We start from the raw sequence: 110,259 nt of genomic DNA, 5'->3' as shown, positions 1-110,259 counted from the left end.
GCGTGCTCGGCGGGCTGGAGATCGTGCGCAGCGTGAACGACCTCGGCATCAAGACAAAGCACCCCATCGTCGTCACAAACTGGACCAATGAGGAAGGCACGCGCTTCGCCCCCGCCATGCTCGCCTCCGGCGTCTTCGCCGGCGTCATCGACCGCGACTGGGCCTATGACCGCCAAGACAAGGAGGGCAAGCGCTTCGGCGACGAACTGGAGCGTATCGGCTGGAAGGGCGAGGAGCCGGTGGGCGGCCGCAAGATGAAGGCCTTCTTCGAACTGCACATCGAGCAGGGGCCGATCCTCGAGGCGGAAGGGGTCGACATCGGCGTCGTCACCCACGGCCAGGGCCTGCGCTGGATCGAGTGCACGGTGACCGGCAAGGGCAGCCACACCGGCTCGACCCCAATGCCCATGCGCAAGAATGCCGGCCGGGGCCTGGCGCAGATCACCGAGCTGGTGCACGAGATCGCCATGAAGCACCAGCCCAACGCCGTCGGCGCCATCGGCCAGATCGACGTCTACCCCAACTCGCGCAACATCATCCCGGAAAAGGTGGTCTTCACCATCGATTTCCGCAGCCACCTGCTCGACACGCTGGAGGCCATGGTGGCCGAGTTGCAAGAGAAGGCGCCCGGCATCTGCGAGGCCCTCGGCTGCAGCTTCGAAAGCACGATTTCCGGCCAGTTCGACCCGCCGGCCTTCGACGAGACCTGCGTGAAGGCGATCCGCGACGCCGCCGAGCGGCTCGGCTACTCCCACCGCAACATCGTCTCCGGCGCCGGCCACGATGCCTGCTGGATCAACCGCGTGGCCCAGACGGCCATGGTCATGTGCCCCTGCGTGGACGGGCTGTCGCACAACGAGGCGGAGGAGATTTCCAAGGAATGGGCGCAGGCGGGCGCGGATGTGCTGTTTCATGCGGTGGTGGAGACGGCGGAGATTGTTGAATGAGGGTGTGGTTGCAACGACTGCCCACCCTTCACCCCTCACCACAAGGGGAAGAGGGATCGTCGTCGCTGCCGCCTTTGATCTCAGGCGTCTCAGAGTTGGCGCGAAAGGCGCAACGCCAAGCCTCCTTCCCCCTTGTAGGGAGGGATTGAGGGTGGGGGTAGCCGGCGCCATCCGAGAAAAATTAGCTGCGGACAAACAATAAGGGGAACCCGAATGTCCAAAGTCATCAAGAACGGCACCATCGTCACCGCCGACCGCACGTGGAAGGCGGACGTCCTGATCAAGCACGACAAGATCGTCGGCATCGGCCCCGACCTCCACGCCGATCACGAGATCGACGCCACCGGCTGCTATGTCATGCCGGGCGGCATCGACCCGCACACGCATCTGGAGATGCCCTTCATGGGCACCTACTCCTCGGACGATTTCGAGAGTGGCACGCGCGCTGCCGTCTCCGGCGGCACGACCATGGTGGTGGATTTCTGCCTCCCCTCGCCCGGCCAGTCGCTGCTGGAGGCGATCCAGATGTGGGACAACAAGTCCACCAAGGCAACGTGCGACTATTCCTTCCACATGGCGATCACCTGGTGGAGCGAACAGGTCTTCAACGAGATGGCCGAGGTGGTCGACCGCGGCATCACCTCCTTCAAGCACTTCATGGCCTATAAGGGCGCGCTGATGGTGGACGACGACGAGATGTATGCGTCCTTCCAGCGCTGCGCCGAGCTTGGCGCCCTTCCCCTCGTCCATGCCGAGAATGGCGACGTGGTGGCAGGGCTCCAGGCCAAGCTGATGGCCGAGGGCAACGACGGCCCAGAGGCGCACGCCTATTCGCGCCCGCCGGAGGTGGAGGGCGAGGCCACCAACCGCGCCATCATGATCGCCGATATGGCCGGCAGCCCGCTCTATGTGGTGCACACCTCCTGCGAGCAGGCGCATGAAGCCATCCGCCGCGCCCGCCAGAAGGGCATGCGCGTCTATGGCGAGCCGCTGATCCAGCATCTGGTGCTGGACGAGAGCGAATATTCGAACCCCGACTGGGACCACGCCGCCCGCCGCGTCATGTCGCCCCCCTTCCGCAACAAGCTGCACCAGGATTCGCTCTGGGCCGGCCTTCAGGCGGGTTCGCTCCAGGTGGTGGCCACCGACCACTGCGCCTTCACCACCGAGCAGAAGCGCTTCGGCGTAGGCGACTTCACCAAGATCCCCAACGGCACGGGCGGCCTTGAGGACCGCATGCCGGTTCTGTGGACCTATGGCGTCAACACCGGCCGGCTGACCATGAACGAGTTCGTCGCCGTCACCTCGACCAACAGCGCCAAGATCCTCAACATGTACCCGAAGAAGGGTGCCATCGTCGAAGGGGCTGACGCCGATATCGTGGTGTGGGATCCGAATGCGGAAAAGACCATCTCCGCGCAGAACCAACAGTCGGCGATCGACTACAACGTCTTCGAGGGCCTGCATGTCAAGGGCCTGCCGAGGACGGTGCTGTCGCGCGGCGAGATCGTCGTCGAGGACGGGGTGGTCAAACCGAAGCCCGGCCATGGCGAGTTCGTGGCACGCGAGGCGAATGCTCCCGTCCACCGGGCGCTGTCCAAGTGGAAAGAGGTGACTGCACCGCGCAAGGTCGAGCGGGCCGGCATCCCGGCGAGCGGGGTATGATGAGCGCAAACGCGTTCCCCTCCCCCTTGAGGGGAGGGGTTAGGGGTGGGGGTACAGCCGCGATGCCATCCGTTGTTGGAAAAAACGCCATTGGGCGAGCGCGCCGGCACCGCCGAAATATGACGGAAGGAGAGAAACGTCTTTGGCACGAACTGAAAGAATTCAGGAAACTCTATGGCGCCCATGTCAGGCGCCAAGTTCCGATCGGACCATACGTGGCCGACTTTGCCATTCATTCCGCAAAGCTCGTGATTGAAGTAGACGGTCAGTTTCATGTCGAGCCAGAAAGGATGGCATCGGACGCGATCAGAGATCGATGGCTGCATCGAGCGGGCTATAGGGTTTTGCGCTTCCGAACGGGAGAGTTGGATGAAACTTTGGACGGCTGCATTGAGGAGATACTTCGGGAGTTGGGGGTGATGCGTTGAACGTCGTGGCCACTACCCCCACCCCTAACCCCTCCCCTCAAGGGGGAGGGGAATCTATCGCGGCCCCTTCCGTAGTCGAGGCGCGGGGCCTGAGCCTCACCTTCGACACCGCCGACGGCCCGGTCCAGGCGCTCAGCAATGTCGATCTTTCGGTCGGCCGAGGTGAGTTCGTCTCCTTCATCGGCCCGTCGGGCTGCGGCAAGACCACGTTCCTGCGCGTCATCGCCGACCTGGAGCAGCCGACGGCGGGCGACATCCGTGTCAACGGGCTTACGCCGGAGGCCGCCCGCCGGGCCCGCGCCTATGGCTACGTCTTCCAGGCCGCCGGCCTCTTCCCCTGGCGCACGATCGAAAAGAACGTCGCCCTGCCGCTGGAGATCATGGGCTATTCCAGCCGGGAGAGGCAGGAGCGCGTGGCGCGCACGCTCGACCTCGTCAACCTTACCGGTTTCGAGCGCAAGTTCCCCTGGCAGCTTTCCGGCGGCATGCAGCAGCGCGCCTCGATCGCCCGCGCGCTCGCCTTCGACGCCGATCTGCTTTTGATGGATGAACCGTTCGGCGCCCTGGACGAGATCGTGCGCGACCACCTGAACGAGCAGTTGCTGGAGCTATGGGCGCGCACCAACAAGACCATCTGCTTCGTCACGCACTCCATTCCGGAAGCCGTCTATCTGTCGACGCGCATTGTGGTGATGTCGCCGCGCCCGGGACGCGTGACGGACGTGATCGAATCGACGCTGCCGAAGGAGCGGCCGCTGGATATCCGCGAGACGCCGGAGTTCCTGGCGATCGCGCATCGTGTGCGCGAGGGCTTGAGGGCGGGGCATGGCGATGAGTGATTTGCTGCAGAACACCCACGTTGGCGCGAAGGGGCACCGGCTTCGGAGGCCAACCCCATGACCGCCTCCGCCGCCTCCACCCCCACGGAAAGCCCCGCCACCCTCCGCCGCCTCACCGACGGCAAGGCGCTGCCCATCGCCATCGTCGTCGCCGCCATCGTCCTCATCTGGTACGGCTTCACGGTCTATCTCAACGCCCCCTGGCAGATCGGCCTCTATCAGCGCGCCGGCACCGAATGGACCGCCGCCGACCTCGTGCGCGACACCATGGCCCAGGAGCGCCCCGTGCTGCCGGCACCGCATCAGGTGGTGGCCGAGATGTGGAAGACCACCGTCGAGACCCGCCCCACCTCCAACCGCAGCCTTTTGAACCACGCCTGGATCACCCTTTCCTCGACGCTCCTCGGCTTCGCCATCGGCACCACGCTGGGCGTTATTCTCGCCGTCGGCATCGTCCACAACCGGGCGATGGACAAGTCGGTCATGCCGTGGGTGATCGCCAGCCAGACGATCCCCATCCTGGCGATAGCGCCGATGATCATCGTCGTCCTCAATGCCATCGGCCTCTCGGGCCTTCTGCCCAAGGCGCTGATCTCCACCTATCTCTCCTTCTTCCCGGTGGTCGTCGGCATGGTGAAAGGCTTCCGCAGTCCCGAAGCGATCCAGTTCGACCTGATGCGCACCTATAATGCCAACCGCACGCAGACCTTCTTCAGGCTGCGCTGGCCGTCCGCCCTGCCCTTCCTCTTCACGTCCATGAAGGTGGCCGTCGCCATCAGCCTCGTCGGCGCCATCGTCGGCGAATTGCCGACGGGCGCGGTGGCCGGCCTGGGCGCCCGGCTGCTGGCCGGCTCCTATTACGGCCAGACGATCCAGATCTGGTCCGCCCTCTTCATGGCAGCGGCCCTTGCGGCAGTGCTCGTCGCCCTCGTCGGCCTTGCCCAGCGCCTCGTCATGGCGCGCATGGGGGCGCGGCCATGAGCGCGGCGGTGGCCGGCGCTCTCATCTTCTGGGCGGGCGCCTGGGCGCTCAACGAGTGGCTGGTGCGGCTGAACCCGCGCACCGCGCTTGCCCGCCGCGCCCTCTCCCTCCTCGTCCCGGCCATATTCGGCATCACGCTGCTGGTCGTCTGGGAAGGCCTCGTGCGCGGCCTCAACGTACCGACGGTACTCCTTCCCCCGCCCTCCATGATCTGGGGCCGCATCGTCGGCTCCGTCCCCACGCTGTGGGCCGATTTCCGCCAGACCTTCCTGAAGGCGGTGCTCATCGGCTATGCGCTGGGCTGCGGCACGGGCTTCCTCGCCGCGATCGCCATCGACCGCTCGCCCTTCCTGAAGCGCGGGCTCCTGCCGCTCGGCAATTTCGTCTCCGCGCTCCCCATCATCGGCATCGCCCCGATCATGGTCATGTGGTTCGGCTTCGATTGGCCATCGAAGGCCGCCGTCGTCGTCGTCATGACCTTCTTCCCCATGCTGGTGAACACTGTCGCCGGCCTTTCGGCCTCCTCGGCCATCGACCGCGATCTGATGCGCACCTATGCGGCCTCCTACTGGCAGACGCTCTTCAAGCTGCGCCTGCCGGCGGCCGCACCTTTCATCTTCAATGCCTTGAAGATCAACTCCACCCTGGCGCTGATCGGCGCCATCGTGGCAGAGTTCTTCGGCACGCCCATCGTCGGCATGGGCTTCAGGATATCCACAGAAGTGGGACGCATGAACATCGACATGGTATGGGCGGAGATCGCCGTCGCCGCCCTGGCGGGTTCGCTCTTCTATGGCCTCGTTGCCCAGATCGAGCGGACCGTCACGTTCTGGCATCCGTCCATCCGCGGTGGATAGAGCAATTCCAGGAAAGGTGGAAACCGGTTTCCGCCCGGAATTGCGTAGAACAGGGCAGCCAACCGGCCGTGGGGAGCACGGCCCAACCACAGAGGGAAGCGAAATGAAAAGACTGATGACAACCATGCTCGCCGGCGCCATGTCGCTCACTGCCTATTCCGCCCTTGCGGCGGACGACGTCACGCTACAGCTCAAATGGGTGACCCAGGCGCAGTTCGCCGGCTACTACGTGGCGCTCGACCAGGGCTTCTATGAAGAGGAAGATCTGAACGTCACGATCAAGCCCGGCGGGCCCGACATCGCCCCGCCGCAGGTGCTGGCCGGCGGCGGCGCCGACGTCATCGTCGAGTGGATGCCGGCGGCCCTTGCCGCGCGCGAGCGCGGCGTGCCACTGGTCAACATCGCCCAGCCCTTCAAATCCTCGGGCATGATGCTCACCTGCCTCAAGGAGAGCGGCATCGAGACGCCGGAGGACTTCCGCGGCCGCACGCTGGGCGTCTGGTTCTTCGGCAACGAGTACCCCTTCCTGTCGTGGATGAGCCACCTCGGCATCCCCACCGAGGGTGGCGAGGACGGTGTCGAGGTCTTGAAGCAGGGCTTCAACGTCGACCCGCTCCTCCAGAAGCAGGCCGACTGCATCTCCACCATGACCTACAACGAGTACTGGCAGGTGATCGACGCCGGCATCGCCGAAGACGACCTCATCACCTTCAAATACGAGGACCAGGGCGTGGCCACCCTCGAGGACGGCCTCTACGTGCTCGAAGAGAGCCTCGATGATCCCGCGTTTGTCGACAAGATGGTCCGCTTCGTGCGCGCCTCCATGAAGGGCTGGAAATGGGCCGAGGAGAACCCGGACGAGGCCGCCATGATCGTCCTCGACAACGACGCCACCGGCGCCCAGACCGAGGAGCACCAGAAGCGCATGATGGGCGAGATCGCCAAGCTGACGGCCGGCTCCGACGGCACGCTGGACGAGGAGGACTACCAGCGCACGGTGGAATCGCTCCTGTCCGGCGGCTCCGACCCGGTCATCACGGAGGAGCCGGAAGGCGCCTACACGCACGATATCATCGAGAAGGCGCTATAGCTCACACACCAGTGGCCTTCTGAAGGGGCGGGCAACCGCCCCTTTTTGCTGCCGGCTGAGTTAAAACCGCAGCAATGCAACTTTCCCCGGCCTCAAGCGTTAACGCCTACCGCCAATCCGGTCCGAGGAGGGGGTCAAAGACAATGGATGCTGCGCAATTCAAGCTGCCGGTTCGGCTCGAGCTGCGGCGAGGCGAGCCGGTGTCCGAAATCTACAGCGCCGAGCACGCGCTCGATTTTCTGATGGCGTGGCCCGTGCAGAAGGGACCTGTTTTCGAGCGCGCCATCGCGGCATGCCTTGCCGCAAGCGCCGATCCCGAATCGGTGGAAGAGGCGCATAGAACTTTCTCGAGCTTCGCCAGGGCCTCGGGCATCCTCGCGAGGGACGTGCCGCTCGATAGCCTCTATGAGGGAGAGCGGCTGAAGAACGAGATTTATGGCGGGGGGTAAGAGCTGTAGACATTCAAGCTGGAGTCCCCCCCCTCACGCGCTGAATGTTGACAGACCTTAACCCATGAATCTCACCCCACCAGCTTCCCCCGCTCCGCCTCCCGGAACGCCCCCGGCGTCATGCCCGTCCGGCGCTTGAAGAAGCGGTTGAAGTAGGCGGGGTCCTGGAAGCCAAGCGAGTAGGCGATAGCCTGCACTGGTGTCGGCGTGAAAACGAGGTCGCGGCGGGCGGCGCGCAGGAGGTGGCGGGTGGCGAGTTCCTGCACGCTGGCCCCGGTCTCGCGTCGCGCGAGGCGGTTGAGGTGACCGGCGGACAGGCCGAGTTTCCGGGCGTAGAAGCCGACCGGCCGGTGTTCGCGGCAATGCGCGGCGACGAGCGCCTCCAGCGCGCTCGTCCGCTGCCGGTCGCGTTCGCGCGAGGCCGGGATATCGCCCCGATGGTCCGTCTTCGCCCCCGTGCGCGCGAGTCTCAGCATGGCCTCCGTCACCATGGCGTCGAGAATAATCTCGCCGCCTGGCCGCGCCGCGTGCAGTTCCTCGTGGATGCCCGATGCGAGCGCCGCAAGCCGGGCGCTGTCCGTCTCGTCCGGCTCCAGCGCGGTTACCCGTGTCGCTGCCAGGTAGGCGGCAATCGACGGGTCGGACGCACCGAGCGAGGACAGCCGGTCGGCCAGCACCGTGATCACCAGCCCGTCGGCATCGTGCGAGTATCGGAAACCGTGCACCGAACCCGGCGCGATGTAGATGGCGCAAGGCGCTTTGAACGCCAGCACGCGCCCAACGGGACCCAGAAGCTCGCCCTCCCCCTCCTTGACCACGAAAAGCTGGAACAGCGCCTCGTGGCGATGCAGCGATATCTCCCAATCGTGCAGCCGGCTGCGCTCGGGGAGCGTCTCGCTATGCAGCCAGAAATCCTCCGACTCCCCTGTTTTCGCACGATAAAGCCAATAGTTTGGAACGCTTCTACTGTGCATCTCGCCTCCCTGACATGTTCTGAAAATGCAATCGTGCGCGGCAAATGTCCATTGCCCACCCACCGTCTGTGCGCCAATTTGGTGTGGTCATCGGGAGGATCGACAGCTTCATGCGCACAAAGGTCGCCATCATCGGCTCAGGCCCCGCCGGGCTTCTGCTCGGCCAGCTCCTGACCAACACCGGCGTCGACAATGTCATCCTCGAGCGCGCCACGCAGGAGCATGTGCTCTCGCGCATCCGCGCCGGTGTGCTGGAGGAAGGCACGACCATGATGCTGCAGGAGGCGGGTGCGGGCAAACGCATGCGCGCCGAGGGCCTGCCCCATGATGGCTTCGACCTCGCCTTCGACGGGCGCCGCCACCGTGTCGACCTCTTCGGCCTGACGGGCGGCAAGCGCGTCATGGTCTACGGCCAAACGGAAGTCACGCACGACCTGATGGACAAGCGGGCGGCGACCGGCGGCCTTTCCGTCTATGAGGCGGCCGACGTCCTCCCGCAGGACTTCGACACCGACCGGCCTTACGTCACCTACAAGAAGGACGGCAAGACGCACCGCATCGACTGCGACTTCATCGCCGGCTGCGACGGCTATCACGGCATCGCGCGCAAATCGGTGCCGGAAGCGGCAATCGAGACCTTCGAGCGCACCTTTCCCTTCGGCTGGCTCGGCATCGTCGCCGACGTGCCGCCGGTAAGCGCCGAGCTGATCTACGCCAATCATCCGCGCGGCTTCGCCCTGTGCTCCATGCGCTCCCATACCCGCAGCCGCTACTATGTGCAGGTGCCGGTGAACGAGAAGGTGGACGACTGGCCAGACGAGCGCTTCTGGGACGAGATCCGCCGACGCCTGCCCGAGAAGACGGCTGAAGCTATGACCACCGGCCCCTCGATCGAAAAATCCGTCGCCCCCATTCGCTCCTTCGTCGCCGAGCCCCTGCGCTTCGGCCGCCTGTTTCTGGCTGGCGATGCCGGCCACATCGTGCCGCCAACCGGCGCCAAAGGCTTGAATCTGGCTGCGAGCGACGTGCGCTATCTCTTTGATGCGCTTAACGAATATTATGCCGAGAAATCGAGCGCCGGCCTCGACGCCTATTCCGAAAAAGCGCTCGCCCGCGTCTGGAAGGCGGAGCGCTTCTCCTGGTGGATGACGAACACCATGCACCGCTTCCCCGATCAGGGCCCCTTCGGCCAGAAGATCCAGCACGCCGAGCTCGACTATCTCTTCCAATCGCGCGCCGCCTTGACCATGCTGGCGGAGAACTATGTCGGCCTGCCGTATTGAAGAGGCCCCGGAGGAACGAATGAGCGGGAAGTCCAAGCGCTACGAGGAAGGCATGGCGACACGCCGCGCCGTTTTGGGCGATGATTGGGTCGACCGCGCGGAGGCCGGCAAGACGGCGTTCGACGCGCCCTTCCAGGAGCTCATCACCGAGGCCGCCTGGGGCCACGTCTGGTCGCGCCCGGACTGGACGAAGCGCGAGCGCTCCATGGTGACGATCGCGCTGCTCGCCGCCCTCGGCCATCACGAAGAGCTCGCCATGCACGTGCGCGCCACCGGCAAGACCGGCACCACCGCGGACGACCTGCGCGAAGCCATGCTGCACGTGGCGATCTACGCCGGTGTGCCCGCGGCCAACCACGCCATCAAGATCATCAAACAGACACTTTCCGAGATGGAAGGCGGAGGAGAAAAATGAGGAACGCAAGGCCCGAGACGGGCGGCTTTTTCCAGCGCCAGCGAAACTGGCACCCGCCGGCTTTCGCGCCGGGCTACAAGAGCACAGTGGTGCGCTCGCCGCAGCGCGCGCCCGTCTCCTTCGGCAATACGCTGTCGGAGATCACCGGCCCGGTCTTCGGCCGCGCCATGCTGGGCGAGCTCGACAACGACCTGACGCTCAACTACGCCAAGCCCGGCCAGAGCGCCATCGGCCCGCGCATCGTCGTCTACGGCCAGGTGCTCGACGAGCGTGCCCGCCCGGTGCCCAACGTGCTGGTCGAGTTCTGGCAGGCCAATGCCGGCGGCCGCTACCGCCATAAGAAGGACGGCTATCTCGCCCCTCTCGACCCCAATTTCGGCGGCTGCGGGCGCACGATCACCGACGAGGACGGCAATTACTCCTTCCTCACCATCCAGCCCGGCGCCTATCCCTGGCCGAACGGCATCAACGACTGGCGCCCCGCGCACATCCACTTCGCGATCTTCGGCCATGGCTTCGTGCAGCGGCTGATCACGCAGATGTATTTCGAGGGCGACCCGATGATCTGGCAGTGCCCGATTGTCCGCACGATCCCCGACAAGCGCGCCATCGAGACGCTCATCGCCGTGCTCGACATGGAGGCGACGGTGCCCATGGACGCGCGCGCCTACAAGTTCGACATTGTCCTGCGCGGGCGCCGCTCGACCATGTTCGAGAACAAGCTGGAGGGCAATTGATCATGGCCCAGTCGCTGACAAGACTGAAGGAAACCCCCTCCCAGACGGCAGGGCCATACGTCCATATCGGGCTCACGCCGAACATCTGCGAGATTTCCGGCGTCTATCCGGAAGACCTCGGCACCCGCATGGTCGACGACAAGACCAAGGGCGAGCGCATCACGGTGAAGATGCGCGTCTTCGACGGCACCGGCTCCGTCATCAAGGATGCGCTGATCGAGATCTGGCAGGCCGATGCCGACGGGCTCTACAACTCGCCCTCGGAGCCGCGCGGGAAAGCCGACCCCAACTTCACCGGCTGGGGGCGGCAGGCTTCCGATAGCGAGACCGGCGTCTTCACCTTCGAGACCATCAAGCCCGGCCGCGTCCCCTTCCCCGACGGCCGCCCGCAGGCGCCCCACATCTCGCTCTGGATCGTCGCCCGCGGCATCAATCTGGGCCTGCAGACGCGCATGTATTTCGGCGACGAGGAGAAGGCGAACGCGGAAGACCCGGTTTTGACGCGGCTTGAGCACCAGAGCCGTGTCCCCACGCTGGTTGCCCCACGGGACGGCGACACCTACACTTTCGACATCCACCTTCAGGGCGAGAAGGAGACGGTGTTTTTCGATGTGTGAGGGCCGTAGAGGCCCCCTCTCTTGCAAATTCTTGGGCTTAGCCGAAGGCTAAGTGTTAGAAGTCGCAAGAGAGGGGGCAGAGGGCGCGACAGGGTAGGGCAAACGCAATGACCATCTCAGCCTTCGACCACCCCATCCTCGCAGGCCTTCTGGGCGACGAGGAGCTGGCGCAGCTCTTCTCGGCCAGGGCCGAGATCGAGGCGATGCTGCGCTTCGAGGCCGCCCTTGCCGAGGCGGAGGCCCAGGAAGGCGTCATCCCGGACGGGGCCGCACGCGCCATCGCGGAGGCCCTTGCCGGCTTCGGCCCGGATATTTCCGCGCTCAAGGCCGGCGTGGCGAGCGACGGCGTGGTGGTGCCGGCCCTCATCGCCCAGTTGCGCGAGCGGCTTCAGCCGGAATACGCCCCTCACCTCCACTTCGGCGCCACCAGCCAGGATGCGATCGACACCGGCCTTGCGCTTCGGCTCTCCGAGGCCATGGGCCTGCTGGCAGCGCGTCTCGACCGTCTGGTTGAAGCGCTCGACGCGCTGGAGAAGCGCGACGGCGCTGCGCCCGTCATGGCGCACACGCGTATGCAGGCAGCCATTCCCGTCCTCGCCGCGCGAAAAATCCGCGCCTGGCGCGAGCCTTTGATGCGCCACCGCGCCCGCCTGGATAGCGTCACCAAATCCGCTGCCATCCTCACCTTCGGCGGCGCGGCCGGCACGCTCGACAAGCTCGGCGACAAGGGCCCGCCCGTCGCCGCGCGGCTGGCCAAGGCGCTCGGCCTCAATCTCGTCGCCCGTGCCCGGCATTCGGAGCGCGACGGCATCGCCGACCTCGCCTCATTCCTGTCGCTCACCACCGGAAGCCTCGGCAAGATGGGGCAGGACGTGGCGCTGATGGCGCAAAGCGAGATGGGCGAGGTGAAGCTCGCCGAGGCCGGCGGCTCGTCCGCCATGCCGCACAAGCAGAACCCGGTGAAGGCCGAGGCCCTCGTCACCCTCGCCCGCTTCAACGCCACGCTTCTGCCCGGCATGCACCATGCGCTGGTACACGAGAACGAACGTTCGGGCGCCGCCTGGACACTGGAATGGATGCTCCTGCCGCAGATGGTGGTGGCGACCGGAGCCGCGCTTAAGCTCGCGGTGGGGCTTGCGGACGGCCTTTCCTTCGCCGCCCACAAATCATAGACTGCCTCCGCTTTATTCCGCAGCGACCCGGCTTTCCCTCACCGGATGAATGGCTTGGAAAGGCACGCAGAGCCGGTTCCACACATTGATTGTCCCGATCGCGACGGAAAGCTTCACCAACTCGTCCTCATTGAAGTGCTTTCGCACCTCGTCATAGTCGTCGTCCTCCACGGCAGCGGTTTCCGAAAGCCTCGTCAGCTTTTCCGTCCAGGCGAAGGCTGCGCGCTCGCGTTCGGAAAAGAGCGGCGACTCCCGCCATGCCGAGACGAGAAGCACGCGCTGCTCGCTGTCGCCGTCTTCTCGTGCCTCTCGGCTGTGCATGTCGACACAGAACGAGCAGCCGTTGATCTGCGAGGCGCGCAGCTTGATGAGGTGCAGCAGGCTCTTTTCGAGGCCGGACTCCTCTACCTCCTGATTCAGTGCCCGCACGGCCTTGATGATCTCCGGCGAGGCTTGATAGAAATTGAGACGCGGTTGCATGCTCTTCTCCTTTCTACTTTGGCGCTTTGGGGAAACTCCTGCCCTGCGGCCGCTGATGGCGGCCCACGAAGGCGCAGTTGAAGGCGACGGCGCGGGGATCGGCCTCGGCCTGATAGCCGGCGACGATCTCGGAAAGCTTCGTCTCCGCAAGCACGGCACGCCAGGCCTTTTCCGCCCTGAGCATGGCAACCTTGATGCCGCAGGGCTTCACATAGGCTGTCGGCTCCAGCGCGCCCGGCCCGCGCTGCCTGATCTCCGCGCAGCGGAAGGCTGGTTCCGCCCCCTCCACCGCCAGAACGATATCGAGCAGGCTGATGCGCTCCGGCGCCCGTGCCAGCCGGTAGCCGCCATTGGGCCCGGGGAGGGATTCGAATATCTTCGCCCCCGACAGCGCCTGCAGATGCTTCAGGAGATAGCTCGGGGAGAGCCCGTGCAACTCGGCCAGCGCGCTTGCCGGCAGCGCGCGCCCGTCCTCCAGCCTAGCCAGGACGGCGGCGCAATGGATGGCGGCTTCAACCCCTTCGCTCAGCTTCATCTTCATCTCCAATCATGGATAAGAAATATCATGGATATTATTTATCCGCAATAAGAGGCTGAATGTCCATGCGAGGTGTGTTCTGCTATTCGAGCTTTTTAAGGAGCGAAGCCAACGTTTCGGCCTCGGCTGTGTTCAACCGCTCGCCGACCACCACCTGAATAGCTTGGGCGTAGACCTCCCACATCTCCCGCCTCAGCCTGCGGCCCTCGGCGCTGATCTTGAGCTTGAGGCCGCGCTTGTCCTCCGGGCAGGCACCGCGCTCGACGAGCCCCGCCGCCACCAGCCGGTCGGCCAGCCGCGAGAGATTGTACTGCTCGAACAAAAGCGCCTTCTCCAGTTCGAAAGGGCGCAGGCCGCACTCTCCGGCTTTCTCCAGTTCCCACAGCGCGTCGTACCAGGAAAGCGGCGGCAGCTCCGCCGCCTTCAGCCGCGCCTCGATCCCCGCCATGGTAAGCCGCCCCGCCCGCGCCAGCGCGATCCATGCAGCGACGGTGGTTTCATCGGGTTTTGCGGTCATTGTTCACCAACAGTTTATTTCATGCAATTGCATCGAGATTGACATTCGTCGTCTTATCGCCAATATAGATGCAATTGCATCAACTTTCCACTCCGACCCATATCCAAGGAGCATTCAATGCCACAAAACCCCACCCTCGTCTCCTTCGACCTGTGCCCCTATGTGCAGCGCGCGGCGATCGTGCTCAAGGAAAAGAGCGTCCCCTTCGAGCGCATCGACATCGATCTCGAGAACAAGCCCGACTGGTTCCTGAAAATCTCCCCACGCGGCAAGGTGCCGGTTCTGAAGGTGGGTGAGGAGGTGCTGTTCGAGAGCGCGGCCATCGTCGAGTACCTGGACGAGACGTATGCCCCGCGGCTCCACCCGGAAGACGCCATCGCCCGTGCCCGCCACCGCGCCTGGATGGAGTTCGGCTCCGCCGCCCTCTCCGACATCTGGACCATCGAGACGACGGGCGATCGGGCGGCTTTCGACGCAGCCGTTGCGGCGCTGAAGGAGAAGTTCTCGCGCATCGAGGCCGAACTCGGCGACGGTCCGTATTTTGCAGGCGAGGCCTTCACCGTCGTCGACGCCGTCTTCGCCCCCGCCTTCCGCTATTTCGATGTCATCGACACGATCGCCGATCTCGGTGTCTTCGACGGCCTGCCCAAGGTGCAGGCGTGGCGCAAGACGCTGGCCGCGCGTCCCTCCGTGCGCGAGGTCGTGGCGCCCGACTACGCCGGCCGCCTGCGCCGTTTTCTCGACAAGAAGGGCGGCGTGCTCCTGCGGCTGGATAGGGCGGCGGCCTGACCGGTCGGTCCTCCCTCCCCCTTGAGGGGAGGGTGCCTTCCCGGACAAAGTCCGGGAAGGTGGGTGGGGTAGGCCGCGACGCGCGCCGGCCTATTTTCTTATTGCACTATTGGCGTAGAGCACGGCCGCGCTGACCCCACCCGTCCATCCGCCTCGCGGCGGTTGTCCACCCTCCCCTCAAGGGGGAGGGAAAGGCGTCCTACTCCGCCGCCGCCTTCATCGGGTTGTTCGGGTGTGTGGTCCAGTTGGCGTACTCGGCCTCCACCACCTTGCCCGTGCGCCGGTCCATCTCTCCCGCTGCAAGCGGCACCATGTCGATGCAGCCCTCCACCGGGCACACGTTGACGCACAGATTGCAGCCCACGCACTCTTCCTCGATCACCTCGAAGCGCCGCGCGCCGTCCACCATCGCCGTGATCGCCTGATGCGAGGTGTCCTCGCAGGCGATGTGGCAGCGCCCGCATTTAATGCACAGGTCCTGGTCGATCTTCGCCTTGGTCACGTAGTTGAGGTTGAGGTACTGCCAGTCCGTCACGTTCGGCACCGCCCGGCCGATCACGTCGTCGAGCGAGGCGTGCCCCTTGGCGTCCATCCAGTTGTTCAACCCCTCGATCATCTCCCGGACGATTTTGAAGCCGTAGGTCATGGCGGCCGTGCACACCTGCACGTTGCCCGCGCCCAACGCCAGGAACTCCGCCGCGTCGCGCCACGTCGTCACGCCGCCGATGCCGGAGATCGGCAAGCCCCGCGTCTCAGCGTCGCGGGCGATCTCGGCCACCATGTTGAGCGCGATCGGCTTGACCGCCGGCCCGCAATAGCCGCCGTGCGAGCCCTTGCCGTCGATGGTCGGCTCCGGGGCGAAATTGTCGAGATCGACCGCCGTGATGGAATTGATCGTGTTGATGAGCGACACCGCGTCCGTGCCGCCTGCGTGGGCCGCACGCGCGGGCTTGCGCACGTCGGTGATGTTCGGCGTCAGCTTGGTGATGACGGGCATGCGCGTATATTGCTTGCACCAGCGCACCACCATCTCGACATATTCGGGCACTTGCCCTACGGCCGAACCCATGCCGCGCTCGCTCATGCCGTGCGGGCAGCCGAAATTGAGCTCGATGCCGTCGGCTTCCGTCTCTTCCACCAGCGGCAGGATGGTCTTCCACGCCTCCTCCTCGCACGGCACCATGAGCGAGACGACCAGCGCCCGGTCCGGCCAGTTCTTCTTCACCTGCTTGATCTCCCTGAGGTTGAGGTAAAGATCGCGGTCGGTGATCAGTTCGATGTTGTTGAGGCCGAGCAGCCGGCGGTCGGCGCCCCAGATGGCGCCGTAGCGCGGGCCGTTGACGTTGACGACCGGCGGCCCCTCCTCGCCCAGCGTCTTCCACACCACGCCGCCCCAGCCCTCCCTGAAGGCGCGTTCGACATTGTAGGCCTTGTCGGTGGGCGGCGCGGAGGCCAGCCAGAACGGGTTCGGCGATTTGATGCCGACGAAATTCGAGCGGATGTCAGCCATGGGTGTGCTCCTCAGCCCATCAATGCGCGATGAATGCTCTCGGCCGCGTCGCGCCCCTGCGCCACCGCCGAGACGGTGAGATCGTCGCCGCCGGCGATGCAGTCGCCGCCCGCCCACACCTTGGGCATGGATGTGCGGCCCTCTTCATCGACCTTGATGCGCCCCGCTTCGAGCGCAATCGCCTCGCCGCTGCCGTTCAGAACGGATGGCTCGAAGGTCTGGCCGATGGCCTTGAAGACCTGATCGGCTTTCAAGGTCAGCGTCTCGCCCGTGCCGGTGAGCCGCCCGTCGGAAAGCTGCGTGTATTCCAGTTCGATCGCCGCCACCTTGCCGCCCTCGGCGATCACCCGCTTCGGCTGCAGCCAGTGGCGGATGGTAACGCCCTTGGAGGCCGCCAGATCCTGCTCCCACTCGGAGGCGTTCATGTGCTCGCGCCCACGGCGATAGCAGATCGTCACCTCCTCCGCGCCCAAGAGCCGCGCCTGCACGGCCGCGTCGATGGCCGTCATGCCGCCGCCGATGACAACGACGCGCCGGCCGATTGGCAGTTGCGCCATATCCCGAGCCTGTCGAAGATTGGCGATGTAGTCGACGGCGTTCTCCACGCCCTCGGCCTCCTCCCCCTCGGCCCGGAGCGCGTTGACGCCGCCAAGCCCCATGGCGAGGAAGACAGCATCGAACGCCTCGGCAAGGCCGGAAAGCGAAAGGTCGCGCCCGAGCGTCTTGCCATGTTCGATGGCGATGCCGCCGATGGCCGTCACATAATCGACCTCGGCTTGCGCGAAATTCTCCGGCGTCTTGTAGGCGGCGATCCCGTATTCGTTGAGCCCACCGGATTTCGGCCGTGCCTCGTAGACCGTCACATCGTGCCCGTGCATGGCGAGCCTGTGCGCTGAGGCAAGCCCCGCCGGCCCCGCGCCGACCACCGCCACTTTCTTGCCGGTGGGTGCCGCCCGTCCATAAAACTGCTTCCCCTCGCCCATCGCCGCGTCGGTGGCATAGCGCTGCAACCGGCCGATCTGCACCGGCTTGCCCTCCGCCGCCTCGCGCACGCAGGCTTCCTCGCACAGGGTCTCCGTCGGGCACACGCGTGCGCACATGCCGCCGAGGATGTTCTGGTCGAAGATGGTCTTGGCCGAGCCGAGCGGGTTGCCCGTGGCGATCTGGCGGATGAACAGCGGGATGTCGATGGACGTCGGGCAGGCGTGCATGCAGGGCGCATCGTAGCAGAAATAGCACCGGTCCGCCTCCACCCGCGCCTCGTGCTCATCGAGCGGCGGATGGAGATCCGCGAAGTTCTGCACGTAGTCACCCGGTGAAAGGCGGCCCGGGACGATGCCGTCCTCGTATTGGCGTTGAACCATGCCATTCCCCTTTTTAATTAGGGCCCCTTTTTGTTCTTGGGGAAAACTAACGCAGTTTCGTTTTTTTATCAATCGGTCAAATTTCTTCCAAGCAGCCGATTTTGCATCAAAAAATTGACTAATATTATCATGTTTTCCCGCCTCGTTCGGGCGATTGCCTGTCTGGTTGTCCCTCCTCGATCGTCCTATGATGGCGCTGTTCATCCCATACGGTCTTCACGCGGCTATGCCGCCGCGACAGAGGAGAAAGACGATGCCGACCTCTCCCAAATCCTTCTTCTGGTATGAGCTGATGACCTCCGATATGAAGGCGGCCGAAGCCTTCTACACGGCCGTCGTGGGCTGGCGCGCCGAACCGTGGACCGAGCCCGGCACGCCGCCCTACACCGTCATGAATGCAGGGGACCGCGGCGTAGCCGGGATCATGGACCTGCCGGAGGAATATCGCCAGTCAGGCGGCCAGCCGGCGTGGCTTGGCTACATCCATGCCGACAATGCGGATGTGGCAACGGAAGGCGTGAAGAAGGCCGGCGGCACGGTCCACCGCCCGCCGATGGACATTCCCGGCGTCGGCCGCTTCTCCGTCGTCGCCGATCCCCAGGGCGTGACCTTCATGCTGCTTAAGCCCGACGGACCGGACCAGCCGCCCGTACCGGCCGAAACGCCCGGCCACATCGGCTGGCACGAGCTCTACACGACAGATTGGCAAAAGGCCTTCGACTTCTATTCCGGCCAGTTCGGCTGGACCAAGGGAGAGGCGATGGATATGGGGGAGATGGGGGTCTACCAGCTATTCGCCGCCGGTGGCGAGCCGGTCGGCGGCATGATGAACAAGCCCGAGCAGATCCCCGTCCCCTTCTGGCAGTTCTATTTCAACGTCCCCGCCATCGACGAGGCGGCCGAGCGCGTGAAGGCGAATGGCGGCCAGCTTCTGATGGGGCCTATGGAGGTGCCTGGCGGAGGCTGGATCGTGCAATGCCTCGACCCGCAGGGCGCAGCCTTCGCCTTGTCCGCGCCGAAGCGGTGAGGATGCAGCACCCCTATCTCTCCTCTTTGCATGGGGTGAGATAGGGGCGCCGAGCCCTCGCTACTTCTTCCTCGCCAGCGCCTTCGCCTGCTTCACCCAGTCCTCGCGCTCGATGCGGCCCTTGAACTTCAGGTACTCGTCCAGCCACTCTCGCTCGGCCTTCTTCCAGGCGGCGATCTGCGCATAGGTGTAGATGCCGAGGCCGTTGAGCATCGCCTCAAGCTTCGGCCCGACGCCGGAGATCAGCTTCAGATCGTCCGGCGTGCGCGGCTTGCGCATCTTTGGCGGGCGGTTCTTGTCGGCGCCCGTCGTGCCCGGCTTCACACGTGCCGAGGCCGCCTGCCGCCCGCCACCAACTTCCGTCTGCACCTTCTTGGGCGCGGAGAAGCCGGGAACCGCGGAGGCCGTTTCGGCCTTCGCCTTGCGGCTGGTCCCGCCCTTGGCGCGAGCAGATCGCGCACCGGCCCTGGCCTTCGCCGGCGCGACGGGCTTCGCCGCCCCTTCCCCGCGCTTCTCGTCGAAGCTGATGACCGGCTCCATCGTCTTCAGCGCCTCCTCGTCCAACCAGCACAGGCTGCGGTGGCCCTCGCCGAGGTCTGCGAAGGGCGGCAGCTCGCGCTCGCACAGATTGTCCGGCACCAGGCGCTTGTAGCGGCAGCGGGTCTGGAAGGGGCAGCCGGGCGGCGGGTCCATGGCCGACGGGATGTCGCCCTCGAGCACGATATGCTTCTTGCGCACCGAGGTGTCGGCGATGGGGATCGCCGATAAGAGCGCCTCCGTATAGGGGTGGTAGGGCGGCGCGAAAATCTGGTCCGTCGTCCCCTGCTCGACGATATGGCCGAGATACATCACCACCACACGGTCGGCCAGATAGCGCACCACCGAGAGATCGTGGCTGATGAACAGCATCGTCGTCTTGTTCTTGCGCTGGATGTCCATCAAAAGCTCGGTCACCGCCGCCTGCACCGAAACATCGAGCGCGGAGACCGGCTCGTCGGCCACCACCACCCTGGCATTGCCGGCAAAGGCGCGCGCCACGCCGATGCGCTGCTTCTGCCCGCCCGAAAGCTGGCGCGGCATGCGCGAAGCGAAGGCACGCGGCAGCTTGACGAGGTCGAGCAGCTCCAGCATGCGGTTCTTGCGGTCCGCGACCGTCTTTCCCACCTTGAACTTTTCGAGCGTGCGCATGATCTGCGCGCCCACCGAGTGGCTAGGGTTAAGCGTATCGAACGGGTTCTGGAACACCATCTGGATGCCGGCCACGGTGTCCGTGTCGCGCTCCTCCACCGGCGTTCCCTGGATTTCCGTGTTGCCCAGCGTGACGGTCCCCTCCGTCGCCGTCTCGAGGCCGAGCAGAACCTTGGCGAGCGTCGACTTCCCGCAACCGGATTCGCCGACGATCGCCACCGTCTCCGATTCGCGCGCCTCGAAGCTGACCGCCTCGTTGGCCTTGACGGTGCGCGTCTCCGCCCCACCGAAGATGGCGTTGGCGGCGACGTGATAGTGCTTCTTAAGGTCGTCGATCTTCAGCATCGGCGCGCCCGGCTTCACCGGCTCGCGCGCCGTTTTCGCCCCTTCCGGCAGCTTCGCCCAATCGATCTCCTCGAACCGCACGCAGCGCGAGTGATGGCTCCTGTGCTCCTTCACGGCGATCATGGGAATTTCCGCCGCATCGCACACGCCTTCCACGAAATGCTGGCAGCGCGGGCCGAAATTGCAGCCCCTCGGCCGCTCATGCGGCAGCGGTAATTGGCCGGGAATGGCGATCAGCGGCCGCGCGTTCTTGTCCGCGCCGGGCAAGGGAATGGATCGGAACAGCCCCTGCGTATAAGGATGGCGCATGCGGTCGAACACATCCTTGACCCGGCCCGTCTCCACCGCCTCGCCCGAATACATCACTGTGATGCGGTCGCAGGTCTCCAGGATCAGCCCGAGATTATGCGACACGAAAATCATCGACGTGCCGAATTCCTTGCCCAGCCCCTTCACCAGTTCGACAATGCCCGCCTCCACCGTCACGTCGAGCGCGGTGGTGGGCTCGTCGAGCAGAAGCAGCGAGGGTTTCGACAGAAGCGCCATGGCGATGACGATGCGCTGCTGCTGGCCGCCGGAAAGCTGGTGCGGGTAGGCGCGCATGATGCGCTCGGGGTCGGGCAGGCGCACCGCGCGCACCATCTCCAGCGCCCGGTTCCATGCCTCCTCCTTCGACACCTTCTCGTGGATCAGCGGCACCTCCATGAGCTGCCGGCCGATCTTCATGGCCGGGTTCAGGCTCGCCATCGGCTCCTGGTAGATCATGGCGATCTCGTTGCCGCGGATATGGCGCAGTTCCTCCTCGCTCATCTGCGCCATGTCGCGGCCCTTGAACTTGATGCGGCCGCCGACAATTTTGCCGACATTGGAAAGATCGCGCATGATGCCGAGCGCCACGGTGGACTTGCCGCAGCCCGATTCCCCGACGATCCCCATCGCCTCCCCCGGCATCACCTCGCAGGAGAAGTCCATCACCGCGGGAATCTCGCCGGCGCGGGTGAAGAAGGAGATGGAGAGGTTCTCGATCTCCAGGATCGGCTGGGCCGCCTTTTGAGGACGATCGATACTGACGGCTTCGTTCATGGCTGGCTCCCGCGCTGATCGAGGCGGCGCTTGCTTGTTTCAGGCACCACCGCCGTCATCCCGGAAAGCCGAAGGCTTGTCCGGGACCCATTCCGGAACGTGGATGTGTCACGGAATGGATCCCGGACAGCCTCCGCTATCGCTCCGGCTTCCGGGATGACGCGGTGGTGGTGTCGCATCATCGTCGTCACCTTCAATCCTTCAACGACTGCTCGCGCAGCGCATCCGCAAGCAGGTTCAAGCCCAGCACAAACGACATCAGCGCAAAGACGGGCGGCAGGGCGGGGTGGATATAGGCGCGCAACAGCCGGCTCGATTCCTTGATGCCTGTTCCCCAGTCCGGGCTTTCCGGGGCCAGCCCGAGGCCGAAATAGCCGAGCGTTCCCAGAAGGATGGTTGTGTAGCCGATCCTCAGGCACGCATCGACGATGAGCGGCCCGCGCGCGTTCGGCAGCACCTCCCACAGCATGATGTACCAGGGGTTCTCGCCGCGCGTCTGGGCGGCGGCCACGTAGTCGCGCGTCTTGATGTCCATGGTCAGCCCCCGCACGATGCGGAAGACGCCTGGCGAAGAGGCGAAGACCACGGCCACGAAGATGTTCAGTTCGTTTGGCCGGATCGAGATGATGCCGAGCGGATCCTTGTTGAAGACGAGCCCGATATAGACCCAGCCGCCGATGAGCGCCGTGATCGCAAGCTGCGCGGCGAGCAATCCCGGCCGGCTCTTGAACCGCGTATAGAACAGCGTCCCGAAGAAGATGACGGGAAAGATGAAGAAGATGCCCGCGAGCCATTGCGGGATGGCGGTCTCGCGGATGCCCGGCGTGACCAGCAGGTAGAAGAGCAGGATCACCGGGAATGCCAGCACCAGATTGGCGAGGAAAGACAGAAAATTGTCGATCCGCCCGCCGTAATAGCCGGCTGGCAGGCCCAGCGTCGTGCCCACCATCAGCGCGAACATCGTCGCCGCCGGCGCGATGACGAGCACGATCTGGCTGCCGAAGACCATGCGGCTGAACACGTCGCGGGCCAGCCTGTCGCCACCGAAAAGGAACGGCAGGCCGCTACCGGGGTCGACGGTGCCGGGCACCGCGTTCTTCAGGATCGCCACCTGCTGCAACGGGTCGAATGGGGCGATCACGTCGGCGAAGATCGCCGTGAACAGCCAGAACAGGCAGATCATCAGCCCGGCGATCCCCACGCCGGTGTCAAAAAGGTGCCCGTAGAGGCCGAGCATTTTCTTGTAGCGCAGGCTGAGTGCCAGGATGATGCCAAGCGCCAGCCACACCGGCCAGAAGCGCGCGATCACGCCGATGACGATGCCGAAGATGCCGACGGTTTCGAATTCCATCCGTCGTCCCTCCTACTGCACGCGAATGCGCGGGTTGAGCAGCGCGTAGCCGATGTCGGAAATGAGCTGCGTCGAAAGCACCACGAGCACGGACACCAGCGAGCAGGCGAGCAACAGGTCGATGTCGTTGTTGGCCGCCGCCTCCACCAGCGTGAAGCCGAAGCCCTGGTAGCGGAACATCACCTCGACGATGACGACGCCCGTCAAGAGCCACGGAAACTGCAGCATGATGACGGTGAACGGGGCGATCAGCGCGTTGCGCAGCGCATGCTTCACCACCACCGCGCTGAAGCCCAGCCCCTTGAGCCGGGCCGTGCGGATATATTGCTGCGTCATCACCTCGACCATCGAGGCCCGCGTCATGCGGGCGATGTAGCCGATGCCGTAGATGGCCATGGTCATCACCGGCAGGGTGAAATTGTAGAAGGTCACGCCCTGGTTGGTGGCCGAGGCGGCGGAGCCGTTGAGCCAGCCGAGCCACGAGGCGAAGACGACGGTGAAGATGACGCCGGAGATGTATTCCGGCGTCGCCGTGGTGGTGATCGAGGCGATCGAGAGACTTCGGTCCGTGCGGCTGCCCTCGCGCATGCCGGCAAGCACCCCGATCAGGAGCGACACCGGCACCATCACCGCCATCACCCAGAACATCAGTATGCCCGTCGCCCCGAGCGCCGGGACGAGCCTCTGCGCCACCGGCACCTTGAACTTGGTCGAGCAGCCGAAATCGCCCTGCAGGACGCCGGAGAAACGCGCCTCCGCCGGCTCCCGGCAATAGGCGAAGCGGGGGCTCGCCACCCCCGTCTGCGGGTCGATGTTGGGCTGTTTCGGCATCACGCCGAGCCATTGGCCGTAGCGCACGAAGAAGTTCTGCCGGTAGCCGTTCCGCTGCAGCCAGCTTTCAAGGTCTTCCGCCGAGGAGCGCATGTCGAGCTGGCTGATGGCCAGCTTCTTCAGGTTAGGCTCCAGGTTGATCAGGAAGAACACCACCAGCGAGAGGCACAGCATCGTCAGCGCCATGACACCGAGGCGGCGAAGGATGAAGCTCAGCACTGTTTCCCCTCCCCCCGTTCGGGGGTTGTTGTCTTATTCTTGCGTCTTGCAAGAGGGGCCGTCGCCGGCCCCTCTTGGCTGTCGCAACAGGCCTCAGGCCTCGTCGAGCCACACTTCATGCAGCTCGATCTCGAAGGTCTGGTGCATGCCGTGGTTCTTCACCGCCTCGACGGAGTGGTTGTAGAGCTTGCGCCAGTAGGGCTGGATGATGATGCCCGCATCCTGGATGTGCTGCTCGATATCCTTCATCACCGTGCGGCGCTCGTCCGGGTCCGGCATGGTCAGCGCCTTGTCGATCATGGCGTCCAGCTCTTTGTTGGAATAGGCCGACTCGTTCCACGCCTCGCCCGTCCGGTAGGCAAGCGCCACCACCTGGATGCCCAGCGGACGCATGTTCCAGTTGGTCATGGACCAGGGATATTTCGTCCAGTCGTTCCAGAAGGTGGAGCCCGGCAGCACCTCGCGCTTGACCTTGAAGCCGGCCTCGCGGATCTGCGCGGCGATGGCATCGCCCGTGTTCTTGTGCCAGTCCTCGTCGACCGTGATGAGCACGTGCTCGTAGTCCATCTGGCCGGCCTCTTCCATCAGCGCCTTGGCCTGCTCGATATCGCGCGCAAACGGCGCAAGCTCGGCATATTCGGGATGGATCGGGCAGACATGGTGGTTTTCCGCCGGCTCCCCGGCATTGCCGTAGCCGAGCGCCAGCACCGTGGCCGGGTCGACGGCAAGCTGCAGCGCCTTGCGCACCTTCTGGTCTTCATAAGGCGCGTTGTCGACGTTGGTGCGGGCGACGATGGTCGCCGCCGTCACCACTTCCGACTTCACCAGGCCAAGGCCGTCGAGGATATCGACAAAGTCGGCGCTGGTCTCGTAGTTGGTGTGCACCTCGCCCGCCTCGAAGGCCGAGACCATGGCGGAGGGATCGGTGCCGTAGTCGATGAACTCGATGCCGTCGAGATGGGCCTCGCCGCCCCACCACTGACCGTTCTCGCGCCGCTTCAGCACCACCCGGTTGCCGACCTCATAGGAAACCAGTTCGAACGGACCGGTGCCGATCGGGTTCGCCGTGAAGTCGCGGCCGGTCTCATCGAAGCTCGGATGCACGATCAGGGCCGGGTAATCGACGAAACCGGAGATGATGGAGATATCCGGCTCCGGCAGCACGAGCCTCACCGTGTGGTCGTCCACCTTCTCGATGGCGCCTTCGCGCGCCTTCTTGGTCTCCGGATCGATGAGCGAGGACATGCGCGCGGCCATCGAATTGCCCTCGACGCCCTGGTCGCACCAGCGGGTGATGTTGTAGATCACATCGTCGGCGCTGAAGGAGTCGCCGTTGTTCCAGGTCGCTCCCTGGCGCACATTGAGGATGTATTCCGTCGCATCCTCGTTGACTTCCCAACTTTCAAGCAGCCGGCCCTCGAAGGTAAAGTCGCGCGTGTATTTGACCAGCGGCTCCAGCGTCTGCCGCATGGCGTTGGCGATCTCCGACCAGTCGGCCGTCATCGGATCCTTGTTTTCCTTGATCCACATGGCGACCCTTAGGGTACCGCCCTTCTTGGGTTCCTGCGCCAGCGCGGGCTTAGGCAGCGTCAGCCCCGCCATCGCGTAGGCGCCCGCAGTCGTGGCGCCGAAGGTGCTCGCCAGCGCGAGAAACTCGCGCCGGTCCATACCGCCCGCCCTCGCTTTCTCCGCCAGCGCCGCGATCCGATCAGGGACACGACCGCCATTGCTCTTGAAGAATCTCATCGACGCACTCCCATTTGTTCGTTTGCGTGTTTTTCCCAATCGCCCAGCCTGACCAGGCGCTAGCATTCCGCATCCGCACCGGCTTGTCAAAAGAACTTGCTGCGAAAAAGTCCCCCACAAATGCTCCCATAGTGTGCGTCCTGCGCACGCTCCAGAATGCCGAAAATGCGACATAAATGGCGCAAAAACGACAGCGTGCCGCCGATTTTGCGGCGCGGACGCGCCCATTCCCGCCCAGCCGGAAAATCGCCGCTCCCCACACGCCTCCGGGCGCCTTGCTGGCTGATTGACGGCATCTGGGGCGGTTGATAATCCTGCCCTCGTGCCAGAGGTGCCTGGGCGGCCCGCCGCCGGGGTTAAAAGGGAATACGGAAAGGCCATTCCGCCCCAACCGTAGCTGCTCCCGCAACTGTGAGCGCCGAGGCTTCCACATATGCCACTGGGCCCGAATCGGCCTGGGAAGGCGGGAAAGCCGGAGAAGCGCGAGCCAGGAAACCTGCCTCGGGTCGTCACCGTCCGGATGCGGGCAGCTTCCGGGGCTGTGGTTTTCGCAGTGGTGGCGGACGACGTGTCATCGCTGGCGGAGACCGCGGCCAAGAGCCTCCGTTCCCTCCAGCATCATCGGGATATCGCGGAGGGGCATCATGACCGCATCACCAGGCAAAACCAGCCTTCTCATAACCGTATCAGCCGTCTCGCTGGCGCTCGCCGCCAGCCTGCCGGCCACCGCCCAGGACCTCGAACTGGGCGAGATCGTCATCACGCCGAACCGGACGCCAACAGAACTGTCGACAACCGGCTCGTCGGTCACCCTGATCGGCCGCGAAGAGATCGAGGAGCAGGCACAGCCCTTGGTCACCGACTACCTCAACCAGGTGCCGGGCGTGGCCATCACCTCCCCCGGCGGCCCCGGCACGGAAACGAGCCTTGCCATTCGCGGCGCCCCCCGCCGCTACGTCAAGACGCTCTATAACGGCATCGACATCTCCGACCCCACCAACACCCAGGTGCAGACCTCCTACCAGTACCTCCTGTCCGGCGGCATCGACACCATCGAGGTTTTGAAGGGCTCGCAGAGCACACTCTACGGCTCAGACGCGATCGCCGGCGTCATCAGCCTGTCGACCCTGGGCGACATCGACCCCGGCGTGACCCACCTCCTCGCCGGCGAAGGCGGCTCCCGCGGCACCGCCCGCGCCTCCTACGGCCTGCGCGCGGCGGACGGCGGCTCGCGCCTTTCCTTCAACGCGACGGGCCTTCGCACCGACGGGATTTCGGCGGCGGACGCAGGCACAGAGCGCGACGGCTATGAGAATGTCACGCTGGACATTGTGGGCGAGCACGAATTCTCGGACGTCTTCTCGGTATTCGGATCTGCGCTATTTATCGACGCGGAAGCGGAATTCGATGATGAATTCCCTGCCCGCGACAACCCGACGGCTACCAATCTAAGCAAGCAACTCGCCGGTCGCGCCGGCTTCAATCTCAACTTATTGGAAGGGCGCTTCCGCAACACCTTCTCCGTCCAAGCCTTCGATCTGGAGCGCACCATTGAGGGCACCGGCTTCGATGGCACTTATGATGGCCGCCGCCACAAATTCGATTATCAGGGCGCCTTCGATGTTAACCGTTGGCTGACCCTTCAAGGCGGCGCCGATTACGAAAAGCAGAGCGCTACTTTCCCTGGCATTACTTCAGAGGCGGATTTTCATACGACCGGCCTTTGGACGGAGGCCATTGCCACACCAGTCGAGGACCTTACATTAACCGCCGGTATCCGCCATGAACAGCATTCCGAGTTCGGCGGCCACACGACCTGGCGCGCAACCGGCTCTTACCTCTTCGCCGAGACTGGTACGCGCCTGCACGGCTCCGTCGGCACCGGCTTCCGCGCACCGAGCCTGAATGAGCTTTTCGGCCCCTTCGGGTCCAATCCGGACCTCCAGCCCGAGACCAGCGTCGGCTTTGACGTCGGCGTAGAGCAACGTTTCCTCGGCGGTGATCTCGTTGCCGACGTGACCTATTTCGATCTCAAGATCGATGATCTCATCGGCTTCGTCTGCCCGGATCCGGCTATCGATCCCCGTTGTGAGAGCGGCGCCTACGGGCAAATCCCAGGCACCTCCAAGTCGCGCGGCCTCGAGGCTTCCCTCACCCACCGCGTCAACAGCCAGCTCACCCTCGGCGGCTCCTACACCTACACCCACGCCGAGGACCAGAACGGCAACCGCCTCGCGCGCATCCCGCGCCACGCCGTCGGCCTCGCCGCCGCCTACAAGCCGGCCGAGAAATGGACCATCTCCACCGCCGGCAAGATCGCCCTCGACACGGTGGACACGGGCGATTTCGCGCTCGACGACTATTTCCTCCTCAACGCCAAGATCGCCTATAAACCCACTGAAGACACGGAGCTTTACCTGCGCGCCGAGAACGTCCTCAACCAAGACTACCAAACCGCCCGCGGCTTCGGCACGCCGGGCCTCTCCGTCTTCGCCGGCTTCAAGGCAAGGTTCGGGCCATGAGCGAAAGGGGTACCCCCCTCAAGACAGCGCAATCGCTTGACAGGGCGCCGTCCTGTCAGGCGATTACCCCACCCCCAAAGCGGGGAAGATGGCCGGCAGGCCGGAAGGGTGTATTCCACGGCAGAAAGCGAGCCTCCCTCTTATTCAGCCTCCTCCTCGCCGGCGCTGCCCTCGCCCTCCCCGCCCACGCCGAGCCCCCCGCCCGCGTCATGTCGCTCAACGTGTGCACGGACCAGCTCGCCATGGCGCTCGCCGCTCCCGGCCAGCTCGTTTCCGTCTCCTTCCTGGCGCGCGATCCGGACCTTTCGCCGCTCCACCGCGAGGCCGAGCGCTACCCCGTCAACCGCGGCATGGCGGAGGATGTGTTCCTGGCGCGGCCCGACCTCGTCCTCACCGGCACCTACACGCTCCACAACACCACGCAGCTCCTGAAGCGGCTCGGCTTCCGCGTCGAGGAGTTCAGCTTCGTGCAGACCCTCGACACCATCCCCCGCGACATCCGCCGCATGGGCGCGCTGCTCGGCCGCGAAGGGGAGGCCGAGGCCATGGCTGCCGATTTCGAGGCCGGGCTCGCCGAAGTCGAGGCCGATAGTTGCGAACCGCGCCCGACGGCGCTCGCCTACGAGCAGAACGGCGTGGCGCTGGGCAAGGGCACGCTCGCCGATACGGTGCTCACCGCCGCCGGGTTCCGCAATCTGGCCACTGAAGAGGGCGTAGAGGGCATGGCCCCCTTCCCGCTCGAGCTGGTGGTGGAGAAGAAGCCCGATATCGTCATCGTGCCCGGCGGCGACGGCGACGCCCCGTCCCTCGGCGCCTTCGTGCCGCGCCATCCGGCGCTTCGTGCGCTGCCGGCCACCCGCATCGGCGCTTTCGTGCCGCGCGGCAGCTGGTCCTGCGGCGGGCCGGCGGTGCTGGAGGCGGTAAAGGCGCTCCACGCGCTACGCCGGGAGATCGCGCCCTGCAGGAAAGCGCCATGAAGCCCCTCGCCCTCAACCTTGCGCTCGCCCTCCTGGCGCTCGCCCTTTTCCTCGCCTCGCTCGCCGTCGGGCCGGCCGAGCTCGGCCTTTCCGAGAGCGTGCGCGGGCTCTTCGCCGGCGGTGGCGAGGCCGCAAGCATCATCATGCGCGAAATCCGCCTGCCGCGCGCGCTTTTGGGCCTCGGCATCGGCTTCACGCTCGGCATGGCCGGCGCCGTCTTGCAGGGCTTCCTGCGCAACCCGCTGGCCGAACCCGGCATCATCGGCGTCTCGGCCATGGCCGCCTTCGGCGCCGTCGCCGTCTTCTATTCCGGCCTTGCCGGCGCCGCCCTCTACGCGCTTCCGGCCGGCGCCCTTGCCGGCGCACTCGCCGCCGTCCTCATCTTGATGGCGCTCGCCGCCCGCAACGGCTCCACCCTCACCCTCATCCTTGCCGGCGTCGCGCTTTCGAGCCTTGCCGGCGCCCTCACCGCCCTGGTGCTCAACCTCTCGCCCAACCCCTTCGCCAGCTACGAGATCATCTTCTGGCTGCTCGGCTCACTCAAGGACAGGTCGATCGAGCACGTCTGGCTGGCCCTGCCGCTGATGGCGGCGGGCTGGCTCCTGATCGCGCTATCGGCCCGCGCCATCGACGCCCTGTCGCTCGGCGAGGAGGCGGCCGCCAGCCTAGGCATCCACCTGGCGCGCACGCGCTTCCTCATCGTCGCCGGCGTCGCTCTCGGCGTCGGGGCAGCGACGGCGGTCGCCGGCACCATCGGCTTCGTCGGCCTCGTCGTGCCGCATCTCGTCCGCCCGCTGACCACCCGCATGCCGAGCCGGCTGCTGCTGCCGGCGGGGCTCGGCGGCGCGGCCCTGCTGCTTGCGGCGGATGTCGCCGTGCGCCTCGTCCTGCCGGCGGGCGAGCTCAACGTCGGGGTGCTCACCGCGCTCATCGGCGCCCCCTTCTTCCTGTGGCTGGTGGTGCGCGCACGCCGGGAGGTGTTCTGATGCGGCTTGCGATAGAAAACCTCGACGTTTCGCTCTCCGGCCGCCCCGTCCTGCACGGCGTCGGGCTTACGCTCGAACCGGGCGAGGTTGTCGGCCTCCTCGGTCCCAACGGCGCCGGCAAGTCCACCCTCATGCGGGCGCTCGCCGGGCAGATCGCCGCCTCCGGTACCATGCGCCTTGGCAAAGACGACCTTGCCGCCCTCCCGCCCACCGTCCGCGCCCGGCTCCTCGCCTACCTGCCGCAGTCCCGCATCATCGGCTGGCGCCTCACGGTCGGCGATCTGGTCGGCCTCGGCCGCTTGCCGTGGCGCGGCTTCGGCGCGCGGCTGAGGCCGCACGACACCGAGATCGTCTCCCGCGCGCTGGAATTGATGGACGTCGCCCACCTCGCCCACCGCCCGGCAACGGAGCTTTCCGGCGGTGAGCAGGCGCGGGTGCTCGCCGCCCGCGCCGTCGCCCAGGATACGCCGGTCCTCATCGCCGACGAGCCCGCCTCCGGCCTCGACCCCGCGCACCAGATCACCATGATGCGCGCGCTTGCCCGCCTTGCCGGCGAGGACCGCGCCATCCTCGTCTCCCTGCACGACCTCACCCTCGCCGCCCGCTGGTGCGACCGCGTGGTGATGCTGAAGGACGGCCGCCTCGCCGCCGAAGGCCCGCCCGAGGCCGTCATGACCGCCGGGAACCTCGCCTCGATCTATGGCGTCGCCGCCCATATCACGCGCGACGAGGGCGGCCTCATCCTGGCCCCCACCGGGCTGACGGAGGGAGGCGCTCCATGATCGCCTTGCCCGACACCGCGCACACGCGCGAGATCACCGAGGCCGAGCCGGTGGGAGCCCCCCTGCCCGCCGCACTGCGGACGGACGCCGCGCCTTCTCCGCCCGTCGAGCCCCACGCATCGCCGGCGCCGGACACCGCCCCCGCTCTCCGCGCCGCCGCGCCGCCGCTCTATCTTTCGGCCAAGAGGGCCCGCGCGCTTTCCCTCGGCCTTGTCGTGGCGCTCGGGCTATCGGCGGCCGTGCACGCCGCCGTGCTCGCCTATCTCGGCGAGCGCGTCGCCCGCGAGGGCGTCGAGGCGGCCGACGACGCCATCAGCGTCGAGATCATCCTGGAAGCACCTCCCGCGCCGCCGGCCAGGCCGGTGGAAGGCGAGGTGGCGGAAACCCCGCGTCCGGAGATGGCCGCCGCTGCCGAACCTCCCGCCGAGGAGACAGCCCCGACAACAACCGAAACCGCTTCAACCGCCGACGGCGAACCGCGGCAGGCGGCGGAAGAGACCCGCCCCACCGAGACGCCCGAGAGACAAGCCGAGGCTTCGAAGGCAACTCCACCCGAACCGACCGAAACCGCGCCGGAGGCGACAAGCACCCTCGCCCTGCCGCGCGAAGATATCCCCGTCCCCACGCCTAGGCCCGAGCCGCGGGTGAAGGCGGAAGCACGGACCAAGCCCGCGCCGGAAAAACCGCCCCGCAGCCGGGCCATGCCCCCGGCAAAACCCGTCGCGAAAAAGGCACCCGCCCAGGCGCCCGCCGTCAGCGCCGGCCGCACGGGCGGCGCGACGGCCGGCGAGAAGGCCGCTTACGCGCGCCGGCTCCTGAATCATGTCGAGCGCCACAAGCGCTATCCCTCTAAGGCCGCCCGCCAGGGCGCGGCGGGAGCCGCCACCCTGTCGATCACCATAGACCGGCAGGGCCGGCTGGCGGGTGCGCGGCTCGCGCGCGGCTCCGGCCACGCGATCCTCGATGAGGAGGCGCTCGCGGTCGCCCGTAGAGCCGCCCCCTATCCACGCCCGCCCGAGGGCATCGGCGGCAGCACCATCAGCTTCTCCGTCACGCTGCGTTTCAAGCGGTAGCGCCTTCCGCCGCGAAAACCCGCGCCCCTTGACCGGAGAAGCCGGCGCCCACACCTTCAGTGCATCGATCGGGAGAAATGCTGTGGCCAGGAACCGGACTCGCATGCACGGCAATACCGCGAGCCCGGCGGCCGCGGGGCGGCGAACGCATCTCGTTTTCTGCGCTGCGAGCCTGGCGCTTCTGGCCGCCGCTACCCTCGAGCCCACCTCCCCGTCCCACGCTCAACAGCCCACCGTCGAGCTCTGCCCGCCCGCCACAGTCGGCGTCTATCCCAATTGCCGCCCGGTCGTCCGCTCGCGCTGCCCGCCCGGCACCTTCGGCGTCTTCCCGAGCTGCCGGCCCACCGTGCGCGGCGCCTGTCCGCCAGGCAACGTCGGCATCCAGCCCACCTGCCGCCCGGTGCGCAACGCACCCACGCAAATGACGCCGCCACGGGTGCAGCGACCGCCAGCGGGGATCGACCCGAAGATACCGCTGCCGTAGGGAGCTGCCGGATTCCCAACAAAACAAGCCCGGCCGGCGGAGGGAAAGCCGGCCGGGCTCCTTCCCGCGCGTCCCGACTATTCGGGAACGGGGCAGGGAACGCCGCTACTGGCGCGCCACCGGGGTCACCAGCGGCGTAATGCGGCGGATGGCGACGCGGCGGTTCAGCCGTTCAGGCTCCTGCGTCTCCACCTTCAGATACTGCTCGCCATAGCCCTGTGTGACGAGGTTTTCCGGCGGCACGTCGAAGACATTCGTCAGCGCCACGGCGACGGCCTCCGCGCGGCGGTCCGAAAGCGCCAGATTGGCCGTTTCCGAGCCGACAGCATCCGTATGGCCCTCGATCAGGAAGGTCTCCGCCGGATTCTCCTCCAGCATCCTGAGCATCGCCTCGGCCACCGCCTCGAGGTCGGCGATCTCGCTCTCCTCGATACGCGCCGAGCCAAACTCGAACTCGATGGTGTCGAGGTCGATCCGCCGCACCGTGTCGCGCACGCGGGCCGAATATTTCACCTCCTCGAGCGAATAGAGGCGGCGCACCGGCTCCACCGGCGGCTGCTGCAAGAAGGTGTAGTAGCGGTCCGGATCCTCGACCTCGTCGGCCTCAAGGACGTACTCGCTCACGGGGATGGTGAGCTGCAAGGGCGGCAGGCCGTACGATGGATCCTCGAAGACGAGCACCTCGTCGTAGCGCTCTTCCGGCACGTAGACGAGCACGTACTCGCTCCCGTCCGGCAGCACCCGCACGCGGCGGATCACGTCGCCATAGCGGTTGCGCACGGTGATGACGCGCGTGCCGTCGGGCCGCTCGATCACCTCGCGTACACGCTCGCCGCCCAGCTCCTCGTAGAAGACCTGGTCGTCCTGGCGCGCGAGACGGTCGTAGTCCGGGCTTTGCACGTAGATGTTGTTGTTGATCTCAACGATGGTGCGGTTGTCGTTGTATTCCTCGACCACCCGCACCTCCTCGCGCGGCTGATAGAGCTCGGCACGCCGTACACGAATGTCGTCGGGCGTCTCGCCAAGCTCGATCGGCTGCCCTTCCTCTTCGACGAGCGCGCGGATTTCCTCCTGCACCTGCTGCGGGTCGACAAGGTCCTCCTGCGCCTGTTCGTCGCTTTCAGGCACCGGCGCCTCTTCCGCCTGCTGCTCGACCGGCTCCTCGGCGGGCTCCTCGGCCTGTTCGGCAGGCTCCTCTGCCGGTTCGGCAGGCTCCTCGGCCTCGGCAGGCTGCTCCTCGCCTTCATCGACCGCCTCCGCGGCACCCTCCTTCTGGCTATCGAGCACCGGGGCGGCATCCTCCGGCAACGCCTCTTCCTCACCGGCCTCCCCTTCCTCGTCGGCAGGGGCCTCTTCCGGCTCCGCCGGTGCGGCCTCCTCCTCCGGAGCTTCCTCGGCAGGTGCTTCCTCAGCCTCTTCGGCAGGCGCTTCCTCGGCGGGCGCTTCCTCGGCAGGCATCTCTTCCAGCGGAACCTCTTCGTCTATGACGACACACCCGCCGCCTTCGGTCATTTCGGCGTTAGGCGGGCATTCCCCAGCCTCGGGCGCCTCCTCGGCCGGCGCTTCTTCCATGGCGGGCGCCTCATCTTCGGGCGCGGTCTCCGCCGGCGCTTCCTCGGTGGGTGCTTCCTCGACAGGTGCTTCCTCGGTGGGCACCTCCTCTACTGGCGCTTCTTCGGCAGGCGCCTCCTCGGTGGTCGGCTCTTCTTCCACGGGTTCTTCGGCAGCAGGCTCTTCCGCGGTGGGCGCCTCCTCGGCCGGCGCCTCCGTCTCCGGCTCCACGGGCACCTCCTCAACCGGTGCCTCCTCGGTGGGGACCTCCTCGACAGGCGCTTCCTCGACAGGCGCCTCCTCTACCGGAGCTTCCTCAACAGGCGCCTCCTCGACAGGAGCTTCCTCAGCGGGAACCTCCTCGACAGGCGCTTCCTCAACAGGCGCTTCTTCGGCAGGCACCTCCTCGACAGGCGCCTCCTCCGTCGGAACCTCCTCGACCGGCGCTTCCTCTTCCACAGCCGCGCATCCGCCGCCTGACGCCGGCGCGGTGCCCGGCGGGCATTCACCTGCGGCGGGCGGCGCCTCGCCTGCCTCAGGCTCCACCGGAACCTCTTCCGACTGCGCCAGCACCGGCGGCGCTTCACCGCCATTTGCCGGCATCGGACCGCCGTACGCCTGAGCGCCGAACGGCGCGACCATCATGAGGTAGAGCGCCGAACCGGCGAGGAACTGATTTGTCATTTTCATCTGCAGTGTCTCCTGAAGAGGAGCATCCCTTCGGCGCATGTAATCGGCGAACCTACCCTTTGGTTCCCTCGCCCGCAGACTGCGCTGCCCCTTCCCGCCCCGAAAGAACGGAAAATCCCGCGAATCTCTTCATTTAGGGTAGGCGTTTCCTTCTCTTGCTTGACCTCTTCGCCGCCACGCGCCACATCGTCGCCATGGACCCCTTCTGGAAAACCAAGCCTCTCGAGGCCATGAGCCCGGCCGAGTGGGAATCCCTGTGCGACGGCTGCGGCAAGTGCTGCCTGGCCAAGCTCGAGGACGAGGACACCGGCGACATCCACTGGACCAGCGTCGCCTGCCGCCTGTTCGACGCCGGGGCCTGCCGCTGCAGCGACTATGCCGGGCGGCTGAAGCGCGTGCGCGACTGCGTGCGCCTGACGCCCGAGAATGTGCGCACGCTCACCTGGCTTCCCGCCACCTGCGCCTATCGCCTGGTGGCCGAGGGGAAGGATCTCGCCTGGTGGCACCCCCTCGTCTCCGGCAATCCCGAAACCGTGCACGAGGCCGGCATCTCCGTGCGCGGCCGCGTCAAGGCCCTTGAAGACGAGCTCGACGCGCCGGAGGACTATTTTCCCTATGTTCTGGAGGAAGAGCCATGAGCGAGACCGACACGCGGGCGCTGATCGAGCGCTATCTTGCCGCCTTCAACGCCGGCGACCATGAGGCCATGCTCGCCTGCCTTTCCGAGGATGTCGTCCACGACACCCGCGAAGGCAAGCGCGAGATCGGCAAGGAAAAGGTCCGCTGGTCGCTGGCCGAAAGGGCCCGCCACTTCCGCGAGGAGCTTTCAGACATCATCGTCATGACCGCCCCCGCCGGCATACGCGCGGCGGCCGAATTCACCGTCCGCGGCACCTATCTCGCCACCGCCGAAGGACTGCCGGAGGCGCGCGACCAGAACTACCGCCTGCAGGCCGGCATCTTCTTCGAAGTCGACGACGATCTCGTCACACGCCTCACCGACTGCTTCAACCACGCGGCCCTGAAGGCGCAGCTCGAAAAAGGCTGAGGCCCGCCTGAACGCATCATGCCCGCCTGAACGCATCATGAACGGCAGGTTCGCGCCCGGTTCAGGCGCCTTCTGGCATCGTTGCCCCATTCGCCTCGGCGGATAGGCAACGAAACCAGGAGGAAACCCATGTTTCGCAAGATCAGGATTGCCGCCCTTTCGGCCCTTCTGGGTCTCGGCACGCTGGCCGCGATACCGGCGACCGCCCACGCCGACGGCTTTTATTTCAGCTTCGGCCAGAAAAGCCCGCGCCTTAGCAATCACCGCGGCCATGGCCGCTACTACCGGCACCACCGCCCACGGCCGGTCTTCACCTGCACGCCGCGCAGCGCCGTCCGGAAGGCCTACCGCATGGGCCTCAGCCACGTCCGCGTGGCCGAGGTCAGCCGACGCGCCATCCGCGTCTCCGGCCACCGCTACCATCGCCGCGCCAGCATCCTCTTCGCCCGCGCGCCCCACTGCCCCGTCATCCGCGCGCTGTAACTCGGGCAGGATTGAAACGAAAGACGCCGCCGGATCGCTCCGGCGGCGTCTTTCATTGCCCGGGTTCAGGGGCCGGTCACTCCTGCTCCAGCGCGAAGGTGACGTTCACCTGCACCTTGTAGCTGTTCTCGCCCGCCTCGATCGGCACGGACGATTGGGCCGCCGCCTCCATACGCATCGCCCTGGGCATGGGCATGGGTGGGCGCGCGCCCGCCTGCTCGGAGATCTCCAGAAGGTCGCCCAGGGAAACGCCCGCCGCCTCCGCCAGCGTGCGCGCCTTCGAGAACGCGTCTTCGACGGCCTGCGTGCGCGCCTCCTTCAGCGCCTCCGCCGGGTCGTCGTTGGTGAAGGCGATGTCGCCGCCCTGGTTGACGCCGAGCGAGACGGAGCGGTCGAGCACCTCTCCCACCTTCTCCATGTCGCGCACGCGCACGGTCAGCGTGTTCGTCACCTGATAGCCGGTGATCCGCGGCTTCTCCTCGCCGTTATCATCGTTCGGATAGACATATTGCGGGCTGATCGCCAGTCCGCTGGTCTTGAGGTCGCGCGCCTCCACGCCCTCTTCCTTCAGCGCCGCGATGACGGCGGCCATGGCCGCGTTGTTCTCGTCCATCGCCGCGCGCGCCGTATCCCCCTCGCGCAAGACGGCGAACGTGATAACCGCCATGTCCGGGCTGACGGTCGCCTCGCCCTCGCCGGTCACCATGATCTTCGGCCCGGCATCTGCCTCCTGGGCGCCCGCCGGCACCACAGCCAGAACGGACGCGGCGAACGCCAGCGGAATGAAGCAACGGGTCATCGGCAATCTCCTTCGGATTTTGAAGCCTGAGTCTTGAAGCCGGCATTGGATAAGCATCGATTATGGATCGATTGCGGCGCCCCTGTCTTGTGCGCAGCCGCGAAAGCCATTAATTCAGCCGCACCGGGCCTGTAGCTCAATTGGTTAGAGCCGGCGGCTCATAACCGCTTGGTTGGGGGTTCGAGTCCCTCCGGGCCCACCAGAATGCTTTAATTTCAAAGGCTTATCATGCATGCTGCCAAGCGGATTTGGCAGCGCCTTGGCAACGCGATCCAGCAAAGAAAAAGGGCGGATTGCGCCGCCCCGATTCTCATTTGGCTACGATCCGCAATGGCGGCGGGTCCTGTTCAGGGGCGGATTGCCGCACTCTCGCGGCCACCGGAACCATCAATCCCATCTCAGAGTTTACAAGAATGCAAAGTGCATGATGCCGGCTGAGGAAGGCCGGGAGAAGTGATCTGACCGAAAGGAGAAGACCGATGAAACTCAAGAGTCTTCACACCGCGGCCGTCACCGGCTTTGCAGCAATCGCGTTGACGGCGGCAAGTTCGTTGGCCATGCCCACTACGGCACAGGCCATAGATCCGGTCACCGGTGCAGCTATCGGCGGCGCTGCTGCAGGGCTGATCCTTGGCGGTGCCGCATCCCATCACCACGATCGGACAACGGTATATTCGGCACCGCCCGCCTACGCCGCCCCGGTGGTCGTGGAGCGTCAATGCTACTATGCCACCCAGAGGATCTATGATCCTTATGAGGGTGACTATGACTATCAGAGGGTGAGGGTTTGCTGACCCGCCGAAGTGACCATGTCCAGCGCGTCGGCCGCGACAGGGCCGGCGCGCCCCGCCTCAATGGGCCTCTCCCGCCAGATCGTCGATGATGGGGCAGTCCGGGCGGTCGTTTCCGTGGCAGTTGGCAATGAGGTGCGACAGGACCGCGCGCAGGCTCTGGAGCTGGGCGATCTTGGTATCGATCTCGTCGAGCTTGTTGCTGGCAATCGCCTTCACATCCGCGCTGTCGCGATTCTTGTCCGCATAAAGCGAGAGGAGCTGCCGGCACTCCTCGACCGTGAAACCGAGGCTGCGGGCCCGCTGAAGGAACTTCAGCCTATGCACGTCGTCGCTCGTGTAGTCGCGGTAGCCGTTCATGGCCCTGGACGCCCGCAACAGACCGATATCCTCGTAATAGCGGATGGTCTTTGCGGGGAGGCCCGAGTGTTCCGCCGCTGCTCCGATGTTCATGAACTGGTCCCCACGGTCTTGCTTCGCATCCTGGCGAATAAAGGTTCCAGAAACTGGAAGTTCAAGCCCTAGTGGTGCGATCCTGACAGATGGTACCCATCTGTCAGGACAAATCGCCCCACCGGATCAATAGCTTGTGGGCTGACTTTTCCAAACAGATGGGCACCCATCTGTTTGGGTCAGACCACTAGAGCAGGGCGGATGGCCCTATTCTCCGATCATCCGCACCTCGGTGTCCGTCTCTTCCAGCACCTCGTCCGGCACGAAGAAGTCGCCGGCGAGCGGGCCGGTGACGCCGGGGGCGTATTTCGCGAAATCCGTCACCCCCTCCTCGCGCAGCACCAGTTCGTCGATGAAGAAGTTGCCCGTGCAGGCGCGCGCCGGCCGGCTCAATATGGCATGCGCGGCATCGGCGACGATCTCCGGCGTGCGGCACACCTTGGCCATGGCTTCGCCGCCCAGCACATTGCGCACCGCCGCCGTGTCGATCGCCGTCAGCGGCCACAGCGCGTTGACGGCGATGCCCTCGGCGGCGAACTCGGCACTCATGCCCAGCGTGCACATGGACATGCCGAACTTGGCCATCGAATAGGCGACGTGGTTCCTGAACCATTTCGCCTTCATGTCGAGCGGCGGCGCCAGGTTGAGGATGTGCGGGTTCTCGGCTTGTCTGAGGTGCGGAATGCAGGTCTTGGAGACGAGGAACGTGCCGCGCGCGTTCACCTGGTGCATCAGGTCGTAGCGCTTCATCTCGGTTTGAAGCGTGCCGGTGAGCTGGATGGCGCTGGCGTTGTTGATGCAGATGTCGATGCCGCCGAAGGCCTCCACCGTCGCCGCCACCGCCTCCTCCACCTGCTCTTCCGAGCGGATGTCGCACAGGATCGGCAGCGCCTTGCCGCCCGCCGCCTCGATCTCGCCAGCGGCCGTATGGATCGTCCCCGGCAGCTTGGGATGCGGCTCCGCGGTCTTGGCGGCGATGGCGACGTTCGCCCCGTCGCGCGCGGCCCTAAGCGCGATCGCCAGCCCGATCCCCCGGCTGCCGCCGGAAATGAAAAGCGTCTTACCCGCAAGCGACATGTCCGTTCCTCCCTTGACCGACACCCTGCGTATCACCTGGCGCGTCATCACCCCTGCGCATCGTCCCCCACCCCTGCGGCGTCATCCCGGAAGTCGGAGCGAAGCAGAGACTGTCCGGGACCCATCCGGAACGGCCCGTGCCAAGCAAAAACATCACGGAATGGGTCCCGAACAAGCCTTCGGCTTTCCGGGATAACACGCGCGGGGATGACGGCCCGCGTCAAGGCAAACCTTAGCCTACCTTTTACGTGAACGTCAACTTCCCGCGCTCGCCAGCTCCGCGATCCCGCCATGGGCGGCCGACCACACCAGCGGCTCGTTCAGAAAGCGCTCCGCCTCGTCGAGCGCGTCGGCGCCGAAGCGGTTCTGCCTGCGGCAGGCATCGAGCACGTCCCACCATGTCGTCAGATAGTGGAGCCGCATGCCCGCCGCCTTCAGGCGGTCCGGCGTGTCGGGAAAGATGCCATAGTAGAACACGGCGAACGTGTCCGTCACCTCGGCTCCGGCGTTGCGGATCACCTCGGCGAACTTGATCTTGCTGCCGCCATCGGTCGTCAGGTCCTCGACCAGGAGCACCCGCGCCCCTTCCGCAAGATTGCCCTCGATCTGCGCATTACGGCCGAACCCCTTCGGCTTCTTGCGCACGTAGAGCATCGGCAGCCCCAGCCGGTCGGCAAGCCAGGCGGCGAAGGGAATGCCCGCCGTCTCGCCGCCGGCCACCGCGTCGAACTGCTCGAACCCCGCCCCGCGCAGGACGACGGAAGCGCCGAAATCGGTCACGGCCGAGCGGATGCGCGGGTAGGAGATGAGCTTGCGGCAGTCGATATAAACAGGACTGGCGATGCCGGAGGTGAAGGTGAAGGGCTTGTCGGCGCGGATATGGACGGCCTCGATCTCCAGAAGCATGTCGGCGACCGCCTCGGCGATCAGCGCCTTGTCGGGAAAGGTGTTGGTGAACATGGGCAGGCTCCCGCTGTGATGCTCTCTCGCTAGCAGGACGGCGCCGGTCTAGGAAGCGTCGTCCTCGACTTTCCAGTGGATGGGAAACATCGGGTCGAAGACCGTGATCGTCTCAGCCCCCGCCGTCACCTTGCGCACAAACTCCTGCGGCTCCGCGCAGCGCGTGAGCCTGATACGCCCCTCGTTCGGCGGCAGGCGGTAAAACGCCGGCCCGTTCAGCGAGGCAAACGCCTCCAGCCGCTCCAGCGCGCCTTCCTCCTCGAACACCTGCGCCAGGCAAGCCATCGTGTTGGGCGCGTTGAAGACGCCGGCGCAGCCGCAGGCGCTCTCCTTCAAGGGGTCCACATGCGGCGCCGAATCCGTGCCCAGGAAGAACCGCCCTTCCCCCGATGTCGCCGCTTCGCGCAGCGCCAGCCGGTGCGTTTCGCGCTTGGCCACCGGCAGGCAGTAGTAATGCGGACGGATGCCGCCGGCCAGGATCGCATTGCGGTTGATGATGAGGTGATGCGTGGTGATGGTGGCGCCGATGTTGTCGTCCTGCGCCCGCACGAACGCCACGCCATCCTTCGTCGTCACATGCTCCATGACGATCCGAAGCTCCGGCAGCCGCCGGCGCAACGGCACGAGCACCCGTTCGATGAACACCGCCTCGCGGTCAAAGATGTCGACCGCCGGATCCGTCACCTCGCCGTGCACGCAAAGCGGCATGCCGATCGCCGCCATCCTTTCGAGCACCGGAATGACCGCCTCGATGTTGCGCACCCCACTCTCGGAATTCGTCGTCGCGCCGGCCGGATAAAGCTTCACCGCCGCCACCAGCCTGTCGCGGAAACCCGATTCGACATCAGCGGCTTGCGTCGCTTCGGTAAGGTAAAGCGTCATCAGCGGCGTGAAGCGGCTCCCTTCCGGCAGTGCCGCCAGGATACGCTCCCGATACGCCGCCGCCTCAAGGCTCGTCACCACCGGCGGCACCAGGTTCGGCATGACGATGGCCCGCGCGAAATGCGCCGCCGTATGGGGTGCCACGGCCTCAAGCACCGCCCCGTCACGCAGGTGAAGGTGCCAGTCGTCGGGCTGTCTTATGGTGAGCGTTTTCATGTCGGCGCCGACTAGATACCCGGATTCCGCCCCCACGCAAGGGGAAACAGCCCTCGTCCCGTCCCACAAAAATCCTCGACCGCCACTGTCGGATTGAGGCATGCTCCAACGTCTTCCAACTGAACGAGGTGACCCGAATGCTCTACGCCATCCTGTGCTACCACGACGAAGACATCGTCAGCTCCTGGTCCAAGGCCGAGGACGAGGCCGTTTTGGCCAAGCGCGAGCGCGTGCAGCAGGAGTTTGTCGCCAACGGCAAGATGGGCCCGGCGATCCGCCTCATGCCCACCTCCGCCGCCACCACCCTGCGCGTGTCGGGGGGCGAGCAGCTCGTCCTCGACGGTCCCTTCGCCGAGACCAAGGAACAGCTCCTCGGCTTCTACATCGTCGATTGCGACAGCCTCGACGAGGTGGTCGAGTTCGGCAAGCGCCTGAAGGAGGGCGAGGCTTGCACCTTCGAAATCCGCCCGTTGAGCATCTTCAAAGAGGGCGTGCTGCCTGAAAAGGTGAAAGTGGCATCATGAACGACCTTGCCTGGATCGAGACCGCACTGACAGGAGCCCGCCCGCAGGCCATGGGCGCGCTTCTGCGCTATTTCCGCGATCTCGACCGGGCGGAAGAGGCGTTTCAGGAGGCGTGCCTGCGCGCCGTGAAGACCTGGCCGATCAAGGGGCCGCCGCGCGACCCCGCCGCCTGGCTCATCTTCGTCGGCCGCAACGCCGCGCTCGATGCGGTGCGCCGCGACAGCCGCAACACGGAACTGCCCGAGGACGCGGCCATCTCCGACCTCGACGATGCAGAGGCAGACATGGCCGAGCGTCTCGATGACGCGCATTACCGGGACGACATCCTGCGCCTCATGTTCATCTGCTGCCATCCGGACCTGCCGGCCACCCAGCAGATCGCGCTGGCCCTGCGCATCGTCTGCGGCCTCACCGTGCCGGAGATCGCCAGCGCCTTCCTCGTCAATGAAAAGGCGATGGAGCAGCGCATCACCCGCGCCAAGCGCCGCGTCACCGGCGCCGACGTGCCCTTCGCCGCCCCCGATGCGGTCGAGCGCTCCGAGCGGCTCGCCGCCGTCGCCGCCATGATCTACCTGATCTTCAACGAGGGCTATTCGGCGAGCGGCGGCGAGACGCATGTGCGCGAGCAGCTGTGCGAGGAGGCGATCCGCCTTGCCCGTCTGCTCCTGCGCCTCTTCCCAGCCGAGCCCGAGATCATGGGCCTCCTCGCCCTCATGGTCCTCCAGCACGCCCGCACCCCCGCCCGCCTCGACGCCGAGGGCGACATCGTGCTCCTGGAGGACCAGGACCGCTCATTGTGGAACCGCGAGAAGATCGCCGAGGGCCTGGCTCTGGTCGACAAGGCCATGCGCCACCGCAAGCCCGGCCCCTATCAGCTCCAGGCGGCCATTGCCGCCCTCCACGCCCGCGCGGCAAAGCCCGAGGACACGGACTGGCAGGAGATCAACCTCCTCTACCAGATGCTGGAGCGCTACCAGCCCTCGCCCATCGTCCGCCTCAACCGCGCCGTCGCCGTCTTCAAGGCGCAAGGCCCCGAGGCGGCACTCCTCCTGATCGAGCCGCTCGCCGACCGCCTGTCGGGCTACTTCTATTTCCACGGCGTGCGCGGCGCCCTCCTGATGGAGCTCGGCCGCAAAGCCGAGGCCCACACCGCCTTCGACAAGGCCATCGCGCTTGCCCGCACCCCCGCCGAAGCCGCCCACATCCGCCAGCACATCGACCGGCTCCTGGCCGACGGCAAGAAGCGCGCCGCGAGCTAACCCTATCGCATATGGATGGACTTTGTTCGGCTTCGCCGGGGCCCCCACCCCTAACCCCTCCCCACAAGGGGGAGGGGGGCTTCCCTCCCCCCTTGAGGGGAGGGATTGAGGGTGGGGGGTCCCGGCGAAGCCGAACTAAAGATCACATGCGATTGCCCTCCCCTCGAGGAGAGGAAGAAAAAATGTCGGCCCCACCACCCCTCGCGCGTCCTGCGTCCGCGCAACCTCAGCAAAGGGAGAGAACCATGCGCTATGTCTGCCTTGTCCACGGCAACGAATCTGACCTGTTGGCCCTGCCGGAAGAGGACGGCCGCAAGCTCACCCGCGAATCCCTCGATTACGACCGCGTTCTCGATGAAGCCGGCCACCTCCTCCTCGCCCACGCCCTGGAATCGCCCGCCCGCGCCACCTGTCTGCGCACGAAGGGCGGCAAGATCGTCGCCACCGACGGCCCCTACTCCGAAACCAAGGAACAGTTGCTGGGCTTCCTCCTGATCGAGGCGAAGGACCGCGAGGAAGCCCTTGCACTTGCCTCAAAGGTGCCCATGCTGCGGCACGGGCCCATCGAGGTGCGCGCCGTGCACTGGCTGGAGGGAGAGTAGCGCCGAGGAGACCGGCATCTCCATATGGCCAACCCACTCAAAATTCTCCCCTCCTAACGCTGCAAAAATGTCGGCCCGGCCCCCTGCCGATCGTCCTGCGGTCGTGGGGTACCGACGGAGAAGGAGAGGACCATGCGGTACGCATTGCTGGTCTATGGCGAGGAGGCGGCCCTGAAAGCCCTGCCGGAAGAGGAACTGCGCCGGCTCGAGCGCGAAGCGGTCGCCAACGACAAGGTGCTGCAGGAGGGCGGACACCTCATCGTCGGCCATGCCCTGGAATGGCCATCCGACGCGACGTCGCTGCGCACGCGCGGCGGCAAGCTTGTTGCCACCGACGGCCCCTTCGCCGAGACCAAGGAGCAGTTGCTGGGTTTCCTGCTGGTCGAAGCGAGAGACCGCGACGAAGCCCTCGCGCTGGCCGCGAAGTTGCCCATGCTAAAGAACCACACGATCGAAGTCCGCGCCGTGGGAAAGTGCGCGGCCGAACGGTCCTGAACGCCCCACGCCGCCCTCGCGAAAAAATGTCGGAAGGCGGCTTCCGCCTTCGTCCTATGGGAGATTGCCCCCGCAATTGCTGAGGCGGTCGCTGAAAGAGAGGAGAAGGACAATGCAACATCAAGTCGTTTCCCGCGAAGAATGGCTCGCCGCCCGCAAGGCGCTTCTGAAAAGGGAGAAGCAGGCCTCGCGCCTGCGCGATGAGATCAACGAGGCGCGCCAGGCGCTGCCCTGGGTGAAGATCGAAAAGGACTACGTCTTCGACACGCCTCACGGCCGCAAGAGCCTTGCCGACCTCTTCGACGGCCGCAGCCAGCTCATCGTCCAGCACTTCATGTTCCCGCCAAGCTGGGAGGCCGGCTGTCCCGGCTGCTCCTTCGAGGCCGACCATGTCGACGGCGCCCGCCAGCACTTCCTGCACAAGGACGTCACCTACGTCGCCATCTCGCGCGCGCCCGTCGAAAAGATCGAAGCCTACCGCAAGCGCATGGGCTGGTCCTTCCCCTGGGTCTCCTCCGGCGGCAGCGACTTCAACTACGATTTCCACGTCTCCTTCCACAAGGAGGACCTGGAAAAGGGCACCGCCACCTATAATTTCGCACCCCTCAAGGAGGATCCCGGTGTCGAGGATCTCCCCGGCATTAGCGTCTTCTACAAGGACGTCGACGGCACGGTCTACCACACCTACTCGACCTTCGCCCGCGGCGGCGAGGAGGTGCTTGGCGCGCTGATGTATCTCGACATGACCCCCATCGGCCGCAACGAGAAGACCCCGCTCGACTGGATCCACCGTCACGACGAGTATCCGGCGAAGCAGCGCAAGGCCTCCTGACACAAAGCTGGCAGGAGCCCTGTGCGATAAGGCGAGGAACAGATTGCCGGGCCACGCCCGGCCCATTGGCAGACCTGCCTGCGAGTGCCTCCCGAGCCCCGCCTGCGGCCGCACCGTTCTCCCCCGTCTTTTGGTGCGGCCGCTTTTTTCCCGGGAATCCCCGCCCCTGTCGGATTTCAGTTCCCCCACCCGTCCTTCGTTCGAGTTCCGCAGGAGGACTCGCTCGCGAAACCATGGAGAGAAAAATGTCGGCAATCGAACTGGCCCCCGGAGAAACCGGCGAACCGCGCGGCGGCGTCATCGCCTATCTGATGCTCGACGGCACGGCCAAGGCCGCAGCCCTTTACGAAAAGGCCTTCGGCGCGAAGGAGGTGGCCCGTCACCCGGTCGACGAGAAGGGCCGCACCATGCACCTTCACCTCTACATCAACGGCGGCTCGCTGATGATGAGCGATCCCTATCCCGAATACGGCCATTCGGCCGAGACCCCCGCCGCCGTCACGCTCACGCTCTGCGTCGACGACGTCGATTTCTGGTGGAATCGCGCCACCGCCACGGAGGGTATCGAAGTGGTCATGCCGCTCGAAAAGATGTTTTGGGGCGACCGCTACGGCCAGGTGCGCGACGCCTTCGGCGTCCAGTGGGCGGTCGTCGGCAAATAGACACGACCAGCGGCGCCGGCGAAAATATCCCGGCGCCTAGTGGTCTGACCCAAACGGATGGTACCCATCTGTTTGGACAAATCGCCCCACTGGGGTTTACATCCCGGGCTCATGACCTACCCTTGGGCTACGAGGCTGCGGCAGTCGTTTTGACGCGGCCTTTTCGCCGGTGCGGAAGGTTCTGGAAGGACCGAGGATTTCCCGCGCCAGGATTTACCACAGCGAAAGACAGAGAGCCCACCCCATGAGCCAGGCCAAAACCGGCGACGTCGTGCGCGTCCACTACACCGGCAAGCTGGAGGACGGTACCAAGTTCGATTCCTCCGAAGGCCGCGATCCGCTGCAGTTCCAGGTTGGCGGCGGCCAGATCATCCCCGGCTTGGAGAAACACGTCGAAGGCATGGAAGTCGGCGAGAAGTCGACCGTCACCGTCCCCGCCGAGGAAGCCTACGGCCCGCGTGACGAGCGCCAGGTGCAGACCGTGCCGCGCGAGGCTTTGCCGGCGGATCTCGACCTCAGGATCGGCGCCAGCCTGCAGGCCACCACCCAGGACGGACGGCAGATCCCGCTCACCGTGGTGGAGGTCGACGACATGCAGGTGACCGTCGACGCCAACCACCCGCTCGCCGGCCACGACCTCGTCTTCGATGTCGAACTGGTGGAGATCGTCGGCACGGAGCCCGGCCCGGCCTTCGGCTGATAGCGGCGTTCGCCCGCAGGGCGTGACGCAGCTTAGCTCAGCGCCCTGTCGCGCGCCCCTACTCCGGCAGCGCCTCCGCATCATACTGGGCCGCAAACTCCGCCGACGGCGGGATCGGCTTGATCACGTCGATCAACACGCCATTCGGATCGGCGGTGATGAAATGCCGCTGCCCGAATTCCTCCTCGCGCAGTTCCTGCAGGATCGGCAGCCCCGCCGTCTTCGCCCGCTCGTACTCATCGTCCGGGTCGGCAACCTCGAAATTGAGGATCAGCCCCGACACCCGCCCCCGCCCCGCCTCGGGAACGGTGGCATGGTCGCCGTCGAGGATGGCAAGGTTCACCCGCCGGTCCTCGCGCGACCGAAGGTGCACATACCAGTCGCTCTCGAACAGCGCCTCGAACCGGAAATGCGTCCGGTAGAATACCGCCGTCCCCGTCACGTCGCCCGTCATGATGACGGGATAATAGCTGGTCGTCTTCATCGCCGCGCTTCCTTCCCTCTCCACATTGACATACAGTGTGCATGTAAATTGAATTAACATACAGGCTGCATGTATGCAAGAGCGCAATACCCGCCGCTCCAACCGCGAGCGCACGCAAGAGACCCGCGCCAGATTGATCGCCGCCGCGCGGCGCCTGTTCGTGGAAAAGTCCTATGCCGGGACCGGCACGCCGGAAATCGCCGCCGCCGCCGGCCTGACGCGCGGCGCCCTCTACCACCACTTCGCCGACAAGCAGGCCCTCTTCCAGGCGGTGGTGGATGAGGAGGCGGAGCGCGTCGCGGCCGAGATCGAGCGGCAAGCCGACACCGCCCTCACCCCGCTCGACGCCCTGATCGAAGGCGGCAATGCTTTTCTGCAAGCGATGGCCGCGCCAGGCCGCACCCGCCTCCTCCTGCTCGATGGCCCGGCCGTCCTCGGCCGCGCCGGAATGGATGCGATCGACGGCAGGCACGGCAACCGCACCCTGCGCGAGGGGCTGGCGGCAGCCATGCGCGCCGGCGCCATCCGCCGCCTGCCGCTCGACCCGTTGACGGCACTGCTCGCCGCCGCCTACGACCGCGCGGCCCTCGCCATCGAGGCCGGCGCCGATGCCCAGGCCTTCCGCCTGACGCTCGCGGCGATGGTCGAAAGCCTCGGCTAGAGCAATTCCAGGAAAAGTGGAAACCGGTTTTCCGTCCGGAATTGCGACAAAAACAACGAGCTGGACCAGTTCATCGTTTCGCGTGAAAAACTCGCCCAGCGAACGGCGATCTCAGTTGAAGATCGTCTCGCCCTGCTCGTCGATGATCTGCTTGCCCTTGCGCAGCGCCTGATCGGCGGCGAGGTCCGCGCTCGGAAAGCGGTCGGCGCGGATGAACTTGTGCTCCTTCACCGCCCCGTCGATCTCCTTGGAGATGATGCCGCAGGTCTGGTACTGCCCGTCCTGCGGGAAGGGCGTTGCGCGGATGGTGAAGCCCTTGTGCTCGGCCGGTTCGCCGACGGTCTCCGCCGCGCCGCCCTCCTGCCCGGCACCGCCGAAAAGCCGTTTCAGAAATGACATCGGAATACTCCCTTGACCTGACACCTTTTCTAGCGCGGTTGCGCGCGGCCTGCCAGTCCGGCACATCGGCTTGCCGCCTAGTGGTGCGATCCTGACAGATGACACCCATCTGTCAGGACAAATCGCCCCACCAGATCAATAGCTTGTGGGCTGACTTATCCAAACAGATGGGTACCATCTGTTTGGGTCAGACCACTACGGCCGCCGCTCGCGAAGAAAGTCGACGAGCGCCTTCAGAGCCGGCCGCATCTGGCGGCGGCTCGGATAATAGAGAAACCACCCGTCGACCGGGGGCGGCGCCCAGTCGTCGAGGACCGTGACCAGCCGTCCCGCGGCAAGGTCGGGCGCCACCATATCGTGCAACGCCTGGATAATGCCCGTGCCCTCCACCGCGGCCCTGAGAAGCATCGGCGCGTTGGCGCTAAGGCGCCCGTCCAGATGAGCTTCGACCATGCGGCCCTTCCTGCTGAAGCGCCAGGGCATCGTGGCTCCGCTCGGCAGGCGAAGGCCGAGGCAATTGTGCTTTGAAAGCTCTTGCGGCGTCCGCGGCTCCCCATGTTCGGCAAGATAGCGCGGTGACGCCGCGACCACGACCGGGATCTTATCGCTGACGCGCACCGCGATCATATCGCGCTCGAGCTGCTGCCCCACCCGGATGCCCGCATCGAAACGGCCGGCAACGATGTCGACAAACCCGCTGTCGACGGAGATGTCGAGGCTGATCTCGGGATAGAGCGCGAGGAAGGAAGGGATCGCCGGCTCCAGGATGGAATCGGCCGCCGGCGGCGCCACCGTCAGGCGCAGCAGGCCCGCGGGCTTGTCGCGGAACTCGTTGGTGGATTCGAGCGCCGCCTGATAATCGTCGAGCACGGGCCGGAGCCGCTCCAAAAGCCGCTCCCCGGCCGCCGTCGGGCTGACCGAGCGCGTCGTGCGCTCGACAAGGCGCACACCCAGGCGCTCCTCGAGGTTGCGCACCAGTTCGCTGACGCGCGGCAGCGATAGGCCGAGCTGCTTCGCCGCCTTGGTGAAGCTCTTCTGCTCGAGCACCGCGACGAAGGCGCTCGTTTCCGCAAGGCCCGGTGCATGCACGGCGCGCCCCTATCCTCCGCGAATCCCAGCCCAATCCGACCCGATCACTCTACTCGATTATTCGGAAAAACAATATAGTCCATTCAGACAATTCGGAATTATCGCATTCCGCTTTTCCCCTCATATTCGTGGCCATAGAGAGCGAGCAAGACGAAACGACGCTCTCACAACCCAACCTGAAGGAGAAATACAATGCGTAAGTTCCTCATCCTCGCTTCCGCCCTCTCGGTCCTTGCCGCTGGCGGCGCTTCCGCCGAAGGCTTCAAGGTCAGCAACCCCAACGCCGCTCCGGGCGACCTCGGCCCCGTCGCGGTCTACACCGGCCAGACCGCCGGCGCGGTTAAGATCGGCTACAACGCAGCGGATGACTTCGGCCCGAGCCGCTCCAATGCCGCCCCGGAGAACCGTATCGCGCACGAGGCCGTGGATCAGCACATCGTCACCTCCAGCACCGGCACGAAAAAGGTGTACACCGGCTACAACGCCTCCGACGACTTCGGCGCCAGCCTCGACGATTGATGTCCCGCCGAACACCCGTCCCCACCCCACCGACAGGCAGCCTTCCCCCGGAAGGCTGCCTGCGGCACATCTACGCCAGATGCAATACCACCTCGCGCCGGTGTGGGTGCGTGCGGTGCTCGAACAGGTAGATTCCCTGCCACGTGCCGAGCATCATCTCGCCCTCCATCACCGGAATCCCGATCGAGGTCTGCGTCAGCGCCGCCTTGATATGCGCCGGCATGTCGTCCGGCCCTTCGAGCCGATGCGTGATCCAGCCCATCGACTTGTCGTCCGATGGCGGCACCAGCCGGTTGAAGAAGGTGTCGAGGTCGCGCCTGACATCCGGATCGGCGTTCTCCTGGATGAGCAGCGAGCAGGACGTATGGCGCACGAAAAGCGTCAGCAGGCCGGCCTTCACGCCCGCCTCCCGGACGAACCGGGCCGCCTCCCCGGTGAACTCGTAAAGTCCGGGACCGGACGTGGGAACCGTCAGGATCGTCTGCCGCATGTCCCGGTCGTGCATCCGCGCGCTCTACCTGTCAAGAACGCCGCTCAGCCGAGCGACTTGATGATCTCCCGATACGCCTCCTCCGGAAAGGCCTTCAGCGTGCGGGTGCGCACATTGCCCGCCATGCCGAGCTCCAGCGCGAAGCGCGCCGCCACCGCGTCGTCCGGCGCCTCGGCGATCGCCACCATGTCGCACTCGCCCATGGTGAGATAGAACGCCTTGAAAGCGCCGCCCATCTCCGAGAGCGCCTTCTTGGCGGCGTCGAGCCGGGCGGGCGACTCGCGGACGTTCTTCACGCCCTGCTCTGTCCAGTTCACAAGCATGATGTAAGTGGTCACGTCACACCTCCCCCGGCGCCGCGCAACGCTCGGGAAAAGCCCGCCGGCGCCGGACCTTTTTGCCCCATCGCCACCGCCAACTATGCGCCTGTGACGCCCGGCCCGCAAGGTGCCAGTATGCGGCCGCCCCGCCCCTTGACCTAGCCCCCCTTTGACCTGAGACAAGGCGCCCACCACTACCGCCGTTATGATGTTATCGAATGGCTTCTCCACGCTTGGCACACGCAACGGAGCGGCGGAAAGCCAGCCATCGACGGTTGGTATCTACTGGGACAAGGCCATGAAGACGTATATGACGATTCTTGTGCTCTCGGTCGTGTTGGCGGGCTGCACCCAGACAATCGGCTCCATCGCGGTCGGCGACCAGGCGTACAAGACCGATCCGGCATGCGAGCGCACAAAGCCGCTCGGACAATACGACGAGAAGTGCGACACCCCAAGGTTGGGCTTCAAGGATTTCTCGCCGTGGACGACCGTTCCCCGCATGTGATCGCCCCGACGCTTCACAAGCTGGCGGAGGCCGGCAACGAAGCCGGCCTCCTTGCCGAATGAGAAGGCCCCCACCGCCACCAAGAGGGCGGCATCTCAGACGCCGCGTCAGTGCGAGCTCAGGATGAAACGGCGGTTCTGGGAAACGATCGGGCGGGCGTTGGCCGGATAGATCGCCGTGAACCGCTCGATGTCGGCAGCAGTCACCTCGACCGGCTCCCTGGCCACCATCCAGTCGACGTTCTCGCTGCATGGCGGCGTCGTCAGCGAGCCTTCATAGGTCCAGTAGCGCAGGGAAGTCGGCAGAAGGCCGTTGGGGTCGATCTTGTCGACGGACACCTCCGCGCCTTCCTGCGCCGGGAAAGCCGCGGCAAGCCCCGCGAAGGTCGTGTTGGCGGCGCCCGGCGTCAGGAACACGGCAAGCACGCCGAGGGCGCCGGTGTCGCGGTCCTTGTGCACGAAATGCGCCTCCATGGGAAAGGTTCTGCCTTCCACATGATGTTCGCTGGGCGCATGGAAGTGGAACTGCAGCAGGTCATACTTCCTGCCGCCACGCCCGAGCGTGCTGCCGGCGGGCATGTTGATCTGGATGGTGTGACCGTTGTTGACCATCACGCCGCCGCCCTTGTGCCAGCCGATGGAGATGGGCGGCAGATCCGCCTCGATGGTACCGGAAACGTCCACCGGCGACTGCTGCGTGCCGCCCGAGCAGACGAAATTCTTCCTGTCCAACTCGGCCCAATGCCGCGGCCCTTCCCCGCCGGAATAGCTCCAGTGATTGCCTGCCGCGCTGGCGGCTTTGGCGCAGACCGGGCACGCGCCCAACGCAATAAACCCCTTGATGAAATTACGCCGTTCCATAGGAACTTCTCCTTTTCGTGAACGGAATCAATAAACTATGCACCGCCAAACCAGAGCGGAGTGCGCACCGGTAATCCTCCCAGATGGTGACGAAATCGCGGCGAACGGATGCGGCCATGCTGCAGTGCGGCAAAAATTCGCACCCGCGAAAAGAAAAAGCCGGGCACAAGGCCCGGCTTTGGGAATGTTTGGGTATGGCTTTTATACCAACGGCGCTTAGCTTTGGGCCGTTTTACCTATTGAACCGTTCAGGCATCGATGCACCACCAGCGGTCAAACGCAAAGTCCGCTCGTTTTAGCTGTCGAGGAAGCTCCTGAGCTTCCGCGAGCGGCTCGGATGCTTGAGCTTCCTGAGCGCTTTCGCCTCGATCTGGCGGATGCGCTCGCGGGTAACCGAGAACTGCTGGCCCACCTCTTCGAGCGTGTGGTCGGTGTTCATGCCGATGCCAAAGCGCATGCGCAGCACCCGCTCCTCGCGCGGCGTCAGCGAGGCGAGCACGCGCGTCGTCGTCTCGCGCAGGTTCGCCTGGATCGCCGCATCGATCGGCAGCACCGCCATCTTGTCCTCGATGAAGTCGCCGAGATGCGAATCCTCCTCGTCGCCCACCGGCGTTTCGAGGCTGATCGGCTCCTTGGCGATCTTCAGCACCTTGCGCACTTTTTCGAGCGGCATGGCAAGCTTTTCCGCCAGCTCCTCCGGCGTCGGCTCGCGGCCGATCTCATGCAGCATCTGGCGGCTCGTGCGCACGATCTTGTTGATCGTCTCGATCATGTGCACGGGAATGCGGATGGTGCGCGCCTGGTCGGCGATCGACCGCGTGATCGCCTGCCTGATCCACCACGTCGCATAGGTGGAGAACTTGTAGCCGCGCCGGTACTCGAACTTGTCCACCGCCTTCATCAGGCCGATATTGCCTTCCTGGATGAGGTCGAGGAACTGCAGGCCGCGGTTCGTGTACTTCTTGGCGATGGAGATGACGAGCCTGAGGTTCGCCTCCACCATCTCCTTCTTGGCGATAGCCGCCTCGCGCTCGCCCTTCTGCACCTGGTTGACGATGCGGCGGAACTCGCCGATGGAGATCGCCGTCTCCTGGGCGAGATTCTGGATCTCCGTGCGCAGCGCCTCGATCGTGTCGGCCTCGTTCTTCGTGAACTCCTTCCAGCCGCGGCTGGTCAGCTTGGCCACGGCGCCGGTCCAGTTCGGGTCCAGTTCCGATCCCTGATAGGCCTTGAGAAAATCCTCGCGCCGCACACCGTAGCTTTCGGCGAGGCGGAGAAGCCGCCCCTCGTTCTGCACCAGGCGCTTGTTGATGTCGTAGAGCTGCTCGACCAGCGTCTCAATGCGCTGGTTGTTGAGCGATAGCGACTTCACGGACGTGATCAATTCGCCCTTGAGCTGCTTGTAGCGGCGCTCCTGGCCGGCCGAAAGGTTGTCGCCGTCGGAGAGCCGGCTCTCCACCTGCTGGTCCTGCAGCTTGCGCAGCTTGGCGTAGGTGTCGGCGATGAAGTCGAGCGTCTCCATGACGGCGGGCTTCAGCTCCGCTTCCATGGCGGCCAGCGACAGGTTGGCCTCGTCTTCCTCCTCGTCCTCTTCCTCGGCGCTGCTTTCCCCGCCGACATCGGTGATGTCGTCGTCGCGCGCCCGCTTCGGCTTCTCTTCCGCCGGCTTGGCGTCCTCGTCCGGCCGCGTCACCACCGGCGCCTGCTTGGCCTCGGGGCCGGCATAGGTGGCTTCCAGGTCGATGATCTCGCGCAAGAGGATCTTGCCGTCGTTGAGCTCGTCGCGCCAGATGATGAGCGCCTGGAAGGTCAGCGGGCTTTCGCACAGGCCGGCGATCATGGTCTCGCGGCCGGCCTCGATGCGCTTGGCGATAGCGATCTCGCCCTCGCGCGACAGAAGCTCCACCGAGCCCATCTCGCGCAGATACATGCGCACGGGGTCGTCTGTGCGGTCCGTCGGCTCTTTCTTGGTGGCCGTGGTGGCGACGGCGGTGCTGGTCTGCCCCGTCAGCTCGGTGCTCTCCTCGCTGTCGGAGCTATCGCCGTCCTCGCCCGCCTCGTCGTCCTCGACGACGTTGATGCCCATGTCGGAGAGCATCGCCATCGTGTCCTCGATCTGCTCGGACGAAACCTCGCCCGAGGGGAGAACGGCGTTCAGCTCGTCCATGGTCACATAGCCGCGCTTCTTGGCGGTCTTGATCATCTTCTTGACAGCGTCGTCCGAAAGGTCGAGCAGAGGGCCGTCGGCGCTCTCGCGTTCCGTTTCGACTTCTTCTTTTTCCTTGGTTGTCGCCATGCCTTGCTTTCTCCACCGGCTCGCGCCTCATGCGTCACCGCGCCGCATGATTCGCGCATTCACCAGGCTCTAGCCGCAGCAGCGTTAACGCCCGGCTAACCTTAACATCTATAGCGGGCCTTGCGGCCGTCCATGCCGTGCGCCGTTCTCGTTCGCTTTCCGCCCGGCCGAATCGATCCTGATTCCTTCAATCGGCGCCGAGGTCAAGCCGCTGTGCCATGATTCGCATGAAAAAAGCGAATCACCCGCCCTTTGCCGGCGATCCGCTTTGGGGGCGACATCACGACCGCCCGGCGCGCCCGGAGAGGAGTCCGAACCCCTCGATCAGCGCTTCCGTCGCTTGCACATTGCGCAACTCGGCCTGAATCTCCACCAGATGCCGATAATTCTCTTCAGTCGGTTCGTCGGCGAGCGCCAGCTCGGCCGCTTTGAGCTCCTTATGTAGAAAGCCGGCGCTGCGGTGCAAGTGCAACGCTTGAAGAAACGCCTCGCGCGCGTCCTCCAGCGCCGCTTCCGGCAGTGCCGGCCACTGGTTGGCCCGCCGCACCAGCATCTCCGCCTGCTCCAGCGCTCCGCCCGCGCCGGCGGCGTTCAGCGCCTCCCTCAGCGCCTCCCGCTCGTGCGCCACCCCGTGGGCGAGCGCGTCGAGCAGGGCCGAGCGCAGGCGCACGAGCTCGGCGCTCGCCAGCGCCATCATCTCCACCGCGTCGAAATGCTCGTCGATGAGCGCGGGATGGTTGATGAGCGCCACCATGATGGCCGCCTCGCGCAGCGGCATGTGCCCGCCCGCCGAGCGCACCAGGCCAGACCGCGCCAGGCTTTCCGAGACCGCGAGCCTGCCCGCCGCCGCCCCCGGCCGGCCCTGCTGCTGCCTGCCGCCGAAGCCGCGTTTGTCGCCGCCCCTCCTGTGCTGCCCCGCACCGAAAAAGGTCTGCACCCGCTCGCGCAGTTCCTGCGCGTAGTGGCGCCGCACGCTCTCATCGCGAATACGGCCGGACAGCGCCCTTAAGTTCTGCTCCAGTTCGGCCCGCCGCTCCGGCGTGTCGAACACCCGCCCCGAGGTCTCGCGCATCCAAAGGATGTCGGCCAACGGCCGCGCCTCGGCCACCAGCGCGTCGAACGCCTCGCGGCCCGCCTCGCGCACCAGGTCGTCCGGGTCCTTGCCCTGCGGCAGAAGCGCGAAGCGCAGCGTGCGCCCCGCCTGCACCATGGGCAGCGCCATATCGGCGGCCCGCCACGCCGCGCGCAGCCCCGCCTCGTCGCCGTCGAAGCACAGGACAGGCTCCCCCGTCATGCGCCACAGGAGTTCCAGTTGATATTCCGTCAGCGCCGTGCCGAGCGGCGCCACCGCGTTTTCCACCCCCACCTGGGCGAGCGCGATGACGTCCATATAGCCTTCCACCGCCACCACCGGCCCGCCGCGCGCCGCCTTGCGCGCCCGCGCATGGTTGTAGAGCACGCGCCCTTTGTGGAAGAGCTCCGTATCCGGCGAGTTCATGTATTTGGCCGGCACGTCGGAGGAGAGCGCCCGCCCGCCGAAGGCGATCACATGCCCGCGCACATCCTCGATGGGAAACATGATGCGCCCGCGGAACCAGTCGTAGGAAACGGCGATGTCCGGTCCGTGCCGCACCAGCCCGCACGCCTCGATCTCGTTCTTGCCCACCCCCTTGCCGGCCAGGAATTCCTTGAGCGCATTGCGGCTATCCGGCGCAAAGCCGAGCCGGAAGGCCTGCTGCGTCGCCGACGAGATCCCCCGCCCGCGCAGATAAGCCCGCGCCTCCGCCCCGCCAGGCCCCTGCATGCTGTCCTGGAAAAAGCCAGTCGCCATCTCCATCACGTCCGTAAGGCTCGCCCGCTCCTTCTCCTTGCGCTCGGCTTCAGGGTCGCGCGCCGGCATCGGCACGCCTGCCATCTCCGCCACCCGCTCCACGGCTTCCGGAAAGCTCATCCCGTCAAGCTCCGTCAGAAAGCGGAAATGGTCCCCCGTAACCCCGCAGCCGAAGCAGTGGTACCGCCCCTTCCGGTCCTCACAGTGAAAGCTCGGCGTCTTCTCACCGTGAAACGGGCAGCACGCCCAATAGTCGCCGCGCGCCGCGTTGGTCTTGCGCTTGTCGAAGGTAACGCGCTGCCCCACCACCTGCGAAATGGGCACGCGGTCACGAATCTCGTCCAGGAAGCTGGTGGGAAAGCGCATGGTCGACCGTTAGGGTTTATCTATCGTCTATACATGAGAAGACCGCCCGCCACGACGACAAAAGAAGGCTTTACCCGCTTTTCACATTACAGCGCCGTGCGTCCTTTCGGACGCTACACAAGGACGCTGTAAGCTATTGAACCTGCGCATCGTACTTTCCGAAAACCGGAATCGGTTTTCGGAAAGTACGATGCAATAGGCGTTGGTTCCTATTTCAGACGCGTGATATGGTGCAACCATGAACCAGACAACGCTAAAAGCAATCCTCGAACAAGCCGAGCATTGGGCGGAGGAGGATCGGCAAGACCTGGCCGACTACGCTCGTGTGATCGAGGCACGTCGAACCGGCACATACCGCGTGAGCGAAACTGAACGCGAAGCGTTGACCAGGTCGCTGAAAGAAGCCGATCGGGGCGAATTTGCCACCGACACCATGATTTCAGCCGCCGCCAAACGCTTCGATAGATGAAGGTTCGCTACACGCGACAAGCGTTTCGTGACCGCGAACGTATTCTCGATTATCTGGAAACACGTTCACGCAGCGGCGCCCGCAACGTGAAGGCGCGGCTGGATTCTGCGGTGGTCTTGCTGTCGGAGCAGCCGACAGCCGGCACCGTTACCGACGTGCTGAATGTCCGCGTCCTGTTCGTCGGCCACTATCCCTATAAGATATTCTACCGCGTCAAGGCGGGTGCCATCGAGATCCTGCACATTCGGCATACCTCCAGACGCCCGAGCGAGTACATTTGACGATTTCCGCAGCCCTCCACCTCAAGCGACGCTCGCCACCACCGTAAGCATCTTTCTCTTGACGCCGAGAAGCGCGTCGATCTGGTTGAGCGTGACCGGAGAGGAGAACAGGAAGCCCTGCAGTTCGTCGCAACCGACCTGCTTGAGATAGTCGCTCTGCTCCCGCGTCTCCACGCCCTCGGCCGTGGTGCGAAGCCCGCGGGCGCGTGCGAGATGGATCATCGCCTGCACGATCGCCTCGTCGCCGCTCAGCCGCCCGAACCCCTGCACGAAGCTGCGGTCGATCTTGATCCGGTCGACCTGAAGCTGCTTCAGCCGGCCGAGCGAGGAGAATCCGGTTCCGAAATCGTCGAGCGCGATCTGCACGCCCATCTCCCGCAAGGCCCTGATGTTCTGCTCGCAATAACCGATATTGTCCGACACGGCGCCTTCCGTCACCTCGATCTCCAGCCGCTCGGGGCGCAGCCCGCAGTCGCTCAGCGTGTCGGCCACCCTCGCCGCGAAGCCGGGGTTGCGCAGTTCGATCACCGAGGTGTTGACCGAGACCGGGATGTCCGGCCACAGAACGGCTGCCTTGCAGGCCTCCCGCAGCACCAGTTCGCCGAGCGCCTCGATAAGCCCCGTCTCCTCAGCCACCGGCACGAAGACCGTGGGCGAGATCCACCCCTTGGACGGGTGGTTCCAGCGCAACAGCGCCTCCACACACGTGATCCGCATATCCGTGGCGGCGTAGCGGGGCTGGTAGTGGATGCTGATCTCGTCTCCCTTGCCCTTCGCCAGCCGCCCCATCGCCAGCCGCAGATCGCGCTCGATGTCGCGGCGCGTCTGCAGCATGGCATCCATGGCGTTGCCAAAGATGGCATAGCGGCTGCGCCCGGCGCTCTTGGCATGGTAAAGGGCGATGTCCGCCTTCCTGGTGAGTTCCGTCCGCTCCGCGCCATGCGCCGGGGCGAACGCCACGCCGATGCTCACGCCTGAAAAGACCTGATGGCCCTCGATCTCGAACGGCCGCTCCGCTGTCGCGACGATCCGTTCGCACAGCATCTCGACCTCCTCCGCCTGCCGCAGCCTCGGCTTGATCACGATGAACTCGTCGCCGCCGATGCGCGCCACCGTGTCGCCCTCGCCCGTCAGCGCCTTCAGCCTCTCGCCGAACTCCTTGATCACCATGTCGCCGGCGGGATGGCCGAGCGTATCGTTGACCTGCTTGAACCGGTCGAGGTCGAGATAGAGCACCGCCACTTTCCTGCCCACGTCCCGGACCGCCCGCAGCGCCGCTTCCAGCCTCTGGTCGAACAAGGCCCGGTTCGGCAGGCCTGTGAGAGGATCGTGCAGGGCGAGAAACGTCATCCTGGCCTCGCTCGCCGCCAGCTTCCTCGACCGCTGGCTGATGACGAGAAGAAGTATGGCGATGGTCATAAGCACCAGCACCAGAAACCCGAGGAGCACCGGGGCGAGCCGGGAAAGCACCGCCGCCCCCGGCTTGTAGGGCCGCCAGATGAAGTAGCCGATCACCTCCCCGGAGGCAGCCGTCAAAGGCAGCGCCTCCTCGCCCTCCCCCGCGTCTTCGTTCCAGGAAAAGCGCATTCCCTCGAAGAGATAGTCCCTCTCCAGCTCCGCCACGAAGTCCCCGTCCAGATATCTGACGGCGATATGCAGATACTCCTCCCCCGGCGTCTGCTCGATCTCTTCGGTATCGGAGATGATCGGCTTGACGCTGACAATGGCCGGATGGCCCTCGACCACCATCAGGTCGGTCGCACCGGGGCTCAGGAAGCGGCCCCCCACCCCCTCCATGTCTCCCGTCCGCATCTTTTGACGAAGCGCCCGGATCAGCGGTGCGGCCTGCCCGGCAAGCGCGGCAAAGCCGTCCTCCCCCGTCTCCGCGTCGACGGAGAAGGCGGCCACCAGCCCATCCGTGGAATCAAGGATATAGGCCGCGTCGTGGCCGAAATAGGTGTGCATCCAGCTTCCAAGGTTATAGTCGATCCATTCCAGATCGCTGCCGTCCCTGACGGCATTCAAGGCATCGTCCCAGACCGTGACGCTCTCCTGGTTGTAGGCGACCGTCGCCTGCATCTGCGACACCACCAGCCGCGCCAGCCCCTCCTGCCGCTCCAGCGCGACATTGTCGGCCTCCACGCTCGACCACATGAGAATCCCCGCCACCGCCACGCTCACAGCGGCGGCAATCGCAAAGACCGGAATGACAATTTTTGTAGTGAAGGAACCAAAGAGCGCGGAAAGCCGCATTAGCTGTACCCCCAGGAAATCGAGCGGCACCGTGCGGCGGAAATCTTTAAGCTTGGATTGACGTCTTACGACAAGTTGAAGCTTTCACCGCCGCCGACACCGGTTTTCGCAGTGGAGAGGACGCCCAAATCGCCGCGGCGTCGCTTGGCTGGCAGGTGGGGCTGATGGCGTGAAGGTGCGGAGATATCGGTGGTGTCAGTTTGAATTTCGGCTCTCGGCCCGAACACGTCATTCTGCGATCGGCTTGGCGATGACCACTTCGTCCCTGCCGATCCCTGTTCAACGGCCAGTCTGCTGGCGGCAAGCGGTCATCAACGCCGAGGCAGAACCTGACTCACTCCCTTGGTTTGAGATGGTAGGTCAATGCCCTGTGGATGAGCAGCCGCAGTTTTTCCAGCGGTAGTGCTTCACTGTCTGTGAAATGGATGGCGCGATTTCCTTCATAGTCGAAGTCGTCTGGAAACATGCCTCGAAAATCCGAGAGAATCGTTGTCTGGCAATGGGTATAGATGGCGAAGCCGCCCTGCTTGGGCAGGCCAAGTCGGATTGTTGAGCCTGACCTGGTTTCGAGCGTCAGGTAGGCTGGTTGGCCCCATTTAAGCGTCTCCCCCACCGCGCCGACATCGGGCGTTATCTCAGCCGTTTCAAAGATCAGGCCGCGCAGAATCAGCAGGCCCGTTCGCTCCGGCTCTGGATACGACGCAAACTTGGCCTCCACGTCAGGATTTTTGAATGGTGGCTTAGCTTTAGTCATATCCCCGACATGGTCGCCACCGTCCGACAGGCGGTCATTCATCAAACGGCAGCTTCTATCCATAACTTCTCAATTCAGTGTAGGTGAAAGAACTTCCGCTATCCACCCACAGCCGAAACTCTACCGAGATACCCGGTTATGCGGACGAACTCACCCGCATAACCGGGAATATATCTCTCAAGTCCCTACCGCACCCCATCCCGCGCGGTGGCCGGCAGCGGCACTCGGGCACTCATGGCGAGCACGAGCAGGCACAGCACCGGAAACACCGCTGCGGCAAGTCCGAGGTCCGACGGCGCAGCGAACTCCAGCACCCGGCCGCCGACGACGGTCCCAAGCGCGATCCCGAAATAAAGCGCCGAGACGTTGAGCGACAGCGTCAGATGCGTCACCTCGGGTGCGAAGCCGGCAAGCCGGCTCGCCTGCGCGGGCGGAAAGGCCCAGCCGATAATCCCCCACGGCACCATGATGCCGATCAGAAGCGGACCGGCGATCCCGTGCGGCAAGAGCTTGAGCCCGAGCGCGATGGCGAGGCTCACGGCAAGCGATGCCAGGAGCGAAATGACCACCACCCGCGTCGCGCCGATGCGGTCGGCGAGATAGCCGCTCGCCAGGTTGCCGATCACCGCCCCCACCCCGAAGGCGAGCAGGATCGCCGGCAGCGCGTATTCGGAAAGGCCCGCGCCCTCAATCGCCAACGGCGCCAGATAGGCGATGATGACGAACCCGCCGGTAAGATAGAGCAGCGTAACGAGGAGCGAGGACAGGATCCCCGGCCGGCCGATCGCCGTGAAGCGTTCGCGCAGCGTCAGTTTCGTGCCGCGCATGTCGCGCGGCAGCCGCCACCACAAGACGGCCGTGCAGGCAAGGCCGAGGACGGCGACCGAAAGAAACGTCCCCCGCCAGCCCCAGACCGCGGCGATCAGCGAGCCGAGTGGCGCGCCGAGCGCCACCGCGAAGGTCGTCCCCCCGACGACCACGGAGATGGCGAGCGCCCGATGCTCCGGCTTGGCCAGCGACACGGCGGTCGCCTGCGCCGTCGCGACGAAAAGGCCGGCCGCCATCCCCATGACGATCTGCGCGGCAAGCAGCATGGCGAAGAACGCGCTCGCCGCCGCCACCGCATTGCCGAAAACGAAAACCAGCATGGCCGCCGCAAGCAGGCGCCGCCTGTCGAACGTTCCGGCGAGCGCGGAAAGCACCGGCGCGCCGATTGCGTAGGCAAGCGAATAGGCCGTGATGACATAGCCCGCCTGCGGCACGGAGGTGTGCGTATCGACGGCGATCGACGGCAGCAGGCTGGCGAAAACGAAACCGACCGTGCTGATCGTGAATGTCCCGACCGCAAGCCAGGCAAGACGCATGTCCATGGTCAGGCTCCTAAGTTCAAAGATCGTTGAACGATTGAACCCCAAGCCCGTCTGTGTCAATCTCGGACCTGAGCCTACCGCATACTTCCTGCCAGCCCTCTGTCAGGAGATCCGCAGTGAAACCCGTTTGGCCGTGAAACCATCTGATTGTGAGACATGGACCTGCCGCATCCAAGCATCGACCAGATCAGTCTCCCGACGGTGCTGGGCGCGTTGGGCGACACCACGCGCCTGGCCATCGTCGGCGAACTGGCGCGCCATGAAGGCAGGGTGCTCCCCTGCTCGCATTTCCTTCATCTCGGCTCGAAATCGAACCTCTCCTACCACCTCGCAAAGATGCGCGAGGCCGGCGTGGTCCGTGTCGAGTGCTGCGGCACGCGCCGGCTGATCTCGCTGCGCCGCGCCGACCTCGACACGCGCTTCCCCGGCCTGCTCGACAGTATCATCGCCACCGCCGCGACAAGGGGCGCTATCCCCGGCAGCCAAACCCCTACTTCGCAGCCCGCCTAGCTCTGAGGGACCCAGTTAAACGCACGCTTCAGTTCCGCCGCCCCGTCCTTCTCGTACCAGCGGCCATGGGCGATGATGATGCGTTCCGGGCCCCAGGCGATCATTCTTTCGACCGCCGCCTTGAGCGCCGGTTTTTCCTTTGCATAGGTCAGCCGCATGTCGCGCGGCATCTGGCCGTCAGGGGCAAGGACGCCGCCCAGATAGGCGAGCCAGCGCATCGGCCGGCCGAGCTTGTCCGCCTCGAAATTCTCGATGAGATCCGTCAGCACCAGCGTCCGGCCGGCACGGTGGAAGAACGTGACCTCCGTCATGAAGCTGCCGGCAACGGGCAGCGTGTCGATCTCCCCGTCCCACGGATAGCCGCTCTCGCCGGCAAGCTCCCGAGCCGCAAAGTCGATGCGCGCGCCCGCCTGCTCGCGGATGCGCGGGGCGAGCCAGACCTGCGCCTGGCCATAAACCGCGCGCCAGTCCGGCACCCACCAGTAGTGGATGCGGTTCGGCCCGATGATGAAGCGCACCTCCCCAATGGCCGCGATCTCCCGCCGCAGCCCCTCGCTAAGCGGCGTCGGCGAATGAATGAAAAGGCCGCCGTCCCTAAGCCGGATCACCGTCATGCGCGTGGGAAACGGCATTTTCGGCCACGGCATGCCGAAGCGGATTGTCGGACCGTCGACGATCCACACATCCTCGCACACGGGCTTCAGCGTATTGAGCGGCGGATAGGTGGCTTCATGCTCTCCCATGGCAGCAAGCATGCACCGCCGCTCCCCGCCGGGCAACAACGTGCCTTGGAGCAATTCCAGGATAAAGTGGAAACCGGTTTTCCGTCCGGAATTGCGACAAAGCAAAGAGCTGGACCAGTCCATCGATTCCGTGAAACGATGAACTGGTCTAGGCGCATTTTCGGGGTTCCGTAGCTGCCCGCCATTGCCTATAAGGCCCGCCTAGCCTGACAGTTTTGACTTCCCTGCGACGGGGGCGGCGCGCCCGCCCACGCACGAGCCACGGACGGACCCTCCATGCCCAAGCGCACCGACATCAAGTCGATCCTGATCATCGGGGCCGGCCCCATCGTCATCGGCCAGGCCTGCGAGTTCGACTATTCAGGCACCCAGGCCGTCAAGGCGCTGAAGGAGGAAGGCTACCGCGTCATCCTGGTCAACTCCAACCCGGCCACCATCATGACCGACCCGGAGCTGGCCGACGCCACCTATATCGAGCCCATCACCCCCGAGGTCGTCGCCAAGATCATCGCCCGCGAGCGTCCCGACGCCCTGCTTCCCACCATGGGCGGCCAGACCGCGCTCAACACCGCCCTGTCGCTCCGCCGCATGGGCGTGCTCGACCGCTACAATGTCGAGATGATCGGCGCCAATGCCGAGGCCATCGACATGGCCGAGGACCGCAAGCTCTTCCGCGAGGCGATGAGCCGCATCGGCCTTGAGACCCCCAAATCCAAGCTCGCCAACGCGACGGACGTGAAGGAGGAGGACCGCAGGACCCACGAGGCCCAGCGCGCCGAGCTGCGCGCCAGGTATTCCGGCGCCGAGCTCGACGCCGCCCTCGACTTGGCTGAGACCGAATGGCAGCTCGGCGAGGGCGACCGCAAGCAGCGCTACATGTCCCACGCCATGGCCGTCGCCGCCACCGCGCTCGACCATGTGGGCCTGCCCGCCATCATCCGCCCCTCCTTCACGCTCGGCGGCACGGGCGGCGGCATCGCCTACAACCGCTCGGAGTTCTTCGAGATCGTCGAGCGCGGCCTCGACGCCTCGCCCACGACCGAAGTCCTCATCGAGGAATCGGTGCTCGGCTGGAAGGAGTACGAGATGGAGGTCGTCCGCGACAAGGCGGACAACTGCATCATCATCTGCTCCATCGAGAACGTCGATCCGATGGGCGTCCACACCGGCGACAGCATCACCGTTGCCCCCGCCCTCACGCTCACCGACAAAGAATACCAGATCATGCGCAACGCATCTATTCGCGTCCTGCGCGAGATCGGGGTGGAGACCGGCGGCTCAAACGTCCAGTTCGCCGTCGACCCGGCGACCGGCCGCCTCGTCGTCATCGAGATGAACCCGCGCGTCTCCCGCTCTTCCGCGCTGGCTTCGAAGGCCACCGGCTTCCCCATCGCCAAGATCGCGGCCAAGCTCGCCGTCGGCTACACGCTGGACGAACTCGAGAACGACATCACCGGCGGCGCCACCCCCGCGAGCTTCGAGCCCTCCATCGACTACGTGGTGACAAAAATCCCCCGCTTCGCCTTCGAGAAATTCCCCGGCTCCAACGCCGTGCTCACCACCGCCATGAAGTCCGTCGGCGAGGTCATGGCCATCGGCCGCACCTTCGCCGAATCGCTGCAGAAGGCCCTGCGCGGCCTGGAGACCGGCCTTACCGGCCTCGACGAGATCGAGATCCCCGGCCTCGGCGAAAACGGCGACGACCCCGACGACAAGAACGCCATCCGCGCCGCCCTCGGCACCCCCACGCCCGACCGTCTGCGCATGGTCGCACAGGCGATCCGCATGGGCACCTCTGTTCCCGAGGTCCACGCCATGTGCCAGATCGACCCCTGGTTCCTGGAGCAGATCGCCGCCATCGTCGCCATGGAAGAGCGCATCCGCGAGCACGGCCTGCCGCAGGACGCCGCCAATTTCCGCATGCTCAAGGCCATGGGTTTCTCCGATTCCCGCCTCGCCTCGCTCACGAAGAAAGAGCCGGAAGAGATTCTGAAATTACGCCAATCCCTCTCCGTCCACCCCGTCTTCAAGCGCATCGACACCTGCGCGGCCGAGTTCGCCGCCCCCACCGCCTACATGTACTCCACCTACGAGACCCCCTTCGCCGGCACCCCCGCCGACGAAGCCCGCGTCTCCGACCGCCGCAAGGTCGTCATCCTCGGCGGCGGGCCCAACCGCATCGGCCAGGGCATCGAGTTCGACTATTGCTGCTGCCACGCCGCCTTCGCGCTCCACGAGGCCGGCTTCGAATCCATCATGGTCAACTGCAACCCGGAGACCGTCTCCACCGACTACGACACCTCCGACCGCCTCTATTTCGAGCCCCTGACGCCGGAGGACGTGCTGGAGATCCTCCGCGCCGAGCAAGCCGCCGGCGAACTCGTCGGCGTCATCGTCCAGTTCGGCGGCCAGACCCCGCTCAAGCTCGCCGATGCTCTCGAAAAAGCCGGCATCCCCATCCTCGGCACCGCCCCCGACATGATCGACCTTGCCGAAGACCGCGACCGCTTCCAGAAGCTCCTCGTCAAGCTCGGCCTGAAACAGCCCAGGAACGGCATCGCCTTCTCCGTAGAGCAGGCCCGCGTCGTCGCTTCCGAGCTCGGCTTCCCCCTTGTCGTGCGCCCGTCTTACGTGCTCGGCGGCCGCGCCATGCAGATCATCCACGACGAGAGCCGCCTGCAGTCCTACCTCCTCGACACGGTCCCCGGCCTCGTGCCGGAGGAGATCCGCCAAAAGTACCCCGCCGACAAGACCGGCCAGATCAACACGCTCCTGTCGAAAAACCCCCTCCTCTTCGACACCTACCTGACGGAAGCGATCGAGATCGACGTCGATTGCCTCTCCGACGGCAAGGAAGTCTTCGTCTCCGGCATCATGGAGCACATCGAGGAAGCCGGCATCCACTCCGGCGACAGCGCCTGCTCCCTCCCCGTCCACTCCCTCTCCCCCGACCTCGTCGACGAGCTTGAGCGCCAGACCGCCGCGCTCGCCCGCGCCCTAAAGGTCGGCGGCCTCATGAACGTCCAGTACGCGGTCAAGGACGGCGAGGTCTACGTGCTCGAAGTCAACCCCCGCGCCTCCCGCACGGTGCCGTTCGTCGCCAAGACCATCGGCAAGCCCATCGCCAAGATCGCCGCCCGCATCATGGCCGGCGAGCCGCTCGAAGACGCCTTCGCCCACTACGGCGCCATGCCCGACGTGCGCAATCCCGGCCACATCGCCGTCAAGGAAGCCGTCTTCCCCTTCGCCCGCTTCCCCGGCGTCGACACCCTCCTCGGCCCGGAAATGAAATCCACCGGCGAAGTCATGGGCCTCGACCACGACTACGCCCTCGCCTTCGCCAAGGCCCAATTGGGCGCCGGCGTGGACCTCCCCCGCTCCGGCACCCTGTTCGTGTCCGTCCGCGACGCCGATAAGCCCCGCGTCCTCCCGGCCGTAAAACGCCTCTCCGACCTCGGCTTCAAGATCCTCGCCACCGGCGGCACCGCCCGTTACTTGCGCGAAAACGACGTCCCCGCCGAAAAGATCAACAAGGTCCTCGAAGGCCGCCCCCACATCGAAGACGCCATCCGCAACCGCCAGGTGCACCTCGTCTTCAACACGACGGACGGGCAGAAAGCGGTATCGGATTCGAAGTCGCTGAGGCGCGCGACGCTGATGCAGAAGGTGCCGTATTATACGACGATGTCGGGGGCGGACGCGGTGGTGGAGGCGATTGCGGCGCTGAAGGCGGGGAGCTTGGAGGTTCGGCCGTTGCAGGGGTATTTCTCTTGAAAACGAGACTGCTAAACTGATGGAGGCAGTTTCAGATACGGTTCAAAGTTTTCTTGAATGCGCTTTGCGGCCTCCTTCCAGAACCAATCCTGTATCTCATGCATTTTTTTGAGGGCGCCTTCCTTCTTTGAATTCTCCTCGTCGGAAAGCTCTTCTTTGGCCCAGGCCCGAGCTCTGAGCGGCTCCCACACTGAGTGCGCTACCTCCCACTGAGCCGTCTTCTTTACCATCTCATCGACCAGTATCATCCCCTCCTCGGGCAACAGGAAATGCGCGTTACGCAACTTTCTCCTCAAAATTATGGCCTCGTCAGCAGAAGGACGGCCATCCCGGTGGAATTTGGCTAGGAAATTTTCAATCTCGAAAAGAAGCTGTACCCGCTTGTCGAACAAAGCTAGTTGGTAGTTTGCGCGGGCAATTTTTCGAGCGTGTGCATGTTGCCTCCATTGAAGCACAAAAAGAGCAATGGTAAACGCCGCAATAACTACACTTGCGATCGTCGCTGCTGTCAGGTCGTTGATCTGGCACCACTCCAAAATAACCTCCCGCGCCCAAAATTTCTTTCAAAAAAATGCAAGATGTATGAGGCGGAGAGTAAAGCCACTTTCTTGCAAATTCCAAGGGCTTTGCTCCGCTAAGCCCAGGAATCTGCTTTCTCCCCCACCGGGGAAGATAGAACTGGTATCAGCGTCGCCGCCAATCGCCAACGCACGTGATTTTGCTGCGGCGCTAACGCAAGCCCCCTATCTCCCCCACCAGGGGGGAGATAACGCCGGCATCGATGTTTCCGCCAGTCGCAAACATTGGAGATTGGCAGAGGCGGACGGTGCAGCGCGCCTATCTCCCCCTTGGTGGGGGAGAAAGCAAATTCTTGGGCTTAGCCGAAGGCTAAGTCTTAGAATTTGCAAGAGAGGGGGCCGGCGCAACGCTGACCGGAGCGGAAGGGCCGCACCTGCACCCACGGGGATAAATTCCCGCCCTCTCAAAAAAACATTCGTTCCAAAACAATCGCTTATCATTTTTTTGCTCCGCCCAACCGCGCATTTTATCCCCCCTTCCCACGCCGCCCTTATCCTGTGCCCGTCCCTCCCGCGGGAACGTGGATCGCGACGGCGGTCTCGCGGGGAGGGGCCGGCGCCTCCGGCGGGCCGCTAACGTGGCGGCCGGCCCGGGGAGGCTCCGCCCAAGGGTTCCCCTGCCGCCACTACGGGCGGCGCGTGCCGGACGGTGCACTTTAAAAGGGAGCCGGAAAGACGGGGGCGCGGAGCGCCCTGTCGTGGGAGGTGCAAGCCTTCCGGATCCGGCTTCGTGGAAGCGGAACGGGCGGAGACTTAAAAACGCCGGACGGGCGGCCCGAGGGTCGCGAAAAAAATTTGACTGGCGACACTTTGGCCGCCCGTCTTCCCGGTTCTTTGACATAGCCCGGCTTCGCATGAAGCGCGGCAACGAATAAGCGCGTCCTTCGCCAGGAAAGGCGGGGCGCCCACGCCTCCCTCCCCCTTGTGGGGAGGGGTAAGGGATGGGGGTGGACGCGCCCGTGTGCCGTCGGGGGCGATTGTCTTGTCTCGCTACCAGGAATGCGCCGGCGTGTCGCCACGCCCCCCACCCCTCACCCCTCCCCTCAAGGGGGAGGGGAATCGTCGACGTTGCGCCCCTCAATCCCGCCGATAAAGCCAAAGCACCACCGGAGACAGCACGATGGTCAGCACCACCGGCGCCGCCAGCGCCAGCAGCACCTCCCCCGTCGTCGCGCTGCCGGCCATCAGCCCGCGCAGCGCCGTCGTCATGTGCGAGACCGGGTTGTTCTCCACGAACACGCGCAGCCAGCCCGGCATGGTCTCAGGCCGCACCATGATGTTGGAGGCAAAGACCAGCGGGAAGATGAACGTAAATCCAATCGTCATCACCGTCATGGGCGTGCGGATGAGCAACCCGAGGACGAGGAAGATCCACCCCGTGCCGAAACCGATGGCGATCAGCAGCAGGAAGGAGAAGAACACGCCGGAAATCCCCGCCTCCGGCCGGTAGCCGAGGGCAAGCCCGATGCCGAGGATGATGCCGCCGGCGATCACGTGGCGCAGAACATCGCCCACCATCAGCCCGGCGAACGGCGAAAGCGACCAGATGGGCAGCGACCGGAAGCGCTCGAACAGCCCCTTGGAAAGGTCGGTCGAAAGCCCCATGCCGGAATAGACCGAGTTGAACACCACCGTCTGCACCAGGATGCCCGGCAGGAAGAACTGCAGATACTCGCCCGGCGAGCCGGCAAGCGCGCCGCCGAACACGAAGGTGAAAAGCAGCGTGAACATGAGCGGCGTCATGACGAGGTCGAAGAGCTGCTCCGGCACGTGCTTGAACTTCAGGATCGCCCGCCATCCGAAGACGAGCGCATTGGAAAAGGCCGACGGCGCGGCCGGCCGCGGCACGTTCTGCAGCATGGCTGGGCTGATCTCGCTCATTCGTCTTCTCCCTCATTCTCGTCTTCCAGCCCCTGCCCCGTGAGCGCGAAGAACACCTCGTCGAGGCTCGGCGAACCCATGGAGAAATCGGCAAGCTCGATGCCGGCGGTAATCAGCGCGGCAAGCGCCTCGTTGGCCGCCCGCGGCGTCTCGGCGACGACGGAAAGCTGCGCGCCTTCCGCGCTGCGCTGCACGGTGTTGCCGAGCCGGGCTTCCAGAATGGCCTCCGCCTCGTCGAGCAGCGCCTGGTCGGCCAGCGCCACATGCAGGAAGCCGGAGCCGATCTGCGCCTTCAGTTCGCGGCTCGTCCCCTCGGCGATCTTCTTCCCGTGGTCGATGACGGCGATGCGCGCGGCCAGCTGGTCGGCCTCCTCCAGGTACTGCGTGGTCAAAAGCACGGTCACGCCCGACTGCGCCAATTGCCGGATCATCCGCCACACGCCCTGGCGGGCCTTCGGGTCGAGCCCCGTCGTCGGCTCGTCGAGGAACAGGATGCCCGGCGTGACGATGAGCGAAGCGGCGATGTCGAGCCTGCGGCGCATGCCGCCGGAATACGACTTCACCTGCTTCTTCGCCGCATCCGAAAGGTCGAAGGCGGCCAGAAGCTCGTCCGCCCGCTTCTTCGCCGCCCGCCCGGCAAAACCCCACAGGCGCGCCAGCATCAAAAGGTTCTCGCGCCCCGTCAGGTCCTCGTCGAGCGAGGCGAACTGCCCGGTCATGGCGATCGCCCCGCGCACGGCCTGCGGATCGGAGACGAGGTCGTGCCCCATCACGTCGGCCGAGCCCGCATCGGGCGAAAGGAGCGTGGCGAGCACCCGGATCAGCGTCGTCTTGCCGGCCCCGTTGGGCCCCAGGATGGCGAAGATCATGCCGCGCGGCACGTTAAGGTCGATGCCGTCGAGCGCCTTCACGTCGCCGAAATGCTTGACCAGCCCGCGCACGGAAATGGCGGGCGGCGCGGCCTTCTGCGCCGTCACCGGACGGTTCGTCAGCGTTGTATCGTTCATTGTGGCCCTCTCTCGACAAATCCCCTGTCGAAGACGAAACAGCCCCGCCCAAACCGACAGCGCGGAGACATACACCCGTTCGGCCATGTTTTTGAAGACGCCCAGAAAAGGCAGCGGACACTTCTTGCCATCGCCCCCGCGGGCGGACGCCGCTTCAGCTTCGCAGCCCGGTTTCCCTGAGGAGGCCCTTGCGCTTGGCATCGTAATAATAGCCGCTGGCGTAAAAGCGCACCGCCCTCTCCTCGTTGCCGCCGGCGGTGATATAGGCCCCGCGCAGATATTTGACGGCGTATTTGAGGTTGGTCTCCGCGTCGAGCAGCCCGCTCGCCGGCCCGCGATAGCCCATGGTCCGCGCGGTATCGTGGCGGATCTGCATCAGGCCCCAATAGATGCGGTTGCGGGCGGCCGGGTTGAAATTGCTCTCCCGCTCCACCACGCGCCGCACCAGCCCCACCGGCACCCCGTAAAGCGCCGCGTATTTGGCGATCAGCCCGTCGAGCTCGGCGCTCTGCGCGGCCACCGGGCGCACCGCCCCGCTCTCTTCGAAAGCGGTCGCCGCCAGCGGCGCCGCACCCCCGGCATAGGCATTCGGCGCAATCTCCCCGACACCGGCAAGGTCGGCGTCCTGCTCCGCCGCCAGGCTGCTGGCCACCACCTTCTCGTCCGCCGTGCTGCAGCCGATAAGAAGCGGTACCGCAAGAAATATGCCGAGGCTCAATATTCGGGAGAATGGAGGCAAGACCCCCTCGCTTTCCATATCGGTCGTCACCCCCATCCGCCGTCCATACAACAGCCATGCCGGCCGTTCAATCTTGAATGGATGCGGCCATATTCGTTCTTGCTTTGTACTTCACCGCCGCTATCATACCCGCTGAGCGGAATCGCCGTGGAGCGCGCCATGACGTCCCATCAAGTCTCCTCCCATCACGTCTTCGAGACTGCCTTCGGCTTTTGCGGCATCGGGTGGACCGCGCGCGGCATCGCCCGTTTCACGCTTCCCACGGCGACCCCCGCCCAGGCGGCCGAGGCGCTGGCGAAACGCCTGCCCGGCTCCAGGCAAGCCACGCCGTCCGGCGCAACGGCGGAGGTCGTCGCTGCCGCCACGCGCTATTTCGCCGGCGAGCGCGAGGATTTCTCCGCCGTCGTCGTCGATCTCGACGGCGTCGACCCCTTCCGCCGCGCCATCTACGGGGCGGCGCGCCGGCTCGGCTATGGCGAGACCACCACCTATGGCGCGCTGGCACAGGAGGCCGGCTTTCCCGAGGCCGCGCGCGAGACCGGCACCGCGCTCGGCCGCAACCCCATCCCCCTCATCGTGCCCTGCCACCGCATATTGGCGGCGGGCGGCAAGCTCGGCGGCTTCTCCGCGCCCGGCGGCACGACCACCAAGCGCAAGATGCTGGCGCTCGAACGCGCCGTCCCGCCCGATGCGGAGCCCGCGCAGTCCTCCTTCGCCTTTTAGGTCGCCCGACTCTTGCGCCCCGATTCGCACCGGGCATAATGGTCTTGGGCTGATTCGCCCTCCCCGCCGCGCTTCGGCGGTCGCGTACTTCCGTTTTGTGCAGCCGCGTATTCGGCATGACGGCACGTCTTGGTCCGTGCCACTCAGCCAGGGGAAGAACCATGCGCCACCCAAAGGAAGACAGCATCAAATCCCGCTTGACCGAGCGCGCGCAGCTCATGCTGGCGGTCGCCAAGATGATGGAACGGGGCATACCGGAAGAGCTGATCCCGGTTCATCTCGCCCGCGCCTTCTACGTCGACATGGACGAACTCAACGCCGTCCTCGACGCAATGCGCGCGGTGCCTGAAAGAAGGGCGCAACGGCTGCGCGCCGTCGCCTGACGGTTTAGGCGTTCAGCGCCTCGGCAAGCGGCTTGACCGCCCGCGCCGCCTTGGCCGGCAGGTCGAGCTCCGCCAGCCTTGCGCCGGTTTCGGCATCGAACAAATGCGCCATCCCCGGCTCGATGGCGAGCGGCAACAGGTCGCCCGGCTGCACCTGCGTACTTCCCGGCAAGCGTGCCACCAATTCGCCGCTGCCGTCCGCAGCGCCCGCAAGCCGCCCATGCGCCAGCGTGTCCGCACCCAGCGTCTCCACCGCCACCACGTCGAGCTCCAGATCGGCATTGGCGCCGGAGACCGGCGCGATGTGTTCCGGCCTGACGCCGAGGATCGCCTTCCGCCCCTTTTCCGGCAAGCGGATGTCGCGCGGCTTCACCGTCCGGCCGTTGGCGAGCGTGAGGCCGAGGTTGCCCGCCGCCTCCACCGGCAGCATGTTCATGGCCGGCGAGCCGATGAAGCCGGCGACGAAGGTGGTGGCCGGCCGGGCATAGACGGCCATGGGGGTATCGATCTGCTCGGCCACCCCATCGTGCATGACCACCAGCCGGTCGGCCAGCGTCATCGCCTCCACCTGGTCATGAGTCACGTAAAGCGCCGTCGTGCCGACGGACTGCTGAAGCTGCTTGATCTCGAGCCGCATCTGCACGCGCAGCTTGGCATCGAGATTGGATAGCGGCTCATCGAGGAGGAAAGCAGCCGGATCGCGCACCAGCGCCCTGCCCATGGCCACCCGCTGGCGCTGCCCGCCCGAAAGCTGGCGCGGCTTCCTGTCGAGGAAGGGCTCAAGCTGCAGCATCGCCGCCGTCTTGCCGACGCGGGCGCGGATATCGGTTTTGGAAAGGCCGGCGATCTTCAGCCCGTAGGCCATGTTGTCGAAGACGCTCATATGCGGATAGAGCGCATAGTTCTGGAACACCATGGCGATGTCGCGCTCGCCCGGCTCCAGCCGGTTGACCACTCGGCCGCCGATTTCGATGGTGCCCTCGGTGATCGTCTCCAGCCCCGCCACCATGCGAAGCAGCGTGGACTTGCCGCAGCCCGACGGGCCGACGATGACGATGAACTCGCCGTCGGCAATGTCGATGTCCACTCCGTGGATCACCTCGGTCTTGCCGTAGTTCTTCCTGACGCCGCGGATGGCTATTGCGCTCATGATCTACTTCTCGCTTTCAACCAGGCCCTTGACGAAAAGGCGCTGCATCAACACCACCACGACGACGGGCGGCAGCATGGCCAGCACCACCGTTGCCATGACCACGTTCCATTGCGGTATCGCATCGGCCACCTCCGCCATGCGCTTGATGCCCATCACGATGGTGTAATAGCCGGTGTCGGTGGTCACCAGGAGCGGCCACAGATACTGGTTCCATCCATAGATGAAGAGGATGACGAAGAGCGCGGCGATGTTGGTGCGCGACAGAGGCAGGAGAATATCGCGGAAAAACTTCATGGGGCCCGCGCCGTCTACCCGCGCTGCTTCCGTCAATTCATCGGGAACCGTCAGGAAAAACTGGCGGAACAGGAAAGTGGCCGTCGCCGAGGCGATCAGCGGGATCGACAGCCCGGCATAGGAATTGAGCATGCCGAGGTCCGCCACCACCTTGAAGGTCGGCACGATGCGCACCTCCACCGGCAGCATCAGCGTGATGAAGATCATCCAGAAGGCGAGCTGCCGGAAGGGAAAGCGGAAATAGACGATAGCGAAGGCCGAGGTGATGGAGATCGCGATCTTGCCGATGGCGATGGCAAGCGCCATCACGAGGCTGTTCACCATCATCATCCCGATCGGCGGCGCGCCGGACGTCGACACCCCCGAGAACACGATCCGGCGATAGTTTTCCAGCGTATGCGGGCCGGGCAGCAGCGGAATGAGGCCCGACATGAAGTCGGTCGGCCCGCGTGTCGAAGCGATGACGGCGACATAGACCGGAAAGGCGACGATCACGACGCCGACGATCAGCACCAGATGTGAAAGCAGGTTCAGGAGCGGTCTGTTCTCGACCATTTCACGCCCTCAATACTGGACCCGGCGCTCGATCCAGCGGAACTGGATGACCGTCAGGGCGACGACGATGACCATGAGCACCACCGACTGCGCGGCGGAGGAGCCGAGATTGAGGCCGATGAACCCGTCCTCGAACACCTTGTAGACGAGGATGTTGGTCGATTGGGCCGGCCCGCCTTCGGTGGTCGCATGGATCACGGCGAAGGTGTCGAACATGGCGTAGACGATGTTGACGACCAGCAGGAAAAAGGTCGTCGGCGAAAGCATCGGGAAGATGATCGTGAAGAAGCGCTTTAAGGGCCCGGCGCCATCGATCGCCGCCGCCTCGACCAGCGAGTGGGGGATGGCCGCAAGCCCCGCCACGAAGAAGAGGAAATTATAGGAGATCTGCTTCCAGCTCGCGGCGACGATGACGAGGATCATCGCGTCGACCCGCGAATTGCGATGGTTCCAGTCGTAGCCCACCATGTCCAGGGCGTAGGGCAGGATACCGATCGTCGGATTGAACAGGAACCACCACAGGATGCCGGCGACCGCCGGCGCCACGGCATAGGGCCAGACGAGCAGAGTGGTGTAGGCCCGCGCGGTGCGCAGCGTGCGCTCGACGGCCAGGGCCAGAACCAGAGCCGTGACCAGCGACAGGACGGCAACGCCGATTGAAAAGACCACCGTCACCCAAAGCGAGTTGTGATACTGCGGATCGACGAACAGCTTCCCGTAGTTTTCGAACCAGACGAATTCGGTCTTAAAACCGAAAGCGTCCTCGCGCAGGAAGGACTGGCGAAACGCCTGTCCGGCCGGCCACAGGAAGAATACGCATGTGATGGCGAGCTGCGGTAGAAGCAGCGCGTAGGGCAACACGCGGTTGCCGAAGATCGTGCGCTTGGTCTGCATATGAAGACTTCGAATGAGGCTGAAGCCCGCGCGGGTGGCGCGGGCTTCGGCTAGAGTGACAATCGACGGCCTAGCTGTTGGAGTCTTCGAAGTCGCGGATCAGCGCGTTGCCGCGTTCCACCAGCGCGTCGAGCGCTTCCTGCGCGGACTTGTCGCCCGACATCAGCGCCTCGAACTCCTCGTCGATGACGCTGCGGACCTGGACATAGTTGCCGAACCGCAACCCCTTGGAGTTTTCCGTCGGCGCATTGAGCGTGATCTGCCTGATGGAGACGTCCGTGCCCGGGTTCTTGTCGTAGTAGCCCTGGCTCTTGCCGAGCTCGAAGGCGGCTTCGGTGATCGGCAGGTAACCCGAGAACTGGTGCCAGTCGGCCTGGACCTCAGCCGAGGACAGGTAGGTGAAGAAGTCCGCCACGCCCTTGTATTCTTCGTCCTCGTGGCCGGCGAGAACCCAAAGCGTGGCACCGCCGATGATGGAGTTCTGCGGCGCACCCTCCACATCGTCATAGTAAGGCAGCATGCCGTAGCCGACTTCGAAGTCCGTCGCATTGGCCACCACGCCGGCACGCGAGGCCGACGAGTTCATGTACATGGCGCAATCCTGCGCATAGAACATCGGCGCCGCATCGTCGCCCCCGACCGGGCCGCCGTAGCGGAAGATGCCCTCGTCCTGCCAACGCTTCATGTTCTCCCAGTGCTTGACCTGCACCGGGCCGTTGACTGTCAGTTCCGACGAAATGCCGCCGAAGCCGTTTTCGAGCGTGCCGATCGGCTGGTTGTGCCAGGCCGAGAAGTTCTCGAGCTGCACCCAGGAGACCCAGCCGCTCGTGAAGCCGCAGGAAGCGGCACCCGATTCCATGATCTTCTTGGAGAATTCCTCGACTTCCGCCCAGGTTTCCGGCGCCTTTTCCGGATCGAGGCCGGCTTTCTCGAACACATCCTTGTTGTAGTAGACGATCGGCGTCGAGGAGTTGAAGGGCATCGACAGCATGTTGCCGTCGGTGTCGGTGTAATAGCCGACGACCGCGGACAGGTAGTCGTCGGGATTGAACTCGGCCCCGGCATCTTCCATCAGCTGGTAGACGGGATAGATGGCGCCTTCGGCGGCCATCATGGTGCCGGTGCCCACCTCGTACACCTGGACGATGTGCGGCTGCTGGCCGGCGCGGAAGGCGGCAATCGCCCCCGTCATGGTCTCGGGATACGTGCCCTTGTAGACCGGCACGACCTCGTATTCGTCCTGGGAGGCGTTGTAGCCGGCGACGATCTCCTCGAGCTTCGTGCCGAGTTCGCCACCCATCGCATGCCACCATTCGACCTTGGTTTGCGCCTGTGCGCTCAGGGGCAAGGCGATCGTGGCGGTCGCCGCCAGAAGAAACGTGCGCGTCATTGGGGTCTCCCTCATTGTTATCCGTTGACTGGATGGGGACCCTTTTGACGACGTTCTATAACGCTTACATGACAGCCCTGCGCAAAGCTGTGAAGGTTGGGAAGGGAGGGTACCGGGTGCCTCTCCCCGCCTATGGCGTATGCTCCATCGGCACATGGCCCGGATCGGCCTCCACCCTCTTCAGCCAGGCCGAAACCGCAGGAAAGGCACCAAGGTCGTAGCCGCCCACCTCGGCATCGTGCGTATAGGCATAGAGCGCGATATCGGCCACCGTCAGAGGATCGCCGACGAGGAACGGCGTCCGCGACAATTGCCGCTCCATGACGCCGAGCGCCCGGTTGCCGGCTTCGAGCGTCGCCGCCATCCGCTCCGGCGTCGCCATCGCCGCCCTTTCGGGATACCGGATAAGCGACCGGCGGACGGCGATGTTCGGCTCGTGGCTGTACTGCTCGAAGAACAGCCATTGATGGACCAGCGCGCGCTCATAGGCATCGGCCGGCAGGAAGCGCGTGCCTTCCGCAAGGTAGAGCAGGATGGCGTTCGATTCCGACAGATACCGCCCGTCGTCAAGCTCCAGAAGCGGCACCTTACCGTTGGGATTCCGGGCCAGATAGCCGGGCGTGCGGGTCGTGCCGTCGCGCGAGCTGGTCTCGACATGTTCGAACGGAATGCCGAGCTTCGCCAGAAGCAGCCTCGGCTTGTAGCAATTGCCGCTGTCGGTCATTCCATAGAGTTTCATCGCGCGCTCCATCCTTCCGCTCGCTTTCCGCCATAGCGCGGCGCCCCACCGGCCACGAATGAAAAGTTTTGCGCGAAATGATCAACAGGATTGAGAGGAGGCCTGTCAGCGCGACCGGTCGTTCCTGGCGAAGAGCGGCACCACGCGGTCTTCCGGAGCGAGCAGGTTTCTGACGTCCATCCGCTCCGCTTCGAAGAGAGAACCGGCAATTTTCGGCTGGCCAAGCAGATATCCCTGCATGAGGTCGGCACCTGTCTCGATCGCCACCCGCAGCTGCGCCGGCGTTTCGATGCCCTGGATCAGAACCAGCCGGCCCTCGCGCCGCAATGCGTCGACAAGCGACGTCAGAAGCCTGGTGGCCACGGCCACCTTGGCGATGCGGCGGAACCACCCGCCATCGATCTTCACGACCTCGGGATCGAGCAGCCTGACGCGGGTGAGCGTGGAGCGCCCGACGCCGAAATCGTCGACCGCGACACGGATGCGGTTGCGCCGCAATTCTGCGGCGATGTCCATCATCAAGCCCTCGTCCGCCGTCTCGGCGATCTCGCAGACGACAAGCGCCGGATCGACCGCGATCTCGTCCAGGAACCGCATCATCCCATCGACCTGATCGAGAGCTGTCTGCAGGCCGAAATCGGCACTGGCATAGTGCTTGATGAAGACCATCAGCCCGTCGGCGCCGATATTGGGATAATTGCGCAGGTGCAGCGTGTGACAGAGATTTTCGACGAAAAGCGTATCGTCCGCGGCAGTCACGTCGGCGAAGAACGCCCGCGTGCTGACAGGCCGGCCGTCCTTGTGCGGCCCCGCCAGCCCCTCCACCCCGCAGGGCACCAACTCTCCCTCAGTGTTGCGGAAGACCGGCTGGTACATGGTCTTCACGAAGTAAGGGCCGTAGCGGCCGGTCTCGATGCCGACCTCGTCGACGAGAATCGCCTGGTCGATGCGTACGGCAAGGCTTTCTGCGTCGGCCACGTCTCAGCTCCCCGCCCGGCGAAGAAGGGCCGGGCCGCAGCCGGCAGGACGTACTCCGCAACGTGTGCCCGTTGCGGTCCCGCATGCGCCGGCGCCCCGCCGGATGGTCTGTATCGAACGTGTCTTGCGCGTCACCGCCTGCCCCCAAAATCTCTGCGGCGGCGAACCTTGCACCGAACGATTGAACCCTCGTTAAAAAAATAGAGCGCATTTTTGAGGCCTGTCACAATGCGCGGCGAACCCGCCCGCACCCTTGCGAATTGCCGCGCGATCGGACATTAAGGCATGTCTCGGCCAGGCCGGGTCGAGACGCGAAATCCCCGCTGGAGAAATTGACCGATGGCTTTCCTTGCCGATGCCCTTTCACGCGTAAAACCCTCCGCCACCATCGCGGTGACCCAGAAAGCGCGCGAGTTGAAGGCGCAGGGCCGCGACGTCATCGGGCTGGGCGCGGGCGAACCCGATTTCGACACGCCGGACAACATCAAGCAGGCGGCCATCGACGCCATCAAGCGCGGCGAGACGAAGTATGCGCCGGTCTCCGGCATCCAGCCGCTGCGCGAGGCGATCGCGGGCAAATTCAAGCGCGAGAACAACCTCGACTACGACTGGAAGCAAACCATCGTCGGCACCGGCGGCAAGCAGATCCTGTTCAATGCCATGATGGCGACACTGAACCCCGGCGACGAAGTGGTGATCCCGGCGCCCTACTGGGTGAGCTACCCCGAGATGGTGGCGATCTGCGGCGGCACGGCCACGTTCGCCGAAACCAGGCTGGAGGACGGCTTCAAGCTTACGCCCGAGGCGCTGGAAAAGGCCATCACGCCGAAGACCAAGTGGCTCATCATGAACTCGCCGTCGAACCCGTCTGGCGCGGCCTATACGGGCGAGGAGCTGAAGGCGCTGGCCGACGTGCTCCTGAAGCACCCGCATGTCTGGGTGCTGACGGACGACATGTACGAGCACCTGACCTACGGCGACTTCACCTTCCGCACCATCGCCGAGGTGGAACCGCGGCTCTACGAGCGCACGCTGACCATGAACGGCGTCTCGAAGGCCTATGCCATGACCGGCTGGCGCATCGGCTATGCGGCAGGCCCCATCGAGCTTGTCAAAGCCATGGACATGATCCAGGGCCAGCAGACATCGGGCGCGGCCACCATGTGCCAGTGGGCGGCGCTTGAAGCGCTCACGGGCCCGCAGGATTTCATCCCGCGCAACAAGGAGATATTCCAGGGCCGCCGCGATCTCGTGGTTTCCATGCTCAACCAGGCGCGTGGCATCGACTGCCCTGTGCCCGAGGGCGCCTTCTACGTCTATCCCTCCTGCGCCGGCACCATCGGCCGCAAGGCGCCGTCCGGCAAGGTGATCGAGAACGACGCCGACTTCGTCTCCGAGCTTCTGGAGGCCGAGGGCGTGGCGGTTGTGCACGGCTCGGCCTTCGGCCTCGGCCCCAACTTCCGCATCTCCTACGCCACCTCGGAGGCGCTGCTGGAGGAAGCCTGCAACCGCATCCAGCGCTTTACGGCGGAGCTGCGGTAGAGGCGGGTCGCTCCTGCAGGCCAGCGCCCTTCGCGCCCTCCTCTGTCCTGCCGGACATCTCCCCCACAAGGGCAGGGCTATCGCATATGGATTCTGAGTCCTTGTTCGGACCCCCACCCCTAACCCCTCCCCTCAAGGGGGAGGGGGACGATGCCGTGCTCGGCCTGCCTCCCTCCCCCTTGAGGGGAGGGATTGAGGGTGGGGGTCCGGCGAAGCCGAACGAAGACTCAATCCATATGCGATAGCCCTGCCCTCGTGGGGGAGATGTCCGGCAGGACAGAGGGGGCGCGAAAGGGCTCCGTCAACCTCCTCATGCAATTACTTGACTCAGTCAACCAATTACCTACACTGGCCGCAAGGAGGTCGCGCCATGCAGCCAATCCAGCCGCCCTCGGACAAACAAATCGCCGCCATGAGACGCTTCAACCGCTTCTACACGCGCCAGATCGGCGTGCTCGAAGAGGGCATGTACAAGAGCGAGTTCTCGCTGACGGAGGCCCGCGTTCTCTTCGAGCTGGCGCATAGGGAGCGTCTGACCGCCAGCGTCCTCGGCAACGATCTCGGTCTCGACGCGGGCTATCTGAGCCGCATGCTGAAGAAGTTCGAGCGGCGCGGTCTCCTGAAACGGCAACCGTCCGCCGACGACGGCCGGCAGTCCCATCTAGCGCTCACGGAGGAGGGTCGCCAGGCCTTCGAGCCGCTCGACCGCGCCGCCCGCGACCTGGTGGAGGCGCTGCTTGCCCCTCTTCCCGCCGCTGACCGGGAGACCCTGACGGCGGCGATGAGAACGGTCGAGCGTCTTCTGGGCGCGGCGGCGGAGCGCCAGGTCCCATATACCCTCCGCCCGCTGCGGGTCGGCGATATCGGCTGGATCGTCCACCGCCAGGGGCTGCTTTATCACCAGGAATACGGCTGGGACGAAAGCTACGAGGCGCTCGTCGCGGAAATCCTGAGCGCCTTCGTGACCGATTTCGATCCGCGCTTCGAAGCCTCCTGGATCGCCGAGCGCGACGGCGGGATCGTCGGCTCGGTCTTCCTCGTCAGGGCGTCCGAGGAGACGGCCAAGCTCAGGCTGCTCTATGTCGAGCCCGCCGCCCGCGGCCTCGGCCTCGGCCGCAGACTGGTGGACGAGTGCATCGCCTTCGCCCGCGCCAGGGGCTACAAGCGCCTGACGCTGTGGACCAACGACATCCTGGTCTCCGCGCGCCGCATCTATCAGGCGGCCGGCTTCCGGCTGGAGAAGGAGGAGCCTCACCATTCCTTCGGCAAGGACCTTGTCGGCCAGACCTGGACACTCGATTTGTGATCGGCGCCTTGCCGCCTCCACCCTTCTTCCACTTGCTCTCTCTCCCCTCTCGTGTGACGATGCCTTGACGGCGGAATACCGGCCAACGGTATCCGCCCGCGCGACGGCCGACCGAGGCCGGCCGCCGCTCATGGGAGAACGCGTGAGAGGAGGTCGGCAATCATGGGAAACCGCGCGGGAGAAAGACACACGGGGCCAAAATGCATCGCCATTCTTGGCCCCCTTGAAAGCGGCAAGACCACACTTTTCGAAGCCATACTTGCGCGCACCGGCGCCGGCGCCCAGGCTGGCAGTCACGGGGCCGGCAGCCACGGGGAAGCGCGCGAGCACGCCATGAGCGTGGAGGCCACCTTCGCCACCACCAGCTTCATGGGCGAGAGCATGACCTTCGTCGACTGCCCGGGCTCCGTGGAGTTTGCGCAGGAAGCCGAGCCGGTGCTGGCCGCCGCCGACGTGGCCGTGGTGGTGACCGAGGCCGACGACAAGAAGCTGCCGGCCCTCCAGCTCATCCTGCGCCGGCTCGACGAACTGGGCCTGCCGCGCATGCTCTTCCTCAACAAGATCGACAAGAGCACGGCCGGCGTGCGCGACACGCTAAAGCTGTTGCAGCCGGCGAGCGGAAATCCGCTGCTCCTGCGCCAGATCCCGCTGCGCAAGGACGGCATCGTCGTCGGCTCCATCGACCTGGCGCTGGAGCGCGCCTACATCTACCGCGAGCATGCGGAGAGCGAGGTCGCCGCCATCCCCGACGACGAGAAGGCGCGCGAGATCGAGGCCCGCTTCTCCATGCTGGAGACGCTGGCCGACCACGACGACATCCTGATGGAGCAGCTTCTGGAGGAGATCGAGCCGCCGCGCGACGCGGTTTTCGACGACCTTGCGGCCGATCTGCGCGAAGGCGCGGTGACCCCGGTCCTGATTGGCTCGGCGGAAAAGGGCAATGGCGTTCTGAGGCTCCTGAAGGCCATCCGGCACGACGCTCCCGACGTCACCGCCACGCGCCGAAGGCTGGGCGTCGACGGCGGCGAGACCGTGCTTCAAGTGATGAAGACGATCCATACCGGCCATGGCGGCAAGATCTCGGTCGCCCGGGTGCTTTGCGGCAGCGCCACCGACGGGATGGAGCTCGCCGACGCCGGCCGTGTCTCCGGCCTCTACCGGCTGACGGGCCGCGAGCAGACCAAGCTTTCGTCCTCCGGCGAAGGCGAGACGGTCGCCCTCGGCAAGCTGGACAACGCCAACACCGGCGATACGCTGTCGGCGGGCAAGGCCGCTGCGGCACAGCTTGCCCGGCTGGAGGCTCCCCGGCCGGTCTTCGCCATGGCGCTCAACCCGCGCGACCGCAAGGACGAGGTCAAGCTTTCCGCCGCCCTGCAGAAGCTCCTGCAGGAAGACCCCTCGCTCGTCCTGGAGCAGAACCAGGACACGGGCGAGACCGTGCTCGGCGGCCAGGGAGAGATGCATCTGCGGGTGGCGAAAGAGCGCCTGGAGGAAAAGTACCAGATCGCCGTCGAGACCCGCCCGCCGTTGATCCCCTACCGCGAGACCATCCGCAAGGCCGTCACCCAGCGTGGCCGCCACAAGAAGCAATCGGGCGGCCATGGGCAGTTCGGCGACGTGGTGCTGGAAATCCGCCCGCTGCCGCGCGGCAGCGGCTTCGAGTTCACCGAGACCATCACCGGCGGCGTGGTGCCCAAGCAGTACATCCCTTCGGTGGAGACCGGGGTACGCGAAGCGCTGAAGGGCGGGCCGCTCGGCTTTCCCGTGGTCGACCTTGCGGTGAACCTTTCCGACGGCTCCTACCACTCGGTCGATTCCTCCGACATGGCCTTCCAGCTTGCCGCCCGTCTGGCCATGCGCGAAGCACTGGCCGCGGCAAGCCCGGTGCTGCTGGAACCGGTGCTGAAGGTGGAGGTGGACACGCCGTCGGAGGCGACGGCCCGCGTAACGGCGATACTGTCGCAAAGGCGCGGGCAGATCCTCGGCTTCGACACGCGCACCGACTGGCCGGGCTGGGACGTGGTGGAGGCCATGATCCCCGAGGCGGAGATCGGCAACCTGATCATCGAGCTGCGCTCGGCAACGGCGGGCGCCGCCACCTACCGCGCCAGCTTCGATCATATGGCCGAGCTTACGGGCCGGCTGGCCGACGAGGTGCTGAACGGGAGAGGCAAGGCGGCCTGAACCGCCCTCCCCCTGGGAATAAAACCTGCGCAAAAAAAAGAGCCGGATCACGAAGATCCGGCCCAGTCGTTGGAAGTGCCATTTAAGGCGAAACCTCCAGAGGGGAACACTCGCGGGGGCAAATGGGAGGAGAACACCCCCGGGAGTGATCAAGATATGAGCATTCGTTGCTCAAATAACAACCACGGGTTTTTGCATTCCAGCCATGCATTTTTGCATGGAACCTTTGGCAGACCTTGCATCAGAAGGACCAGGTACGCGATTTCGAGATGAGAAAATCCCTGAAGACCTGCAGCTTTGCCTGGTTTTTCATGGTGTCGGGGTAGCAGAAATACGTGTCGAAGGAAGGCACCGCCGTCTCCGGCAAAAGCTGCACCAGCCCACTCTCGTTACCCACAACATAATCGGGCAGCATGGCGATGCCGGCGCCGCGCTGCACGGCGACCTTGATCGACAGGATGTTGTTGATCTGCAGGCCGACGCTGCGTTTCGTGCCCTCGGGCCGCCCCGCCGTCTCCAGCCAGTTCATGTCGCTCAGATGCGCCGGCACCGTCTCACCGAAGGTGACGATGCGGTGCCGGTCGAGATCGTCGATCGAAGCCGGCTTGCCGTGCCGGTTGACGTAGGCCGGCGAGGCATAAAGGTGGAAATGCACGGTGAACAGCTTGCGCTGGATGAGGTCCGGCTGCTGCGGCTGGCGCATGCGGATGGCGCAGTCGGCCTGGCGCATGGTGAGATCCAGCTCCTCGTTGTCGAGGATAAGCTGGAGCTGGATATCGGGATAGAGCTCGCCGAACTCCGGCAGCCGCTCCGTCAGCCAGCCGGTGCCGAGCCCGACGGTGGTCGACACCTTGAGAAGGCCCGAAGGCCGGTCTTTCGTCTCCGAAAGGCGCACTTTCGCGCTTTCGAGCTTCATCAGCACCTCGTGGGCGGTGCGGTAGAGCATGTCGCCCTGCTCCGTCAGCACGAGGCCGCGCGCGTGCCGGTGGAAAAGCGGCACGCCCACCTCCTGCTCGAGCGCGCTCACCTGGCGCGAGATCGCCGATTGCGAAAGATGCAGCGTCTCCGCCGCATGAGTGAAGGATCCCGCCGCAGCAGCAGCGTGGAATACCCTTAGCTTGTCCCAATCCAACGCCGAGTTCCCCTTTTATTTTTAGGCGTTTACCGTCTTTTACTCAGCCGCCTCGCGATGCGTCTCCATCTCCGCCAGATATTTTTCCGCTTCCAGCGCCGCCATGCAGCCGAGCCCCGCCGCCGTCACCGCCTGGCGGTAGATATCGTCGGTCACGTCGCCGGCGGCGAAGACGCCGGGCATGTCGGTGCGCGTGGAATTCGGCTCGGTCCATAGATAGCCGTTCGGCTTCTGCTTCAATTGGCCCTCGAAAAGCTCCACCGCCGGCGCGTGGCCGATCGCCACGAACACACCGTCGATGGGCAGCTCCTTCGCCTCGCCCGTCTTCACGTTCCGCACGCGGATGCCGGTGGCGGAGGGCGGCAGCGGCGGCTTGGGCGTCTCGCCGGTGATCTCCTCGATCACGGTATCCCACATCACCTCGACATTGCCCTTCTGGAAGAGCCGCTCCTGCAGGATGCGCTCGGCGCGAAACTCGTCGCGCCGGTGGATGACGGTCACCTTCCTGGCGAGGTTGGCGAGATACAGCGCCTCCTCGACGGCCGTGTTGCCGCCGCCGATCACCACCACGTCCTTGCCGCGGTAGAAGAAGCCGTCGCAGGTGGCACAGGCCGACACGCCGAAGCCCATGAAGGTCTCTTCCGAGGGAAGGCCCAGCCACTTGGCCTTGGCGCCGGTGGCGATGATGAGCGCATCGCAGGTATAGACCGTGCCCGAATCGCCGACGAGCCGGAAGGGCCGCTGCTTGAGGTCCGCCGAGACGATGAGATCGTTGACGATGTCCGTGCCGACATTCTCCGCCTGCGCGCGCATCTGCTCCATCAGCCATGGCCCCTGGATCGGCTCGGCAAAGCCCGGATAATTCTCCACATCCGTGGTGATCATGAGCTGGCCGCCCTGCTCCAGCCCGGCGACGAGCATCGGCTTCAGCATGGCGCGCGCGGCATAGATCGCCGCGGTGTATCCTGCCGGTCCCGATCCGACGATGAGAACGGGCGCGTGGCGGCTTGTCATGGCTCCAAGTCCTTTTCAATATCCCAACGGGCCGCACGGCAGGCGCCGCGAGCCGCAATCGATCTAATTATTCCACACCCCTTCGCGCAAGGCGAAGAACGGTTTTCCAACAGCTACCGGTTGTCGCGCCGCGTCTGTTCTGCCGAATGCGCCAGCTATAAAATGCGGATCGTGCAAGTGGCCTGACCCAAACAGATGGATACCATCTGTTTGGAAAAGTCAGCCCACAAGCTATTAATCTGGTGGGGCGATTTGTCCTGACAGATGGTACCATCTGTCAGGATCGCACCACTAGGCAACTTACTTGGCTCAGGCGAGCGTATGCCATAAGTTTTATTTCGCAAATGCGACAGATTCGTGCGCATCGTCGCAGGACAGGGGAGCTGCATGCCGTTGAAGGCCGACCTCGACGCCATCGACTGGAAGATTCTCCGCGAGCTGCAGGACGACGGGCGCATCACCAACGTCGAACTGTCGCGGCGCGTCGGCATTTCCGCCCCGCCCTGCCTGCGCAGGGTGAAGCGGCTGGAGGAGAGCGGCATCATCAAGGGCTACCGCGGCCTCTTGAACAGCCCGGCGCTCGGCTACGACGTCGTCGCCTTCTGCCTCATCGGCCTGCACCACCAGTCGGAGGTGGAATTGAAAACCTTCGCCGAGCGCACCCGCAAGTGGCCCATCGTCCGCCGCGCCTGGATGGTCTCCGGCGATTCCGACTTTCTGCTGCACTGCGTGGCCACCGACCTCGGCACCTTCCAGACCTTCGTCATCGAGGAGCTGACCTCGGCACCGAACGTCGACACGGTGAGGACCGCGCTGACGATCCGGCAGGTGAAGGACGAGGGGCTGGTGGCGATCGAATAGTAATCGGTGTGTGGCGGGGTAAGGCTATTCGTAATCGGTAAAGTCCGGTAGCGGGAGGCAGCGTAGTATCAAGCTCCGGTGCCGAAAGCTCAAAGGTGCTACGATGTCACCGAGCAGAAAGGTCCACGGCACGGGGTACTTTGACGGACCATCGCCGTAGTCAATCCCACTACGCTCCCTTGGATAGCGCGCCGGATGAGGCTGTAGGTGCGGCAGCAGAATATCCAGCCTCCTTTCCACTGCCTCCAGCCACTGTATGGTGAACACGGTTCCTGGTTTGAAGATAAATGCACCGTTTCCAATAAGCCGATCATGGAAGAATTTCAGCTTTCGGTAGATGAGATAATTCCGCGGATAGGATGACTTCTCTCCCAGCAGATAGTGGCACCCATCAACCTGGGAACGCGCGATCTTCGCCACTCCGTAGGCGAACTCCGCATACCCCGCCCCCAAGGCATTCGACTCCTTCAACCTTTCGAAGACCGGTAGCCAGGATTTGCTTGTTCGCTTGATATCGGAGTATCCGCCCCCATGATGGTGCATGAAATAAGCGCGCAGATAGTCCGACTTGTGCACTGCACTGAGAAACTGATACGCCGAATGCAGGGGATGCGTATCGACAACCCATTGCGGCAGATTTTCCGGGGTGACGAGAACGACCTCGCATTCCGTCCTGGCAAGCGTATCGAGGCAGCGCTTGCGGTTTTCGCCCATCTCGTTCGATCCGGTCCAAAACGCGAAAACGCGCCCTTCCCAAGACTTCTCGTTTGCGTTGGATATTCGTGCCATAATTCCGCTAACTGAACCGAAGCAGATGCACTCATTCAAAGGGGATGGATGCCCACTTGTTGCTCCCCGTAAGGTTGGAAGCGCGTCGCCCCACGGCGCCGGCGAACCGGGCGAACGGTCGCTTCACTTCACGCCACAGCTTGGCCGCACCCCGCGGCTTCCGCTCAGTTCTCTCTTCATGCAGGTCGCTGCCCAGACCCAGGAGGACCCTGCGGTCCTTTACGACAAAGTCTTGCATGCAGACAGCCGGGAACAATTGATATGTCACCAGCGATGCTGCGGACTGCAATGCGGGGTTGAAGACGAATTGATCGACCGGGCCGGTGAGCGTTTCGCTCATGCGCAGCAGCTTGGTCGCTCCTTTAAGGGAAACGACATAACCGCCGGCGCCCGCATGTTTGCCTCTCAATCTGTATAGCCTCCGCGTGCCAACTACGGCGGACGGCGCCTTGTCTATCCGGGTTGGATAGAGTTTCGTCTCGATCTTCACAACATCCGCGTCTTCCGGAATCCAGGCGTCACCGCCAAGCAACGAAGCTGCATCGCCCCCGAAATGCAGGTCATCCTCAAATATGGCTGCGCAGGGCAGAGCCTCGTCGACGATCCGTCGCCAACATTCACGATGGCTCAGGAAACACCCGATTTCGCCCGTGCGATAGCCGCCGCGCAGGTCTGGTTGCCAGCGTGCGGCATCTTCCTCCGTCAGCTTCCTCCCATCGATGGCGGAAACGCGCTGGAACTCCAGGCCGAGATCCGCAAAAATGCGAGACATACGCTGAAGCCGCTCGGGAGCGCGATCAAGATTGATGAGGAAAAGCTTCATTCGATTGTTCGGTAAGCCACTAGTCTACGGCGCCTGACTTGATCTGACGCTCTACCCACATCTTCTCCCTCTCCCAGTCATGGCGCTTCCACCCCTCCCAGCCGAAGCCGAAGAGCCGGATTCGCCATTCGTCCTGCGAGAATTTGCGCGTCGCGTAGACGATAGCCAGAAACCCGGTGCTGGGAAAGATGCGCGACCGCTCTCCCGCTGCGATCCCCAACTCCGCGCAGCACTCCTCATAAAACACCGGCGGCAGGATCGCCACCTCCTTCCCCGCAGCCCCGAACACCTCGATCGCCCTTTCCGTCCAGTCGGCCCGCCGCCCCTTCAGCCGCGACAGCATGTTGGGCTTCGGGTGGTAGCGCGCGATGATCGAGGGGTGGTAGGGCAGGATGACGCGGCGGCAGTTGGCGACGGCAGGCTCCAGCGGATATGCGGGGTCGGCGAGCACCGCCTGCGTTCCCTTGCCGGAGTTCATGAAGAACAGGATGTCCGTCTTCTCGCCCCCTTCGGCCGGCGTATGGCGCGGCCGGTTGAAGCGGATGACTCGGTCGCAGCCGTCTATGGCCGCCGCGGCATCGGCGCCAAGCGGGCCGTTGCCGACGATTGCTAGGCTTTTCATGCGTGCCGCCCTGGCTTCACGCGGGCATTGAAGGCGTTATAGGCCCTGACGGCAAGCCGATAGCGCGCCCGGCGGACCTCGCGGCCGAGGATCTCGGTGAGCGGCTTGGCCTTGCCCTGCACCGTCGTCCCGCCCAGATCCGCCGCCACCTCGCGGATCGAGACCGGCTTCGCGGTGAGGACGCGCGCGCCGTGCAGCCAGTTCATCTGAACCAGGGTGTCGACCGGCCGGTCGAACTCCCGCGTGAAGGCGAGCAACGCCTCGGCCGCGTCATGCCCGACAAGCTGCGCCTGCATGCCGAGGCCGGGATGCCGCGGCACGATGAGGCCGGCTTTTTGCACGCGGGCGGCCTCATGTCCCGTCTCTCCCTGGTCGTTCTTCGGGAAGCGCACGAGATCGCCCCGCCCCGCATGGGCGAGCGCCAGGTTCAGCACGTCGGCGAAGCGCGCCGGGTCGATCTCCACGTCGTCCTCGACCACCAGCCCGGCGTCGAGCTTGCGGTCGACGATCGCCTGCCAGGCCCTGCGGTGCGACAGGAAGCAGGCGACTTCCGAAATCCGCAGCGGAAAAGGGTAGCGCGGCCTGTGAAGCCGCGGCTTATAGACCTTTGCGACCGTTTCCTCCGGCAGCGTCTGCCCGTCCACGGCCTCGATGACCGTGACGGGCAGCGGCAGGCTTTGCCGCAGGCGCTCCACCTGGCGCGCCCGGCCATGGGCGCGGGCAAGGTGGACGATGAAGGCCTCGGCCTTCATGCCTCCCCCTTCCAGAGCCCTTCATAAACCTCCGCCAGCGCGTCCGCCTCGCGCGCCAGGGCGAACCGCGCGGTCACATGGGCGCGCGCGGCCTCGCCCTGCCGCTTCGCCGTCGCCGGATCGGCCATATAGGCCTCGATGGCGCGGGTGATCGCCGTGCCATCGCCGGCCGGCACAACGACGCCGGTTTTTCCCGGCACGATCATCTCGGCATAGGCGCCGGCATCGCTCGCCACCGTCGGTGTGCCCGACGCCATGGCTTCGAGCGGTGTCAGACCGAAACCCTCGTTGCGCGAGGGCGCCACGCACAGCGCAATGCGGCGGTACCACGGCACGACATCCGGCACCTCGCCCATGAAACGGACCCGATCGCCCAGCCCCGCATCCCGCACGCGGCCCCGAAGCTCGTCCGCGAAAGCGCTGTTCTCCGCGGTCGCCCGGCCGAACACCAGCGCCGTCCAGTCCGGATAGCGCGGCAGCAATTCGATCATCGCGGCAACGAAGAGGTCCGTCCCCTTCTGGTGGCGGATGCGCCCGAAACAGCCGATACCGTAGCGCCCCGGCAGGCCGCTGGCCGCCCAGTCATCCCCGGTCCCGCGCGGCGGGCGGAAGCGCTCGATGTCGATGCCGTGCATCACCACCCGATGCGGCACCTTGAGGAAGGAGCCGGAGCGCGCGCTAGTGGCCACCACCGCGTCCATGCGGCGGATGAGCCATTTGGTATATGCGCGGTGATCGCGCTGGGCGGCGGAAGTGAAGACCAGCTTGAGCGGCGCGCGGAAGACGTGCTTCGCAAGGATCCCCGCCAGCATCTCGGTATTGCGCCGCGCATGCCAGATGCGGAACGGCCTTTCCGCCGGCTTGGTCAAAAGCGCGGGCACCTGCCACCAGCGCATCTTCGGCAGGTCCGCGGGCAGGCCCGGCCCCAGCGTGGCAACCCCCATCGCCCGCGCCTGCAGCGGAACCAGCTGCACGATCGTGCTGGTGACGCCGGAGAGGCGGCGCTTGAAGTTGGGCGCCACCACCTCCACTCGGCGCATGTCGGGCGGGGCGGCGGCAGCGCTCGCCTCGGCGTCCGCCGTCACGGCCCCGGCCCTCATATTCAGCCGTATTGCACCCGGAGGACTTCGTAGCCGCGCGCGCCGCCCGGCGCGTTGACCTCGATGGAATCGCCCGCGCCCTTGCCGATCAGCGCCCGCGCGATCGGCGAGGAGATGGAGATGCGGCCGGACTTCACGTCGGCCTCCTGGTCGCCGACGATCTGGTAGGTCTTCTCCTCGTCCGTGTCCTCGTCCACGAGCACCACGGTGGCTCCGAACTTGACCGTATCGCCGGAAAGCTTCTTGACGTCGATGACCTCGGCGCGGGCGATGAAATCCTCGAGCTCGCCGATGCGGCCCTCGTTCATGCTCTGCGCCTCTTTGGCGGCGTGATATTCGGCGTTCTCGGAAAGGTCGCCATGGGCGCGAGCCTCGGCGATCGCCTCGATGATGCGCGGCCGCTCTTCCTGCTGGCGCCAACGCAGCTCTTCCTTCAGCGAATCGTATCCGGCCAGGGTCATCGGGACCTTGTTCATCTGTACCACCTTCCTGACGTCATCCGCGCCGCCTTCCGGGCACTTGCCCGGCGCCTGCGGACACAAAAAGAAAACGGTCCGGCAGCCTTGGCCAACGGAACCGCTTTGTTCAACTCACGCGAAATATAGCAATCTTTGTGGCATTTTCACGCGGAATCTTCGCCCCGCGCCGGAAATCCGACAGTTGCCGGCAAACGATATGGCCACTCCGAGGGAGGAATAGCGCCAGCGATACGCAGGACCGGCCTTGGCCCGCCGCGTGTCCTACCCTATTTCAACCGGATCGAGGGTTGAGCAAGGGGTCGAAGCAAATGCCGAATATCTTTCTCGCCGCGCTTCTTGCGGTGGTTCTTCCCGCCACCGCCTGTGCACAGGTCTCCGAGGCGGGTGGCGTCGCGTTACGCACCGAAACTCTGGCCGAGGGGCTGGAGCATCCCTGGGGCATGGATTTCCTCCCCGACGGCAGCGCCATCGTCACGGAGCGCACCGGCACAGTGCGCATTTTTGCCGGCGGCAGGCTCTCCGAGCCCCTCTCCGGCGTTCCTGAAGTCGCCGTGTTCGGCCAGGGAGGGCTTCTGGACGTCGCGCTCGCCGCCGATTTCGAGCAATCGCGCACGCTCTTCCTCTCCTATTCCGAGCCCGGCCCTGGCGGCGCCGGCACGGCGATCGCCCGTGCCCGCCTGGTAGAGGAGGGAGGCTCGGCGCGGCTGGAGGATGTCGAGGTCATCTTCTCCCTCGACCGCAAGACCGGTGAAAGCCGGCATTTCGGCTCGCGCATCGTGCCCGCCCTGGACGGCACCCTCTTCTTCACCATCGGCGACCGTGGCGAGATGAACCGCGCCCAGGACCCTTTCGACCACGCCGGCTCCGTGATGCGCATCAATCCCGACGGCAGCGTCCCGGAGGACAATCCCTTCGCAGATAGCGGGGAAGCCGCGCCCGAGATCTGGTCCATCGGCCACCGCAACCCGCAAGGGGCGGTGCTCGATCCCGTGACGGATGCGCTGTGGACGGTCGAACACGGCCCGCGCGGCGGCGACGAGGTCAACCGCCCGGAAGCCGGCAAGAACTACGGCTGGCCCGTCATCTCCTACGGCCGCCACTATTCCGGCCAACGGATCGAGCGCGGCGCCGATGCGCCCGGCTACGAGCAGCCGAAATATTACTGGGACCCCTCCATCGCGCCCTCGGGCATGGCGGTCTATGACGGCCGGATGTTCCCCGAGTGGCAGGCCGATTTCCTTGTTGCGGCCCTCAGCTTCCAGCTCCTGGCACGGCTCGAGCGCGACGGCAGCGGTGAAATCACCGGAGAAGAGCGCATGTTCGAAGGCACTTTCGGCCGCCTGCGCGACGTGGAGGTGGCGCCGGATGGCTCCGTCTGGCTGCTGACGGACGATTCCAACGGAAAAATCATCCGCATCTCGCGGGACGAATGAGAAGCGGATCTCCCCTGCTTCGAGAGCGGTCACCGTATCCGGGGAAAGACGCAAAAGGCTTTGCTCCCCTACAATACCGCTGCTAAGACCGCCCGGTCCGAAAAACCTCCCCACGTCCCGCCATGACCCGTTTCCAGGCCAACACGCTTCTGCTCGCCGCCGGTGCCATGTGGGGCATGGGCTTCGTCGCCCAGTCGACGGCGATGGAGGCGGTGGGGCCGTTTCTCTTCATCGGCCTGCGTTTTGCCATCGCCTGCCTTTCCATGCTGCCATTCGCGCTGCGCGAAGGCAGGCGGGCGCAAGCGCCGCTCGCGCCCGAGCATTGGCGCGCCTTCATCTTGATCGGCCTTTTGCTTTTCGGCGGCATGGCCGCGCAGCAGGTCGGGCTGATGACGACCACCGTCACCAACGCCGGCTTCCTCACCGGCCTTTACGTTGTGATGGTGCCCTTCTTCGGCGTATTGCTGTTCCGGCAATGGCCGCACCGCGCGGTGTGGCCGGCGGCCCTTTTCGCCCTCACCGGCATCTGGCTGCTTTCGGGCGGCGGCGCGGTGGCGCTCGTCGTGGGCGACTGGCTGACGATCCTGTGCGCCGCCTTCTGGGCGCTCCAGGTTATCTATATCGCCCGCAGCGCCAGCCGTACCGGGCGGCCGGTCACGCTCGCCGTCACCCAGTTTTCTGTCACTGCCGTCGTGGCGCTGGCCATCGCGCTCATGGTCGAGCCGGTCCAGTTCGCCGCCATCCGCGCCGCGCTCCCCGAGATCCTCTATGCCGGCATCTTCTCCGGCGGCATCGCCTTCACGCTCCAGGTCGTCGGCCAGCGCTACACGACAGCGCCGCAGGCGGCCATTTTTCTGTCCACCGAGGCCGTCTTCGCCGCCCTTTTCGGCGCCCTCTTCCTGGGCGAGCGGCTGCCCGCATCCGGCCTTGCCGGCTGCGGCCTGATCTTCTCGGCCATCCTCCTCGTCGAGGTCGTGCCGGCGCTGCGCGCCCGCCGCGCGACGTCCTGACCCACCGGCCTGCACAAATCCGCTCCAAGATGCGCTATGATCGTCGGCAGGGCTCATGTGTCGATGGAGCGGTGCGTGAAGAAGCCGGTCGAAAAGGAATGGGAACTGTCGCTGGGGCCGGACACTGTGCGCCTGCTGGCCGAGAAGGCGCGCGCCATTTCGGCTGCCGTCAACGACGACTATGACGACGGCAAGGAGCACGAGGTCGAGTTCGGCGGCGATGCCTCCGACCGCCACAATCACGATGGGCTCGCCGAGGAAAAGGAGGAAAACCTCACGGAAGAGGAATTCCGCGAGCTGATCGCCGACCTGAACGTCGACGAGGCGTCCGAGCTTCTGGCCATCGCCTGGATCGGACGCGGCGACTACGATGCGGAGGAATGGCTGGACGCTGTGGCCGACGCGCGGCTGCGGGTGAACAGCCGCCTGGCCGGCTATCTCCTCAGCATGCCCATGCTGGGCGACTGGCTGGAAGATGGGCTGGAAACCATCGGCGCTTAGTGCTATCATAGGTTGTATATTTTGTTACACATGCGATTTTTAATAGATATTGCAATTCGATGACCGTCCGACATTCACTCTCCAGCCTTGCATCCATAGCCATGCTCTGCCTCGCCGCGGTAGGCTCCCTTGCCGGCGCAGTCGAGCTTCCCGATCGTGCCCCGATCCCGCAACGGCGCGCCGAGGCTCTGCTGCAAGCACCCGCGGTGGAAAAGCCGGCCTCGCGCGCCATGCCGGCCGCGGAGACCGCCTGCCGGAAGGAGCTCCGCGCCCTCGGCGTCGCCTTCACCGCCGCGCCCGCCGTGAAGGCGAAAGGCGGCTGCGCCCTGCCCCACCCCCTGGAGGTGACCGCGCTTTCCCCGAAAATGCGCTTGCGGCCGGCGGCCGTTCTCAACTGCCGCACCGCCCGCGCCGCCGCCGCCCTGTTCCAGAAGAAGGGCGCCGCGGCAGCGAAGAAGCATCTCGATACCCAGATAGCGACGGTCGTCCACGGCTCCGCCTATGTCTGCCGCCCGATCAACGGCATGGCAAAGCTCTCCGAGCACGCCTTCGGCAATGCGCTGGACATTTCCGCCATAGAACTGTCCGACGGGCGGCGGGTGGAGGTGGGTGGCAGCGCCAAGGGCGCGGAAGCGAAATTCCTCGCCGACATCCGCACCGCTGCCTGCGGCCCCTTCACCACCGTGCTTGGCCCCGGCACGAACGCCGACCATGCCGATCACTTCCACTTCGACGTGAAGAAGCGCCGCAACCCCTATTGCCGTTAGAGCGCCTGAAAATGCTGCCGCCGCCGCATTTTGGCCACAGGCCTGAATCCGCGCACTGAGCTTTCCTTTACCCTTCGGCGGTAGGCTCGCCCTCCGTGACAGGGAGCCGGACGCGCGCCGGTGGTGGGCCGATAGTGGACAGAAAAAGCGTATTTGAGCGGCCCCGCCTGGCATGGACGGGCCTGGCGCTCCTCGCAGTGACGGCGATCTCCGCCTGCACCGTGGATACGGTGCTGCGCCCGGACGTGGACGTCGGCACGACGACGGCTGCCGTCTCCGGCAGCGGTCTGCAGGACCTCGTGCCGTCCAACCCCATGATGACGAGCTACCCGCGCTTCACCCTGCCGCGCGCGCCTTCTTCCCTCATGCCCGCCGAAGAGGTTGCCTGCCGCCGCGAGTTGAAGCGCCTCGGTGTCACCTATCGCGACCTCGAGCCCATCGACGATGGCGGCGCCTGCCGCATCGACTATCCCGTGGAGGTGAGCGGGCTTTCCGGCGGCGTCGAGATGAAGCCCGCCGCCACGCTCAACTGCCAGATGGCAGCCACCGTCGCCCGCTGGACCAAGAACGAGCTCGCCCCCGCCGCGCGTACGCGCTACCTTTCCGGCATCGGCACCATCCGCCAGGGCTCCAGCTACTCCTGCCGGCGCATCCGCGGCACCAGCGTCGCCTCGGAACATTCCAAAGGCAACGCCCTCGACATCATGAGCATCGTCCTCAAGAACGGCAGGGACATCGACGTGCGCCGTCCCGGCTTCTTCGCCTTCCGCCAGAAGAGCCTGCTCAACAAGGTGCGGGCAGAAGGTTGCGGCTATTTCACAACGGTGCTCGGGCCGGGTTACGACGCCGACCACAAGGACCATTTCCACTTCGACATAAAGGACAGGAACAACGGCTACCGCGCATGCCGGTAGCACCGCGCGCCCTCCCTATGTGCAAAGGGTGTCGCGCCGGCTCGCTTATTGCCTCCCATCGGTGTTAGAGAGCATCCATGCTCGCCGTCGAAATCACGATCCTCCTGGTGCTCATCCTCTTCAATGGCTTCATGGCCATGTCGGAGCTGGCGGTCGTTTCCGCCCGCCCTGCCCGGCTCAGAGCCCGCCAGAACGAACGGGGTGCCGGCCGCGCGCTCAAGCTTTCGGCCGACCCCGGCCGCTTCCTCTCCACCGTGCAGATCGGCATCACGCTGGTGGGCGTGCTTTCCGGCGCCTTCTCCGGCGCCACCATCGGCGTGCGCCTTGCCGGCTGGCTGGAAACGCTCGGCCTGTCCCCGGCAATCGCCAGTTCGGCTGGCGTCGGCGTCGTCGTGGCGCTCATCACCTATGTCTCGCTGATCATCGGTGAGCTTGTGCCGAAGCAGTTGGCGCTGAAGCACGCCGAGAGCATCGCCATCCGCGTAGCCCCCTTCTTGATGGCCATGTCCCGCGTCGCCTTGCCGCTCGTCTGGCTGCTCGATATCTCCGGCCGCGCCGTGCTCGCCCTCCTCGGCCAGAGCGCGGAACCCTCCGGCCGTGTCACCGACGAGGAAATCCGCACCCTCATCGCCGAGGCCGAGCACACCGGCACCATCGAATCCGACGAGCGGCGCATGATTTCCGGCGTCATGCGGCTCGCCGACCGCAAGGCCCGGGCCATCATGACGCCGCGCGGCGAAGTGGACTGGGTGGACCTGTCGCAAGGCCGCGACGCCCTGACGAAAGCGCTGCGCGAGACGGATCATTCGCTGCTGCCCGCCGGCGAGGGCTCCGCCGACCAGCTTGTGGGTGTCCTCAAGGTCCGCGAGCTTCTGGCCGCAAGGCTGTCCGAAGAGCCGCTGGACATGCGGGCGCATGTCCACCCCGTGCCCGTCGTGCACGATTTCGCCGACGCCCTCGACGTGCTCGCCGCGCTGCGCCAGGCGGAGGTGCCGATGGCGCTGGTGCATGACGAATACGGAAGCTTCGAGGGCATCGTCACGCCCGCCGACGTATTGGAGGCGATTGCCGGTGTGTTCCGCGCCGATGCGGAGGAAGGCGAACTCGACATCGTCCAGCGCGAGGACGGCTCGTGGCTTTTACCCGGCCTGATGCCGGCCGACGAGATGGCCGACCATCTGGGCTTTCTCCTGCCGGCAGACCGCAGTTACACGACGCTTGCCGGCTTCCTCCTCTCCTACACCCAGGAACTGCCGAGAACCGGAGCAAGGGTCGATGCGATGGGCTGGCGCTTCGAGATCGTCGACCTCGACGGCCGGCGCATCGACCGTGTGCTTGCCACGAAGCAGAATGCGCCGGCGAAGGATGGCTGAACGGACGGGACCGCCGTACGTCAACAGCGCGGACACGCTTAGCTGGACGAGCAGCGAACCTGGAACATGATTCCGAAAAGCGGTTTTCGGAAAAGATCATGCTCAAACAAAGAGATCGATCATGGGTTTCAAAGCTCCGGCGGCACCGGCGTTGGCCGGCCGGTCGCATCGAGCGCCACCATCACGAAATCGGCACTCGTGACCATTTCCATGACATCCGACAGGTAGCGCTGCGACCACGCCTCCACCTTCAACACCATGGACGTGCGCCCGACGCTGACAACGCGTGTGTAGACGCACAATGTGTCGCCGATCTGCACCGGCTTGGCGAAAGCCATCTCCTTGACCGCTGCCGTCACCACGCGCCCGCGCGCCCGCTCCGCCGCGCGGATGCCGCTTGCCAGGTCCATCTGCGCCATCACCCAGCCGCCGAAGATGTCGCCCGCGGCATTGGCGTCGCCCGGCATCGCCTGGGTGCGCAGGGTGAGATCGCCCTGAGGCTCCGTATGGTTTTCTGACATCGCCGTTATCTCCGATGATCACATTTTCGGATTCATTTTCAGGATGTTGCAGGCGCAAGCGGAATCGGACTGCAAGCAAACTCGGGCAAACTCTCAACGACTTGAATCATTTTGTGAAGCCGGCAAAGCGGGCTCTCGACGGCAATCCCATGCCCGACACGCCGCTTCTCACCCACCCACAGCCAGCCGCGCGACCGTTTCCTCCAACAATGCCATGCCGCCCGGCCGCCAGCCGAGGGCGGAAAGCCTCTCGCAGCGCATGGCGTTGACGGCTTCCTTGTCGGCCGTTCCCGGCAGTGGGTGCGGCGCACCCGTCTCCCGCTTCACGATCGCCAGAATGTCGCGCCGATCCACCAAAACGTCCGAGACGTTCAGGACCGGACCCGCAGGCGCGTCCTTTTCCAGAACCAGCCGCACCGCCGCCGCCACGTCGCGCCCATGCACCTCCGTTCCGGCGCGTGGATCGATCGCTCTGCCAGCCAGATAGTCGGCAAAAAGGCCGGCCCACTTATGCGCGTGCCCCGGCCCCGCCGGGCCATAGACACCGGTGACGCGCAGGCTGACGCCGCGAAAGCGGGCATCCGACAGCCCTTCCAGCATCCGTTCTGCCGCAAGTTTCACCGCGCCGTAGAGCGTGTCGGGCCGCGCGTCGTCCCCCTCTTCCAGCCACGTTCCCGGCGGGCGCGGACCGTAGACGGCGCGGCTCGACAGGAACACCGCACGCCGCACGCCCGCATCCCTTGCCGCCGTGAAGAGCGCTACGGTCCCTTGAAGATTGCGGCGGCGGAAAGCCTCCGGGTCGTTCCCTTCCCCACCACGGTATCGCCCCGGCACATGGTCGAAGGCCGCGTGCACAAGGAAATCCGCGCCCTTGAAGGGCGCGGGTGACGCGGCCGCCGGCTCCAGCGAAAGAGGCAGGAACCGCACCGGCGCCGAAAAAAAGCCGTCCGCCGGCGCCGACCGCCCCAGGACCGTGACCGCATGGCCGGCCGCAAGAAGCGCCTCGACGATGAAGCGGCCGACATAGCCCGTGCCGCCCGAGACGACGCTGTGCGGCGCACTCATGTCGCCCCAGCCGGGTTTTCCAGCCGGTCGATATCGGGAATGCCCTCGCCCCAATGGTAGGCGTGCCAGAGGTCGATCAGCGGCCGCAGCTTCTCCGCCTTCGGATGATCCCTCTCCCAGGGCTTTTCATACTGGTAGTGGAGGACGGACACCGACTTCCAGTCCCACAGCTCCGGCATGTTGAACCAGACATATTGCAGCATGTTGAAGAAGACCGGCAGGCCGTGCCAGTCGGGGAAGAAGGCCTGCAGGAAGGTCTGGTCCGTGCGCCGCCAGAAGGCGTCGGGCCGGTCCAGCATGGCCAGCATGTCGTCATACGTCTTCTCGCAAGGCCGGGCGACGAAGACGCCGGAGTTCAGCCGGTGAAAATCGGCGAGGCTCTCGTAGACGTTGGGGGCGGCGGAGAACTCGGGATAGGAAAACAGGCGGTCGATATTGCGCAGAACCAGTGCGTCGGCATCGATGAAGACCACCCGCTCATAGTCGGTGAGCTGCCACAGGCGCAGCTTGGCGAAATTGTCGAGCGGCGTATGGAAGGACGGCTTGTTGCCCTTGGTGAAGGGGGCGTCGGCATGCAGCTTCGCCCGTTGGTGGCGTTCGTTGAAGGCGGCCGACGTCGGCAGGAGCTCGGCTTCCACGAGCCGGGCGCCGAGCGCCGCCAACGGCCGGAGCGCACCGCTCGCCACCCCGCCCGTATGGAGCACCACGATATCGGCTCCAGTGCCGCTCAATTTCAGCGAGCGCACCAGCGCTTGCGCGCCCATGGCGTAGTCGGCGTTGGTGACAAGGGTCACATAGGCATGAGGCAAGGGCTCACCCCACGCTCTTCAGCCGCTTGCCCTCCGGGTCGCGCTCGATGGTGGGGGCGATGTCCTTGGTCCAGGCGGAGATGGAGGGGATGCGGCTGCGGTCGACGCGGTAGGCGTATTTCTTCGCCACATCCACCACCTCGGTGAGAAGCCCCTCCGCAAGCGTTGTCGGGTTGAGGCCGAGTTCCAGGAACTGCTCGTTCCTCACCACCAGCTCGTTCTCCGCCGCCTCCTTGCGCGGGTTGGGGAGATAGGCAACCTTGGCGCCGGTCATGCGGGCCACCAGCTCGGCCAGATCCCGCACCCGGTGCGTCTCCGTCATCTGGTTGAAGATCTTCACCCGCTCGCCGCGCACCGGCGGGCTTTCCAGCGCCAGATCGATGCAGCGCACCGAATCCTGGATATGGATAAAGGCCCGCGTCTGGCCGCCCGTGCCGTGCACGGTGAGCGGATAGCCGATCGCCGCCTGGATGAGGAAGCGGTTGAGGACCGTGCCGTAGTCGCCGTCATAATCGAAGCGGTTGATGAGCTGCTGGTGCAGCTTCGTCTCGTCCGTATGCGTGCCCCAGACGATGCCCTGGTGGAGGTCGGTGATCCTGAGGCCGTCGTTCTTGGCGTAGAACTGGAAGAGAAGCTGATCGAGGCACTTGGTCATGTGGTAGATGGAGCCGGGATTGGCCGGGTAGAGGATCTCCTGCCTCGCCGTCTCGCCGGAGAGCGTCTCCACACCGACCGGCAGGTAGCCCTCCGGGATCGCCGCCCCCACCGAGGAATAGCCGTAGACGCCCATGGTGCCGAGATGCACAAGATGCGCGTCGAGATCGATCTCGACCATGGCGTTCAAGAGGTTGTGGGTGGCGTTGACGTTGTTGTTGACCGTGTAGTTCTTGTGCCGGTCGCTTTTCATGGAATACGGCGCAGCGCGCTGCTCGGCGAAATGGACGATGGCGTCCGGCCGGTGCTCTGCCAGCCAGGCCTTCAGCACCTCGTAGTCGCGGGCAAGGTCGATCAGATGGAAATGGATGCGCCGCCCTGTCTCCTGGTGCCAGATGCGCGTGCGCTCCTGGATGGAGTCCATCGGCGTGAGCGACTGGACGCCGAGTTCCGTATCGATCCACCGGCGCGAGAGATTGTCGAGGATGTGAACCTCGTGGTCCCTTGCGGACAGGTGCAGCGACGTCGGCCAGCCGACGAAACCGTCGCCGCCCAGAACAGCAATCTTCATTATCGAATCCCTCGTTTTGAACCGCGAGAAATGCTTATCCGGCATTTGTGACAGCAATTGTATGCCGGGCGGAAGCGGAAATGGAAGCGGCGGAAAACGCGATTTTCACCTTGACACCGGCCAAACGAATCAAATCGCTTCATCTGGCGGCCATAATCGTGCATGATAATGGAATGATAATCGCTCCATTCGGGTGCGAAGGCTTTGGAAGGAGACCGGACATGACAACGTCCGGAAAGGCCGTCACGGGTATGTTCGATACCGAGGAACTGGCGGAGATCCGCACGGCGGTGGAGGCCGTGTGCGCGGAGCTGGGCATCGACCGCACCGACCAGAAGGGGCGCGAAGAGGTGGCGAGCCGCATGATGCGCTCCTGGGCGCTCGGCCGCCGCACGCCGCTCGGGCTGGTGAATGCCGGGCTCGACGACGTCGCCTGATGAGAGGCAAGCGTCCGCTTCGCGTTGGGGAAATCCAGGATTGCGGCCCGTAGGACGGGAGGAGACAGGGCACCGTTCCGGAGAGGGAACTTTCCGATGAGCGACATTGCGGTCAAGCCCCGTACCAGAACCAAGCCGAAGACGGCGCGGCCGAAGCTGCACAAGGTCATCCTCGTCAATGACGACTTCACGCCGCGCGAGTTTGTCGTGGCGGTGCTGAAGGCGGAATTCGGGCTGTCGCAGGACCAGGCATACCGGGTGATGATCACCGCGCACCGGCGCGGGGTGTGCGTGGTGGCGGTGTTCCCGAAGGACGTGGCGGAGACCAAGGCGACGCGGGCGACCGACGCCGGGCGGAGAGAGGGGTATCCGCTGCTTTTCACGACCGAGCCGGAAGAGTGAGCGCGGCGCGGCCGGAGCCGCGCCGTACCCTACCAGCCGACCTGCACCGTGGCGCCGGCGTTGCCGTTGCCGTTCTGGACGGCGTGGGCTTCCGTGTTCTTGCCGAACTGGAAGAGGCCGTAGGCATTGCCGTTGCCGTTCTGCTGGACGGTGCCGGTGTGGCCGTCGCCTTCCTGGTGGACGATGCCGAGATTGCCGCTGCCGTTCTGGGCAAGGCCGGCGATGTTGCCGAAACCGTTCTGCTTGATCGAGCCGCTCTTGATGCCTTCGACGAGGCCGTAGATGCGCAGGCCCGTCTGCAGCGCCTGGGCCTTTTCGGGATCGCTCGGGTTGTAGCTGAGCGAGACCGAACCGCCGGCGAAGGCGGGGGCAGTGGCAAGGCCCGCGGCAAGCGTTGCGGCGGCGATAAGGGTGCGGATGGTGCGGGTCATGGAATTCTCCTCCTGGTTCAAATGGCGCGGGGCTTGATTGCCAGCGACGGGGGAAGAATGCCAAAGCCGGCTTGAACGGGCGCGGAACGGGGCGTTAACCGGTGGTTCATGGAAAAGCGTGAGGACGGGGCCCCGCGCACGGCAGAACGGGCCCCGGTTTCCCGGAGCCCGTTCGGCGGCAGGCGGTGGGTGGCCGGGGTCACAGCCGGCCGGCGCGCGTCGTACAGGTGAGGCGGCCTTCGGGCGCGTCCACCTCCAGCGTTGCCTCGTAGACGGCGCCGGAGCCGCCGAGCATGACGCGGCCGAGCTCTGCCGGCTGGCCGGGCGCGGCGGAAAAGGTGCCGCCCTGCCTGACGTTCGAGCTGCCCGACCCGCCGACGGTCTCGACGCGGAAGGTGTAGGAGCCCGTGATCGCCGTCTCGGCATGGACCACGCCCTGGAGCGCGATCATGCCGCCCTCCGCAGTAGTGAGGATCTCGCAGCGCGTGTCCTCGGAGCTGGCCGTCTCGAAGCCGGCCTTGCCGGCGCCGGCCATCAGGGCCGTGCCGGAGAGCGCCAGCGCCAAGGCGGCGGCGGTGGCGATATGCGTGCGGTTGCGCAACATGGGAACCTCCTTGATTGCCGGTGCGGCGGCAGGCCGAGGGCGACATCGTCCCCCTCGGCCGCCCGCCCGTGCAACGGCTTTTGCCTTACGGGCAGGTCTGCACGAAGGCCGCGACGTTGCCGCTGCCGGACTGGCTGACCTCGCCGTCGCAGCCGTTTCCGACCTGCACGCCGGCCGCCACGTTGCCGTTGCCGTCCTGCGTCACGACGGCGTTGTGGTTGGCGCCGAACTGGCCGACGCCGGCGGCGTTGTACTTGCCCTTCTGCCAGATGTCGGCGTAGTTATTATGGCCTTGCTGGCCGATGGCGGCGGTGTTCTTCTTGCCCTTCTGGGTGGCGATGCCGGTGTTCCAGGAACCGTGCTGGTAGACGCCGATCTGGTTCTTCTTGCCGGTCTGCGCGCCGCCGGCGGCATTGGACCAGCCATACTGCTCGATCTTGATGCCGTTGGCCGAGGCGGGCATGGCGGCGATGCCGAGAAGCGCGGCGGCGGCGGTGGCGATGATGAACTTGCGGGTCATTTCGGTACTCCTCCTGTTGGGTGCGGGTGTCCCCCGCGGGTTGTGAACGGTTGCAGTTTTACGGGAGGCTTGCGGAACGCTCGCTGAACCGCGCGTTCAGGTGGGGTTCACCGGCTGGGGGGTGGCGGAAGGGAGGCCGGCATCCCGCCCTCACCCTTCGACAAGCTCAGGATGAGGGCTCCTGTTTGCGCCCCTCCTCCGTCGTTGGAGCTTGCACTGGCCTCGCCCTGGCTTCACCCTCATGGTGAGCCTGTCGAACCACGAGGGTGAGGGCACGCAGGGTTGTTCCCGCGCGGGCCTCCCCTCCCCGCTCGCTGCACCTTCGTTCCTTTCGGCTCTTCGTCGTCCACGACGAGCTTGCTCGCCAGGATCATGTTTGCCATCTCGCCCAGGCGCCGCGTCTCGTATGTCCAGCCCACGATGAGGGCGTTGCAGGCGGCCTCGAGCTTTTGGAGGTCGGCCTCTTCCCACAAGGCGGCGCAGGCATCGCCGCCCTCCGCCGCGAGCCCGCCCTGGCACCGCCCGATACGCCGGCAGCGCGGGTCACGGCAGCGCTTCGGCAGGTCCGCCTCGCGGGCGAGCAGGCGGTACATGGTGTTCATCTCTTCGCGCGGCCATGGCGGCGGCTCGAACAGCCCGGCCATCTGGCGCAGGAGCTCCGGCATCATCTTTGACACCTCGTCGAGCTGCTGCAGGGTCTCGCTCAGAAGCAGGTCGTTCTCGTCCATCGTTCTCTCCTTTCGCTGGGGTTTTCGATCCGGGCGCCTGCCAAGGGGCGCGCGCCATCCTCGCCACGCCCGGTTTTCACCGTCTGGCCACTGACCCTTCGACAAGCTCAGGGTGGGAAGCGGGGCGCGTTGTCCGTGCCACTCTATTTATTTTTAAGGCGCGAAAAACGCGCCCCGCCGGCCGCTGTCCCGACATTCGACCGGTCTAAGGGTTCGCACTTGGCTCAGGACGGACACACGTAGTGAAGCGCCTTTTGCCCGAACCCCGCGGCTTTTCCGCGCCCGGCGCCTGTGGCGCGCCGGGCTCCGGCCTGTTCGCGGGCCCTCACATGCCTCCAGGTACCGTTCCTGGAGGGGGAGGCTGCCGCCGCCCTCCCCGTGTCCCCGGTCCGGACCGGGTTCCCGTAAGGGCGATGGAGGCATTATGGGGGCGGTCGGAGGGAGCGGGGATGAAAATAGGCTTATCACATTTTCGTGATCGATGAAGAGTGAGCGGAAACAATGGGTTGGCGGGGGAGAAGAACTTTTTGTAGCTACAATCTATCCCCGCCGGTGCTGGCCCCCTCTCTTGCGATTTCTAAGACTTAGCCTGCGGCTAAGCCCAAGAAATCGCTTTCTCCCCCACCCCCTTCGACAAACTCAGGAGGGGAGATAGGGGCGGCACCGGCCTTGCCGCCAATCGCCAACGTGGTGATTGGCGGAAGCGAATGTGCAGAGCGCCGATCTCCCCCTTGGTGGGGGAGAAAGCAAATTCCTGGGCTTAGCGGAGCTAAGTCCTTGGAATTTGCAAGAGAGGGGGCTGGCGCCATGGCTCCGTCCTTGGGGAGCGGGGTATGCCTCTACGTCTGAGCGATTGAGGTTCGAGGAGGTGGCGCGGCGGGATAAGGCGTGGCCGGTTACGCGGAGGGTGTTGAGGGTGAGCTCCAACACCCACTTCTTTTACCTGTGAGGATCAAGGCTCGACTAATTTAAGCGAAGTGAGTGGGAATACGCCATGTTCCTTCTTCCATGGCGCCTTATCTTGAATGAACCAGTCACACCATGCGCTAAGCCGCTCTTCGTACATCTGCTTGTCGATGCCGGAAACGGTCATTAGCGGTCCGCCAGACTTCAGCCGAACTACGCTACCAACTTTGATTTCATCAGCCATTTACCCCTCCCGAAAGTGAAACAGCCTAAAGCAAGCACGCACGGGGCCCATCAGCAAGCAATACCACCCCGACGCGCTGATCGAGGCGACGGTGGAGGCCTATCCGTTCGATGCAAGGGTCTCGCCCAGCGCTTTGGGGAGCGGGTATGCCTCGACGTTCGAGCGGTGGGATTCGAGGAGGTGGTGCGGAGGGATAAGGCGCGGCCAGTTATGCGGAAAACAATCTGTTTGGTGACCGCTCAGTCCAACTGGTGAATCGACACCGAGGGCAAGCACCAGTCGCCATCATAGGTGCTTTTGAAAGCATATATATCTTGGATCTGATTCAATCGTGTTCTCAAAGAGCCTAATTTCATTCCCCCTCACAAACAAGGTAACAGACATCTTTTTTTCGAACGAAGAAAGTAGGCTAGCACTGGGTTTCGGTTTCGTTACCAATTCAAGATCAATATGAATCCAAGTAGGGTAAGCAATATTACTGCAGTACCTCTCGCCATCGTTCCTCAAAAAACTAACCTCTCCGCCATCGAATATGATCGTCTCTCCTCCCTTTGATTTCCATTCACCACTTAGCGCACTCTCGGTTAACTCACCAACTCTCGCCTGTTCTAAACACCAATTGAAAAGTGCTGAGAGGGTATCAGAATTTTTATTCAACTTCCCATAAAGTTCCTCCTGCTCTTTTTTTTGATCCGCAATTATTTTTACTGCCTCCGCCCCCCGAGTCTGCCCCCTATGTTCCTCAGGAATTTGAGATATCGCCCGCTCTGCCTCATCGACAAAGCCTTTTTCCGCGTATCGTATAGCTATGTTTCCCAGCGGATATGGATGTTCAATCTCGGCCGCACGTCTTAAATGCCTAACAGACTCAATGGGAAGTTCATATTTATCAAGTATTGTTGACATATTATTTAGAACAGTACCATCTCTTTCGTCCTGCCTAATAATTATACAGTAGTTCATATAAGCCTTTATATAGTCCTCTTCCTTGTTATAGCTCCACGCAAGACGAAATCTTAAAGGGGAATTTTCAGGATTTCTGCTCAGCGAAAGTTCGGCAAACCGGCGGAACCTCTCTTCATCCCCATTCAATTTATACTTTCTCGCCAACTCGCTATAAAAATAACCCAACTCATCGTCATCAATGCTTTCCTCCATATTCAATAGAAATTGAATCGAATTTTCTACACCGTCCCGCACCTCTAAGAGGTCAGATTCAGCGTCATACGCCCGCCCCCACTTTAGCGCTTTTAGGGAGTCTAGACGCGTTGAAGCATCACGAAAGCATCTGCGCCGCAAATAATAATAGAATAGTATTTTGCTCGCTTCTACTTTCTCTTCTTTTCCACCTTCAAAATTCAAAAGCCTCTCCTCAGCGCCGCTATCACCCGCTCTTAGAAGCGATAAAAGCTCTGAAACTTCGACAAACTTCCCCAAACCCGCTTCACGAAAATTTTCGGGGCTTGCCTTCAGAGAGGCAAATATTTCTCTCACCTTTTCAACATCTTTCGCTTCTTCTGCATCATACAATTGCAAGAAATAACTTCCGTCGTCTTGCGTTTCTTGCTCTGCCTCACTTTCTGAAGCAGGCGCCTTATGTGAAGACGGCCTAACGCTAGCGCTCATCTCCTCCATAACGATGGTTCCGCGGGTAGCCTCAATCGCGCCTCCTCCTGGAATGGAGAACTTAAAATTATCAAACAATCCAGAAAGGCGCTTGAAGTTAAAGAATATAACTAGAACAGTTAAGCAAGCAAAAATAGTAGCGCCCGGACCCGAAAACACAAGTTCAAGTAATAATTTAAAGTCTATCCCCGTTTGAGACGTAGTATCCATACTATTGATTCCCCGCCAATTGAATACATAATTTAGCACAATCGACATGATTAGCACGAGTTAACCTGCAACTCCACAGTTTTTTCCAAATTCCCCATCATCCACGACGAGGTGCATCACTCAAGCACTAGTCGAGATATTCTCTACCGCCCCGGTCGGCCTGTCTTCTTCGACCGGCGCTTGCTCTGGCGCTCGTCGGCCGGGTCCTCGTAGGAGCCGGCGCCGGGCTTGGCGCGTTTGACGGGGATGGTGTCTCCGGAGACGTCGCGCCCCTTCGCGCCCCCCTCTGTCCTGCCGGACATCTCCCCCGCAAGGGGGGAGATTGGCTGCTTCGACGGCTTCGCCTTTCCCAGCGGCTTTTCCGTGCGGCCGACGGTCATTTCGTCCAGCGTGTTCTTGCGGAAGAGCGATTTGCCGGAGGGGACGGCGTGGGCGCCGGCGGTGCCCATTTCGTCGAGGTCGGGTTTGTGGAAGAGGGGGTTGCCGGAGGTGTCGCGCGTGTCGCGACGACCCCCCTCTGCCCTGCCGGGCATCTCCCCCTCAAGGGGGGAGATAGGCTGGCCGCGGCCACTACGCCCCTCACCCTGAGCTTGCCGAAGGGGCCTTCCCTTCTTGCCGCGCGCGGCCTCGCGCCGGCTCTTCTGCGTGTTCTCGATGCCGATGTCGCGGGAGAGCGGGTCGTCCAGGATGGCGAGTTCGGTTTCGCGCAGGCGCTTGATCTCGTCGCGCAGGCGCGCGGCTTCCTCGAAGTCGAGGTCGGCGGCCGCGTCGCGCATGGCTTTTTCGAGGTGTTCGAGGTGGGCGGCGAGGTTGTTGCCGACGAGGTTGTTGAGGTCCTCGCCCTTGGCGCCGGCGATGTCGGCGCGCACGTGGTCGCGCTCGTAGACGGAGCCGAGGATGTCGCCGATGTTCTTCTTGATGGATTCGGGCGTGATGTTGTGGGCGGCGTTGTATTCGAGCTGCTTTTCGCGGCGGCGGCCGGTCTCGGCCATGGCGCGGTCCATGGAGCCGGTGACATTGTCGGCGTAGAGGATGACGCGGCCGTCGATATTGCGGGCGGCGCGGCCGATGGTCTGGACGAGGGAGGTCTCGGAGCGCAGGAAGCCTTCCTTGTCGGCGTCGAGGATGGCGACGAGGCCGCATTCGGGGATGTCGAGGCCCTCGCGCAAAAGGTTGATGCCGACGAGGACGTCGAAGGCGCCGAGGCGCAGGTCGCGGATGATCTCGATGCGCTCCAGCGTGTCGATGTCGGAGTGCATGTAGCGGACGCGGATGCCCTGCTCGTGGAGATATTCCGTCAGGTCCTCGGCCATGCGCTTGGTGAGGACGGTGACGAGGGTGCGGTAGCCGGCGGCGGTGGTGGCGCGGATCTCGCCGACGACGTCGTCGACCTGGGATTTGGCCGGGCGGATCTCGACCGGGGGGTCGATGAGGCCGGTGGGGCGGATGACCTGTTCGGCGAAGACGCCGCCGGACTGGCCCATCTCCCAGCCGCCGGGGGTGGCCGAGACGCAGACGGTGGGCGGGCGCATGGCGTCCCACTCCTCGAAGCGGAGGGGGCGGTTGTCCATGCAGGAGGGAAGGCGGAAGCCGTATTCGGCGAGTGTGGCCTTGCGGCGGAAGTCGCCCCGGTACATGGCGCCGATCTGCGGGATGGTGACGTGGGATTCATCGACGAAGACGAGAGCGTTGTCGGGGACGTATTCGAAGAGCGTGGGCGGCGGCTCGCCAGGGGCGCGGCCGGTGAGGTACCGCGAATAGTTCTCGATGCCGGCGCAGGAGCCGGTGGCCTCCAGCATTTCGAGGTCGAAGCGGGTGCGCTGTTCGAGGCGCTGGGCTTCGAGGAGGCGGCCGGCTTTTTCGAGCTCTGTCAGGCGCAGCTTCATCTCGGCCTTGATGCCCTTGATGGCCTGATTGAGGGTGGGGCGCGGGGTGACGTAGTGCGAGTTGGCGTAGATCTTGACCGATTTCAGGTCGTCGGTCTTCTTGCCGGTGAGCGGGTCGAACTCGGTGATGGTCTCGATCTCGTCGCCGAAGAGGGAGATGCGCCAGGCGCGGTCTTCAAGGTGGGCCGGGAAGATCTCGATGGTATCGCCGCGCACGCGGAAGGAGCCGCGCACGAAGTTGACGTCCTGGCGCTTGTACTGCTGGGCGACGAGGTCGGCGAGGAGCTGGCGCTGGTCGAGCCGGTCACCGATCTGCATCTGGAAGGTCATGGCGGTGTAGGTCTCGACCGAGCCGATGCCGTAGATGCAGGAGACGGAGGCGACGATGATGACGTCGTCGCGTTCGAGGAGCGAGCGCGTGGCCGAGTGGCGCATGCGGTCGATCTGCTCGTTGATGGAGGATTCCTTCTCGATATAGGTGTCCGAGCGCGGGACGTAGGCCTCCGGCTGGTAGTAGTCGTAGTAGGAGACGAAGTACTCGACCGCGTTGTCCGGGAAGAAGGACTTGAACTCGCCGTAGAGCTGGGCGGCGAGCGTCTTGTTGGGGGCGAGGATCAAGGCCGGGCGCTGGGTCTCCTCGATCACCTTGGCCATGGTGAAGGTTTTTCCACTGCCGGTGACGCCGAGGAGGACCTGGGTGCGCTCGTTCTGGTTGGCGCCTTCGACGAGGTCGGCAATGGCGGTCGGCTGGTCGCCGGAGGGGGAGAACTCCGTCGTCATCTTCAGCGGGATGCCGCCCTCGGTCTTCTCCGGGCGCGGGGGGCGGTGGGGGGTCCAGGCGCTCGCAAGGTTCGGATCGCCGCCCTCGATGAGGCGCGAGAGGGCGGCGACGGTGGCGGTGACGCCGGAGGAGGAAAGGCCCTCCGCCTCCTCCAGCGAAACGTCGAGGCCGGCGACCGGCATCAGCCCGGCGGCCGCGCGCTCCTTGGCGGAGGCGGCGCCCCCCATGGAGGTGCCGCGCGCGGTCTTGCCGGGAGCGGCGGAGCGCTCGGGGATCTTCTTCATTTTTTTGCTCACGCTGTCGCCGCTTCGCGGCTCGCTCCGCCCCTCATTTTCTTGCGCGCCTTCGGCGTCGCGGGGAAGCGCGCCATCAGGCGCGACGGCCGGTCGCCCTTGCCGCGCTTCGCGCGGTTGATCGGCTTCACGTGCGATCTCCTTGGCCCAGTCGGCGACGGAGCCGCTGAGCGGCGCGCCGGAAAGCGGCGGCTGCGGCTTTTCGGCGAAGCCGCCACGGTTGTTGTTCGAGGAATTGGCCATGGCGCCGAATATGAGGGCTCGCGGCGCAAATGGAAAGGGGGTGGCGGGCGGCGGCACGTGGCCGGGCGCGGGGCTGCTGACGGAAGGCTGTCAGGAGGGGAAATCCTTCGGGCGCAGGAAATGCGTGAGCCGCGCGCCGGCGAAGCCGAGCCCCGCCCACGGCCCCTCCACGGTGAAGCGGGCAAGGGCGGCGGTGGGGAACTTGGCGCGCAGGCGGGCAAGGGCCGCCGCATCCGAGCCCGGCCCGGCAAGGCCCGCCGCAAGGTCCTCCACGCCGGGATTGTGGCCGAGGAGGAGGAGCCGGCCGCAACCCTCCGGCGCCTTGCGGATCAAGGCCAGGAGCCGGTCGGCCGAGGCCATGTAGAGCGCCTTGTCGCGGGTGGCGCGCGGGGCCCCCTCGCCCATCTCGGCCGCCGCCAGCCGCCAGGTCTGGCGCGTGCGCAGCGCCGCCGAGACGAGCGCTTCATCCGGCACCCAGCCGTGCTCGGCCAGAACGCGGCCCATCAGCGCCGCCGCCGCCTTGCCGCGCGGCGCAAGCGGGCGGTCGAAATCGTCGCGCGTCGGCTCGTCCCAGCTCGACTTGGCGTGGCGCAGAAGAAGGAGTTCGCGCATCCGGACCTCTCGATTCGCCCTCCGCCACCCGCCAGCCGCGCTAACACGAAACGGCGGCGGCCGCCAGCGGGCGGGCTTTATCCGGGGCGATGGCTTGAAAAGCCGAGCCCCTTCGCGCGCCTCTGTCCCGAGCTTGCCGAAGGGGCGAAACCTTATTTTTATCCGGGTGATATTGACATGGCTTTTACCCGGATGTAATTGCCCCACCGACACTGAACGCCCAAGAGGCCCCCATGGAAAAGGACAACGGCATGTATACGGCTTTCGACGGCACGCGGCGGGTGGCCGCGGGGACGCGGCTGGAGGTGGGGCTGGCGCTGAAGCGCGACGGGCGGGCCGAGAACGTCCTGATCTTCGACGACGAGACGGGGCGGCAGGTGGATTTCGACCTTTCGGGCAGCCTCGAGGCGGTGGCCGCGCGCCTTGGCGCCGGGCAGGCCGCACCGGAGGCGCCGCGCGCGCCGGGCCGGCCGAAGCTCGGCGTGGTGGCGCGGGAGGTCACCCTCCTGCCGCGCCACTGGGCCTGGCTCGGC

General features: G+C 65.1%; 110 protein-coding genes, 1 tRNA gene, 2 pseudogenes and 1 riboswitch (1 of these 114 only partly in view). Of the genes and pseudogenes, 55 read left to right on the top strand and 58 right to left on the bottom strand.

The features are described 5' to 3' along the window. The 8 genes from GPJ75_RS10950 to GPJ75_RS10915 form a co-directional block, all read left to right on the top strand. Positions 1–947: the 3' portion of a Zn-dependent hydrolase gene (locus GPJ75_RS10950; RefSeq protein WP_163268016.1), read on the top strand. Its footprint begins 304 nt before the window's first position; 947 of the gene's 1,251 nt are visible here — the last part of the coding sequence; its start codon lies beyond the left edge, outside the window; the stop codon is at positions 945–947. 213 nt (positions 948–1,160) lie between these two features. Next, entirely contained in the window at positions 1,161–2,612 is a 1,452-nt protein-coding gene (gene hydA, locus GPJ75_RS10945) for a dihydropyrimidinase (protein ID WP_163268014.1), read from the top strand. Beyond that, a complete protein-coding gene (locus GPJ75_RS10940) occupies positions 2,609–3,040 on the top strand; it encodes an endonuclease domain-containing protein (RefSeq protein WP_343036180.1) in 432 nt (143 codons plus the stop codon). The genes hydA and GPJ75_RS10940 overlap by 4 nt, the downstream gene beginning before the upstream one ends. 56 nt (positions 3,041–3,096) lie before the next feature. After that, on the top strand, positions 3,097–3,879 hold the full coding sequence (locus GPJ75_RS10935) for an ABC transporter ATP-binding protein (RefSeq protein ID WP_163268277.1): 783 nt from the start codon (positions 3,097–3,099) through the stop codon (positions 3,877–3,879). A 57-nt stretch (positions 3,880–3,936) separates the two neighbouring features. Next, positions 3,937–4,860, top strand: a complete 924-nt coding sequence (locus GPJ75_RS10930; RefSeq protein WP_163268010.1) for an ABC transporter permease — start codon at positions 3,937–3,939, stop codon at positions 4,858–4,860. Then, entirely contained in the window at positions 4,857–5,717 is an 861-nt protein-coding gene (locus tag GPJ75_RS10925) for an ABC transporter permease (RefSeq protein ID WP_163268008.1), read from the top strand. Before GPJ75_RS10930 ends, GPJ75_RS10925 begins: the two co-directional genes overlap by 4 nt. A gap of 103 nt (positions 5,718–5,820) precedes the next feature. Beyond that, positions 5,821–6,807, top strand: coding sequence for an ABC transporter substrate-binding protein (locus GPJ75_RS10920; RefSeq protein WP_163268006.1), 987 nt, complete (start codon positions 5,821–5,823; stop codon positions 6,805–6,807). A gap of 143 nt (positions 6,808–6,950) precedes the next feature. Then, complete coding sequence (locus GPJ75_RS10915; RefSeq protein WP_163268004.1) at positions 6,951–7,256, top strand: DUF982 domain-containing protein; 306 nt, start codon at positions 6,951–6,953, stop codon at positions 7,254–7,256. Positions 7,257–7,327: 71 nt separating this feature from the next. Here GPJ75_RS10915 and GPJ75_RS10910 read toward each other — a convergent pair whose 3' ends face one another. Then, complete coding sequence (locus GPJ75_RS10910) at positions 7,328–8,230, bottom strand: helix-turn-helix domain-containing protein (protein WP_163268002.1); 903 nt, start codon at positions 8,228–8,230, stop codon at positions 7,328–7,330. Between the two features lie 110 nt (positions 8,231–8,340). Here GPJ75_RS10910 and pobA point away from each other — a divergent pair, with 110 nt between their 5' ends. The 5 genes from pobA to GPJ75_RS10885 all read left to right on the top strand — a co-directional run bounded on the left by pobA (position 8,341) and on the right by GPJ75_RS10885 (position 12,454). Further along, complete coding sequence (gene pobA, locus GPJ75_RS10905) at positions 8,341–9,513, top strand: 4-hydroxybenzoate 3-monooxygenase (protein ID WP_163268000.1); 1,173 nt, start codon at positions 8,341–8,343, stop codon at positions 9,511–9,513. A 19-nt stretch (positions 9,514–9,532) separates the two neighbouring features. Next, a complete protein-coding gene (pcaC, locus tag GPJ75_RS10900) occupies positions 9,533–9,928 on the top strand; it encodes a 4-carboxymuconolactone decarboxylase (RefSeq protein ID WP_163267998.1) in 396 nt (131 codons plus the stop codon). Next, positions 9,925–10,665 (top strand): protocatechuate 3,4-dioxygenase subunit beta, encoded by a 741-nt coding sequence (pcaH, locus tag GPJ75_RS10895; RefSeq protein WP_163267996.1) that lies wholly within the window; start codon positions 9,925–9,927, stop codon positions 10,663–10,665. The genes pcaC and pcaH overlap by 4 nt, the downstream gene beginning before the upstream one ends. 2 nt (positions 10,666–10,667) lie before the next feature. Continuing rightward, the gene (gene pcaG / locus GPJ75_RS10890; protein ID WP_163267994.1) at positions 10,668–11,282 is read left to right on the top strand and encodes a protocatechuate 3,4-dioxygenase subunit alpha; all 615 of its coding nucleotides are present in this window, start codon (positions 10,668–10,670) and stop codon (positions 11,280–11,282) included. Positions 11,283–11,389: 107 nt separating this feature from the next. Next, positions 11,390–12,454 (top strand): 3-carboxy-cis,cis-muconate cycloisomerase, encoded by a 1,065-nt coding sequence (locus GPJ75_RS10885; RefSeq protein ID WP_163267992.1) that lies wholly within the window; start codon positions 11,390–11,392, stop codon positions 12,452–12,454. 12 nt (positions 12,455–12,466) lie between these two features. Here GPJ75_RS10885 and GPJ75_RS10880 read toward each other — a convergent pair whose 3' ends face one another. From GPJ75_RS10880 to GPJ75_RS10870, 3 genes are all read right to left on the bottom strand, one after another. After that, positions 12,467–12,934: a carboxymuconolactone decarboxylase family protein gene (locus tag GPJ75_RS10880; protein ID WP_163267990.1), complete on the bottom strand. Its 468-nt coding sequence runs from the start codon at positions 12,932–12,934 to the stop codon at positions 12,467–12,469. A gap of 13 nt (positions 12,935–12,947) precedes the next feature. Beyond that, complete coding sequence (locus GPJ75_RS10875) at positions 12,948–13,469, bottom strand: RrF2 family transcriptional regulator (RefSeq protein WP_163267988.1); 522 nt, start codon at positions 13,467–13,469, stop codon at positions 12,948–12,950. An 85-nt stretch (positions 13,470–13,554) separates the two neighbouring features. Continuing rightward, entirely contained in the window at positions 13,555–13,989 is a 435-nt protein-coding gene (locus GPJ75_RS10870) for a MarR family winged helix-turn-helix transcriptional regulator (protein ID WP_163267986.1), read from the bottom strand. 117 nt (positions 13,990–14,106) lie between these two features. On the opposite strand from GPJ75_RS10870, the gene GPJ75_RS10865 reads away from it, so the two are divergent. After that, complete coding sequence (locus GPJ75_RS10865; protein ID WP_163267984.1) at positions 14,107–14,778, top strand: glutathione S-transferase family protein; 672 nt, start codon at positions 14,107–14,109, stop codon at positions 14,776–14,778. A gap of 199 nt (positions 14,779–14,977) precedes the next feature. Here GPJ75_RS10865 and preA read toward each other — a convergent pair whose 3' ends face one another. Both preA and GPJ75_RS10855 read right to left on the bottom strand, forming a co-directional pair. Beyond that, positions 14,978–16,288: an NAD-dependent dihydropyrimidine dehydrogenase subunit PreA gene (gene preA, locus GPJ75_RS10860; RefSeq protein WP_163267982.1), complete on the bottom strand. Its 1,311-nt coding sequence runs from the start codon at positions 16,286–16,288 to the stop codon at positions 14,978–14,980. An 11-nt stretch (positions 16,289–16,299) separates the two neighbouring features. Then, positions 16,300–17,652 carry an NAD(P)-dependent oxidoreductase gene (locus GPJ75_RS10855; protein ID WP_163267980.1) on the bottom strand — a complete coding sequence of 451 codons (1,353 nt, stop codon included), beginning with the start codon at positions 17,650–17,652 and terminating at the stop codon, positions 16,300–16,302. 253 nt (positions 17,653–17,905) lie between these two features. On the opposite strand from GPJ75_RS10855, the gene GPJ75_RS10850 reads away from it, so the two are divergent. Further along, positions 17,906–18,679, top strand: a complete 774-nt coding sequence (locus tag GPJ75_RS10850) for a VOC family protein (RefSeq protein WP_163267978.1) — start codon at positions 17,906–17,908, stop codon at positions 18,677–18,679. A gap of 486 nt (positions 18,680–19,165) precedes the next feature. On the opposite strand, the pseudogene GPJ75_RS10845 reads toward GPJ75_RS10850, so the two are convergent. The 4 genes and pseudogenes from GPJ75_RS10845 to GPJ75_RS10830 form a co-directional block, all read right to left on the bottom strand. Continuing rightward, positions 19,166–21,295: pseudogene (locus GPJ75_RS10845) on the bottom strand (dipeptide ABC transporter ATP-binding protein); the annotation flags it as partial. A gap of 193 nt (positions 21,296–21,488) precedes the next feature. Further along, entirely contained in the window at positions 21,489–22,646 is a 1,158-nt protein-coding gene (locus tag GPJ75_RS10840) for an ABC transporter permease (RefSeq protein ID WP_163267974.1), read from the bottom strand. Between the two features lie 12 nt (positions 22,647–22,658). Beyond that, a complete protein-coding gene (locus tag GPJ75_RS10835; RefSeq protein ID WP_159589287.1) occupies positions 22,659–23,696 on the bottom strand; it encodes an ABC transporter permease in 1,038 nt (345 codons plus the stop codon). A 93-nt stretch (positions 23,697–23,789) separates the two neighbouring features. Continuing rightward, on the bottom strand, positions 23,790–25,442 hold the full coding sequence (locus tag GPJ75_RS10830) for an ABC transporter substrate-binding protein (protein ID WP_163267971.1): 1,653 nt from the start codon (positions 25,440–25,442) through the stop codon (positions 23,790–23,792). Positions 25,443–25,754: 312 nt separating this feature from the next. Continuing rightward, positions 25,755–25,960: riboswitch (cobalamin riboswitch) on the top strand. A 126-nt stretch (positions 25,961–26,086) separates the two neighbouring features. Between GPJ75_RS10830 and GPJ75_RS10825 the strand changes: the two genes are divergently transcribed. The 6 genes from GPJ75_RS10825 to GPJ75_RS10800 all read left to right on the top strand — a co-directional run bounded on the left by GPJ75_RS10825 (position 26,087) and on the right by GPJ75_RS10800 (position 32,266). Then, entirely contained in the window at positions 26,087–27,964 is a 1,878-nt protein-coding gene (locus tag GPJ75_RS10825; RefSeq protein ID WP_163267969.1) for a TonB-dependent receptor plug domain-containing protein, read from the top strand. 209 nt (positions 27,965–28,173) lie between these two features. Further along, positions 28,174–28,941, top strand: a complete 768-nt coding sequence (locus GPJ75_RS10820) for an ABC transporter substrate-binding protein (RefSeq protein WP_246249020.1) — start codon at positions 28,174–28,176, stop codon at positions 28,939–28,941. Further along, positions 28,938–29,927, top strand: coding sequence for a FecCD family ABC transporter permease (locus GPJ75_RS10815; protein WP_163267965.1), 990 nt, complete (start codon positions 28,938–28,940; stop codon positions 29,925–29,927). The genes GPJ75_RS10820 and GPJ75_RS10815 overlap by 4 nt, the downstream gene beginning before the upstream one ends. Continuing rightward, the gene (locus GPJ75_RS10810; protein ID WP_163267963.1) at positions 29,927–30,709 is read left to right on the top strand and encodes an ABC transporter ATP-binding protein; all 783 of its coding nucleotides are present in this window, start codon (positions 29,927–29,929) and stop codon (positions 30,707–30,709) included. The genes GPJ75_RS10815 and GPJ75_RS10810 overlap by 1 nt, the downstream gene beginning before the upstream one ends. Continuing rightward, positions 30,706–31,782 (top strand): energy transducer TonB, encoded by a 1,077-nt coding sequence (locus tag GPJ75_RS10805; protein ID WP_163267961.1) that lies wholly within the window; start codon positions 30,706–30,708, stop codon positions 31,780–31,782. Before GPJ75_RS10810 ends, GPJ75_RS10805 begins: the two co-directional genes overlap by 4 nt. Before the next feature lie 103 nt (positions 31,783–31,885). After that, positions 31,886–32,266 carry a hypothetical protein gene (locus GPJ75_RS10800; RefSeq protein WP_163267959.1) on the top strand — a complete coding sequence of 127 codons (381 nt, stop codon included), beginning with the start codon at positions 31,886–31,888 and terminating at the stop codon, positions 32,264–32,266. 105 nt (positions 32,267–32,371) lie between these two features. Here the strand turns inward: GPJ75_RS10800 and GPJ75_RS10795 are convergent, their stop codons facing one another. Then, positions 32,372–34,507 (bottom strand): OmpA family protein, encoded by a 2,136-nt coding sequence (locus tag GPJ75_RS10795; RefSeq protein WP_163267957.1) that lies wholly within the window; start codon positions 34,505–34,507, stop codon positions 32,372–32,374. A 194-nt stretch (positions 34,508–34,701) separates the two neighbouring features. Between GPJ75_RS10795 and GPJ75_RS10790 the strand changes: the two genes are divergently transcribed. The 3 genes from GPJ75_RS10790 to GPJ75_RS10780 all read left to right on the top strand — a co-directional run bounded on the left by GPJ75_RS10790 (position 34,702) and on the right by GPJ75_RS10780 (position 36,038). After that, the gene (locus tag GPJ75_RS10790; protein ID WP_163268273.1) at positions 34,702–35,145 is read left to right on the top strand and encodes a YcgN family cysteine cluster protein; all 444 of its coding nucleotides are present in this window, start codon (positions 34,702–34,704) and stop codon (positions 35,143–35,145) included. Continuing rightward, positions 35,142–35,555 carry a ketosteroid isomerase-related protein gene (locus GPJ75_RS10785; protein WP_163267955.1) on the top strand — a complete coding sequence of 138 codons (414 nt, stop codon included), beginning with the start codon at positions 35,142–35,144 and terminating at the stop codon, positions 35,553–35,555. Before GPJ75_RS10790 ends, GPJ75_RS10785 begins: the two co-directional genes overlap by 4 nt. A gap of 129 nt (positions 35,556–35,684) precedes the next feature. After that, entirely contained in the window at positions 35,685–36,038 is a 354-nt protein-coding gene (locus tag GPJ75_RS10780) for a hypothetical protein (protein WP_163267953.1), read from the top strand. Positions 36,039–36,114: 76 nt separating this feature from the next. Here GPJ75_RS10780 and GPJ75_RS10775 read toward each other — a convergent pair whose 3' ends face one another. Beyond that, entirely contained in the window at positions 36,115–36,837 is a 723-nt protein-coding gene (locus GPJ75_RS10775; protein WP_163267950.1) for an SIMPL domain-containing protein, read from the bottom strand. A 125-nt stretch (positions 36,838–36,962) separates the two neighbouring features. Between GPJ75_RS10775 and GPJ75_RS10770 the strand changes: the two genes are divergently transcribed. Together GPJ75_RS10770 and GPJ75_RS10765 are read left to right on the top strand one after the other, a co-directional pair. Then, a tRNA-Ile gene (locus GPJ75_RS10770) sits at positions 36,963–37,039 on the top strand. Positions 37,040–37,316: 277 nt separating this feature from the next. Further along, positions 37,317–37,631, top strand: coding sequence for a hypothetical protein (locus tag GPJ75_RS10765; RefSeq protein WP_163267948.1), 315 nt, complete (start codon positions 37,317–37,319; stop codon positions 37,629–37,631). A 57-nt stretch (positions 37,632–37,688) separates the two neighbouring features. Here the strand turns inward: GPJ75_RS10765 and cueR are convergent, their stop codons facing one another. From cueR to pyrC, 4 genes are all read right to left on the bottom strand, one after another. Further along, a complete protein-coding gene (gene cueR, locus GPJ75_RS10760) occupies positions 37,689–38,081 on the bottom strand; it encodes a Cu(I)-responsive transcriptional regulator (RefSeq protein WP_163267946.1) in 393 nt (130 codons plus the stop codon). Positions 38,082–38,288: 207 nt separating this feature from the next. Continuing rightward, positions 38,289–39,158: an SDR family oxidoreductase gene (locus GPJ75_RS10755; RefSeq protein ID WP_163267944.1), complete on the bottom strand. Its 870-nt coding sequence runs from the start codon at positions 39,156–39,158 to the stop codon at positions 38,289–38,291. Positions 39,159–39,413: 255 nt separating this feature from the next. Beyond that, positions 39,414–40,118 carry an orotate phosphoribosyltransferase gene (locus GPJ75_RS10750; RefSeq protein WP_163267942.1) on the bottom strand — a complete coding sequence of 235 codons (705 nt, stop codon included), beginning with the start codon at positions 40,116–40,118 and terminating at the stop codon, positions 39,414–39,416. Between the two features lie 48 nt (positions 40,119–40,166). Beyond that, positions 40,167–41,216, bottom strand: coding sequence for a dihydroorotase (pyrC, locus tag GPJ75_RS10745; protein WP_163267940.1), 1,050 nt, complete (start codon positions 41,214–41,216; stop codon positions 40,167–40,169). Positions 41,217–41,353: 137 nt separating this feature from the next. Between pyrC and GPJ75_RS10740 the strand changes: the two genes are divergently transcribed. The 7 genes from GPJ75_RS10740 (at position 41,354) to GPJ75_RS10710 (ending at position 46,290) form a co-directional block, all read left to right on the top strand. Further along, positions 41,354–41,740 (top strand): YciI family protein, encoded by a 387-nt coding sequence (locus GPJ75_RS10740; RefSeq protein ID WP_163267938.1) that lies wholly within the window; start codon positions 41,354–41,356, stop codon positions 41,738–41,740. Continuing rightward, on the top strand, positions 41,737–42,999 hold the full coding sequence (locus GPJ75_RS10735; protein WP_163267936.1) for an RNA polymerase sigma factor: 1,263 nt from the start codon (positions 41,737–41,739) through the stop codon (positions 42,997–42,999). Before GPJ75_RS10740 ends, GPJ75_RS10735 begins: the two co-directional genes overlap by 4 nt. Positions 43,000–43,244: 245 nt before the next feature. Continuing rightward, the gene (locus tag GPJ75_RS10730; protein WP_163267934.1) at positions 43,245–43,601 is read left to right on the top strand and encodes a YciI family protein; all 357 of its coding nucleotides are present in this window, start codon (positions 43,245–43,247) and stop codon (positions 43,599–43,601) included. A gap of 132 nt (positions 43,602–43,733) precedes the next feature. After that, on the top strand, positions 43,734–44,096 hold the full coding sequence (locus GPJ75_RS10725; RefSeq protein WP_163267932.1) for a YciI family protein: 363 nt from the start codon (positions 43,734–43,736) through the stop codon (positions 44,094–44,096). A 112-nt stretch (positions 44,097–44,208) separates the two neighbouring features. Beyond that, complete coding sequence (locus tag GPJ75_RS10720) at positions 44,209–44,928, top strand: DUF899 domain-containing protein (RefSeq protein ID WP_163267930.1); 720 nt, start codon at positions 44,209–44,211, stop codon at positions 44,926–44,928. Positions 44,929–45,173: 245 nt separating this feature from the next. After that, complete coding sequence (locus GPJ75_RS10715; RefSeq protein WP_163267928.1) at positions 45,174–45,590, top strand: VOC family protein; 417 nt, start codon at positions 45,174–45,176, stop codon at positions 45,588–45,590. Between the two features lie 244 nt (positions 45,591–45,834). Continuing rightward, the gene (locus GPJ75_RS10710) at positions 45,835–46,290 is read left to right on the top strand and encodes an FKBP-type peptidyl-prolyl cis-trans isomerase (RefSeq protein WP_163267926.1); all 456 of its coding nucleotides are present in this window, start codon (positions 45,835–45,837) and stop codon (positions 46,288–46,290) included. Positions 46,291–46,348: 58 nt separating this feature from the next. Here the strand turns inward: GPJ75_RS10710 and GPJ75_RS10705 are convergent, their stop codons facing one another. Continuing rightward, positions 46,349–46,774 carry a VOC family protein gene (locus tag GPJ75_RS10705; RefSeq protein WP_163267924.1) on the bottom strand — a complete coding sequence of 142 codons (426 nt, stop codon included), beginning with the start codon at positions 46,772–46,774 and terminating at the stop codon, positions 46,349–46,351. Positions 46,775–46,847: 73 nt separating this feature from the next. On the opposite strand from GPJ75_RS10705, the gene GPJ75_RS10700 reads away from it, so the two are divergent. Then, the gene (locus GPJ75_RS10700) at positions 46,848–47,435 is read left to right on the top strand and encodes a TetR/AcrR family transcriptional regulator (RefSeq protein ID WP_163267922.1); all 588 of its coding nucleotides are present in this window, start codon (positions 46,848–46,850) and stop codon (positions 47,433–47,435) included. Positions 47,436–47,546: 111 nt separating this feature from the next. On the opposite strand, the gene GPJ75_RS10695 is transcribed toward GPJ75_RS10700, so the two are convergent. Next, on the bottom strand, positions 47,547–47,834 hold the full coding sequence (locus GPJ75_RS10695) for an HlyU family transcriptional regulator (protein ID WP_163267920.1): 288 nt from the start codon (positions 47,832–47,834) through the stop codon (positions 47,547–47,549). 195 nt (positions 47,835–48,029) lie between these two features. Continuing rightward, entirely contained in the window at positions 48,030–48,923 is an 894-nt protein-coding gene (locus GPJ75_RS10690) for a LysR family transcriptional regulator (protein WP_163267918.1), read from the bottom strand. Positions 48,924–49,115: 192 nt separating this feature from the next. Between GPJ75_RS10690 and GPJ75_RS10685 the strand changes: the two genes are divergently transcribed. Continuing rightward, positions 49,116–49,442 carry a hypothetical protein gene (locus GPJ75_RS10685; RefSeq protein ID WP_163267916.1) on the top strand — a complete coding sequence of 109 codons (327 nt, stop codon included), beginning with the start codon at positions 49,116–49,118 and terminating at the stop codon, positions 49,440–49,442. Positions 49,443–49,512: 70 nt separating this feature from the next. On the opposite strand, the gene GPJ75_RS10680 is transcribed toward GPJ75_RS10685, so the two are convergent. Together GPJ75_RS10680 and GPJ75_RS10675 are read right to left on the bottom strand one after the other, a co-directional pair. After that, positions 49,513–49,932: a secondary thiamine-phosphate synthase enzyme YjbQ gene (locus GPJ75_RS10680; RefSeq protein ID WP_163268271.1), complete on the bottom strand. Its 420-nt coding sequence runs from the start codon at positions 49,930–49,932 to the stop codon at positions 49,513–49,515. A 44-nt stretch (positions 49,933–49,976) separates the two neighbouring features. Beyond that, positions 49,977–50,270: a GYD domain-containing protein gene (locus GPJ75_RS10675; protein WP_163267914.1), complete on the bottom strand. Its 294-nt coding sequence runs from the start codon at positions 50,268–50,270 to the stop codon at positions 49,977–49,979. 292 nt (positions 50,271–50,562) lie between these two features. On the opposite strand from GPJ75_RS10675, the gene GPJ75_RS10670 reads away from it, so the two are divergent. Beyond that, the gene (locus GPJ75_RS10670; RefSeq protein WP_163268269.1) at positions 50,563–50,760 is read left to right on the top strand and encodes a hypothetical protein; all 198 of its coding nucleotides are present in this window, start codon (positions 50,563–50,565) and stop codon (positions 50,758–50,760) included. Positions 50,761–50,867: 107 nt separating this feature from the next. On the opposite strand, the gene GPJ75_RS10665 is transcribed toward GPJ75_RS10670, so the two are convergent. The 3 genes from GPJ75_RS10665 to dnaG all read right to left on the bottom strand — a co-directional run bounded on the left by GPJ75_RS10665 (position 50,868) and on the right by dnaG (position 56,113). Then, complete coding sequence (locus tag GPJ75_RS10665; protein WP_163267912.1) at positions 50,868–51,620, bottom strand: carbonic anhydrase; 753 nt, start codon at positions 51,618–51,620, stop codon at positions 50,868–50,870. Positions 51,621–51,915: 295 nt separating this feature from the next. After that, positions 51,916–53,916, bottom strand: coding sequence for an RNA polymerase sigma factor RpoD (gene rpoD / locus GPJ75_RS10660; protein ID WP_163267910.1), 2,001 nt, complete (start codon positions 53,914–53,916; stop codon positions 51,916–51,918). A 280-nt stretch (positions 53,917–54,196) separates the two neighbouring features. Then, positions 54,197–56,113 (bottom strand): DNA primase, encoded by a 1,917-nt coding sequence (gene dnaG / locus GPJ75_RS10655; protein ID WP_163267908.1) that lies wholly within the window; start codon positions 56,111–56,113, stop codon positions 54,197–54,199. 238 nt (positions 56,114–56,351) lie between these two features. On the opposite strand from dnaG, the gene GPJ75_RS10650 reads away from it, so the two are divergent. Beyond that, positions 56,352–56,582: a hypothetical protein gene (locus GPJ75_RS10650; RefSeq protein WP_163267906.1), complete on the top strand. Its 231-nt coding sequence runs from the start codon at positions 56,352–56,354 to the stop codon at positions 56,580–56,582. Further along, positions 56,579–56,863: a type II toxin-antitoxin system RelE/ParE family toxin gene (locus tag GPJ75_RS10645; protein ID WP_163267904.1), complete on the top strand. Its 285-nt coding sequence runs from the start codon at positions 56,579–56,581 to the stop codon at positions 56,861–56,863. The genes GPJ75_RS10650 and GPJ75_RS10645 overlap by 4 nt, the downstream gene beginning before the upstream one ends. A 21-nt stretch (positions 56,864–56,884) precedes the next feature. Here GPJ75_RS10645 and GPJ75_RS10640 read toward each other — a convergent pair whose 3' ends face one another. From GPJ75_RS10640 to GPJ75_RS10630, 3 genes are all read right to left on the bottom strand, one after another. Beyond that, positions 56,885–59,116, bottom strand: coding sequence for a putative bifunctional diguanylate cyclase/phosphodiesterase (locus GPJ75_RS10640; protein WP_163267902.1), 2,232 nt, complete (start codon positions 59,114–59,116; stop codon positions 56,885–56,887). Positions 59,117–59,450: 334 nt separating this feature from the next. After that, complete coding sequence (locus tag GPJ75_RS10635) at positions 59,451–59,912, bottom strand: DUF1801 domain-containing protein (RefSeq protein WP_246249019.1); 462 nt, start codon at positions 59,910–59,912, stop codon at positions 59,451–59,453. Between the two features lie 143 nt (positions 59,913–60,055). Continuing rightward, positions 60,056–61,240: an MFS transporter gene (locus GPJ75_RS10630; RefSeq protein ID WP_163267899.1), complete on the bottom strand. Its 1,185-nt coding sequence runs from the start codon at positions 61,238–61,240 to the stop codon at positions 60,056–60,058. A gap of 156 nt (positions 61,241–61,396) precedes the next feature. On the opposite strand from GPJ75_RS10630, the gene GPJ75_RS10625 reads away from it, so the two are divergent. Further along, the gene (locus GPJ75_RS10625; RefSeq protein WP_163267897.1) at positions 61,397–61,750 is read left to right on the top strand and encodes an ArsR/SmtB family transcription factor; all 354 of its coding nucleotides are present in this window, start codon (positions 61,397–61,399) and stop codon (positions 61,748–61,750) included. Here GPJ75_RS10625 and GPJ75_RS10620 read toward each other — a convergent pair. Then, positions 61,747–62,505, bottom strand: coding sequence for a DUF4336 domain-containing protein (locus GPJ75_RS10620; protein WP_246249018.1), 759 nt, complete (start codon positions 62,503–62,505; stop codon positions 61,747–61,749). The genes GPJ75_RS10625 and GPJ75_RS10620 overlap by 4 nt on opposite strands. A gap of 264 nt (positions 62,506–62,769) precedes the next feature. On the opposite strand from GPJ75_RS10620, the gene carB reads away from it, so the two are divergent. Then, a complete protein-coding gene (carB, locus tag GPJ75_RS10615) occupies positions 62,770–66,267 on the top strand; it encodes a carbamoyl-phosphate synthase large subunit (protein WP_163267895.1) in 3,498 nt (1,165 codons plus the stop codon). 11 nt (positions 66,268–66,278) lie between these two features. On the opposite strand, the gene GPJ75_RS10610 is transcribed toward carB, so the two are convergent. The 4 genes and pseudogenes from GPJ75_RS10610 to GPJ75_RS27655 form a co-directional block, all read right to left on the bottom strand. Beyond that, on the bottom strand, positions 66,279–66,803 hold the full coding sequence (locus tag GPJ75_RS10610; RefSeq protein ID WP_163267893.1) for a hypothetical protein: 525 nt from the start codon (positions 66,801–66,803) through the stop codon (positions 66,279–66,281). A 1,119-nt stretch (positions 66,804–67,922) separates the two neighbouring features. After that, on the bottom strand, positions 67,923–68,726 hold the full coding sequence (locus tag GPJ75_RS10605; RefSeq protein ID WP_163267891.1) for an ABC transporter permease: 804 nt from the start codon (positions 68,724–68,726) through the stop codon (positions 67,923–67,925). After that, the gene (locus tag GPJ75_RS10600) at positions 68,723–69,733 is read right to left on the bottom strand and encodes an ATP-binding cassette domain-containing protein (protein ID WP_163267889.1); all 1,011 of its coding nucleotides are present in this window, start codon (positions 69,731–69,733) and stop codon (positions 68,723–68,725) included. Before GPJ75_RS10600 ends, GPJ75_RS10605 begins: the two co-directional genes overlap by 4 nt. Before the next feature lie 154 nt (positions 69,734–69,887). Further along, positions 69,888–70,319, bottom strand: a pseudogene (locus GPJ75_RS27655) (transglycosylase SLT domain-containing protein); the annotation flags it as partial. Between the two features lie 312 nt (positions 70,320–70,631). Here GPJ75_RS27655 and GPJ75_RS10590 point away from each other — a divergent pair. Further along, positions 70,632–71,195, top strand: a complete 564-nt coding sequence (locus tag GPJ75_RS10590; RefSeq protein ID WP_163267885.1) for a methylated-DNA--[protein]-cysteine S-methyltransferase — start codon at positions 70,632–70,634, stop codon at positions 71,193–71,195. Between the two features lie 161 nt (positions 71,196–71,356). Then, a complete protein-coding gene (locus GPJ75_RS10585; protein WP_163267883.1) occupies positions 71,357–71,578 on the top strand; it encodes a hypothetical protein in 222 nt (73 codons plus the stop codon). 4 nt (positions 71,579–71,582) lie between these two features. Here the strand turns inward: GPJ75_RS10585 and GPJ75_RS10580 are convergent, their stop codons facing one another. The 6 genes from GPJ75_RS10580 to GPJ75_RS10555 form a co-directional block, all read right to left on the bottom strand. Then, the gene (locus tag GPJ75_RS10580) at positions 71,583–72,728 is read right to left on the bottom strand and encodes a sn-glycerol-3-phosphate import ATP-binding protein UgpC (protein ID WP_163267881.1); all 1,146 of its coding nucleotides are present in this window, start codon (positions 72,726–72,728) and stop codon (positions 71,583–71,585) included. Between the two features lie 3 nt (positions 72,729–72,731). After that, complete coding sequence (ugpE, locus tag GPJ75_RS10575) at positions 72,732–73,580, bottom strand: sn-glycerol-3-phosphate ABC transporter permease UgpE (protein ID WP_163267879.1); 849 nt, start codon at positions 73,578–73,580, stop codon at positions 72,732–72,734. 9 nt (positions 73,581–73,589) lie between these two features. Beyond that, a complete protein-coding gene (ugpA, locus tag GPJ75_RS10570; protein ID WP_163267877.1) occupies positions 73,590–74,474 on the bottom strand; it encodes a sn-glycerol-3-phosphate ABC transporter permease UgpA in 885 nt (294 codons plus the stop codon). 70 nt (positions 74,475–74,544) lie between these two features. Continuing rightward, entirely contained in the window at positions 74,545–75,864 is a 1,320-nt protein-coding gene (gene ugpB, locus GPJ75_RS10565) for a sn-glycerol-3-phosphate ABC transporter substrate-binding protein UgpB (RefSeq protein ID WP_163267875.1), read from the bottom strand. A 130-nt stretch (positions 75,865–75,994) separates the two neighbouring features. Then, positions 75,995–76,603 (bottom strand): glutathione S-transferase family protein, encoded by a 609-nt coding sequence (locus GPJ75_RS10560; protein WP_163267873.1) that lies wholly within the window; start codon positions 76,601–76,603, stop codon positions 75,995–75,997. Positions 76,604–76,708: 105 nt separating this feature from the next. Continuing rightward, positions 76,709–77,581: an EAL domain-containing protein gene (locus tag GPJ75_RS10555; protein WP_163267871.1), complete on the bottom strand. Its 873-nt coding sequence runs from the start codon at positions 77,579–77,581 to the stop codon at positions 76,709–76,711. Between the two features lie 339 nt (positions 77,582–77,920). On the opposite strand from GPJ75_RS10555, the gene GPJ75_RS10550 reads away from it, so the two are divergent. The 3 genes from GPJ75_RS10550 to GPJ75_RS10540 all read left to right on the top strand — a co-directional run bounded on the left by GPJ75_RS10550 (position 77,921) and on the right by GPJ75_RS10540 (position 82,613). Next, complete coding sequence (locus GPJ75_RS10550; RefSeq protein ID WP_163267869.1) at positions 77,921–79,123, top strand: pyridoxal phosphate-dependent aminotransferase; 1,203 nt, start codon at positions 77,921–77,923, stop codon at positions 79,121–79,123. A 370-nt stretch (positions 79,124–79,493) separates the two neighbouring features. Then, positions 79,494–80,429, top strand: coding sequence for a bifunctional helix-turn-helix transcriptional regulator/GNAT family N-acetyltransferase (locus tag GPJ75_RS10545; RefSeq protein WP_163267867.1), 936 nt, complete (start codon positions 79,494–79,496; stop codon positions 80,427–80,429). A gap of 162 nt (positions 80,430–80,591) precedes the next feature. Then, positions 80,592–82,613 carry an elongation factor G gene (locus tag GPJ75_RS10540; RefSeq protein WP_163267865.1) on the top strand — a complete coding sequence of 674 codons (2,022 nt, stop codon included), beginning with the start codon at positions 80,592–80,594 and terminating at the stop codon, positions 82,611–82,613. Between the two features lie 241 nt (positions 82,614–82,854). On the opposite strand, the gene GPJ75_RS10535 is transcribed toward GPJ75_RS10540, so the two are convergent. Next, positions 82,855–83,745: a LysR family transcriptional regulator gene (locus GPJ75_RS10535; RefSeq protein WP_163267863.1), complete on the bottom strand. Its 891-nt coding sequence runs from the start codon at positions 83,743–83,745 to the stop codon at positions 82,855–82,857. Between the two features lie 39 nt (positions 83,746–83,784). Further along, positions 83,785–84,759 carry a thioredoxin-disulfide reductase gene (trxB, locus tag GPJ75_RS10530; protein ID WP_163267861.1) on the bottom strand — a complete coding sequence of 325 codons (975 nt, stop codon included), beginning with the start codon at positions 84,757–84,759 and terminating at the stop codon, positions 83,785–83,787. 387 nt (positions 84,760–85,146) lie between these two features. On the opposite strand from trxB, the gene GPJ75_RS10525 reads away from it, so the two are divergent. Then, the gene (locus tag GPJ75_RS10525) at positions 85,147–85,620 is read left to right on the top strand and encodes an Lrp/AsnC family transcriptional regulator (protein WP_159591616.1); all 474 of its coding nucleotides are present in this window, start codon (positions 85,147–85,149) and stop codon (positions 85,618–85,620) included. Between the two features lie 24 nt (positions 85,621–85,644). On the opposite strand, the gene GPJ75_RS10520 is transcribed toward GPJ75_RS10525, so the two are convergent. The 6 genes from GPJ75_RS10520 to greA all read right to left on the bottom strand — a co-directional run bounded on the left by GPJ75_RS10520 (position 85,645) and on the right by greA (position 90,182). Then, on the bottom strand, positions 85,645–86,334 hold the full coding sequence (locus tag GPJ75_RS10520; RefSeq protein WP_163267859.1) for a glycosyltransferase family 32 protein: 690 nt from the start codon (positions 86,332–86,334) through the stop codon (positions 85,645–85,647). A gap of 106 nt (positions 86,335–86,440) precedes the next feature. After that, entirely contained in the window at positions 86,441–87,232 is a 792-nt protein-coding gene (locus GPJ75_RS10515) for a glycosyltransferase family 25 protein (RefSeq protein ID WP_163267857.1), read from the bottom strand. A gap of 19 nt (positions 87,233–87,251) precedes the next feature. Then, entirely contained in the window at positions 87,252–87,854 is a 603-nt protein-coding gene (locus GPJ75_RS10510) for a glycosyltransferase family 29 protein (RefSeq protein WP_163267855.1), read from the bottom strand. Beyond that, positions 87,851–88,606 carry a glycosyltransferase family 25 protein gene (locus tag GPJ75_RS10505; protein WP_163267853.1) on the bottom strand — a complete coding sequence of 252 codons (756 nt, stop codon included), beginning with the start codon at positions 88,604–88,606 and terminating at the stop codon, positions 87,851–87,853. Before GPJ75_RS10505 ends, GPJ75_RS10510 begins: the two co-directional genes overlap by 4 nt. Further along, on the bottom strand, positions 88,603–89,646 hold the full coding sequence (locus GPJ75_RS10500) for a glycosyltransferase family 4 protein (protein ID WP_163268263.1): 1,044 nt from the start codon (positions 89,644–89,646) through the stop codon (positions 88,603–88,605). Before GPJ75_RS10500 ends, GPJ75_RS10505 begins: the two co-directional genes overlap by 4 nt. A 62-nt stretch (positions 89,647–89,708) precedes the next feature. Beyond that, positions 89,709–90,182, bottom strand: a complete 474-nt coding sequence (greA, locus tag GPJ75_RS10495; RefSeq protein ID WP_159591631.1) for a transcription elongation factor GreA — start codon at positions 90,180–90,182, stop codon at positions 89,709–89,711. 311 nt (positions 90,183–90,493) lie between these two features. On the opposite strand from greA, the gene GPJ75_RS10490 reads away from it, so the two are divergent. The 6 genes from GPJ75_RS10490 to GPJ75_RS10465 all read left to right on the top strand — a co-directional run bounded on the left by GPJ75_RS10490 (position 90,494) and on the right by GPJ75_RS10465 (position 96,183). Further along, the gene (locus tag GPJ75_RS10490; protein ID WP_163267851.1) at positions 90,494–91,618 is read left to right on the top strand and encodes a PQQ-dependent sugar dehydrogenase; all 1,125 of its coding nucleotides are present in this window, start codon (positions 90,494–90,496) and stop codon (positions 91,616–91,618) included. Between the two features lie 122 nt (positions 91,619–91,740). Continuing rightward, positions 91,741–92,628 (top strand): DMT family transporter, encoded by an 888-nt coding sequence (locus tag GPJ75_RS10485; protein WP_163267849.1) that lies wholly within the window; start codon positions 91,741–91,743, stop codon positions 92,626–92,628. 75 nt (positions 92,629–92,703) lie between these two features. Further along, the gene (locus tag GPJ75_RS10480) at positions 92,704–93,129 is read left to right on the top strand and encodes a DUF3775 domain-containing protein (protein WP_163267847.1); all 426 of its coding nucleotides are present in this window, start codon (positions 92,704–92,706) and stop codon (positions 93,127–93,129) included. A 59-nt stretch (positions 93,130–93,188) separates the two neighbouring features. Then, positions 93,189–93,896: an extensin-like domain-containing protein gene (locus GPJ75_RS10475; RefSeq protein WP_163267845.1), complete on the top strand. Its 708-nt coding sequence runs from the start codon at positions 93,189–93,191 to the stop codon at positions 93,894–93,896. 134 nt (positions 93,897–94,030) lie between these two features. Then, positions 94,031–94,810, top strand: a complete 780-nt coding sequence (locus GPJ75_RS10470; RefSeq protein WP_425483140.1) for an extensin-like domain-containing protein — start codon at positions 94,031–94,033, stop codon at positions 94,808–94,810. Between the two features lie 77 nt (positions 94,811–94,887). After that, positions 94,888–96,183, top strand: a complete 1,296-nt coding sequence (locus GPJ75_RS10465) for a hemolysin family protein (RefSeq protein ID WP_163267843.1) — start codon at positions 94,888–94,890, stop codon at positions 96,181–96,183. 128 nt (positions 96,184–96,311) lie between these two features. Here GPJ75_RS10465 and GPJ75_RS10460 read toward each other — a convergent pair whose 3' ends face one another. The 4 genes from GPJ75_RS10460 to GPJ75_RS10445 form a co-directional block, all read right to left on the bottom strand. Beyond that, positions 96,312–96,704, bottom strand: coding sequence for an acyl-CoA thioesterase (locus tag GPJ75_RS10460; RefSeq protein WP_159591649.1), 393 nt, complete (start codon positions 96,702–96,704; stop codon positions 96,312–96,314). 168 nt (positions 96,705–96,872) lie between these two features. Beyond that, entirely contained in the window at positions 96,873–97,769 is an 897-nt protein-coding gene (locus tag GPJ75_RS10455; RefSeq protein WP_163267841.1) for an NAD-dependent epimerase/dehydratase family protein, read from the bottom strand. Beyond that, positions 97,766–98,578: a glycosyltransferase gene (locus tag GPJ75_RS10450; protein WP_163267839.1), complete on the bottom strand. Its 813-nt coding sequence runs from the start codon at positions 98,576–98,578 to the stop codon at positions 97,766–97,768. Before GPJ75_RS10450 ends, GPJ75_RS10455 begins: the two co-directional genes overlap by 4 nt. A 4-nt stretch (positions 98,579–98,582) precedes the next feature. Continuing rightward, entirely contained in the window at positions 98,583–99,803 is a 1,221-nt protein-coding gene (locus tag GPJ75_RS10445; protein ID WP_163267837.1) for an NAD-dependent epimerase/dehydratase family protein, read from the bottom strand. 221 nt (positions 99,804–100,024) lie between these two features. On the opposite strand from GPJ75_RS10445, the gene GPJ75_RS10440 reads away from it, so the two are divergent. Together GPJ75_RS10440 and clpS are read left to right on the top strand one after the other, a co-directional pair. Next, positions 100,025–100,240, top strand: coding sequence for a hypothetical protein (locus tag GPJ75_RS10440; protein WP_163267835.1), 216 nt, complete (start codon positions 100,025–100,027; stop codon positions 100,238–100,240). A gap of 96 nt (positions 100,241–100,336) precedes the next feature. Further along, positions 100,337–100,642: an ATP-dependent Clp protease adapter ClpS gene (gene clpS, locus GPJ75_RS10435; RefSeq protein WP_163267833.1), complete on the top strand. Its 306-nt coding sequence runs from the start codon at positions 100,337–100,339 to the stop codon at positions 100,640–100,642. 29 nt (positions 100,643–100,671) lie between these two features. On the opposite strand, the gene GPJ75_RS10430 is transcribed toward clpS, so the two are convergent. The 8 genes from GPJ75_RS10430 to GPJ75_RS10395 all read right to left on the bottom strand — a co-directional run bounded on the left by GPJ75_RS10430 (position 100,672) and on the right by GPJ75_RS10395 (position 109,726). After that, entirely contained in the window at positions 100,672–101,073 is a 402-nt protein-coding gene (locus GPJ75_RS10430; RefSeq protein WP_163267831.1) for a curlin, read from the bottom strand. Between the two features lie 199 nt (positions 101,074–101,272). Beyond that, entirely contained in the window at positions 101,273–101,677 is a 405-nt protein-coding gene (gene csgH, locus GPJ75_RS10425; protein ID WP_163267829.1) for a curli-like amyloid fiber formation chaperone CsgH, read from the bottom strand. A gap of 85 nt (positions 101,678–101,762) precedes the next feature. Continuing rightward, positions 101,763–102,197, bottom strand: coding sequence for a curlin (locus tag GPJ75_RS10420; protein WP_163267827.1), 435 nt, complete (start codon positions 102,195–102,197; stop codon positions 101,763–101,765). A gap of 239 nt (positions 102,198–102,436) precedes the next feature. After that, a complete protein-coding gene (locus GPJ75_RS10415) occupies positions 102,437–102,925 on the bottom strand; it encodes a hypothetical protein (RefSeq protein ID WP_163267825.1) in 489 nt (162 codons plus the stop codon). 952 nt (positions 102,926–103,877) lie between these two features. Then, positions 103,878–104,075 (bottom strand): YodC family protein, encoded by a 198-nt coding sequence (locus GPJ75_RS10410; protein WP_163267823.1) that lies wholly within the window; start codon positions 104,073–104,075, stop codon positions 103,878–103,880. Between the two features lie 285 nt (positions 104,076–104,360). Then, positions 104,361–105,911, bottom strand: coding sequence for a tetratricopeptide repeat protein (locus tag GPJ75_RS10405; protein WP_163267821.1), 1,551 nt, complete (start codon positions 105,909–105,911; stop codon positions 104,361–104,363). 143 nt (positions 105,912–106,054) lie between these two features. Next, positions 106,055–109,114 carry an excinuclease ABC subunit UvrB gene (uvrB, locus tag GPJ75_RS10400; protein ID WP_163267819.1) on the bottom strand — a complete coding sequence of 1,020 codons (3,060 nt, stop codon included), beginning with the start codon at positions 109,112–109,114 and terminating at the stop codon, positions 106,055–106,057. Positions 109,115–109,204: 90 nt separating this feature from the next. Next, entirely contained in the window at positions 109,205–109,726 is a 522-nt protein-coding gene (locus GPJ75_RS10395; protein WP_163267817.1) for a SixA phosphatase family protein, read from the bottom strand. A gap of 233 nt (positions 109,727–109,959) precedes the next feature. Between GPJ75_RS10395 and GPJ75_RS10390 the strand changes: the two genes are divergently transcribed. Next, a partial coding sequence (locus GPJ75_RS10390) for a DUF2239 family protein (protein ID WP_163267815.1) occupies positions 109,960–110,259 on the top strand: 300 nt, incomplete at its 3' end.

This window comes from Chelativorans alearensis, from assembly GCF_010993735.1.
Taxonomy (GTDB): domain Bacteria; phylum Pseudomonadota; class Alphaproteobacteria; order Rhizobiales; family Rhizobiaceae; genus Chelativorans; species Chelativorans alearense.
This window is presented reverse-complemented; position numbering and strand designations above follow the sequence as displayed.

Excerpts from the sequence above, each read along its gene's own strand:
- hydA (WP_163268014.1), top strand. The coding sequence starts at position 1,161 with ATGTCCAAAGTCATCAAGAACGGCACCATCGTCACCGCCGACCGCACG.
- GPJ75_RS10940 (WP_343036180.1), top strand. The coding sequence starts at position 2,609 with ATGATGAGCGCAAACGCGTTCCCCTCCCCCTTGAGGGGAGGGGTTAGG.
- GPJ75_RS10930 (WP_163268010.1), top strand. The coding sequence starts at position 3,937 with ATGACCGCCTCCGCCGCCTCCACCCCCACGGAAAGCCCCGCCACCCTC.
- GPJ75_RS10925 (WP_163268008.1), top strand. The coding sequence starts at position 4,857 with ATGAGCGCGGCGGTGGCCGGCGCTCTCATCTTCTGGGCGGGCGCCTGG.
- GPJ75_RS10920 (WP_163268006.1), top strand. The coding sequence starts at position 5,821 with ATGAAAAGACTGATGACAACCATGCTCGCCGGCGCCATGTCGCTCACT.
- GPJ75_RS10915 (WP_163268004.1), top strand. The coding sequence starts at position 6,951 with ATGGATGCTGCGCAATTCAAGCTGCCGGTTCGGCTCGAGCTGCGGCGA.
- GPJ75_RS10910 (WP_163268002.1), bottom strand. The coding sequence starts at position 8,230 with ATGCACAGTAGAAGCGTTCCAAACTATTGGCTTTATCGTGCGAAAACA.
- pobA (WP_163268000.1), top strand. The coding sequence starts at position 8,341 with ATGCGCACAAAGGTCGCCATCATCGGCTCAGGCCCCGCCGGGCTTCTG.
- pcaC (WP_163267998.1), top strand. The coding sequence starts at position 9,533 with ATGAGCGGGAAGTCCAAGCGCTACGAGGAAGGCATGGCGACACGCCGC.
- pcaH (WP_163267996.1), top strand. The coding sequence starts at position 9,925 with ATGAGGAACGCAAGGCCCGAGACGGGCGGCTTTTTCCAGCGCCAGCGA.
- pcaG (WP_163267994.1), top strand. The coding sequence starts at position 10,668 with ATGGCCCAGTCGCTGACAAGACTGAAGGAAACCCCCTCCCAGACGGCA.
- GPJ75_RS10885 (WP_163267992.1), top strand. The coding sequence starts at position 11,390 with ATGACCATCTCAGCCTTCGACCACCCCATCCTCGCAGGCCTTCTGGGC.
- GPJ75_RS10880 (WP_163267990.1), bottom strand. The coding sequence starts at position 12,934 with ATGCAACCGCGTCTCAATTTCTATCAAGCCTCGCCGGAGATCATCAAG.
- GPJ75_RS10875 (WP_163267988.1), bottom strand. The coding sequence starts at position 13,469 with ATGAAGCTGAGCGAAGGGGTTGAAGCCGCCATCCATTGCGCCGCCGTC.
- GPJ75_RS10870 (WP_163267986.1), bottom strand. The coding sequence starts at position 13,989 with ATGACCGCAAAACCCGATGAAACCACCGTCGCTGCATGGATCGCGCTG.
- GPJ75_RS10865 (WP_163267984.1), top strand. The coding sequence starts at position 14,107 with ATGCCACAAAACCCCACCCTCGTCTCCTTCGACCTGTGCCCCTATGTG.
- preA (WP_163267982.1), bottom strand. The coding sequence starts at position 16,288 with ATGGCTGACATCCGCTCGAATTTCGTCGGCATCAAATCGCCGAACCCG.
- GPJ75_RS10855 (WP_163267980.1), bottom strand. The coding sequence starts at position 17,652 with ATGGTTCAACGCCAATACGAGGACGGCATCGTCCCGGGCCGCCTTTCA.
- GPJ75_RS10850 (WP_163267978.1), top strand. The coding sequence starts at position 17,906 with ATGCCGACCTCTCCCAAATCCTTCTTCTGGTATGAGCTGATGACCTCC.
- GPJ75_RS10840 (WP_163267974.1), bottom strand. The coding sequence starts at position 22,646 with ATGGAATTCGAAACCGTCGGCATCTTCGGCATCGTCATCGGCGTGATC.
- GPJ75_RS10830 (WP_163267971.1), bottom strand. The coding sequence starts at position 25,442 with ATGAGATTCTTCAAGAGCAATGGCGGTCGTGTCCCTGATCGGATCGCG.
- GPJ75_RS10825 (WP_163267969.1), top strand. The coding sequence starts at position 26,087 with ATGACCGCATCACCAGGCAAAACCAGCCTTCTCATAACCGTATCAGCC.
- GPJ75_RS10820 (WP_246249020.1), top strand. The coding sequence starts at position 28,174 with ATGTCGCTCAACGTGTGCACGGACCAGCTCGCCATGGCGCTCGCCGCT.
- GPJ75_RS10815 (WP_163267965.1), top strand. The coding sequence starts at position 28,938 with ATGAAGCCCCTCGCCCTCAACCTTGCGCTCGCCCTCCTGGCGCTCGCC.
- GPJ75_RS10810 (WP_163267963.1), top strand. The coding sequence starts at position 29,927 with ATGCGGCTTGCGATAGAAAACCTCGACGTTTCGCTCTCCGGCCGCCCC.
- GPJ75_RS10805 (WP_163267961.1), top strand. The coding sequence starts at position 30,706 with ATGATCGCCTTGCCCGACACCGCGCACACGCGCGAGATCACCGAGGCC.
- GPJ75_RS10800 (WP_163267959.1), top strand. The coding sequence starts at position 31,886 with ATGCACGGCAATACCGCGAGCCCGGCGGCCGCGGGGCGGCGAACGCAT.
- GPJ75_RS10795 (WP_163267957.1), bottom strand. The coding sequence starts at position 34,507 with ATGAAAATGACAAATCAGTTCCTCGCCGGTTCGGCGCTCTACCTCATG.
- GPJ75_RS10790 (WP_163268273.1), top strand. The coding sequence starts at position 34,702 with ATGGACCCCTTCTGGAAAACCAAGCCTCTCGAGGCCATGAGCCCGGCC.
- GPJ75_RS10785 (WP_163267955.1), top strand. The coding sequence starts at position 35,142 with ATGAGCGAGACCGACACGCGGGCGCTGATCGAGCGCTATCTTGCCGCC.
- GPJ75_RS10780 (WP_163267953.1), top strand. The coding sequence starts at position 35,685 with ATGTTTCGCAAGATCAGGATTGCCGCCCTTTCGGCCCTTCTGGGTCTC.
- GPJ75_RS10775 (WP_163267950.1), bottom strand. The coding sequence starts at position 36,837 with ATGACCCGTTGCTTCATTCCGCTGGCGTTCGCCGCGTCCGTTCTGGCT.
- GPJ75_RS10765 (WP_163267948.1), top strand. The coding sequence starts at position 37,317 with ATGAAACTCAAGAGTCTTCACACCGCGGCCGTCACCGGCTTTGCAGCA.
- cueR (WP_163267946.1), bottom strand. The coding sequence starts at position 38,081 with ATGAACATCGGAGCAGCGGCGGAACACTCGGGCCTCCCCGCAAAGACC.
- GPJ75_RS10755 (WP_163267944.1), bottom strand. The coding sequence starts at position 39,158 with ATGTCGCTTGCGGGTAAGACGCTTTTCATTTCCGGCGGCAGCCGGGGG.
- GPJ75_RS10750 (WP_163267942.1), bottom strand. The coding sequence starts at position 40,118 with ATGTTCACCAACACCTTTCCCGACAAGGCGCTGATCGCCGAGGCGGTC.
- pyrC (WP_163267940.1), bottom strand. The coding sequence starts at position 41,216 with ATGAAAACGCTCACCATAAGACAGCCCGACGACTGGCACCTTCACCTG.
- GPJ75_RS10740 (WP_163267938.1), top strand. The coding sequence starts at position 41,354 with ATGCTCTACGCCATCCTGTGCTACCACGACGAAGACATCGTCAGCTCC.
- GPJ75_RS10735 (WP_163267936.1), top strand. The coding sequence starts at position 41,737 with ATGAACGACCTTGCCTGGATCGAGACCGCACTGACAGGAGCCCGCCCG.
- GPJ75_RS10730 (WP_163267934.1), top strand. The coding sequence starts at position 43,245 with ATGCGCTATGTCTGCCTTGTCCACGGCAACGAATCTGACCTGTTGGCC.
- GPJ75_RS10725 (WP_163267932.1), top strand. The coding sequence starts at position 43,734 with ATGCGGTACGCATTGCTGGTCTATGGCGAGGAGGCGGCCCTGAAAGCC.
- GPJ75_RS10720 (WP_163267930.1), top strand. The coding sequence starts at position 44,209 with ATGCAACATCAAGTCGTTTCCCGCGAAGAATGGCTCGCCGCCCGCAAG.
- GPJ75_RS10715 (WP_163267928.1), top strand. The coding sequence starts at position 45,174 with ATGTCGGCAATCGAACTGGCCCCCGGAGAAACCGGCGAACCGCGCGGC.
- GPJ75_RS10710 (WP_163267926.1), top strand. The coding sequence starts at position 45,835 with ATGAGCCAGGCCAAAACCGGCGACGTCGTGCGCGTCCACTACACCGGC.
- GPJ75_RS10705 (WP_163267924.1), bottom strand. The coding sequence starts at position 46,774 with ATGAAGACGACCAGCTATTATCCCGTCATCATGACGGGCGACGTGACG.
- GPJ75_RS10700 (WP_163267922.1), top strand. The coding sequence starts at position 46,848 with ATGCAAGAGCGCAATACCCGCCGCTCCAACCGCGAGCGCACGCAAGAG.
- GPJ75_RS10695 (WP_163267920.1), bottom strand. The coding sequence starts at position 47,834 with ATGTCATTTCTGAAACGGCTTTTCGGCGGTGCCGGGCAGGAGGGCGGC.
- GPJ75_RS10685 (WP_163267916.1), top strand. The coding sequence starts at position 49,116 with ATGCGTAAGTTCCTCATCCTCGCTTCCGCCCTCTCGGTCCTTGCCGCT.
- GPJ75_RS10680 (WP_163268271.1), bottom strand. The coding sequence starts at position 49,932 with ATGCGGCAGACGATCCTGACGGTTCCCACGTCCGGTCCCGGACTTTAC.
- GPJ75_RS10670 (WP_163268269.1), top strand. The coding sequence starts at position 50,563 with ATGACGATTCTTGTGCTCTCGGTCGTGTTGGCGGGCTGCACCCAGACA.
- GPJ75_RS10665 (WP_163267912.1), bottom strand. The coding sequence starts at position 51,620 with ATGGAACGGCGTAATTTCATCAAGGGGTTTATTGCGTTGGGCGCGTGC.
- rpoD (WP_163267910.1), bottom strand. The coding sequence starts at position 53,916 with ATGGCGACAACCAAGGAAAAAGAAGAAGTCGAAACGGAACGCGAGAGC.
- dnaG (WP_163267908.1), bottom strand. The coding sequence starts at position 56,113 with ATGCGCTTTCCCACCAGCTTCCTGGACGAGATTCGTGACCGCGTGCCC.
- GPJ75_RS10650 (WP_163267906.1), top strand. The coding sequence starts at position 56,352 with ATGAACCAGACAACGCTAAAAGCAATCCTCGAACAAGCCGAGCATTGG.
- GPJ75_RS10645 (WP_163267904.1), top strand. The coding sequence starts at position 56,579 with ATGAAGGTTCGCTACACGCGACAAGCGTTTCGTGACCGCGAACGTATT.
- GPJ75_RS10640 (WP_163267902.1), bottom strand. The coding sequence starts at position 59,116 with ATGCGGCTTTCCGCGCTCTTTGGTTCCTTCACTACAAAAATTGTCATT.
- GPJ75_RS10635 (WP_246249019.1), bottom strand. The coding sequence starts at position 59,912 with ATGAATGACCGCCTGTCGGACGGTGGCGACCATGTCGGGGATATGACT.
- GPJ75_RS10630 (WP_163267899.1), bottom strand. The coding sequence starts at position 61,240 with ATGGACATGCGTCTTGCCTGGCTTGCGGTCGGGACATTCACGATCAGC.
- GPJ75_RS10625 (WP_163267897.1), top strand. The coding sequence starts at position 61,397 with ATGGACCTGCCGCATCCAAGCATCGACCAGATCAGTCTCCCGACGGTG.
- GPJ75_RS10620 (WP_246249018.1), bottom strand. The coding sequence starts at position 62,505 with ATGCTTGCTGCCATGGGAGAGCATGAAGCCACCTATCCGCCGCTCAAT.
- carB (WP_163267895.1), top strand. The coding sequence starts at position 62,770 with ATGCCCAAGCGCACCGACATCAAGTCGATCCTGATCATCGGGGCCGGC.
- GPJ75_RS10605 (WP_163267891.1), bottom strand. The coding sequence starts at position 68,726 with ATGAGCGAGATCAGCCCAGCCATGCTGCAGAACGTGCCGCGGCCGGCC.
- GPJ75_RS10600 (WP_163267889.1), bottom strand. The coding sequence starts at position 69,733 with ATGAACGATACAACGCTGACGAACCGTCCGGTGACGGCGCAGAAGGCC.
- GPJ75_RS10590 (WP_163267885.1), top strand. The coding sequence starts at position 70,632 with ATGACGTCCCATCAAGTCTCCTCCCATCACGTCTTCGAGACTGCCTTC.
- GPJ75_RS10585 (WP_163267883.1), top strand. The coding sequence starts at position 71,357 with ATGCGCCACCCAAAGGAAGACAGCATCAAATCCCGCTTGACCGAGCGC.
- GPJ75_RS10580 (WP_163267881.1), bottom strand. The coding sequence starts at position 72,728 with ATGAGCGCAATAGCCATCCGCGGCGTCAGGAAGAACTACGGCAAGACC.
- ugpE (WP_163267879.1), bottom strand. The coding sequence starts at position 73,580 with ATGGTCGAGAACAGACCGCTCCTGAACCTGCTTTCACATCTGGTGCTG.
- ugpA (WP_163267877.1), bottom strand. The coding sequence starts at position 74,474 with ATGCAGACCAAGCGCACGATCTTCGGCAACCGCGTGTTGCCCTACGCG.
- ugpB (WP_163267875.1), bottom strand. The coding sequence starts at position 75,864 with ATGACGCGCACGTTTCTTCTGGCGGCGACCGCCACGATCGCCTTGCCC.
- GPJ75_RS10560 (WP_163267873.1), bottom strand. The coding sequence starts at position 76,603 with ATGAAACTCTATGGAATGACCGACAGCGGCAATTGCTACAAGCCGAGG.
- GPJ75_RS10550 (WP_163267869.1), top strand. The coding sequence starts at position 77,921 with ATGGCTTTCCTTGCCGATGCCCTTTCACGCGTAAAACCCTCCGCCACC.
- GPJ75_RS10545 (WP_163267867.1), top strand. The coding sequence starts at position 79,494 with ATGCAGCCAATCCAGCCGCCCTCGGACAAACAAATCGCCGCCATGAGA.
- GPJ75_RS10540 (WP_163267865.1), top strand. The coding sequence starts at position 80,592 with ATGGGAAACCGCGCGGGAGAAAGACACACGGGGCCAAAATGCATCGCC.
- trxB (WP_163267861.1), bottom strand. The coding sequence starts at position 84,759 with ATGACAAGCCGCCACGCGCCCGTTCTCATCGTCGGATCGGGACCGGCA.
- GPJ75_RS10525 (WP_159591616.1), top strand. The coding sequence starts at position 85,147 with ATGCCGTTGAAGGCCGACCTCGACGCCATCGACTGGAAGATTCTCCGC.
- GPJ75_RS10520 (WP_163267859.1), bottom strand. The coding sequence starts at position 86,334 with ATGGGCGAAAACCGCAAGCGCTGCCTCGATACGCTTGCCAGGACGGAA.
- GPJ75_RS10515 (WP_163267857.1), bottom strand. The coding sequence starts at position 87,232 with ATGAAGCTTTTCCTCATCAATCTTGATCGCGCTCCCGAGCGGCTTCAG.
- GPJ75_RS10510 (WP_163267855.1), bottom strand. The coding sequence starts at position 87,854 with ATGAAAAGCCTAGCAATCGTCGGCAACGGCCCGCTTGGCGCCGATGCC.
- GPJ75_RS10505 (WP_163267853.1), bottom strand. The coding sequence starts at position 88,606 with ATGAAGGCCGAGGCCTTCATCGTCCACCTTGCCCGCGCCCATGGCCGG.
- GPJ75_RS10500 (WP_163268263.1), bottom strand. The coding sequence starts at position 89,646 with ATGCGCCGAGTGGAGGTGGTGGCGCCCAACTTCAAGCGCCGCCTCTCC.
- greA (WP_159591631.1), bottom strand. The coding sequence starts at position 90,182 with ATGAACAAGGTCCCGATGACCCTGGCCGGATACGATTCGCTGAAGGAA.
- GPJ75_RS10490 (WP_163267851.1), top strand. The coding sequence starts at position 90,494 with ATGCCGAATATCTTTCTCGCCGCGCTTCTTGCGGTGGTTCTTCCCGCC.
- GPJ75_RS10485 (WP_163267849.1), top strand. The coding sequence starts at position 91,741 with ATGACCCGTTTCCAGGCCAACACGCTTCTGCTCGCCGCCGGTGCCATG.
- GPJ75_RS10475 (WP_163267845.1), top strand. The coding sequence starts at position 93,189 with ATGACCGTCCGACATTCACTCTCCAGCCTTGCATCCATAGCCATGCTC.
- GPJ75_RS10465 (WP_163267843.1), top strand. The coding sequence starts at position 94,888 with ATGCTCGCCGTCGAAATCACGATCCTCCTGGTGCTCATCCTCTTCAAT.
- GPJ75_RS10460 (WP_159591649.1), bottom strand. The coding sequence starts at position 96,704 with ATGTCAGAAAACCATACGGAGCCTCAGGGCGATCTCACCCTGCGCACC.
- GPJ75_RS10455 (WP_163267841.1), bottom strand. The coding sequence starts at position 97,769 with ATGAGTGCGCCGCACAGCGTCGTCTCGGGCGGCACGGGCTATGTCGGC.
- GPJ75_RS10445 (WP_163267837.1), bottom strand. The coding sequence starts at position 99,803 with ATGAAGATTGCTGTTCTGGGCGGCGACGGTTTCGTCGGCTGGCCGACG.
- GPJ75_RS10440 (WP_163267835.1), top strand. The coding sequence starts at position 100,025 with ATGACAACGTCCGGAAAGGCCGTCACGGGTATGTTCGATACCGAGGAA.
- clpS (WP_163267833.1), top strand. The coding sequence starts at position 100,337 with ATGAGCGACATTGCGGTCAAGCCCCGTACCAGAACCAAGCCGAAGACG.
- GPJ75_RS10430 (WP_163267831.1), bottom strand. The coding sequence starts at position 101,073 with ATGACCCGCACCATCCGCACCCTTATCGCCGCCGCAACGCTTGCCGCG.
- csgH (WP_163267829.1), bottom strand. The coding sequence starts at position 101,677 with ATGTTGCGCAACCGCACGCATATCGCCACCGCCGCCGCCTTGGCGCTG.
- GPJ75_RS10420 (WP_163267827.1), bottom strand. The coding sequence starts at position 102,197 with ATGACCCGCAAGTTCATCATCGCCACCGCCGCCGCCGCGCTTCTCGGC.
- GPJ75_RS10415 (WP_163267825.1), bottom strand. The coding sequence starts at position 102,925 with ATGGACGAGAACGACCTGCTTCTGAGCGAGACCCTGCAGCAGCTCGAC.
- GPJ75_RS10410 (WP_163267823.1), bottom strand. The coding sequence starts at position 104,075 with ATGGCTGATGAAATCAAAGTTGGTAGCGTAGTTCGGCTGAAGTCTGGC.
- GPJ75_RS10405 (WP_163267821.1), bottom strand. The coding sequence starts at position 105,911 with ATGGATACTACGTCTCAAACGGGGATAGACTTTAAATTATTACTTGAA.
- uvrB (WP_163267819.1), bottom strand. The coding sequence starts at position 109,114 with ATGGCCAATTCCTCGAACAACAACCGTGGCGGCTTCGCCGAAAAGCCG.
- GPJ75_RS10395 (WP_163267817.1), bottom strand. The coding sequence starts at position 109,726 with ATGCGCGAACTCCTTCTTCTGCGCCACGCCAAGTCGAGCTGGGACGAG.